103 protein-coding genes, 1 other RNA gene and 1 pseudogene (2 of these 105 running past the window's edge) are annotated in these 115,343 nt (G+C 37.2%); 60 read left to right on the top strand and 45 right to left on the bottom strand.

What is annotated here, in order from left to right; genetic code table 11:
• The 3 genes from BLT95_RS01085 to BLT95_RS01075 form a co-directional block, all read left to right on the top strand.
• On the top strand, window positions 1-739 hold the 3' portion of the coding sequence (locus BLT95_RS01085; RefSeq protein ID WP_089664233.1) for a SusF/SusE family outer membrane protein. Its footprint begins 407 nt before the window's first position; the window shows 739 of its 1,146 coding nt (coding positions 408-1,146); the start codon falls outside the window, past its left edge; the stop codon is at window positions 737-739.
• Window positions 740-801: 62 nt separating this feature from the next.
• A complete protein-coding gene (locus BLT95_RS01080) occupies window positions 802-2,253 on the top strand; it encodes an alpha-amylase (RefSeq protein ID WP_089664232.1) in 1,452 nt (483 codons plus the stop codon).
• Window positions 2,254-2,613: 360 nt separating this feature from the next.
• The gene (locus tag BLT95_RS01075) at window positions 2,614-5,169 is read left to right on the top strand and encodes an adenosylcobalamin-dependent ribonucleoside-diphosphate reductase (protein WP_089664231.1); all 2,556 of its coding nucleotides are present in this window, start codon (window positions 2,614-2,616) and stop codon (window positions 5,167-5,169) included.
• 123 nt (window positions 5,170-5,292) lie between these two features.
• Here BLT95_RS01075 and BLT95_RS01070 read toward each other — a convergent pair whose 3' ends face one another.
• The 3 genes from BLT95_RS01070 to BLT95_RS01060 all read right to left on the bottom strand — a co-directional run bounded on the left by BLT95_RS01070 (window position 5,293) and on the right by BLT95_RS01060 (window position 9,569).
• Entirely contained in the window at window positions 5,293-7,872 is a 2,580-nt protein-coding gene (locus BLT95_RS01070; RefSeq protein WP_089664230.1) for a cellulase family glycosylhydrolase, read from the bottom strand.
• Window positions 7,873-7,892: 20 nt separating this feature from the next.
• The gene (locus tag BLT95_RS01065) at window positions 7,893-8,789 is read right to left on the bottom strand and encodes a TIM barrel protein (RefSeq protein WP_089664229.1); all 897 of its coding nucleotides are present in this window, start codon (window positions 8,787-8,789) and stop codon (window positions 7,893-7,895) included.
• A gap of 75 nt (window positions 8,790-8,864) precedes the next feature.
• Window positions 8,865-9,569 (bottom strand): NUDIX domain-containing protein, encoded by a 705-nt coding sequence (locus BLT95_RS01060; protein ID WP_089664228.1) that lies wholly within the window; start codon window positions 9,567-9,569, stop codon window positions 8,865-8,867.
• A gap of 110 nt (window positions 9,570-9,679) precedes the next feature.
• Here BLT95_RS01060 and galK point away from each other — a divergent pair, with 110 nt between their 5' ends.
• From galK to BLT95_RS01045, 3 genes are read left to right on the top strand one after another with little or no spacing between them, the layout of a single operon-like run.
• Window positions 9,680-10,843: a galactokinase gene (galK, locus tag BLT95_RS01055; RefSeq protein ID WP_231896386.1), complete on the top strand. Its 1,164-nt coding sequence runs from the start codon at window positions 9,680-9,682 to the stop codon at window positions 10,841-10,843.
• 3 nt (window positions 10,844-10,846) lie between these two features.
• The gene (locus BLT95_RS01050; protein WP_089664227.1) at window positions 10,847-11,884 is read left to right on the top strand and encodes a UDP-glucose--hexose-1-phosphate uridylyltransferase; all 1,038 of its coding nucleotides are present in this window, start codon (window positions 10,847-10,849) and stop codon (window positions 11,882-11,884) included.
• Window positions 11,885-11,888: 4 nt separating this feature from the next.
• On the top strand, window positions 11,889-12,908 hold the full coding sequence (locus tag BLT95_RS01045) for a LacI family DNA-binding transcriptional regulator (RefSeq protein WP_089664226.1): 1,020 nt from the start codon (window positions 11,889-11,891) through the stop codon (window positions 12,906-12,908).
• Between the two features lie 82 nt (window positions 12,909-12,990).
• Here the strand turns inward: BLT95_RS01045 and BLT95_RS01040 are convergent, their stop codons facing one another.
• The 7 genes from BLT95_RS01040 to BLT95_RS01010 form a co-directional block, all read right to left on the bottom strand.
• On the bottom strand, window positions 12,991-14,640 hold the full coding sequence (locus BLT95_RS01040; protein ID WP_089664225.1) for a solute:sodium symporter family transporter: 1,650 nt from the start codon (window positions 14,638-14,640) through the stop codon (window positions 12,991-12,993).
• 33 nt (window positions 14,641-14,673) lie between these two features.
• Complete coding sequence (locus BLT95_RS01035; protein WP_089664224.1) at window positions 14,674-15,675, bottom strand: aldose epimerase family protein; 1,002 nt, start codon at window positions 15,673-15,675, stop codon at window positions 14,674-14,676.
• A 2-nt stretch (window positions 15,676-15,677) separates the two neighbouring features.
• On the bottom strand, window positions 15,678-17,498 hold the full coding sequence (locus BLT95_RS01030) for a DUF885 domain-containing protein (protein ID WP_089664223.1): 1,821 nt from the start codon (window positions 17,496-17,498) through the stop codon (window positions 15,678-15,680).
• 65 nt (window positions 17,499-17,563) lie between these two features.
• On the bottom strand, window positions 17,564-19,417 hold the full coding sequence (locus tag BLT95_RS01025) for a CocE/NonD family hydrolase (protein ID WP_089664222.1): 1,854 nt from the start codon (window positions 19,415-19,417) through the stop codon (window positions 17,564-17,566).
• Window positions 19,418-19,589: 172 nt separating this feature from the next.
• Window positions 19,590-20,903 (bottom strand): tRNA lysidine(34) synthetase TilS, encoded by a 1,314-nt coding sequence (tilS, locus tag BLT95_RS01020; RefSeq protein WP_089664221.1) that lies wholly within the window; start codon window positions 20,901-20,903, stop codon window positions 19,590-19,592.
• Window positions 20,904-20,998: 95 nt separating this feature from the next.
• Window positions 20,999-22,291: an aminodeoxychorismate synthase component I gene (gene pabB / locus BLT95_RS01015; protein WP_089664220.1), complete on the bottom strand. Its 1,293-nt coding sequence runs from the start codon at window positions 22,289-22,291 to the stop codon at window positions 20,999-21,001.
• Entirely contained in the window at window positions 22,292-22,828 is a 537-nt protein-coding gene (locus tag BLT95_RS01010; protein WP_089664219.1) for an NADPH-dependent FMN reductase, read from the bottom strand. It abuts the gene before it with no gap.
• Window positions 22,829-22,930: 102 nt separating this feature from the next.
• On the opposite strand from BLT95_RS01010, the gene BLT95_RS01005 reads away from it, so the two are divergent.
• Both BLT95_RS01005 and BLT95_RS01000 read left to right on the top strand, forming a co-directional pair.
• Window positions 22,931-23,809: an aldose 1-epimerase family protein gene (locus BLT95_RS01005; protein ID WP_231896385.1), complete on the top strand. Its 879-nt coding sequence runs from the start codon at window positions 22,931-22,933 to the stop codon at window positions 23,807-23,809.
• A 71-nt stretch (window positions 23,810-23,880) separates the two neighbouring features.
• Window positions 23,881-25,224: a DEAD/DEAH box helicase gene (locus BLT95_RS01000; protein WP_089664217.1), complete on the top strand. Its 1,344-nt coding sequence runs from the start codon at window positions 23,881-23,883 to the stop codon at window positions 25,222-25,224.
• A 357-nt stretch (window positions 25,225-25,581) separates the two neighbouring features.
• Here the strand turns inward: BLT95_RS01000 and lpdA are convergent, their stop codons facing one another.
• On the bottom strand, window positions 25,582-26,985 hold the full coding sequence (lpdA, locus tag BLT95_RS00995) for a dihydrolipoyl dehydrogenase (protein WP_089664216.1): 1,404 nt from the start codon (window positions 26,983-26,985) through the stop codon (window positions 25,582-25,584).
• Window positions 26,986-27,142: 157 nt separating this feature from the next.
• Window positions 27,143-27,601, bottom strand: a complete 459-nt coding sequence (locus BLT95_RS00990; protein WP_089664215.1) for an Lrp/AsnC family transcriptional regulator — start codon at window positions 27,599-27,601, stop codon at window positions 27,143-27,145.
• A 157-nt stretch (window positions 27,602-27,758) separates the two neighbouring features.
• Between BLT95_RS00990 and BLT95_RS00985 the strand changes: the two genes are divergently transcribed.
• The 12 genes from BLT95_RS00985 (at window position 27,759) to ribB (ending at window position 39,799) form a co-directional block, all read left to right on the top strand.
• Complete coding sequence (locus BLT95_RS00985) at window positions 27,759-28,973, top strand: aminotransferase class I/II-fold pyridoxal phosphate-dependent enzyme (protein ID WP_089664214.1); 1,215 nt, start codon at window positions 27,759-27,761, stop codon at window positions 28,971-28,973.
• 158 nt (window positions 28,974-29,131) lie between these two features.
• Complete coding sequence (gene nhaC, locus BLT95_RS00980; RefSeq protein ID WP_089664213.1) at window positions 29,132-30,604, top strand: Na+/H+ antiporter NhaC; 1,473 nt, start codon at window positions 29,132-29,134, stop codon at window positions 30,602-30,604.
• 201 nt (window positions 30,605-30,805) lie between these two features.
• On the top strand, window positions 30,806-31,444 hold the full coding sequence (locus BLT95_RS00975; RefSeq protein ID WP_089664212.1) for a peroxiredoxin: 639 nt from the start codon (window positions 30,806-30,808) through the stop codon (window positions 31,442-31,444).
• 40 nt (window positions 31,445-31,484) lie between these two features.
• On the top strand, window positions 31,485-31,799 hold the full coding sequence (locus BLT95_RS00970; protein WP_089664211.1) for a thioredoxin family protein: 315 nt from the start codon (window positions 31,485-31,487) through the stop codon (window positions 31,797-31,799).
• Entirely contained in the window at window positions 31,780-32,028 is a 249-nt protein-coding gene (locus BLT95_RS00965) for a hypothetical protein (RefSeq protein WP_089664210.1), read from the top strand. The genes BLT95_RS00970 and BLT95_RS00965 overlap by 20 nt, the downstream gene beginning before the upstream one ends.
• A gap of 125 nt (window positions 32,029-32,153) precedes the next feature.
• Window positions 32,154-32,654, top strand: a complete 501-nt coding sequence (tpx, locus tag BLT95_RS00960; RefSeq protein ID WP_089664209.1) for a thiol peroxidase — start codon at window positions 32,154-32,156, stop codon at window positions 32,652-32,654.
• Window positions 32,654-33,019 carry a diacylglycerol kinase family protein gene (locus BLT95_RS00955; RefSeq protein ID WP_089664208.1) on the top strand — a complete coding sequence of 122 codons (366 nt, stop codon included), beginning with the start codon at window positions 32,654-32,656 and terminating at the stop codon, window positions 33,017-33,019. Before tpx ends, BLT95_RS00955 begins: the two co-directional genes overlap by 1 nt.
• Before the next feature lie 10 nt (window positions 33,020-33,029).
• On the top strand, window positions 33,030-34,025 hold the full coding sequence (locus BLT95_RS00950; RefSeq protein ID WP_172822555.1) for an alpha/beta hydrolase: 996 nt from the start codon (window positions 33,030-33,032) through the stop codon (window positions 34,023-34,025).
• A 116-nt stretch (window positions 34,026-34,141) separates the two neighbouring features.
• Window positions 34,142-36,520, top strand: a complete 2,379-nt coding sequence (locus tag BLT95_RS00945; RefSeq protein ID WP_089664207.1) for a DNA translocase FtsK — start codon at window positions 34,142-34,144, stop codon at window positions 36,518-36,520.
• Window positions 36,521-36,529: 9 nt separating this feature from the next.
• On the top strand, window positions 36,530-37,171 hold the full coding sequence (locus tag BLT95_RS00940) for an outer membrane lipoprotein carrier protein LolA (protein ID WP_089664206.1): 642 nt from the start codon (window positions 36,530-36,532) through the stop codon (window positions 37,169-37,171).
• Between the two features lie 70 nt (window positions 37,172-37,241).
• A complete protein-coding gene (locus BLT95_RS00935; protein ID WP_231896384.1) occupies window positions 37,242-38,621 on the top strand; it encodes an LptF/LptG family permease in 1,380 nt (459 codons plus the stop codon).
• A 29-nt stretch (window positions 38,622-38,650) separates the two neighbouring features.
• Window positions 38,651-39,799: a 3,4-dihydroxy-2-butanone-4-phosphate synthase gene (ribB, locus tag BLT95_RS00930; RefSeq protein WP_089664205.1), complete on the top strand. Its 1,149-nt coding sequence runs from the start codon at window positions 38,651-38,653 to the stop codon at window positions 39,797-39,799.
• On the opposite strand, the gene BLT95_RS00925 is transcribed toward ribB, so the two are convergent.
• Window positions 39,796-40,428, bottom strand: a complete 633-nt coding sequence (locus BLT95_RS00925; protein WP_089664204.1) for an NAD(P)H-dependent oxidoreductase — start codon at window positions 40,426-40,428, stop codon at window positions 39,796-39,798. The genes ribB and BLT95_RS00925 overlap by 4 nt on opposite strands.
• 126 nt (window positions 40,429-40,554) lie before the next feature.
• Between BLT95_RS00925 and BLT95_RS00920 the strand changes: the two genes are divergently transcribed.
• A complete protein-coding gene (locus tag BLT95_RS00920; protein ID WP_089664203.1) occupies window positions 40,555-41,184 on the top strand; it encodes an ElyC/SanA/YdcF family protein in 630 nt (209 codons plus the stop codon).
• A gap of 172 nt (window positions 41,185-41,356) precedes the next feature.
• Window positions 41,357-41,713, top strand: a complete 357-nt coding sequence (locus BLT95_RS00915; RefSeq protein ID WP_089664202.1) for a phage holin family protein — start codon at window positions 41,357-41,359, stop codon at window positions 41,711-41,713.
• An 8-nt stretch (window positions 41,714-41,721) separates the two neighbouring features.
• On the opposite strand, the gene BLT95_RS00910 is transcribed toward BLT95_RS00915, so the two are convergent.
• Together BLT95_RS00910 and BLT95_RS00905 are read right to left on the bottom strand one after the other, a co-directional pair.
• The gene (locus BLT95_RS00910) at window positions 41,722-42,843 is read right to left on the bottom strand and encodes a PepSY-associated TM helix domain-containing protein (protein ID WP_089664201.1); all 1,122 of its coding nucleotides are present in this window, start codon (window positions 42,841-42,843) and stop codon (window positions 41,722-41,724) included.
• A gap of 170 nt (window positions 42,844-43,013) precedes the next feature.
• Window positions 43,014-45,452 (bottom strand): TonB-dependent receptor, encoded by a 2,439-nt coding sequence (locus BLT95_RS00905; RefSeq protein ID WP_089664200.1) that lies wholly within the window; start codon window positions 45,450-45,452, stop codon window positions 43,014-43,016.
• 439 nt (window positions 45,453-45,891) lie between these two features.
• On the opposite strand from BLT95_RS00905, the gene BLT95_RS00900 reads away from it, so the two are divergent.
• Complete coding sequence (locus BLT95_RS00900; protein WP_089664199.1) at window positions 45,892-46,686, top strand: HAD family hydrolase; 795 nt, start codon at window positions 45,892-45,894, stop codon at window positions 46,684-46,686.
• Here BLT95_RS00900 and BLT95_RS00895 read toward each other — a convergent pair.
• Together BLT95_RS00895 and BLT95_RS00890 are read right to left on the bottom strand one after the other, a co-directional pair.
• On the bottom strand, window positions 46,683-47,447 hold the full coding sequence (locus BLT95_RS00895) for a hypothetical protein (protein WP_089664198.1): 765 nt from the start codon (window positions 47,445-47,447) through the stop codon (window positions 46,683-46,685). The two genes, BLT95_RS00900 and BLT95_RS00895, sit on opposite strands and share 4 nt — an antisense overlap.
• 43 nt (window positions 47,448-47,490) lie before the next feature.
• Window positions 47,491-48,429: a L,D-transpeptidase gene (locus BLT95_RS00890; protein WP_089664197.1), complete on the bottom strand. Its 939-nt coding sequence runs from the start codon at window positions 48,427-48,429 to the stop codon at window positions 47,491-47,493.
• Window positions 48,430-48,640: 211 nt separating this feature from the next.
• Here BLT95_RS00890 and BLT95_RS00885 point away from each other — a divergent pair, with 211 nt between their 5' ends.
• The 5 genes from BLT95_RS00885 to arsB all read left to right on the top strand — a co-directional run bounded on the left by BLT95_RS00885 (window position 48,641) and on the right by arsB (window position 52,405).
• The gene (locus BLT95_RS00885) at window positions 48,641-49,720 is read left to right on the top strand and encodes a Gfo/Idh/MocA family oxidoreductase (protein WP_089664196.1); all 1,080 of its coding nucleotides are present in this window, start codon (window positions 48,641-48,643) and stop codon (window positions 49,718-49,720) included.
• A gap of 68 nt (window positions 49,721-49,788) precedes the next feature.
• Window positions 49,789-50,124 carry a metalloregulator ArsR/SmtB family transcription factor gene (locus BLT95_RS00880; protein WP_089664195.1) on the top strand — a complete coding sequence of 112 codons (336 nt, stop codon included), beginning with the start codon at window positions 49,789-49,791 and terminating at the stop codon, window positions 50,122-50,124.
• 137 nt (window positions 50,125-50,261) lie between these two features.
• Entirely contained in the window at window positions 50,262-50,726 is a 465-nt protein-coding gene (locus BLT95_RS00875) for a DUF6428 family protein (protein WP_089664194.1), read from the top strand.
• Window positions 50,727-50,736: 10 nt separating this feature from the next.
• Window positions 50,737-51,354, top strand: coding sequence for a protein-tyrosine-phosphatase (locus BLT95_RS00870; RefSeq protein ID WP_089664193.1), 618 nt, complete (start codon window positions 50,737-50,739; stop codon window positions 51,352-51,354).
• A gap of 1 nt (window position 51,355) precedes the next feature.
• Window positions 51,356-52,405 (top strand): ACR3 family arsenite efflux transporter, encoded by a 1,050-nt coding sequence (gene arsB, locus BLT95_RS00865; RefSeq protein WP_089664192.1) that lies wholly within the window; start codon window positions 51,356-51,358, stop codon window positions 52,403-52,405.
• 70 nt (window positions 52,406-52,475) lie between these two features.
• On the opposite strand, the gene BLT95_RS00860 is transcribed toward arsB, so the two are convergent.
• A complete protein-coding gene (locus tag BLT95_RS00860; protein WP_231896383.1) occupies window positions 52,476-52,973 on the bottom strand; it encodes a VOC family protein in 498 nt (165 codons plus the stop codon).
• A 55-nt stretch (window positions 52,974-53,028) separates the two neighbouring features.
• Between BLT95_RS00860 and BLT95_RS00855 the strand changes: the two genes are divergently transcribed.
• The 10 genes from BLT95_RS00855 (at window position 53,029) to BLT95_RS00810 (ending at window position 61,939) form a co-directional block, all read left to right on the top strand.
• The gene (locus BLT95_RS00855; protein ID WP_089664191.1) at window positions 53,029-53,529 is read left to right on the top strand and encodes an SRPBCC domain-containing protein; all 501 of its coding nucleotides are present in this window, start codon (window positions 53,029-53,031) and stop codon (window positions 53,527-53,529) included.
• Between the two features lie 122 nt (window positions 53,530-53,651).
• The gene (locus BLT95_RS00850) at window positions 53,652-54,941 is read left to right on the top strand and encodes a hypothetical protein (RefSeq protein ID WP_089664190.1); all 1,290 of its coding nucleotides are present in this window, start codon (window positions 53,652-53,654) and stop codon (window positions 54,939-54,941) included.
• Window positions 54,942-54,999: 58 nt separating this feature from the next.
• Window positions 55,000-55,806: an alpha/beta hydrolase-fold protein gene (locus BLT95_RS00845; RefSeq protein ID WP_089664189.1), complete on the top strand. Its 807-nt coding sequence runs from the start codon at window positions 55,000-55,002 to the stop codon at window positions 55,804-55,806.
• 10 nt (window positions 55,807-55,816) lie between these two features.
• On the top strand, window positions 55,817-56,314 hold the full coding sequence (locus tag BLT95_RS00840; RefSeq protein ID WP_089664188.1) for a nuclear transport factor 2 family protein: 498 nt from the start codon (window positions 55,817-55,819) through the stop codon (window positions 56,312-56,314).
• Window positions 56,314-56,673 carry a cupin domain-containing protein gene (locus tag BLT95_RS00835; protein ID WP_089664187.1) on the top strand — a complete coding sequence of 120 codons (360 nt, stop codon included), beginning with the start codon at window positions 56,314-56,316 and terminating at the stop codon, window positions 56,671-56,673. Before BLT95_RS00840 ends, BLT95_RS00835 begins: the two co-directional genes overlap by 1 nt.
• A 102-nt stretch (window positions 56,674-56,775) precedes the next feature.
• Window positions 56,776-58,680 (top strand): alpha/beta fold hydrolase, encoded by a 1,905-nt coding sequence (locus BLT95_RS00830; RefSeq protein WP_089664186.1) that lies wholly within the window; start codon window positions 56,776-56,778, stop codon window positions 58,678-58,680.
• 64 nt (window positions 58,681-58,744) lie between these two features.
• Window positions 58,745-59,926 (top strand): MFS transporter, encoded by a 1,182-nt coding sequence (locus BLT95_RS00825; protein WP_089664185.1) that lies wholly within the window; start codon window positions 58,745-58,747, stop codon window positions 59,924-59,926.
• A gap of 38 nt (window positions 59,927-59,964) precedes the next feature.
• Complete coding sequence (locus BLT95_RS00820) at window positions 59,965-60,426, top strand: DUF1801 domain-containing protein (protein WP_089664184.1); 462 nt, start codon at window positions 59,965-59,967, stop codon at window positions 60,424-60,426.
• Between the two features lie 238 nt (window positions 60,427-60,664).
• The gene (locus BLT95_RS00815; RefSeq protein ID WP_089664183.1) at window positions 60,665-61,129 is read left to right on the top strand and encodes a DUF4168 domain-containing protein; all 465 of its coding nucleotides are present in this window, start codon (window positions 60,665-60,667) and stop codon (window positions 61,127-61,129) included.
• 231 nt (window positions 61,130-61,360) lie between these two features.
• Complete coding sequence (locus BLT95_RS00810) at window positions 61,361-61,939, top strand: hypothetical protein (protein WP_172822554.1); 579 nt, start codon at window positions 61,361-61,363, stop codon at window positions 61,937-61,939.
• On the opposite strand, the gene BLT95_RS00805 is transcribed toward BLT95_RS00810, so the two are convergent.
• Window positions 61,936-63,471, bottom strand: coding sequence for a GH3 auxin-responsive promoter family protein (locus BLT95_RS00805; RefSeq protein ID WP_089664181.1), 1,536 nt, complete (start codon window positions 63,469-63,471; stop codon window positions 61,936-61,938). The genes BLT95_RS00810 and BLT95_RS00805 overlap by 4 nt on opposite strands.
• A gap of 221 nt (window positions 63,472-63,692) precedes the next feature.
• Between BLT95_RS00805 and BLT95_RS00800 the strand changes: the two genes are divergently transcribed.
• The 11 genes from BLT95_RS00800 (at window position 63,693) to BLT95_RS00750 (ending at window position 74,551) form a co-directional block, all read left to right on the top strand.
• On the top strand, window positions 63,693-64,280 hold the full coding sequence (locus tag BLT95_RS00800; RefSeq protein WP_089664180.1) for a carboxymuconolactone decarboxylase family protein: 588 nt from the start codon (window positions 63,693-63,695) through the stop codon (window positions 64,278-64,280).
• A 20-nt stretch (window positions 64,281-64,300) separates the two neighbouring features.
• Window positions 64,301-65,170: a HAMP domain-containing histidine kinase gene (locus BLT95_RS00795; RefSeq protein WP_089664179.1), complete on the top strand. Its 870-nt coding sequence runs from the start codon at window positions 64,301-64,303 to the stop codon at window positions 65,168-65,170.
• The gene (locus BLT95_RS00790) at window positions 65,167-65,535 is read left to right on the top strand and encodes a response regulator (RefSeq protein WP_089664178.1); all 369 of its coding nucleotides are present in this window, start codon (window positions 65,167-65,169) and stop codon (window positions 65,533-65,535) included. The genes BLT95_RS00795 and BLT95_RS00790 overlap by 4 nt, the downstream gene beginning before the upstream one ends.
• A gap of 2 nt (window positions 65,536-65,537) precedes the next feature.
• Window positions 65,538-65,771 carry a DUF3820 family protein gene (locus tag BLT95_RS00785; protein ID WP_089664177.1) on the top strand — a complete coding sequence of 78 codons (234 nt, stop codon included), beginning with the start codon at window positions 65,538-65,540 and terminating at the stop codon, window positions 65,769-65,771.
• Between the two features lie 118 nt (window positions 65,772-65,889).
• Complete coding sequence (locus tag BLT95_RS00780; RefSeq protein ID WP_089664176.1) at window positions 65,890-67,530, top strand: CTP synthase; 1,641 nt, start codon at window positions 65,890-65,892, stop codon at window positions 67,528-67,530.
• Between the two features lie 46 nt (window positions 67,531-67,576).
• The gene (yidC, locus tag BLT95_RS00775) at window positions 67,577-69,430 is read left to right on the top strand and encodes a membrane protein insertase YidC (RefSeq protein ID WP_089664175.1); all 1,854 of its coding nucleotides are present in this window, start codon (window positions 67,577-67,579) and stop codon (window positions 69,428-69,430) included.
• Between the two features lie 162 nt (window positions 69,431-69,592).
• Complete coding sequence (locus tag BLT95_RS00770; RefSeq protein WP_089664174.1) at window positions 69,593-70,258, top strand: aspartic peptidase; 666 nt, start codon at window positions 69,593-69,595, stop codon at window positions 70,256-70,258.
• Between the two features lie 36 nt (window positions 70,259-70,294).
• On the top strand, window positions 70,295-70,687 hold the full coding sequence (locus tag BLT95_RS00765; protein ID WP_089664173.1) for a lipocalin family protein: 393 nt from the start codon (window positions 70,295-70,297) through the stop codon (window positions 70,685-70,687).
• A gap of 113 nt (window positions 70,688-70,800) precedes the next feature.
• Window positions 70,801-71,988, top strand: a complete 1,188-nt coding sequence (gene mnmA, locus BLT95_RS00760; RefSeq protein ID WP_089664172.1) for a tRNA 2-thiouridine(34) synthase MnmA — start codon at window positions 70,801-70,803, stop codon at window positions 71,986-71,988.
• A 23-nt stretch (window positions 71,989-72,011) separates the two neighbouring features.
• Complete coding sequence (locus BLT95_RS00755; protein WP_089664171.1) at window positions 72,012-73,607, top strand: S8 family serine peptidase; 1,596 nt, start codon at window positions 72,012-72,014, stop codon at window positions 73,605-73,607.
• Window positions 73,607-74,551, top strand: coding sequence for a nitronate monooxygenase (locus tag BLT95_RS00750; protein WP_089664170.1), 945 nt, complete (start codon window positions 73,607-73,609; stop codon window positions 74,549-74,551). Before BLT95_RS00755 ends, BLT95_RS00750 begins: the two co-directional genes overlap by 1 nt.
• On the opposite strand, the gene BLT95_RS00745 is transcribed toward BLT95_RS00750, so the two are convergent.
• From BLT95_RS00745 to guaA, 4 genes are read right to left on the bottom strand one after another with little or no spacing between them, the layout of a single operon-like run.
• A complete protein-coding gene (locus BLT95_RS00745; RefSeq protein ID WP_089664169.1) occupies window positions 74,548-75,093 on the bottom strand; it encodes a DUF922 domain-containing protein in 546 nt (181 codons plus the stop codon). The two genes, BLT95_RS00750 and BLT95_RS00745, sit on opposite strands and share 4 nt — an antisense overlap.
• The gene (locus tag BLT95_RS00740) at window positions 75,090-75,491 is read right to left on the bottom strand and encodes an OsmC family protein (protein WP_089664168.1); all 402 of its coding nucleotides are present in this window, start codon (window positions 75,489-75,491) and stop codon (window positions 75,090-75,092) included. Before BLT95_RS00740 ends, BLT95_RS00745 begins: the two co-directional genes overlap by 4 nt.
• A complete protein-coding gene (locus BLT95_RS00735) occupies window positions 75,481-77,466 on the bottom strand; it encodes a LysM peptidoglycan-binding domain-containing protein (RefSeq protein WP_089664167.1) in 1,986 nt (661 codons plus the stop codon). The genes BLT95_RS00740 and BLT95_RS00735 overlap by 11 nt, the downstream gene beginning before the upstream one ends.
• A gap of 33 nt (window positions 77,467-77,499) precedes the next feature.
• A complete protein-coding gene (gene guaA / locus BLT95_RS00730) occupies window positions 77,500-79,029 on the bottom strand; it encodes a glutamine-hydrolyzing GMP synthase (RefSeq protein ID WP_089664166.1) in 1,530 nt (509 codons plus the stop codon).
• Window positions 79,030-79,112: 83 nt separating this feature from the next.
• On the opposite strand from guaA, the pseudogene BLT95_RS00725 reads away from it, so the two are divergent.
• Window positions 79,113-79,837: pseudogene (locus BLT95_RS00725) on the top strand (SIMPL domain-containing protein).
• A gap of 103 nt (window positions 79,838-79,940) precedes the next feature.
• Here BLT95_RS00725 and BLT95_RS00720 read toward each other — a convergent pair.
• Together BLT95_RS00720 and bshC are read right to left on the bottom strand one after the other, a co-directional pair.
• Complete coding sequence (locus BLT95_RS00720; RefSeq protein WP_089664165.1) at window positions 79,941-81,308, bottom strand: aminotransferase class V-fold PLP-dependent enzyme; 1,368 nt, start codon at window positions 81,306-81,308, stop codon at window positions 79,941-79,943.
• Window position 81,309: 1 nt separating this feature from the next.
• Window positions 81,310-82,926, bottom strand: a complete 1,617-nt coding sequence (gene bshC / locus BLT95_RS00715) for a bacillithiol biosynthesis cysteine-adding enzyme BshC (protein ID WP_089664164.1) — start codon at window positions 82,924-82,926, stop codon at window positions 81,310-81,312.
• Between the two features lie 114 nt (window positions 82,927-83,040).
• Between bshC and BLT95_RS00710 the strand changes: the two genes are divergently transcribed.
• The 3 genes from BLT95_RS00710 (at window position 83,041) to BLT95_RS00700 (ending at window position 89,235) form a co-directional block, all read left to right on the top strand.
• A complete protein-coding gene (locus BLT95_RS00710; protein WP_089664163.1) occupies window positions 83,041-85,530 on the top strand; it encodes a M14 metallopeptidase family protein in 2,490 nt (829 codons plus the stop codon).
• A 13-nt stretch (window positions 85,531-85,543) separates the two neighbouring features.
• On the top strand, window positions 85,544-88,369 hold the full coding sequence (locus BLT95_RS00705) for a pitrilysin family protein (RefSeq protein ID WP_089666802.1): 2,826 nt from the start codon (window positions 85,544-85,546) through the stop codon (window positions 88,367-88,369).
• A gap of 179 nt (window positions 88,370-88,548) precedes the next feature.
• The gene (locus BLT95_RS00700) at window positions 88,549-89,235 is read left to right on the top strand and encodes a VTT domain-containing protein (RefSeq protein ID WP_089664162.1); all 687 of its coding nucleotides are present in this window, start codon (window positions 88,549-88,551) and stop codon (window positions 89,233-89,235) included.
• A gap of 8 nt (window positions 89,236-89,243) precedes the next feature.
• Here the strand turns inward: BLT95_RS00700 and rimO are convergent, their stop codons facing one another.
• From rimO to recR, 13 genes are all read right to left on the bottom strand, one after another.
• Window positions 89,244-90,596, bottom strand: a complete 1,353-nt coding sequence (rimO, locus tag BLT95_RS00695; RefSeq protein ID WP_089664161.1) for a 30S ribosomal protein S12 methylthiotransferase RimO — start codon at window positions 90,594-90,596, stop codon at window positions 89,244-89,246.
• 106 nt (window positions 90,597-90,702) lie between these two features.
• Window positions 90,703-90,987, bottom strand: coding sequence for a hypothetical protein (locus BLT95_RS00690; protein WP_231896382.1), 285 nt, complete (start codon window positions 90,985-90,987; stop codon window positions 90,703-90,705).
• On the bottom strand, window positions 90,980-92,614 hold the full coding sequence (locus BLT95_RS00685) for an amidase family protein (protein WP_089664160.1): 1,635 nt from the start codon (window positions 92,612-92,614) through the stop codon (window positions 90,980-90,982). The genes BLT95_RS00690 and BLT95_RS00685 overlap by 8 nt, the downstream gene beginning before the upstream one ends.
• A gap of 56 nt (window positions 92,615-92,670) precedes the next feature.
• Complete coding sequence (gene ftsY, locus BLT95_RS00680; protein WP_089664159.1) at window positions 92,671-93,624, bottom strand: signal recognition particle-docking protein FtsY; 954 nt, start codon at window positions 93,622-93,624, stop codon at window positions 92,671-92,673.
• Between the two features lie 140 nt (window positions 93,625-93,764).
• Window positions 93,765-93,914 (bottom strand): DUF4295 domain-containing protein, encoded by a 150-nt coding sequence (locus BLT95_RS00675; protein ID WP_084509775.1) that lies wholly within the window; start codon window positions 93,912-93,914, stop codon window positions 93,765-93,767.
• Window positions 93,915-93,921: 7 nt separating this feature from the next.
• Window positions 93,922-94,104 carry a 50S ribosomal protein L33 gene (gene rpmG, locus BLT95_RS00670; RefSeq protein ID WP_011710111.1) on the bottom strand — a complete coding sequence of 61 codons (183 nt, stop codon included), beginning with the start codon at window positions 94,102-94,104 and terminating at the stop codon, window positions 93,922-93,924.
• A gap of 25 nt (window positions 94,105-94,129) precedes the next feature.
• A complete protein-coding gene (rpmB, locus tag BLT95_RS00665) occupies window positions 94,130-94,369 on the bottom strand; it encodes a 50S ribosomal protein L28 (protein ID WP_011710112.1) in 240 nt (79 codons plus the stop codon).
• 227 nt (window positions 94,370-94,596) lie between these two features.
• A complete protein-coding gene (locus BLT95_RS00660) occupies window positions 94,597-95,856 on the bottom strand; it encodes a competence/damage-inducible protein A (protein WP_089664158.1) in 1,260 nt (419 codons plus the stop codon).
• The gene (locus BLT95_RS00655; RefSeq protein ID WP_089664157.1) at window positions 95,853-96,194 is read right to left on the bottom strand and encodes an Hpt domain-containing protein; all 342 of its coding nucleotides are present in this window, start codon (window positions 96,192-96,194) and stop codon (window positions 95,853-95,855) included. The genes BLT95_RS00660 and BLT95_RS00655 overlap by 4 nt, the downstream gene beginning before the upstream one ends.
• A 9-nt stretch (window positions 96,195-96,203) precedes the next feature.
• Window positions 96,204-96,818, bottom strand: coding sequence for a fumarylacetoacetate hydrolase family protein (locus BLT95_RS00650; protein WP_089664156.1), 615 nt, complete (start codon window positions 96,816-96,818; stop codon window positions 96,204-96,206).
• Window positions 96,818-97,594, bottom strand: a complete 777-nt coding sequence (locus BLT95_RS00645; protein ID WP_089664155.1) for a 3'-5' exonuclease — start codon at window positions 97,592-97,594, stop codon at window positions 96,818-96,820. Before BLT95_RS00645 ends, BLT95_RS00650 begins: the two co-directional genes overlap by 1 nt.
• A 138-nt stretch (window positions 97,595-97,732) precedes the next feature.
• Entirely contained in the window at window positions 97,733-99,061 is a 1,329-nt protein-coding gene (locus tag BLT95_RS00640; protein ID WP_089664154.1) for a dihydrolipoamide acetyltransferase family protein, read from the bottom strand.
• 215 nt (window positions 99,062-99,276) lie between these two features.
• Entirely contained in the window at window positions 99,277-99,894 is a 618-nt protein-coding gene (recR, locus tag BLT95_RS00635; protein ID WP_089664153.1) for a recombination mediator RecR, read from the bottom strand.
• 76 nt (window positions 99,895-99,970) lie between these two features.
• On the opposite strand from recR, the gene BLT95_RS00630 reads away from it, so the two are divergent.
• Window positions 99,971-101,416, top strand: coding sequence for a sodium:solute symporter (locus BLT95_RS00630; protein WP_089664152.1), 1,446 nt, complete (start codon window positions 99,971-99,973; stop codon window positions 101,414-101,416).
• Here BLT95_RS00630 and BLT95_RS00625 read toward each other — a convergent pair.
• On the bottom strand, window positions 101,387-101,749 hold the full coding sequence (locus BLT95_RS00625; protein ID WP_089664151.1) for a CoA-binding protein: 363 nt from the start codon (window positions 101,747-101,749) through the stop codon (window positions 101,387-101,389). The genes BLT95_RS00630 and BLT95_RS00625 overlap by 30 nt on opposite strands.
• Window positions 101,750-102,049: 300 nt before the next feature.
• On the opposite strand from BLT95_RS00625, the gene BLT95_RS00620 reads away from it, so the two are divergent.
• On the top strand, window positions 102,050-104,410 hold the full coding sequence (locus BLT95_RS00620) for an outer membrane beta-barrel protein (protein ID WP_089664150.1): 2,361 nt from the start codon (window positions 102,050-102,052) through the stop codon (window positions 104,408-104,410).
• 70 nt (window positions 104,411-104,480) lie between these two features.
• Here the strand turns inward: BLT95_RS00620 and BLT95_RS00615 are convergent, their stop codons facing one another.
• Window positions 104,481-106,106 (bottom strand): ATP-binding cassette domain-containing protein, encoded by a 1,626-nt coding sequence (locus tag BLT95_RS00615; RefSeq protein ID WP_089664149.1) that lies wholly within the window; start codon window positions 106,104-106,106, stop codon window positions 104,481-104,483.
• 170 nt (window positions 106,107-106,276) lie between these two features.
• Here BLT95_RS00615 and BLT95_RS00610 point away from each other — a divergent pair, with 170 nt between their 5' ends.
• Window positions 106,277-107,689 carry a hypothetical protein gene (locus tag BLT95_RS00610; RefSeq protein ID WP_089664148.1) on the top strand — a complete coding sequence of 471 codons (1,413 nt, stop codon included), beginning with the start codon at window positions 106,277-106,279 and terminating at the stop codon, window positions 107,687-107,689.
• A 53-nt stretch (window positions 107,690-107,742) separates the two neighbouring features.
• Here the strand turns inward: BLT95_RS00610 and fsa are convergent, their stop codons facing one another.
• From fsa to ffs, 3 genes are all read right to left on the bottom strand, one after another.
• Complete coding sequence (gene fsa, locus BLT95_RS00605; RefSeq protein WP_089664147.1) at window positions 107,743-108,399, bottom strand: fructose-6-phosphate aldolase; 657 nt, start codon at window positions 108,397-108,399, stop codon at window positions 107,743-107,745.
• Window positions 108,400-108,454: 55 nt separating this feature from the next.
• Entirely contained in the window at window positions 108,455-109,276 is an 822-nt protein-coding gene (locus BLT95_RS00600) for an SDR family oxidoreductase (protein ID WP_089664146.1), read from the bottom strand.
• 43 nt (window positions 109,277-109,319) lie between these two features.
• Window positions 109,320-109,418: signal recognition particle sRNA small type (ffs, locus tag BLT95_RS00595), an RNA gene on the bottom strand.
• Between the two features lie 87 nt (window positions 109,419-109,505).
• On the opposite strand from ffs, the gene BLT95_RS00590 reads away from it, so the two are divergent.
• Together BLT95_RS00590 and BLT95_RS00585 are read left to right on the top strand one after the other, a co-directional pair.
• Window positions 109,506-110,558 carry a glutaminyl-peptide cyclotransferase gene (locus tag BLT95_RS00590; RefSeq protein WP_172822600.1) on the top strand — a complete coding sequence of 351 codons (1,053 nt, stop codon included), beginning with the start codon at window positions 109,506-109,508 and terminating at the stop codon, window positions 110,556-110,558.
• Window positions 110,558-110,962 carry an acyl-CoA thioesterase gene (locus BLT95_RS00585; RefSeq protein WP_089664144.1) on the top strand — a complete coding sequence of 135 codons (405 nt, stop codon included), beginning with the start codon at window positions 110,558-110,560 and terminating at the stop codon, window positions 110,960-110,962. Before BLT95_RS00590 ends, BLT95_RS00585 begins: the two co-directional genes overlap by 1 nt.
• Window positions 110,963-111,170: 208 nt before the next feature.
• Here the strand turns inward: BLT95_RS00585 and glyA are convergent, their stop codons facing one another.
• The gene (gene glyA / locus BLT95_RS00580) at window positions 111,171-112,445 is read right to left on the bottom strand and encodes a serine hydroxymethyltransferase (protein WP_089664143.1); all 1,275 of its coding nucleotides are present in this window, start codon (window positions 112,443-112,445) and stop codon (window positions 111,171-111,173) included.
• Window positions 112,446-112,555: 110 nt separating this feature from the next.
• Here glyA and fahA point away from each other — a divergent pair, with 110 nt between their 5' ends.
• Window positions 112,556-113,845, top strand: a complete 1,290-nt coding sequence (gene fahA / locus BLT95_RS00575; RefSeq protein WP_089664142.1) for a fumarylacetoacetase — start codon at window positions 112,556-112,558, stop codon at window positions 113,843-113,845.
• Window positions 113,846-114,039: 194 nt separating this feature from the next.
• On the opposite strand, the gene ytxJ is transcribed toward fahA, so the two are convergent.
• A complete protein-coding gene (gene ytxJ / locus BLT95_RS00570) occupies window positions 114,040-114,438 on the bottom strand; it encodes a bacillithiol system redox-active protein YtxJ (RefSeq protein WP_089664141.1) in 399 nt (132 codons plus the stop codon).
• A gap of 180 nt (window positions 114,439-114,618) precedes the next feature.
• On the opposite strand from ytxJ, the gene clpB reads away from it, so the two are divergent.
• On the top strand, window positions 114,619-115,343 hold the 5' portion of the coding sequence (clpB, locus tag BLT95_RS00565) for an ATP-dependent chaperone ClpB (RefSeq protein ID WP_089664140.1). It continues 1,882 nt past the right edge of the window; only the first 725 of its 2,607 coding nucleotides appear in the window; the start codon lies at window positions 114,619-114,621; its stop codon lies off the right edge, out of view.

Below are 115,343 nucleotides of genomic sequence, written 5' to 3'. Positions count from 1 at the left end.
TTACGCAGGAAACGATGGTGGAAATGGACTTTCTGAAACTTCAGAAGCTGCTGCAATCACAGTTACTCTACCAGAACAGGGAGAGGAAGAAGAACCTGTGAAAATGAACCTTTTCCTTGTAGGAAACGCTACTGCTGCTGGATGGGACAATAATAATAACAACACTCCTCTTTTCAGAGATTCAGAGAATAATATATTCTATTATGAAGGAAAATTCACAGCAGGTGATTTTAAACTTTTGGAGACAAGGGGTATGTGGCAGCCACAATGGGGACTTTCCGACGGGAATTTAACCAATAGTGATATTTTAGGTGAAGATCCGCAATCTTTTGCTGTAGACACTGAAGCGTATTATAGTTTTACGGTAAATACAGATGAAATGACTTACAGTTTTGAAACATATGATGCAGCAGATGCCGCGGTGTATGACAAACTTGGTCTTGTAGGTGCAGGAACTACCGTAGGATGGCCTGGTGATGATAACCCAACTCCAGATATCCTACTTACTAAATCCAGTTTTGACCCGCATATTTGGTATGTTGAAGGGGTTGAACTCTCAGAAGATGGAATAAAATTCAGAGCCAACCAGGCATGGGATGTAAACTGGGGAGGTGGAGAAAACTTCCCAAGTGGTCAGGCAACAGGTGACGATATTATCGTTTCTAAAGCTGGAACTTATAATGTATGGTTTAATGACCTTACAGGAAGATATCTTTTTATAGAGCAGACTGAAGAATAAGTCAAATCAAATTTTTAAAAGGCTGCTTTATGGCAGCCTTTTTTAATTCAAAATGAAAAATTATGATAACCAGAATATTTAATTCATTTCTACTCGTCTTCTTCTCCCTTATTGTTTTCGCATGTTCAGAAGACGATCAGGAAATCATAGATCCTACAGATGATGTAACCGGTGGTCCTGAAACTCCAGAACCAAGCAATCCAGAAGCTATAGATCTTTCTTCTTACGATAATGGAAGCCGCGTTATGATGCAGGCTTTTTACTGGGACGTGGAGCCTCGTTTTGAATGGTGGAATAACCTTTCAGCAAAAGTACCGGGCTGGGCAGATGCCGGGATAGACCGCATCTGGCTTCCAGTTGCTTCTAAAGGGCAATCTGGTGGCTATTCTATGGGCTATGATGTTTCCGATTACTATGATTTTGGAAATTTCGAGCAACATGGTACTGTTGAAACCAGGTTTGGTTCAAGAACCGAACTTGAAAATCTTATATCCACGGCACATGATAACGATGTAGAAGTGATCGCTGATATTGTAATTAATCACAATTCTGGTGGCGGCCTTCAATACAATCCCTACCGTGAATATGATACTTATACCCTATTTGATGAAGAGCATGGGAATGCATCGGGAATGTTCAACAGAACTTATGAAGATTTTTATCCAAATAGTGTAAGTGAGTATGATCCAGGAAGTTTATTCTATGCCGAAACGAATTTAGACCATCACCTGGACAGAGTACAGAAATGGCTTTGGAAGGATGAAAATTCTGTTGCTAAATACTATAAAAATGTGATGGGATTTGATGGGTGGCGTTTTGATTACGTTAAAGGTTTTGAACCTTGGGTAATAAAGGAGTGGCTGGATGAAGTTGGAGGTTTCTCTGTGGGAGAAAACTTTGATGGCAATCCAGATGTACTAAGGGACTGGATAGAGGCTTCAGGATCTCCAGCTTTCGATTTCTCCACCTTTTATAAGCTGGAAGAAAGCCTGGATAGATTTCAGGATCTTACCAATTTAGAAAAAGATATGCTATGGAAAACAGATCCCGGGAACGCTGTTACTTTTACCGCGAACCATGATACTGAAAAGGATGATAATGTAGACAACTATATTGCATCTGAAAATAAATTGAAGGCTTACGCCTATATTCTTACGCATCCTGGTTATCCAACAATCTTTTATTCAGATTATGAGAATGAAAGCTTCCAGGAAGAGCTTAAAACGCTTATTTCTATTCATAACAGTATTGCTGTTGGTGATACGGAAATGCTATATATAGATGAAGATGAATATGTTATGAAAAGAAGTGGCACAGGCACAAATCCTGGATTAATTCTGTATATTAGCATCAACAATAACACTAAGAGAAGAACAGTAAGTTCAAACTGGAATAATGTTACCCTAAAAGATTATAGTGGTAATACATCATATAGCCCTACCTCCGATGAAAATGGGATGGTTCAGATCGAGGCTCCGTCAAACGGATATGCAATTTACTCGATTACGAAATAAACCTTTTTATTTTGAATTTTCATAGGTGTTAATTCAAAGAAGGCTCCGCATAAAGCGGAGCCTCTTTTTTTTGAATGCTACCACTTCCTTTCTTAAGGCTTTATACATTTTCGCAGTTTTCGCTTGGAATTCCAATCAATTTCCATCGATATGTTTCAAACAGAAAAATTCAAGTATAAAAATTAAAATTTTCAATATTTGTCAACTTTTTATTGTTAGTAAATATTTAAACTACTGATTTAAAGCTAATTAACATATTTTTCTTGATAACTTTTTCTAAAGGATTTGTTAATTGTCTCAAATCTTTGTTTAGTTTTATACCACTCGAAATCGAATTTCTAACTTAAAAATCTCATTTATATGCCTGTACAAGAAAAACCAGTCGTTCCACACACTTATACCCAGGAACAGGCTTATGAAGCATCTCTAAAATACTTCAAGGGAGATGATCTTGCTGCCAGAGTTTGGGTAAACAAATATGCCCTCAAAGATTCTGATGGGAATATTTACGAACAAACTCCAGATGATATGCACAGGCGTATCGCAAAAGAAATTGCCAGGGTTGAAAAAAAATATCCAAACCCGATGAGTGAGGATGAAGTTTTTAACCTTATTAAGAATTTTAAATATATCGTACCTCAGGGTAGCCCAATGGCCGGTATTGGTAATCCTTACCAGGTAGGATCTCTTTCTAATTGTTTTGTAATTGGAAACGATGGGGTTTCAGATTCTTACGGTGGGATCATGAAAATAGATCAGGAACAGGTACAGCTAATGAAACGCCGTGGCGGAGTTGGTCATGACCTTTCTCATATACGTCCAAAAGGATCGGCAGTGAAGAATTCTGCATTAACTTCAACAGGAATAGTTCCATTCATGGAGCGTTATTCAAATTCAACCAGAGAAGTTGCCCAGGATGGACGTCGTGGAGCACTGATGTTATCAGTATCTATTAATCATCCAGATGCGGAGGATTTTATCGATGCTAAAATGGAACAAGGCAAAGTTACAGGAGCCAATGTTTCGGTTAGGATCGATGATAAATTCATGAAAGCTGTTAAGAATAACGGTAATTATACGCAGACGTATCCAGTCTTTAGTAAAGACCCTAAGTTTTCAAAAGATATTGAAGCTGATAAGCTTTGGAAAAAGATCGTTCATAACGCGTGGAAATCTGCAGAGCCGGGAATTCTTTTCTGGGATACCGTAATTAATGAGTCGGTTCCAGATTGTTACGATGATCTTGGTTATAAAACGGTTTCTACCAACCCATGTGGTGAGATCCCACTATGTCCTTATGATTCCTGTCGTTTATTAGCGATCAATCTTTTCTCTTATGTAGAAGAGCCGTTTACTGAAAAAGCACATTTCAACTATGAGCTCTTCAAAAAACATATTGGTGCTGCACAAAGAATTATGGATGATATCATTGACCTAGAATTAGAAAAGATCGATAATATTCTGGCAAAAATTGATGCAGATCCTGAAAATGAAGAGGTAAAAGCCGTTGAGAAAAACTTATGGCTGAATATTCGTAAAAAAGCTTACGAAGGAAGAAGAACCGGAATTGGCATTACTGCTGAAGGTGATATGCTTGCAGGATTGGGAATCAAATACGGAAGCAAGGAAGGAATAGACTTTTCTGTAGATATTCATAAAAATATTGCGCTTGCTGCTTATAGAGCTTCAGTAGATACCGCAAAAGAAAGAGGTGCTTTCTCGATTTTTGATTCAGAAAGAGAAAAAGACAATCCGTTCATATTAAGACTGAAAGAAGCTGATGAAAAGCTTTATTATGATATGCTGGAATATGGTAGAAGAAACATCGCTCTTCTAACCATCGCTCCTACTGGAACTACCAGTTTAATGACGCAAACCAGTTCTGGGATCGAGCCTGTATTCTTACCTGTTTATAAAAGAAGAAGAAAAGTAAATCCAAACGATAAGGATGCAAGGGTAGACTTTGTAGACGAAGTTGGAGATTCATGGGAAGAATATGTTGTTTTTCACCACCGTTTCAAAGAGTGGATGAAAGCTAAGGGTCATGATACAAATGAAAATTACTCTCAGGAAGAACTTGATAAACTGGTTAAACTATCACCATACTACCAGGCCACTTCCAATGATGTAGACTGGTTAAGCAAGGTGAAAATGCAGGGAGCAGTTCAAAAATGGATAGATCATTCTATTAGTGTGACCATTAACCTGCCCAACGATGCAAGTGAAGATCTTGTTGGTAAATTATATCTTGAAGCCTGGGAAGCAGGTTGTAAAGGGGTGACGGTTTATCGTGACGGTTCACGATCTGGAGTTCTTATCTCTAACGATGAAAAGAAGGAAGAAGAAGCAGAACAGACTCCGGGATCATTTCCTCTAAAAAGACCTGATGTATTAACTGCAGATGTGGTACGTTTCCAAAACAACAAAGATAAATGGATTGCGTTCATAGGTCTTGTAGATGGTCGTCCTTATGAGATTTTTACCGGTTTTGCTGATGATGAAGAAGGTATTTTAATCCCAAGATGGGTTACCGAAGGTTATATTATTAAAGCCAGAAACGAAGACGGAACTTCTCGCTATGATTTCCAGTACGAAAACAAAAGAGGTTATAAAACCACTATTGAAGGTCTTTCTCATAAGTTTAATCCTGAATTCTGGAACTATGCCAAACTAATTTCCAGTACACTGCGCCATGGAATGTCTATAGACAATGTGGTAGATCTTATTAACAGTCTTCAATTGGACAGTGAATCTATCAATACATGGAAAAATGGTGTAGTAAGAGCATTAAAACGTTTTATCGCCGATGGAACTGTTGCCAAAAAAGAGAAATGTACCAATTGTAATTCTTCCAACCTGATCTATCAGGAAGGATGCTTAACCTGCAAGGACTGTGGTTCTTCTAAATGTGGTTAATTTTATGTGTTAATTGTAAAAAAGGCTTCCAGTTTGGAAGCCTTTTTTGTTTCTAAAAATTGTCATTTATAACGTAGCGGAGTGAGAAATCTTTATTGATAATAATTTATTGATAACTGGATATTACTCTAATCTTACACTTCGAATTCCGATCGCATGAGGCTTTTGAAGATTTTCCTTCTCAATTCCGGGACCAATAGAGAACTGTAGACTTTCAACATCTTCTATCTTTAGGTTACCTGAATATGAATGATCAAAATAATACGGTAAAAAGCCAGGATAAGGTCTTGGCAGTGTTACCGTTTTTACCGGTTTAAGATCTTCCAGAGCTATCTCTATTTCCTGGATCTCATCTGTTAGCTGAATTAACTTTCCAAAAGAAGCCCCGTTTTTCATTACCAAAGCGATCATCATTTTTTCCGAATTTTCGCCAAGAGAACTTCCGGTAATCACTAATTTCTGTTTATCGGAAATTGTTCTTTTTCCAAGTTTATTCTGAAAATTGTATCTGAAAGAGTAATCATAAATAGGTTTCGCATTTTTATTTTCAACATCTTCCTGGAACAAACTGTCAATACTTACCTGAAATTCCGCTTCATTTTCGTTTACTGGAACAAGGTTGTTTTTTGGAGACCAGCCTATAACCATATTATCTACATCGGTTGAGGCATTAAAAAGAGAAATTGGCGCATCTTTCTCCAGAATTCTGGTTTTGTATGTAGCATCTGAATGAAAATCCCAGTCCTCAGGACTCCCCTCTACTCCACCCGGAAATGTAGTTTTACCATCCTCTGTAGAAACAATGATTCTATACTCCAGAAACCCATGATTTAAGAGATTTTCTGGAATTTTTACTAAATAATCATAGTTATTATCCGCATTCAGCTCAACAGATTCATAAGTATTCCCATTTTTCAGCCAGACTTCTACCTTCTCCATTTCATTATTTGAAACCAGCGTTGCTTTTAGCTCTAGATCATTTCCAACGCTTATAATCTGAACTGGTTTATGCACCAAATAAGTTTTATCTACCGTGCTTTCCTGGGCTTCAAAAGCTTTAATATCAAAATTAAAGCGATCACTATAAGTAGAAATATCAACATCCTTTCCAGCGGCTGTTATTAAATAAGATCCCGGTTTTATTTTAAAAGCATTGCCTTCAGCTTCCAGGGAAGTATTATTCCCTTTATTTAATCCTGAAATTTCAAAATTATCTCCAAGCTCATCTATATTCAGCGCTATTAGATTTTCTTTCCAGCTAATTACCGAAACTGTCTTTTCAAGACTATTGCTTCCAAAAGGGTTTTTAATAAGAATTGGATCTGGCATCACTTCCAGTCTCCAAACACCATCCTCCAGTTTATCCAAAAAGTAAGCTCCTTTCCCTTTATATTTTACGATCTCAGAATTCCCGTGACCGGCAATCTTTTTCAATTCCGAAACCTTTTTTGGTTGAATTGAATTCGTATTTGTGTAGATGAATATATCCCCGGAATTATAGGTTGCTACGTCCCCCTCATAACTGATCGTGAAATCCCCAAATTTGAGGTTTTCCGGATAAGTTCCCAGATCTTTTCTCATAGGAACTTCATGAAATATTTTTGAAGCAATCATTAACGCTAATGCTTTATGCGGAGTACAATTCAAATTCATATAATGCGTATTATACTCGGTATTGGCATAAGCCAGGAATGTAGGGTCATACGCAAAATGTGTAGCGATCTGGATTCCTGCTTCCCGAAAACTTCGGGCCATGGCTGGATACATATATGATTTATTCACATCTGCCGCATCAAACTCATAGACCAGTTTGGCTTTGTTATTCTTTTCAATTACATCATTGAAAGGAATATTATAATCATTCACATTGGGAAGTAAATTCCCTTCCAATTCTTTCTGGAATCCCAATCCGGTTGGATACCACTGGAAAGTTCCTCCATCAATATTTGAGGTGAAATAGGTTTCTGCAAGTTGCACACTATGACTTACATTGTAAAAAACAGGTTTTTTAGTACCTGTTTTACGCATAGCCGAAACCATTTTATTAATAAAACTTTTCACTTCTGTGGGGGTTCCACGATGATGTGGTTCATTGCTAATTTCAAAAGCGATCAGGTTCTGCTCATTCTTATAAGCTACACCGGTATATGGGTTTACATGATTAAGAAACTGTTCTAAATAGTTTTGCTGGGCTTTGATCGCATCAGGATGGGTCAGGCTTCCCTCTTTACCATATTTATTTGAAAATCCCGGTGTATCCTCATCAGGCTCCGGCCAGCCATTTCCCCAATAAGCAATGGGAGTAATTACAAAATTAATATTTCGCTTTTTTAATTCATTCAACAAATAATCAAAAGTCTCTAAATGCTCATTTTCCAGAAGGTTTCCTTCTTCATCGCTAATTTCGGTATCCCAGACATGCAGACGATAAACATCAAAACCCAATCTTGAAAAATGATAGATATCCTTATCTATTTCTGCTTTAATATCCAGACCTTTCTTTTGTGCAGACCGGTATGCATGTGCAAACGGCGTTGAATAATTCACACCAAAACCATGAACTTCCTCATTAGTCCCTCCCCATCGCATCACACCATCCTCATCTACAAAGACATCTTTTTCATTATTGTTTTGAGCAGTTACTGCCGAATTCAGTAGAATTAAAGCAAAAAAAAGCAGGCCAAAATTTATTTTTAGTCTCATAATTCAAATTATAGTTCTGGTTAAATATCACAGATTTGTATCCCCTCCCTTAAAGCATCTAAAGGATCCTCATAGGTTGGAATAAATTCCTGGGCGACGAATCCGTCAAATCCTGTTTCGTAGATCGCTTCCATGATAGCAGAATAATTGAGTTCCTGAGAATCATTTATTTCATTTCTACCGGGATTCCCACCTGTATGGTAATGATTAATGTATTTATGATTTTCTCTAATAGTTCGTATAACATCGCCCTCCATAATCTGCATATGGTAAATATCATATAGAAGTTTAAAATTAGGCTGATCGAGTCTTTTGGCTAGTTTAACGCCCCATTCGGTATGATCGCACATATAATCATCGTGATCTACCTTACTATTAAGGAGCTCCATTACCAGATTCACATTAAGATCCTGTGCATATTCTAAAAGTGGAGTAAGACCCTTAATACTATTGATAATTCCGGTTTCATCATCCATCCCATTCCGGTTTCCAGAAAAGCAGATCACATTTTTGATCTTATGTTCAGAAGCCTTTTTAATGAGTCCTTTATATTTTTCCTGAAGCTGACCATGATTCTTAAGATCATTAAAACCTTCGGTAATACTGGCAAAATCGTCGGTAGCCATGGAACAAACCAGGCCTTCCTTTTCCACGATGTTCCATTCTGAAGGTTTTAAAAGGTCTATTGCCTGAATCCCCATTTCTGAACAGGCTTTTGCAAACTCCTGAAGTGGAATATTCTGGTAACACCAGCGACAAACAGAATGATTTATTTTACCTGAATACCATAGCTCTTTTGAAAAATACGGTGTTTTTGAAATGGAGGCTACGAGTCCTGAGGCGCCCGTAAGACTTAATAGTCCGGCTCCAAGGCTCAGGTTTTTAAGCAATTTTCGTCTGTTGATCTTATCAGCCATAGAATATATTTTTCTAAAATTAATAATAAATGTAAATATTACAATTATTAATCAGAAAATATTTCTAAACCCGGTTCAGGCTATTTCGAAGTTATAACCCGATTTTAAAAGTTTCTGATAATTCTCGTAATTGAATTTATAAAGGAATGCTCCTCTTTTACTTGTAGATTTGTCTTTTTCTTCCAGCTTTTCCAGAACATTTAGCGACAAAACCTTTTTTCTGAAATTTCTGGCATCCAGCTCCCGCTGATAAATAGCTTCGTATAAGCTTTGTAGTTGTGGAATAGTAAATTTTTCAGGTAGCAGTTCAAAACCAATAGGTTTATACCTGGCATTTTGTTTTAGCTGGAGTAAAGCATCCTGAACCATATCGTTGTGATCCAATATCAGCGAAGGTAAATTCTCTATTTCATACCAGTGTGCTCCATGCTCTTCTACCAGTTTCTCATCATATTCATCTATTCTAATCAAAGCATATTGTGCAACTGAAATACAACGATAACCGGGATCACGATCTTTTTTTCCGTATGTTCTAAGCTGCTGCATAAATACATTTTCAAGGCCGGTAATCTCATTTAAAACCCGTTGCCCTGCTACCTCAAGGTCTTCATCTAGCTGAACAAAACTCCCAATTAATGACCATTCTCCCTGTAAGGGGGCTACCCTCCTTTTAAATACCAGTAATTTTAATTTTCCTTCATGAAAGCCAAAAATGATACAATCTGTTGCTACGTACATTTTTTCCTTTACCTGGTATAGGTCTTTAGTAACCTGAGTCATTTTTTATTGAAATTTTGATAAAGATAGAGAATATGAAAATTTGTTCAAATAAAAAATGAATGTAAATTATACATTTATTACATTTGAATTACAATACAAAAAAATTAACCTTGACCAATATTAGAGCCTTTTCATCAAAACCTGCAGTTTTTGAAAATAACGATTATGAGATCATCGTGGAATCTCCTGGCCGCATCAACCTTATTGGAGAACATACAGATTATAATGAGGGTTATGTGCTACCAACCGCCATCGATAAAAAAATAGTTCTGAAATTTCAGAAAAACCATACAGAGAATTTTTGTCGCATTTATAGTGATACTTTTAAAAAAGGCTTTGAATTTCATTTAGATAAGGATTTCCAGAAAACTTCAGGCTGGGAAGATTATATTTTTGGAGTAGTTCAGGAATTTCTCAATAGCGGTGCTCAAATTGAAGGTTTTGACTGTATTATAGAAAGCAGGCTTCCCGTAGGCGCAGGAATAAGTTCTTCTGCAGCTCTAGAATGCGGTATTGCGAGCGGATTAAATGAACTTTTTCAACTTCAACTGGAAGATCTTGATATAGTAAAGTTATCGCAAAGAGCCGAAAATAATTTTGTAGGTTCCAATTGCGGGATCATGGATCAGTTTTCGTCTGTAATGAGTAAAGAGGATCATATAATTTTGCTTGACTGCAGAAGTCTGGAAGCCGAATTTATTCCTGCAGATTTTAAAGATTGTCAGTTATTACTTCTAAATACCAATGTTTCTCATAACCTGGCTGATAGTGACTATAATTCACGAAGGGAAGAATGTGAAGCGACAATACATATTATTCAAAAAGAAAAGCCTGAAATAAAATCGGTAAGAGATCTAAGCTTTGAATTGCTGGATAAGTATAAAGCGAAGCTCACAGGCAAAATGTATGAAAGATGTTTATATGTTTTAAAGGAAAATGAGCGGGTTCTGGCTGCTGCAAATGCTCTTAAGTCTGGAAACCTTAAAAGCTTTGGAGAACTGATGTATACCTCGCATGAAGGGCTTCAACATAATTATGAAGTAAGCTGTCCTGAATTGGATTTTCTAGTTGATTATTCCAGAGATAAAGAATTTATTTATGGTTCCCGAATGATGGGAGGGGGCTTTGGAGGATGTACCATAAATCTCATAAAGAAAGATAAAATAAAGAATTATATCGAAGAAGTTTCTGCTGCCTATTATCAGAAATTCAATGTCCAATTAGACGCAATAAGTGTATCACCGGGTGAAGGAACCAGGATTTTTAAAAACTGAACAATGAGTAAAGACATAAATAATATTCCGCATAGACGCTATAATATTCTTACTGGAGAATGGATCCTGGTTTCCCCGCATAGGACAAAACGTCCCTGGCAGGGAAAAACGGAAGAAAACAAGTCTGTTCAAAAAGAAACTTACGACCCTTCCTGTTACTTATGTCCTGGAAATACCCGTGCCAGTGGAAATACCAATCCAGAATATAATGAGCCATATTCATTCGTGAACGACTTTTCTTCTTTACTCACAGATACTCCTGAGATTAATTTTCAGGAAGGACTTTTAAGAGCTGAAAGCGAAAAAGGGATCTGTAAAGTAGTGTGTTTTTCTCCAGATCACTCCCTAACCCTACCCCTTATGGAGGTGAAAGATATTGCCAAAGTGATTAAAATATGGAAAAAGGAATATGAAGAATTGGGAGCAAAAGAAGACATCAATTATGTTCAGATTTTTGAAAATAAAGGGGCGATCATGGGATGTAGTAATCCACATCCACATGGGCAGATATGGTCTCAGTCCTCTATTCCTACTGAGGTGCTAAAAAAAGCAGCAAAATTCAAGGAATTCTGGGATAAAAACGAACGTAGTCTTTTATCTGATTATCTAAAGCAGGAATTAGAAACAGGAGAAAGAATTATTGAAAAAAACGAGCATTTTGTAGCACTTATCCCCTACTGGGCGATCTGGCCTTTCGAAGCGATGATCATCCCTAAAAGACACCTTCAGCATATTGGTCAATTAAATGAAACCGAAGAAGTTGCCTATGCTGAAATTTTAAAGAAGCTCACAATCAAATATGACAATCTTTTCGAAACTTCATTTCCCTACTCTTCCGGGATCCATCAGGCACCTACAGATGGAAACAAGTATCCTGAATGGCATTTTCATATGAGCTTTTATCCGCCATTACTACGTTCAGCAACTGTAAAAAAATTCATGGTAGGTTATGAAATGTTTGCAGGACCTCAACGTGATATTACTGCAGAACAAGCGGCGCAGCGTTTGAATGAGCTTTCCAGCACTCATTATCTAAAATAATAAAATGAATAAAAAGGTTACCCTTAAGACTCTTGCTAGCTTACTGAAAGTTTCGGTAAGCACTGTTTCCAAGTCTCTTAGCGATAACCCTGAAATAAGTCTGGAAACAAGGGAAAGAGTAAAATTACTTGCCAATTCATTACATTATATTCCCAACATTCTTGGAAGGAATTTAAAATCAAATAAAACCAGAACAATTGGAGTCATTATTCCTGATATACTTCCTCATTTTTTTGCAAAAGCTCTCTCCGGAATGGAATCTGTGGCCAACGAAATGGGATATAAGATCATCATTTCAATTTCAAATGATTCACTCAATAAAGAAAGGGAAAGCATACAAACCCTAATTTCAGGAAGTGTTGATGGAATTATTATGTCCCTTTCGCAGGAGACCCAGGCTAAAATGGAAATTGACCATTTAAAAGATGTTTTAGATTATCATGTTCCTCTGGTTCTTTTCGATCGTGTTCTTTCCATCATTCCTTGTGATAAGATAAGTATTAATGATGCTTTTCAGGCAGAGCAGGCTACAATTGAATTACTTGATTCGGGCTGCGAAAAGATAGCCTACGTGAGCGGTATTCCCTATACTAGTGTAGATGACCAGCGAAAACAGGGTTATATTAATGCATCTAAAAGATTCGGCTTTACTAAACAGATCTTTAATTTTGATCAGAAAAAATTTCCTGATGAAAAACTAAAAAATTTGATTCAGCAAAGGAAAATAGATGCTGTTCTAGCTGCTGATGAGCTATCTGCTATCCTGATAATGAAAAGTATTTTAAAATCTGGTTTCAAAATTCCCGAAGATGTTTCTGTAATAGGCTTCACCAATGGTATTATGGGAGAAAACTTCCTCCCTTCTTTAAGCACTGTAGATCAACATGAAGAGGAACAGGGCCGTCTTGCCATGAGTACAATGATTGAAAGAATTCAGGATAAACTATCCAGGGATCCGGTAAATCTTAAACTGGAAACTTCCATCATTCACAGAGATTCTACTCACAACCTGAGGAATCATTAAGAGCGTCTTCAAAAATGTTATAATTAAAACTATTGAATCTCCCAGACTTACTTTGTAAGGTTTGAATAATTTTTAGATTAGCTTATGCAAAATAAGCGTAAATCCCCACCACAATAATTATTATTCCTATCCCTACAGGTTTTACAAACCTCCATGGGGTAATATCCACCTGCTTGGTATGCTCCTGCAAATAAGGAGTTTTTCTTGGCCAGATCTTACCGATCACAAGCATGATCGCAACATTTAAAGTGAATAATATAGCCATCACATCCAGAAAATGAGGATAGGCACTTGCTTCTATAGCTGCCAGTTCAGCGACCCCGGTAACCCCATTAAGTTCTGCATTTGCAACCGCCTCCGCTTGATAATATGGTTGAAGAAAAAACTGACTGATAATATACAATACCGATCCAGATAAAAGACCAATTTTAGCAGCAATAGCAGGAACATATTTTGTGAGATATCCTACTACGATAATAGTAAGAATTGGAATACTATAGATACCATTTACCTCCTGAAGATAGGCAAATAAACTCCCTGCATTTGCGATGAAAGGAGCTATAAACATTGCGGCGATCGCTAACAATGTACCAAAGATCTTTCCGTATTTAACAACCGTTTTTTCAGTTGCATTTTTATTGATGTGTTGTTTGTAAATATCAATTCCAAACAAGGTAACCGAACTGTTAAGAACACTATTAAAAGAACTCAGGATCGCACCAAAGATCACAGCTGCAAAAAAGCCTATTAAATAACCCGGCAGCACTCTATTCACCAATAACGGGTAAGCTTCATCTCCATTCTCGAGGTCTGCACCAAATATATGAAAGGCAATGATCCCGGGTAGTACGACGATAAGCGGCCCAAGAATTTTGATAAACGATGCCAGCATCAATCCTTTTTGTCCTTCTTTTAAATTTTTTGCCGCCAGTGCACGTTGAATGATCTGCTGATTTGTTCCCCAGTAAAATAACTGTACAAGCATCATTCCCGTGAATAACGTATGAAAAGGTACGGGGCTGGTTTCATCCCCCATAGATTTGAATTTCTCAGGATTTGATTCCATCAAAGTGGTAATTCCATCAAAAAATCCACCGTCACCAATAATGATCAACCCGAAAACCGGTACTAAAATTCCACCAATCAGTAAACCTATGGCATTTATACTATCAGAAACTGCTACCGCTTTTAAACCTCCAAATACGGCGTAAATGGATCCTATAATGCCAATACCCCAAACACAGATTTTAATAGCCGCATCATCAGAAACTCCCAATAAAGCAGGTACATCGAACATTCCGCTGATGGCTACAGACCCTGAATAAAGAATGATCGGTAAAAGAACCACTACATAACCCGTAAGAAACAAGGCTGATGTTAATGTTTTGGTAGTGACATCATATCGCTCAGCCAAAAACTGAGGTACCGTTGTAAGACCTCCCTTAAGATATCTTGGTAATAAAAAAATTGCTGTCACTACAATTGCAATTGCAGCCAGTGTTTCCCATGCCATCACAGAAAGTCCGTTAGCATACGAGCTACCATTCAATCCAACAATTTGTTCTGTAGATAGATTGGTAAGAAGTAAAGAACCTGCAATTACTCCCGCAGTAAGACTTCTACCCCCTAAAAAATAACCATCACTGGTAGATTCATCAGTTTTTCTGGTTGCAAAATAGGCGATTATGGCTACTAGCGCTGTAAAACCAACGAAGGATAGAATTCCAATCATAACGTTTTCTTAAATTTTCGGTTAAATATAGAATTATTTCTTTACAGAAAAAGAAAATGTGATGTTGTTTTCATAGAATTCACCGGGTTCCAGCAAACTTGATGGGAAGTTTCTAAAGTTTGGAGCATCGGGATAATTTTGTGCTTCCAATGCCACAGCAGGATACTTTTTATCAATCTCACTTAAATAGACCAGAGAGTCTGGCAGTGTTTCCGGAGAATAAATAACCAAAACCGGCTGATTACTGCTTAACTTCATTTTAATACCGCTTAAAGATGAGAATAACTGTGCCTGCACTTCATTTTCCATAACGTCCAGCACAAAAACATCATCCAGTTCCCTATTTCCAAGCAACTTATTCTCCCTATAATCCTTTGGACTCTTTTTTAACTTGGTAAGATTTCCAGTTGGTAAATTCTTTTCATCCAGTTCCAGGATTTTAGAAGCATTTACCTGCATAAAATGATCACTTACACTACCTCCCCCGTTGAGATTGAAATAAGAGTGATTGGTGATATTTACAATAGTTGTTTTATCTGTTCTTGCGGAATATGATATTTTTATCTCATTCTCCTCGGTTAAGGTATATTTAGCCTTAACCTGCAGCCTTCCCGGATATCCTTCTTCCAGATGTTCACTGGTATAAGACAAGGTTACCGAAGGATTCTCCCCTTTATCTATCCTTTCAACCTCCCAGAATTTATACTGAAATCCAGCTTCGCCACCATGTAGATGAACTCGCTCTTCCAGTTGATAAAGTTGATATTCTTCATCATCGATTTGAAACTTCCCATTAGAAATCCTTCCGGCAAACCTACCAATGCTAGCTCCAAAACATTTATTTTTCTCCCGGTAATCCTGGGTTAGGTAGTCTTCAGGCTGCTTAGGTCCAACCACCAGATCTATAAGATCATCATTTTTATCATACATCTTAAAACTGAAGATAGTCGCTCCGTAGTTTAAAATCTGTAACCGACTTTTACTCGAATTCACAAGGTCTATAACCTTAAGGTCAGATTTCTGGATCTCGCTCAAACCTATTTATTTTTTGATATCACCCAGGAATCTACTTTGGATTCCAGGATAGTTAGCGGTAAAGCTCCGTCTGTAAGAACAACATCGTGAAATTCTTTAATATCAAAGTTTTCCCCTAATTGCTCTTTTGCGTTATCTCTTAGATCCAGGATCTTATTCATCCCAATCTTGTAGGCTGTAGCCTGTCCTGGCATCACAATATGCCGCTCTACCATTTTCACACAGGCACTTTCAGCTGCAGGTGTATTCTTTTTATAAAAATCTATGCCTTCCTGTCTGGTCCATTTTTTTGCATGGATTCCCGTATCTACAACCAATCTGCAGGATCTCCAAAGTTCCATGGCAAGTCTTCCAAAATCTGAATACGGGTCTTTGTAGAAACCTATCTCCTTGGGTATATATTCGCTATACAATCCCCAGCCTTCTACATAAGCGGTGAAAAAACTGAATTTTCTAAATTCCGGAATACTATCCAGCTCCTGGGCGATCGCAATTTGCATATGATGTCCCGGAATACCTTCGTGATACGCCAGCGCCTCCATTTCATATTTAGGCATTGCCGCCATATCATATAAATTGGCATAATAAGTACCCGGCCTGGAACCGTCTATCGCAGGTTGCTGATAAAATGCTTTACCAGCACTTTTCTCACGAAAAGGTTCCACCGCTTTCACCACAATATCAGCTTCAGGCATCGTATTAAACAATTCCGGAAGTTTTGCTTTCATCTGGTTAATAAGCTCCTTTGCCTTTTTCAAGTAAGCTGCTTTTCCAGCTTCGGTATTTTCATAATAAAACTGCTCATCGTTTTTCATAAACTCAAAGAAGTCCTGCAGGGATCCTTCAAAACCAACCTCCTCCATGATCTTTTCCATTTCACCATGAATTCTTGCCACTTCGTTCAGTCCAATTTCATGGATCTCTTCTGCGGAAAGGTTTGTGGTAGTTACTCTGTTTAAGGCATTGTTATAGAATTCATCACCTTTCGGAAACTTCCATACCCCGGCTTCTTCAGTGGCTCTTTGTTGCTGGTTCTCCAGGAATTCCACAAGACTTTTATATGCCGGATGCACGTGATCTACGAGGGCCGTTTCTGCTTCATTTACCAGTACGGTCTTTTCTTCTTCTGAAATTTCAAGTTTCTCGATCTTGGAGTTGAAATCTTCCATTAACGTACTTGCTTCGGTAGATTTAGTGAATGGTTTACCTTTGATGATATTTCTGGAAGCATCTAAAGTTCTATCGAAAACAAATTTTGGCGGAATTATGCCGTTCTGCTCTCTTAATTTTAACTGTTCAATAATATCATCCATCACCTTTTCCATACCCACAAGTCTGGAAATATAGGCTTTCGCATCTGGGACTGAATCTATGCGGTGCATGTTAATTAGAAATGCAGGCAATTCAGCATGAAACCCATGCATTTGGTTTACAGGGTAATCATAAAACCTGTATTTATAATCATCTATCTCATTCTTAACCTGCCTTCTAAAAAGCTCATAGCTTAATCTGGTCTCATCGTTCAAAGCTTCAGTATCTATTTTATCAAGATATTCCAGGCGTTCTTTTGCCTGTTCAAGATCTTCAGCATACTTGAGGTTGGAGAAGTCATCCCATTTCCCATAGTCAGATTTCATTCCAAAACGAGTCTGCATCATCGGTGATTCTTCAATTTCCTTTTGAAATTCCTTATCGAAATAAGTATTCAGATCGGCTGAATTTTTCTCCATTTCTTCTTCGGAAAAATTCCCGTTCTTTTTATCGTTTCCGCAGGAAATAATAAAGAGTCCAAGAAAGAGGATATATATATTATTTAATTTCATTCAATTGTAATTTTAGCTACCCTAACAACTTCCATTCAGGAATTTTGATTCTGGCTATTTAATCTCTAATCTTCTAATACTGAAAATTTAATGGCTGAATCTCCAAAAACGGTATGAGTCTGTTTCTGAAAATCTTCCTGTTCAGCTTCGAAAATATTATCTACAAATGTCTGCGGATTTCTGTCTATCAATGGAAACCATGTACTTTGAATTTGTACTTGCAGCTTGTGTCCTTTCTTAAACGTATGGTTAATTCCCTGTAATTTAATATTCACATCAGTCTTTTTGTTCGCCTCAAAAGCTTCAGGATCTTCAAAGCTGTTTCTAAATCTTCCTCGCATCACCTCACTTCTAACCATCATATGATAATTGCTCATTTTGAGATGCGGCATCGTTTCTTCATAATTTTCAGCATCTGGCGGGTAAACATCTACCACTTTCACTATCCAGTCTGCAGCGGTTCCGGTAGTTGCTACTTTAAGCATAGCTTCTATTGGGCCGGAAAGTTTCATATCTTCTTCCAATACTTCAGTTTCAAAAACAAGCACATCCGGTCTTCTTGCAGCAAAACGCTGATCTCCCGTCATATATTCACGCGGGGTAAATACCATTTTGATCTCATTATTATAAGAAACCGGCTTTTCAGGATCACTGATGAATTCTTCCTTATTATCGGTTGGCTCTTGTGTAAATTTCTGATCATCTCCTAAATACCATGTTTTAGAAGATGTGTTTTTTGGAGGCCACTCTGCATAATCATTCCATTGTCTAAGACCTGTGTCGTAAATATGAGCCTCAGGAAGTCTTAGCATATCTTTGGTTTTCTTTTTCAGAAAATGATTGAAGAATTCAGTTTCATAATCTCTCTGGAAATGAGTTGAGATACTATCTCCAAAATAAACATTTCCAACACCCTGTCTGCCAGATTCTCTTGCCCAATCGCCATGACTCCAGGGTCCAAAAACAATGCTATTATAGTTATCGCTATTCTCTTCGATACTTTTATAGATAGCAAAAGGGCCGTAAAGATCTTCCGCATCAAATAATCCTCCAACGATCATCACCGCCGGTTTGATATCTTTCATATGCTGAACAATGCCTCTTTTTTGCCAGAATTCATCATAATTGGGGTGATCTTTCAATTGCTGCCAGAATTCATTATCTTCTTTATAATACTCATCCAGATTACTTAGCGGACCATTATCCATAAAAAATTGATACTGATCTTCAGTACCTAGTTTTGGGAAATCGTACCAGGCTGTATCTGTTGGTTTATCATGCTGATATCCAAAAACTGCCGTAGCTCTCCAGTAGCTCAATAAATAAGCTCCATTATGATGAAAATCGTCAAAAAAGAAATCTCCGATACTGGCCTGTGGAGATGCAGCTTTTAAAGCTGGGTGTCCACTCAATAAAGAGTAGGTCGCATAGAATCCCGGATAAGAAATCCCCCAGGTTCCAACTCTTCCGTTATTATTTTCAACATTATTAATTAACCATTCTATCGTGTCATAGGTATCACTTGCTTCATCAAATTCTTTCCCTTTTTTATTCGGAATATAAGCCCTCATATTGTCATATTTCCCTTCACTCATCCATCTACCCCGAACATCCTGGTAGACGATGATATTACCTTCCTTCATCATGATCTCATTCGGGCCAATTTTAGAACGGAATTGATCTTCTCCATAAGGTCTTGAACTATATGGAGTTCGTTGCATCAATATTGGGTATTCCTGCGATGTGTCTTTTGGAGTATAGATAGTGGTATGAAGTTTTACACCATCCCTCATTGGGATATCTACTTCCATCTTATCATAGTTTGATTTTACGTCATATTCAGTTTCCGACTGCGCTAAAACCGGATTCATTACAAACAAAAGAAGTATTGAAAACAGGGGGTATTTGAAGATTTTCATTTATCAGATTTTTTTTAAAGTCCCTAAAGATAGAAATTAGCCTTTTAAACCTAAAAGAAAATAAGGCCTAAAGATGATTTGGACATAGATAGGAGATGCTGAAAAAAGTTAAGCAGGATAATAAATTGTAAAAAGTAGTTCTGAATTTGATTCTGGATCTTCGAAAAAACAGCTAGGTAATACAAATCTTGAGAATCTTAGAATCTGAATTTTCTACCGCAAAACGATTATCTGCCCGGTGATTTATAATCCATACTATTTCTTCTCCCGAACACAGGATCCACGTATGTTCTTTCTCTGGTAACGAGAATTTTTCATCTTTGAAGAAATCGCTTAATTTCTTTTTTCCATTCATTCCGAACGGATAGAAAAAATCGCCTTTTTTCCATTTTCTAATAGTAAGAGGAAAGTTTAATTTTCGTTCAGGAACATAAATACAGCCAGACGATATTTCACCTATCTTTTCCACTTCATTAATATGAAAAGTTCCCATACCCGGGATCATCACAAGATCTTCCTGCCTGCTCAGTCTATATTCGCTATTCCCAGATTTTTCGTAATGCTCTGTAAGCAACAATTTCTTCCTGTCTTTTATAAGACGATGAGAATCTGACAATACCATTTTACCGGTTTGCGCATCCATAAGATCGTATACGTCACCCCACTCGGTAAAACCAAATGATTTTAATAACTGATATAAGATCTGCTTCTGGTTAGGAACTTTTTTAATGAACTCTATATCTATCGCGTACCCATATTTGTCCTTTTGAACCAGTTTTGGATACAACAGGCTTATATAATCTTCTACCAGATCCAGGCTTTCCTGAAGATGCTCCTGGGTTTTTGAAAAACCATCAAGCAATTGAGGATTTAGTTCTTCCATTACGGGAATTATCTGATGCCTTATCTTATTCCGCATATATTTATCAGAAGCATTACTACTATCCTCTCTCCATTTGTAGTTCTTCTTCCTTGCAAAATCTTCGATCTCAGATCGCTTAAAAGCTAAAAGAGGTCTCACTATATAATTCTTTTCCTTTTTTATACCGGTCAAGCCTTCAGGTCCGGTTCCGCGGATAAGATTGATCAAAAAAGTTTCCAGATTATCATTGGCGTGATGCGCAGTGAGCGTATAATCAAATTGTATAGAACTGCTTAGCTCTGCAAACCACTCGTACCTTAGCTCACGGGCTGCCATTTGAACCGAAACACCGTTATTTTCAGCAAAATTGAGCGTGTTAAAACTTTCAGTATAGACTTCAACCTCAAGTGAATCACCAAGGTCTACCACGAATTTCTCGTCCCCGTCACTTTCATCTCCGCGTAAATTGAAGTTACAATGGGCAATGGCGAAATCCAGTTTCGCAATATGACATAGATGAGCCAGTACCACGCTATCCACCCCTCCGCTAACCGCAAGTAAAATCTTACTCCCGCATAGATAAGGATAATCTGTTTTTACAAGATTCTTGAAGGTTTTTTCCATTGTTTCCCAAAGATACAAATGCCCATTCTAAATTCTTCCCACAGGGAAAGACTTTTTTCTCTCTAAAGGAATCAGAAAAACCGCAATTTTATATCTTAAAGATTGGTAAGCACCTCGCGCATCGCTTTTGCCTTTAGAAGACATTCGTCGTATTCTTTTTCGGGATCAGATTTCGCAGTGATCGCACCGCCTACTGAAAATGACAAATACTTGTTTTCTGAATTGTACAGAATACTCCGTATCACCACATTAAAGTCAAAATCGCCTTCCGGCGTAAAATAGCCAACAGCACCGCTATACAATCCGCGTTTAGACTCTTCCAGTTCTTCAATGATCTTCATCGCTGAAATTTTAGGAGCACCGGTCATGCTTCCCATAGGAAAACTGGTTCTTAAAGCTTCCACCGGCGGAATATTATCTGCAATTTCTGCGGTAACACTCGAGACCATTTGATGCACCTGTTTAAAGCTGTACACCTTGCATAATTCATCTACTTTTACACTTCCTTTTTTCGCGATCCTAGAAAGATCATTTCTAACCAGATCTACAATCATCACATTTTCTGATTGTTCTTTTGGGTCTTGTGCAAGTTGCGCCGCAATTTGTTTATCTTCTTCAATATTCTCAGCCCTTCTGGCCGTTCCTTTAATTGGCTGAGATAAAAGTTCCTGCCGGTGTTTTCTTAAATATCTTTCGGGTGAAGCTGAAATAAGATTAACATGCTCCAATTTTAGAAAAGCTGCAAAAGGCGGACTCGAAATTTCATTAAGAGATCTATAAATATTGAAAGGATCTATCGTTACATTTTCAGCATAATATTCCTGGCAAAAATTGGCTTCATAAATATCTCCCCTATGAATATGATTTAGCATCAAGCCAATTTTTTCAAGATATTCGTCTTTTGAAATTCTGGCATTCACTTTAACCGGAGTATGTTCTGGATCCACTTTTATTTCAAAATCCTGAATAGCTTCAAAATCGTCTTCGATCTCATCATCAACCATTTTTAAATAATGGAACTCAATTTGGTCGTTTTTAATGAATATCAACTTTTGAGGCTGAAAAAAGTAAAGATCCGGAAAATGAAGCCCGTCAAAATTTGAAGATTTCAGGTTTTCCACATCATTTTTGAGATCATAGCTCAAATATCCAAAGATCCAGTCTGCGGTAGTTTCCTGGTATTCCTTTAGCTTATCAAAAGCATTTAAATGATCGGTTTTAATAGCCGTAAAAGCTTCAACAGCAAGAATTGCTTCATACTCTCCCGTATTCGATTCATAATCATTACTATCCAACCACGCAATTTCCTGAAACTGCCTGCTCCATGACAACAAATTTTGTTTAAAATTCTTGTACTCCTTTACTGAGAAAATCCTGGAAGTTCGCACTTAACTATCAATTTGGTGCGCAAAGGTAGTAAGCACATCCTCAATTCCCATGTCCAACACCTCGTTTATCACCTTACCATCCTGAAAATTATCTTTAAAAGACGGCAGACTGAAACTTTCGATCACTTCCCCTCCAAATCTTGCAAAGATATTTTTTGAGTATTCCAACGAGGAACTAGCACCTCGTTTTCCCGGCGAAGTACTTATTAAAAGAATCTTCTTATTCTCTAAAAAATTCCTGTTCACCCTGGAAAGCCAGTCAATAATATTTTTAAAAAACGCCGAAGGACCTCCATTATGTTCATTTACAGCAATAATTAGAGCATCACTTTCTACTATTAGATTCTTGATGATCGTTGCATTTATAGGAAAACCTTCATTTCTTTCAATATCTGCACTATAGATTGGTAATGGATAATCAGTAAGCTTAATTCCCTTTATCTGGTGATTCTGAATTCTTCCAACGATATGATCTAATAATTCCTGATTTATGGATGTGCTGCTATTAGAGCCTGCAAAGGCCAGTATTTTTTTCATTCGGTTAATTTTCGTCTAAAAATACCGAAAATAAATAAGGTTAGAAGATTTAGCTTTTCCTGCTATAAAGGCTTTTGTAACTTTATTCAAAAATCAGCTGTTTTGAAAAAACATTTTATTGAAAATGATTTTCTAAAGATCACTGTAAAAGAGACCGGTGCTGAACTTTGCAGTATTTTAAATAAAGAGAATAATAAAGAATATATCTGGCAGGCCAATCCTGAAATTTGGGGAAGCCATGCTCCTAATCTGTTCCCTGTTATTGGCGTTCTAAAAGAGGGGAAATATCATTTTGAAACTAACGAATATGAAATCCCCAAACACGGATTTATTCGCCATAATGAGAATATTCGGCTTAAAGAAAGATCTGAAAATCAGCTCGTTTTTGAACTTCTTTATTCTGAAGAAACTTTAAAAATGTATCCCTTTAAATTCGATTTCAGGATCGCTTTTACGCTAAATAAAAAATCCCTGGAGGTAAACCATCATATTATCAACCTGGACAACAAACCAATTTATTTCTCCTTAGGCGGACACCCCGCTTTTAATATTCAGCTTTTTGAGAATGAAAAGATCGAAGATTATCACATTGAATTTGACCAAAAAATGGATCTTGATACTTACGTTCTTAATAATGACGGCCTTGTAAGTTCAAACACAAAAAAGGTGCTGAAAAATGAAAGTTCGATTAGACTAACAAAAGAAATTTTTAATAGTGATGCACTTATCTTCAAGAATATCAAATCTAAAGTAGTGGACCTCGTAAGCGAGAAAAACGGTAAAATACTTTCGATTGAATACAGGGATTTTAAAAACCTGGGGGTCTGGGCAAAACCTGGCGCTCCCTATGTTTGTGTCGAGCCCTGGCTGGGAATTTCCGATATAGAAGGAACCGATCAAAACCTGAAAAATAAAGAAGGAATAATAAAACTTTCTGCGGAAAAAGAGTTTGATGCAAACTACACTATTAGCATTGTATAATTTTACTTAGCCTAAGCGGGTAAAACTTTGAGTTTCATGCCGTACCTTTGTGCAAAATTAAACTTCACGCTTTGAGTTTTCAGGACCTAAATTTAAATACCCCTTTACGTAATGCTTTGGAAGATCTGAATTTTCAGACTCCCACCCCTATCCAGGAACAGGCATTTTCTTCTATCATGTCTGGAAGAGATGTGGTGGGAATTGCACAAACGGGAACAGGAAAAACCTTTGCATACCTATTGCCATTACTACGAATGCTTAAATATTCGGAACAAAAAAATCCACGTATTCTTATTATGGTGCCTACCAGAGAACTGGTAGTTCAGGTAGTAGAAGAGATTGAAAAACTGGCTAAGTATATCAATGTTAGAGTTGCGGGAGTTTATGGCGGAGTGAATATCAACACACAACATCAGGATCTAATGCAGGGGCTTGATATCGTGGTTGCTACTCCCAGGAGATTGTACGATCTTGTATTGAGAAGAGCTGTTCAATTGAAATCTATTCAGAAATTTGTAATTGATGAAGTTGATGTGATGCTGGATCTGGGTTTCAAGTTCCAGGTAAATAATATTATTGAACTTCTTCCCACCAACAGGCAAAGTATCATGTTTTCAGCAACCATGACTGAAACGGTTGAGGAAATGATCGATGCTAACTTTAAAGCTCCTGAAAAAATTTCAGTAGCTGTAAGCGGTACACCTTTAGAAAACATTGATCAACAGGGATATAAAGTTCCTAATTTCTATACTAAGGCTAATTTATTAAAACACTTACTGGCAGATTCTGAAGTCTATCACAAGGTTTTGATTTTTATTGGTGATAAGCGAATTGCAGACAGGCTCTATGAAAATCTTGGTGAAGAATTTCCAGGAGAAACCAGCTTGGTGCATACCGGAAAAAGTCAGAATTACCGGCTTAAAAGCGTAAGTGATTTTGGTGAAGGCGAGTCCAGAATTTTGATCGCAACAGATGTAATGGCTCGTGGACTGGATATTGAGAATGTTTCACACGTGGTAAATTTTGATACCCCACAATATCCTGAAAATTACATGCACAGGATTGGTAGAACAGGACGTGCCGAGAAAAAAGGGCAGTCCTTGCTATTTACTACGGAAAATGAGCAGGAATACCTGGACGCTATTGAAGAATTAATGCAGACTGAAGTTCCGAAATATGAACTTCCCGAAGAAGTTGAAGTAGCTACAGAATTAATTCCTGAAGAAAAGCCGAGAGCGATTGAAATTAACAATCCTAATAAAGTGGTTGATGAGGCCGGGCCGGCCTTTCATGAGAAAAAAGATAAGAATAAGAAAGTAAATCTTGGTGGTTCCTATAGAAGGGAGATCGCACAGAAATATAAAAAACCTAAAACAAGAGGCGATAAAAACGCTAACCGCAGAAGGAAGAAATAATAAAGGAGCGCAATCGCGCTCCTTTTGTTTTCGTTTAAATAAGTTAAATCGTCATCCATAACTTGATTCAGGATCTATAGAGAAGCGGAATCAAGTTCAGGATGACAAAGAATTAATTGATTAAACTTTTAACTTCTATTCTTTTTCTTTGCTGCCTTTGCAGCTCTCTTCTCTTTTAAACTTAATACCGGCTCTTTCTTGGCCGAATTCTTTGAAGGCGATTTTTCTTTTGCCATGATTTCTAAAATTTAGGATTAACCGAATAAATGTAGTGAATGTTCTAATATGAAAATCAAAAAAATATTCCAAAAAAAAAGCCCCGCATTAGCGAGGCTCTTATTCTATATTTAATAAATCTTATATATGCAAAGCCCTGTTTTCGGTAGCCGCTAAGGCTGCTTCTTTCACGGCTTCAGCATAGGTTGGATGGGCGTGACTCATTCTAGCGATATCTTCGGCAGATGCTCTGAACTCCATGGCAGTTACTGCTTCAGCAATTAGATCTGCCGTTCTTGCACCGATCATATGCACTCCAAGAACCTCATCGGTCTTTTCATCAGCAAGGATCTTTACAAGTCCGTCAATATCTCCACTGGCTCTGGAGCGTCCAAGAGCACGCATCGGGAACTTACCTTCTTTATATTTTACTCCTTCTTCCTTCAATTGTTCTTCAGTTTTTCCAACTGCAGCAACTTCAGGCCAGGTATAAACAACACCCGGAATCAGGTTATAATCGATATGCGGCTTCTGCCCTGCCATCAATTCAGCAACCATAGAACCTTCTTCTTCCGCTTTATGCGCAAGCATGGCTCCACGTACCACATCTCCGATCGCATAGATATTCTCTACATTGGTTTGCAGGTGATCGTTCACTTTCACTCTTCCTTTATCATCCAGCTCTACTCCGGCAGCTTCAGCGTTCAATCCATCTGTAAAAGGACGGCGTCCTACTGAAACCAGGCAATAATCACCTTTCAATTCGATCTCTTTATCTTTTTTATCATCTGCTTTTATGATGATCTCATCGCCATTTCTTTCTACCGACTTCACTTTTGTACTGGTATGGAATTTTACTCCCTGCTTTTTCAACACTTTTTGAAGTTCTTTTGAAAGCGCACTATCCATCGTTGGGATAATCCTGTCAAGGAATTCCACCACAGTAACCTCAGCACCCAAACGACGATAAACCTGTCCAAGTTCTAATCCAATAACTCCACCACCAATCACGATCATGTGTTTAGGAACTTCTTTCAACTTTAGAGCTTCTGTAGAGGTGATCACTCTTTCCTTATCTAATTCGATAAAAGGAAGATTTGCAGGCTTGGAACCGGTTGCGATAATGGTCTTTTTCGCTTCGATAGTTTGAGTCTCCCCGTCTTTTTCAATATTGATATGAGTTTTGTCTTTAAAAGAACCCACCCCTTCAAGAACATCAATTTTATTCTTATCCATTAGGAACTTTACTCCGTCGCAAGTCTGGCTTACTACCGAAGATTTACGTTCCATCATCTTTTCAAGATTTAACTTTACTTCTCCCGGAATCTCAATTCCGTGCTCTTCAAAATGCTTGATCGCATCATGAAAATGGTGAGAAGAGTCTAAAAGTGCCTTACTTGGGATACATCCCACATTAAGACAGGTTCCACCAAGAGTGGAATATTTCTCTATGATTGCAGTTTTCATTCCCAGTTGGGCGCAACGAATAGCGGCTACATATCCACCAGGTCCAGATCCTATTACTGCAACATCATATGTACTCATAATTATGTGTTTTTTTGTTTTTCAAAAATCGATCGTAAAAGTACGACTATTCTCTACAATGACCAATACCCAGTTATCAGTTATAAGAAAATGGAATTATCGTCTTACATTAGAAAGCTTTATTCGAAACTTTTCACTTTTCACTTTTCACTGAGAGCTATAGACTAATAAAAGTACTTTGTTTCACCTTATTGATCGTAAAAATACTTTTAGTACTTCCAATATGATCTAAAGTGGTGAGTTTTGTTACTAAGAACTCCCTGTAAGCATCCATATCTTTTACCAGAACCTTTAAGATATAATCAAAATCACCGCTAACATGCAGGCATTCTATAACTTCCGGAAGACCGTTAATTTCCTTTTCGAACCTGTTTAAAAAATCTTTTTTATGCTGAATGAGTTTTATCTGGCAAAGCACCATAAACCCTCTTTCCACACTTTCTGGATGTATCAATGCTACATATTTTGAGATAATTCCCTCACGCTCCAATTTTCGTATACGCTCATAAACAGCAGTGACAGAAAGACCGAGATCATTCGATATTTCCTTATTTGTTTTTTTAGTATCCTGTTGAAGATGATTTAGAATTCTTTTATCGAGTTCATCAATTTTCATCCCTTTAAAATTTTCAGGTAATCAGATCAAATATACTTCAAAATAGATTTTAAATCTAAATTATCCACTTAAAACAGTTTTATTTTCTATAAATACAACACAATATTGACTTTATAACAATTAACTATGAGATTTGATTTTATAAAACTCAAAAATCATGAAATATAAACCGGCAGATAGAATCCAGGATCTACAGTACTTTGGAGAATTTGGTGGAGTAAATCCATCGATCTCTGATTCGTCAACTTACACCTTCCTTTCAGCAAAGACGATGTTTGATACTTTTGAAGGAAATGCAGAAGGTTGTTATTTATACTCGCGTCACTCTTCCCCTTCCAATCTTTATCTTGGGGAAGCCCTGGCAGCCATGGAAGGCACCGAAACGGCTAATGTTTCGGCTTCCGGAATGGGTGCGATCACTTCAACTTTAATGCAATTATGTAATGCCGGCGATCATATTGTTTGCAGCAGAACTGTTTATGGAGGAACTTATGCTTTTCTGAAGAATTTCGCTCCTAAATTCGGGATTAAAACCACTTTTGTAGATATCACAAAACCTGAGCTGGTCCATGCTGCGATTCAGGAAAACACAAAAGTTATCTATTGCGAATCTGTAAGCAATCCTCTTTTGGAAATAGCAGATCTGGAAGCCTTATCTAAAATATCCAAATCTCACGGCCTTAAACTGGTAGTAGACAATACTTTTTCTCCGCTTTCTATAAGTCCGGCAAAATTAGGTGCCGATGTAGTGATTCACAGTCTTACAAAATTCATCAATGGAAGCAGTGATACTGTAGGCGGTGTAGTTTGTGGAACAAAAGATTTTATCAACGAGCTTAGAAATGTAAATGATGGCGCAGCAATGTTACTTGGGTCTACAATGGATAGCCTTAGAGCAGCCTCTATTCTGAAAAACCTAAGAACCCTTCATATTCGTATGAAACAACACAGTCATAACGCGATGTACCTGGCACACAAATTTCAGGAAGATGGATTTAAAACCGTCTATCCGGGCTTAGAATCTAATCCGGGACATGATACTTTCAGAAAAATGATGAACGAGTCTTATGGTTTTGGCGGAATGCTAACTATTGATGTTGGTTCCCTGGACAAAGCAAATGAACTAATGGAACTCATGCAAGAGCGAAATCTGGGATATCTCGCCGTTAGCTTAGGATTCTATAAAACACTCTTCAGCGCACCAGGAACTTCAACTTCTTCTGAAATTCCTGAGGAAGAACAAAAAGAGATGGGATTAAGTGATGGTTTAATTCGTTTTTCGATAGGTTTGGATAACGATATTGCAAGAACTTATGAGATCATGAAAGAATGTATGATTAAAGTTGGGGTTTTAGATACTGAAATGGTCTAAAATTTTGCAGGATTAAGCCGAAAGTCGTAAAATTACGATCAGAAAAAATGATCAATATTAACGACCGGTTTTAAATTTAGGAGCCTCACGACAAGCCTGATGTAATTCAGGGATGTCGTGAGGCTTCATTTTTACCGTATATAAAGCACTCAAACTAAATGGAAAACTCTACCGCGAATCCTGAAAATGAACCTGTAATTCAAAACCGGGAGCTAAATATCTGGGAAGCTCTAATTCCCGTTTTCGCGCTAATTGCCATGCTGGCATTTAATGTTTTCGTATTTGGTGATGATGCTTTAAGTGGGTCTAATCAATTTATTTTATTATTAGGAGGAGCAGTAGCAGCGATCGTAGGTTACTTCAACAAGGTCAAATTTGATACAATGATCGATGAAGTTGCCAGTAACATTCAGAGTACCGCCGGGGCGATCCTTATTTTATTAATGGTAGGAGCTTTAGCTGGAACCTGGCTTATAAGCGGAATTATTCCTACCATGATCTATTATGGACTTCAAATATTAAATCCAACGATATTTCTCGCTGCATGTGTGATCATTTGCTCGGTAATCTCTCTGGCTACCGGAAGTAGCTGGACAACCTCTGCAACGGTGGGTATTGCGTTAATCGGAATTGCTGATGCACTTGGAATTTCTTTGGGAATGACTGCCGGAGCCATACTTTCCGGAGCTTATTTTGGTGATAAGATGTCGCCATTAAGTGATACCACCAACCTTGCGCCTGCCATGGCCGGCACCGATCTTTTTACACATATTAGATACATGGCACTAACTACCGTGCCTACCATCACCATCACGATAATAGCATTTATCATTATTGGGCTGAATCTCGATACCAGTGGAAGTACAGATACTTCTTCTATCCTGAATTCTATAGATGCCGCTTTTAATATAAGTCCGTGGTTATTTATCGTTCCAGTATTAGTGATCGTATTAATAGTTAGAAAGACTTCTCCCCTAATTGCATTGCTATTAGGAACCCTGATGGGAGCAATTGCCGCTTTGATTGCACAACCTGAAGTGGTGCTTGCGGTTAGCGGAATGGAAAACCTGAATTTTGTGAGCGGTTATAAAGGGATTATGAATGCAATTACCGTAGACACTGCTGTTGAAACCGATTCAGAAGCCCTGAATGATCTTTTTGCAGCTAGCGGAATGGCTGGAATGCTTGGTACCATCTGGCTCATCATTTGCGCGATGGTCTTTGGAGGAATTATGGAATCAATTGGAGCACTTGCCAGGATCAGTAAAGCTTTATTAAATCTTTTCCATACTACTTTCGGATTATTTGCAAGTACTGTTTTTAGCTGTTTGGCTTTGAACGTAACTGCTTCAGACCAGTATTTAGCGATCGTAGTTCCGGGAAAAATGTTTGCAAAGGCCTATAAGGATAAAGGTCTTGCTCCTGAAAACTTAAGTCGAAGTTTAGAGGATTCCGGAACGGTAACTTCAGTTTTAGTACCATGGAATACCTGCGGGGCTTACCATAGTGGTGTATTAGGAGTTCCGGTATTATCATATGCAGGTTACGCCTTCTTTAATTATCTAAGCCCGTTTATGACATTATTATTCGCGGCAGTTGGAATTAAAATAAAAATGCTTTCCAAAAAATAGTTTTAAAACTATCTCTTTTCTAATGTTAATTTGCTGATAATTTGACAATTATAGAGTCTCACTATTGCACTTATAAATATCTATAGATAAACCCTATCAAACAATAAACTTTAAAAATTTTTAAAGTTTCGAAAACTGCAATTAGAGACTAATTTTGTGGTGTAGAAAAAGAAAAGTTTAATTTAAAAATAATAGTATTATATGGCTTTAGTAGGAAGAAAATTTCCAAATCTTAGTGTAGATGCAATGAATGAAATGGGTGATACTTTCAAATTAAATGTGTTGGAAGAAGCTCAGAAAAACAATAAAAAAGTATTGCTTTTCTGGTACCCAAAAGATTTCACCTTTGTTTGCCCTACAGAACTTCACGCTTTCCAAAATGCGATGGAAGAATTTGAAAAAAGAAATGTAATGGTAATTGGAGCTTCTTGTGATACTCCAGAGGTGCATTTTGCATGGTTGAATACACCGAAAGATAATGGTGGTATTGAAGGAGTTAAATATCCAATCCTTGCAGATTCTAACCGTAATTTAAGCTCAAGACTGGATATTCTAGATATCATGAGTGAGACATACGATGATGAGACCGGAGCGATCACTCTTGAAGGTGATAATGTAACTTATAGAGCTACCTACCTTATCGATGAGGAAGGGACTGTATTCCATGAAGGGGTTAACCATATGCCACTTGGAAGAAACGTAAATGAATTCCTTAGATTGATCGATGCTTATACTCACGTTCAGGAAAAAGGAGAAGTTTGTCCAGCAAACTGGGAAGAAGGTAAAGAAGCAATGAACGCAGATCGCGAAGGAGTTGCATCTTACCTAAGCCTTAACTAAGAACAGGTTTAGCTTAAATTAAGAATCTAAAAAAATTGCTATGATTAAGGAATTAGATCAGGATAACTTAAGCGAATTAATTGAAGGGAACGATACTGTTGTGGTTCAATATATGGCCGGATGGTGTGGCAACTGTAGATTAATGAAGCCAAAATTTAAAAAGCTGGCTTCTGAAAATGAAAATGCTCAGTTTGTATTTGTAGATGCTGAAAAGTATCCGGAATCAAGAAAACTGGCAAAAGTTGATAACCTTCCTACCTTCGCAACATTCAAGAATGGAAGTTTTAAGAATCAGGTTCAGACTAACAAGTTTGACCAGTTAAAAAACTTGGTTGATGAAGTTACCAGTAATTAGACATCTGCAGAAGAACAATGAGGTAGAAAAATTAGAAAGTACTATTGAAGTACTGGAAAATTTCACCGAGCACCGTTCTGTTTCAGAAGAAGAAATGGATGTAATTGGTGAGTTACTTACCAATCTTTGTGGAGCTGTAGAAGTTCATAAGATGATAGAAGATGGTGTCCCAGAGAGGGATGCTGCAAATAACTTTGTAAAGAAAGTCCTTGGATCAATAGACAAATAGGTTTTCTTACAAATCATTTCATAAGGGCTGTTTTCATTGGGAAACAGCCCTTGTTGTTTTATGATAATTTTAGTAATAACCCAAAGACAATCTTCTAAATTTATATTTCTAATAAAAAAAATAGCATGGCAAGGATTGAACTTGGAGGAGAGAATGTAACTACCTATGGTAGTTTACCCTCAATGGATGAAAAAGCACCCCATTTTGAATTGATCAAATCAGATTTATCTATAGGTACTTTAGAAGACTTTAAAGGGAAACGAGTAATAATGAACATATTTCCAAGTATAGATACCGGTGTATGTGCAACTTCTGTGCGCAATTTCAACAAAAAAGCCTCAGAACTGAAAAATACCGTAATTTTGTGCATCTCTAGAGATCTGCCATTCGCACAACAAAGGTTTGTAAGTGATGAGGAACTGGAAAATGTGATCAATCTTTCAGATTTTAGAGATAGAAATTTTGGTAAAGACTATGGAGTAGAAATGATAGATGGTGCTTTTGAAGGACTTCTTTCAAGAGCTGTGGTTGTACTGGATGAAAATGGCCATGTGATACACTCACAACAGGTTTCAAAGATCGAAGACGAACCAGACTACCTTTCCGCTTTGAAAACAATTTTATAATGAAGAACAGTTTCCTCGGAAAAAGAATCAGAGGAGGAGGATATGCAATTAAAGGAGCCTGGCTCTTACTTAAGCATGAACCTAGCATTCAGGTGCAATTTGTGATTTCAATTCTCGTTTGTATTGCCGGCTGGTACTTCAATATTACAAGAACCGAGTGGATCTTTCAATTTCTGGCTATTGGTCTTGTAATGTCTACCGAAGGCCTGAATACTGCTATGGAAGCGATGGCAGACTTTGTGCATCCAGATTTTCATAATAAAATAGGTCATATTAAAGATGTTGCTGCTGGAGCTGTTTTTATCGCTGCACTTATTGCTGTAATCATTGCAGGTTTTATCTACTTTCCTTATTTATCATCCTAAAACCATAATTATGAAAAATTTACTTGGGGTCGTTATCGTCCTTTTTTTGTTTTCAAATGTTCAGGCACAGGAAGAATTGAAAAGGCTTGACTTAAATCTGGAGAACTATGAATATCCATATCCGGTAAGTTTTATTGAAATTAATGCTCAGAAGGAAACTAACACAATGGCCTATATGTATGTAAAAGCTACAAAACCAAACGGAAAAACAATTGTGCTCTTACATGGAAAAAATTTTAATGGTGCCTACTGGCAAACAACTATAGATACTTTAAGCAAAGAAGGTTATGATGTTTTAGTTCCAGACCAGATAGGCTTTGGGAAATCCAGTAAACCTGAATATTTTCAATATAGCTTTCAGCAACTGGCTGAAAATACCAAAAAACTAATCGAAAATCTTCACATTGAAAATACTACAATTCTTGGACATTCCATGGGCGGAATGCTTGCTACAAGGTTCGCTTTAATGTATCCTGATATTACTGAAAAACTGGTGCTAGTAAATCCAATCGGACTTGAAGACTGGAAACTGAAGATTCCTTATCAAAGTGTGAACGACTGGTATGAACAGGAATTAAAGAAAGATTATAAAGCAATAAAAGAGTATCAGAAAGAAAGTTATTACGCTGGAGACTGGAATGAGGATTATGCCCAATGGGCAAAATTACTGGCAGGCTGGACCTTAAATGAAAAATATTCTCTTATCGCCTGGAACGCTGCACTTACCTATGATATGATTCTCACCCAACCAGTCGTTTACGAGTTTAAAGAACTGGAAGTTCCCACGTTGCTTATCATTGGAACCAGAGACAGAACAGCGCTAGGTAAAAATCTGGTGAGCGAAGAAGTTAAGGCCACGATGGGCTTATATGACCAACTGGGAGAAGAGACTGCTGAAAAAATCCCTGATGCTGAATTAGTAGAGATTCCAGATACGGGTCATTTACCACAGATAGAAGCTTTCGATCAATATATCACAGCTTTACTTTCTTATTTAAAAAAATAAAAAGTGATTTCAGTCGTTTTTGCCTTGTAAAACGGGCAACATTCAAAATTGAAGTTTTTTTTCCTTAATTTGGAAAAGGCTAATTTGTATTTTTGCCGAAACCGTTCAACCTACATATGGCTAAAAAGAAGGTTAAGACCAGGAAAACCGCTAAAAAATCACGTAATATCACACTGAAGCTTAACAGGCAGCAGAAGGTGGTTCTGGGTAGTTTTCTCATGCTTTTTGGATTGGCGCTTGTAGTGGCTTTTGTTTCTTTTCTTTTTAACTGGCAGGCAGATCAAAGTGTACTTAACGAATTTGCAAATCGTGATATCGAAGCCAGGAACTGGCTTAGTAAATTTGGTGCTACCATCAGTGATTTCTTTATTTATAAAGGCTTTGGCCTCGCTGCTTTTTCTATCGCATTCTTAATTCTCTTAAGCGGAATTTATCTTTTTTTTGGTTTTAATAGCTCCAACCTCAGGAAATTCTGGTTCTGGGGAATTTTAGTCATGATATGGCTCTCCATTTTCTTTGGCTTTTTTGCTGAAAAGAATGCGCTTCTCGGAGGCCGTATAGGTTTTGAGACTAATGATTTCATACAGGATTATCTTGGTTTCTTTGGTACTGTGTTATTAATGCTTTTCCTGTTCATCGCATATCTCGCCATTCGATTAAAGGTGACTCCGGAAATGGTTGGAGGATACTTTAAATCTGGAAAAAAAGAATTGACAGATGCTATGGCAGAGCATCAATCTAATATTTCTGAAACCGATGAAGAGAGAGACTGGAAAGAAACGGTGGTAAAGCCAAAGGTTGAAGAAGAAGAAAAGACGCAGAGTGTAGATCTTTCTGAAGAAAAACCTGAAAAGAAGAAAGCTCCCGAACCATCTCCAAAAATGGAGGTGACCACTCCGCCGGAGGAAGATGTTTCTATGGAAGTGGAAGCCGCTCCTGAAGAGGAAGAAGACGATAATTTAAGTAAAAAACTGGTAAAGGATTTTGGTGAATTTGATCCTACCCTGGAGTTGAAAAATTATAAATTTCCAACTATTGAACTCTTAAAGGATTATGGCGGATCTATCACCATAGACCAGCAAGAGCTTGAAGAGAACAAGAATCGAATTGTAGAAACCCTCAAAAATTATAAAATTGAGATCGCCCAGATTAAAGCTACTGTTGGGCCTACGGTTACTCTTTATGAAATTGTTCCTGAAGCAGGGATCAGGATCTCTAAAATTAAGAACCTCGAAGATGATATCGCGCTTTCTCTCTCTGCGTTAGGAATAAGGATTATTGCTCCTATCCCGGGAAGAGGTACCATTGGTATAGAAGTGCCTAACAAAAATGCCAGTATTGTTTCCATGCGTTCTGTAATTGCTTCTGCTAAATTTCAAAATGCTGAAATGGAGCTACCCCTGGCGCTGGGTAAAACAATCTCTAATGAAACCTTTGTGGTAGATCTGGCTAAGATGCCGCATATGTTAATGGCTGGAGCAACCGGCCAGGGTAAATCTGTAGGACTGAATGCTATTCTTACTTCCCTGCTCTATTGCAAACATCCGGCTGAAGTAAAATTTGTACTGGTAGATCCCAAAAAAGTGGAGCTTACCCTCTTCAATAAAATTGAACGCCATTACCTGGCTAAATTACCAGATTCCGGGGATGCTATTATCACTGATAACACCAAAGTGATCAATACATTGAATTCTCTTTGTATTGAAATGGACGATCGTTACGACATGTTGAAAAATGCTATGTGCCGTAACATTAAGGAGTACAATACGAAATTCAAAGCCCGTAAACTAAATCCGAATGATGGTCATAAGTTCCTGCCATATATCGTACTGGTAGTAGATGAGTTTGCTGATCTTATTATGACCGCCGGGAAAGAAGTTGAAACTCCTATAGCCAGGCTGGCACAACTCGCACGTGCTATTGGTATTCATTTAATTATTGCAACACAGCGACCTTCGGTAAATGTTATAACGGGTATCATCAAAGCTAACTTTCCGGCAAGGGTAGCCTTCAGGGTAACTTCAAAAATCGATTCCAGAACGATCCTTGATAACCAGGGAGCAGATCAGTTAATTGGTCGTGGAGATATGTTATTTACACAGGGAAATGACTTAAAAAGACTTCAATGTGCATTTGTAGATACTCCTGAAGTTGATAAGATCACAGAATTTATTGGTTCTCAAAAAGCATATCCAGATGCACATCAGCTTCCGGCTTACGAAAGCGAGGAAAGTGGCACAGGTGTTGATATAGATGTGAGCGAGCGGGATAAGTTATTCCGTGAAGCCGCAGAAGTGATCGTGACGCACCAGCAAGGTTCAGCATCTTTACTTCAAAGGAAGTTAAAACTTGGCTATAACCGTGCCGGAAGAATCATAGATCAACTGGAAGCTGCAGGTATCGTTGGTCCGTTTGAAGGTAGCAAGGCCAGACAGGTTTTAGTAACAGATTTTGCGGCGCTAGATCAACTTTTAAATGAAAAACCAGACAATTAAAAATTCAAAATGAAAAAATTAGTATTTATCCTGGCTGCAATCATGTCTATGAATGTACAGGCTCAAAGTTCACAAAAAGCCGAAAAATTGCTTAATTCTGTTTCTTCTAAGGTAAAAGCCTATAAAAATATGGTGATAGAATTTAAGTACGGGCTGGAAAACACAGCTGAAAATGTTAGTCAGGAAACACGTGGTGATGTGAGTATTGAAGGTGAAAAGTATGTTTTGAACCTCATGGGTACCACCCAGCTTTTCGACGGGAAAAAGATCTATACCATCATTCCTGAAGATGAGGAGATCAACATCTCTAACTATGTTGAAGAAGATAACAATAGTATTACTCCTTCAAAAATGTTTAGCTTTTATGAGGACGGGTATAATTATGAAATGGATATCGCTCAAAATATCAAGGGACGCGAAATTCAATATGTAAAACTTACTCCAAAAGACAGCAATGCTGAGATCAAGAATATTTTACTGGGAATAGACAGCCAGACAAAACATATCTACAACCTGATACAAACTCAGGAAAATGGCACAAAAGTGACTATTACGGTAAAAAGTTTTAAAACAGACCAGCCTTTGGCTAAAAACCTGTTTACCTTTAACGAAGATAAATACAGCGATTTTTACATCAATAGATTAGACTAAATTGAAGATACTTGACCGGTACATACTAATAAGTTTTTTAAAAACTTTTTTTACGGTCTTTATAATTCTCATGTTCATCTTTGTACTCCAGACGATCTGGCTGTACATAGGTGAACTTGCTGGTAAAGACCTTGATGCAGAAGTGATCTTAAAGTTCCTTTTGTATTTTTCACCAAAACTGGTACCGCTGGTATTGCCGCTCACGATCCTGCTCACTTCCATCATGACTTTCGGCTCCTTTGCCGAAAATTATGAGTTTGCCGCGATGAAATCTTCAGGGATTTCGCTTGGTAGAGCCATGAGAAGTCTTACCGTCTTTATCGTATTTATAAGTTTTGTCGCATTTTTCTTTGCAAACAATGTAATTCCCGCTGCCGAATTCAAATCAATCAACCTTCGGAAAAACATCGCACAGTTAAAACCTGCCATGGCAATTTCTGAAGGTATTTTTAATGATATTGGTGCTTTTAATATCAAAGTTGAGGATAAAACCGGGGAAAATGATCAGTATTTAACCGATGTGATCATCCACCAAAAGAAACAAACCGGTGGGAACACTACGGTAATCAAAGCTAAAGAAGGAGAATTAGTGGGCAGTACAGAATCTGATGTACTGTCGCTTATTCTAAAAGAAGGAAACTATTACGACGAGATTAAGCCCAGTGATTACGAAAAGCGAAAAAATAAGCCGTTCACAAAAAGCTATTTTGATGAGTATGTGATCAACATAGATCTTTCCGATTTTAATAATGTGAACCTTGAAGATGAAAGTTATAGTTCAACACACGGAATGCTTAAAATTTCAGAGTTGGATGAGAGTATAGATTCATTCTCTGTTTCTTACAATAATAAGATGGCAGAGTTTAAAGAATCTATGTATAACCGTACCGGGGTGAAAAATCTTAAAATTAATTATAAAGCAAAAGATACCGTGGTGGCTTTTGAGGATGGCCTTTTATCTTTATACGACACCTATGATGGTGCCCAAATCTCAAATCTTGCTTTGGGAACAGTAAATTCAGCGCTGGCACATCTGGCAATGAAAAAACAGGAATTTAAAAAAAGTGTACAGCAGGTGAATAAATTTGAGATTGCGCTGCATGAGAAATATGCGCTCTCTATTGCCTGTATAGTTTTATTCTTTGTGGGTGCACCACTAGGTGCAATCATAAGGAAAGGAGGTATAGGTCTTCCAATTGTGGTCGCAATACTTCTATTCTTAACCTATCACTTTATTGGAATATTTGCCAAGAACTCCGCTGAAGATGGAAGTGTACCCGCTTTCGTGGCCACATGGCTTTCCACCTTCATCATGTTGCCATTGGGAATTTATTTAACCTATAGAGCCACTACAGATCAGGGACTATTTGTATTTGACAACATCCTGGAGCCTTTCAAAAAACTCTTCAAAAAAGCCGGTCTTTTCAAGGACAAAAGTAAAACAGAATAAATATCTTTGCAGCCACAAAAACAGATGTTATGGCTCAGGTGGAGAACAATCAATATTCAATAAAACTGGACAGTATTCAGGAGGCTATTGATGATATTCGTGCCGGTAAGGTAATTATTGTAGTAGACGATATTGATCGTGAAAATGAAGGTGATTTTTTAGCTGCTGCTGAAAAGGTCACTCCTGAAATGATCAATTTTATGGCTACCCATGGTCGCGGACTTATCTGCGCACCACTTACTGAAGCCAGGTGCAACGAGCTAAAGCTTGAAATGATGGTTGGTAATAATACCGACCCTATGGAAACTGCATTTACAATTTCCATTGATCTAAATGGAAAAGGGGTCACAACAGGTATCTCTGCTTCTGATAGAGCAAAAACAGTAGAAGCACTAATTGATCCCGATATTAAACCACAGGACCTGAACAGACCTGGTCATATTTTTCCTCTTAAAGCGAAAGAAGGTGGAGTACTGAGACGTACCGGGCATACGGAAGCCGCTATAGACTTTGCCAGGCTCGCAGGTTTTCAGCCGGCAGGAGTGATCGTGGAGATCATGAACGAAGATGGTACCATGGCCCGCTTACCTCAGCTTATGGAAGTAGCCAAAAAATTTGACCTCAAAATAGTCTCTATTGAAGATCTTGTAGCCTACAGGATGCAACATGATTCTTTAATTGATAAAAAAGAAGATTTTGAACTGGATACCAGGTATGGGAAATTTAGATTAAGAGCTTATAAACAAACTACAAATTCTCAGGTGCATATCGCGCTTACCAAAGGCACCTGGAAGCAGAATGAGGAGATCATGGTGAGGGTAAACTCCACTCGTGTAAATAATGATATTCTTGGAACACTAACTAACAATGTTGATAAGAAGCTTGACGGAATGTTTAAGGCAATTAATGATGAAGGGCGCGGTGCTATTGTCTTTATTAACCCGGCAAATCAGTCTCCCAATCTTTTAAGCAGACTTACAGAATTGAAAGAGAGTCAGAAAAAAGGTGAGATCAAAGCTCCTCCGGTAAAAATGGACAATAAGGACTTTGGAATTGGCGCCCAGATCCTACATGATCTTGAAATACATAAAATTAGGTTGCTTTCTAATACGCAACAGACCAAACGTGTAGGAATGATAGGTTATGGTCTTGAAATTACTGAATACGTAAGTTACTAGTCCATTTCAATTATCACCTCATCGATAGGCCTTCTTACTTTTTTAAATTTTGAAAAGTCATCATCTGCAGAGCGGTATCCAACTGGTAAAACCAGCACCGATCTTAAGTTTTTGTCATGAAGATTTAGAAATTCATCATATTTCTCTGGTTCAAAACCTTCCATTGGGCAGGCATCAATCTCTTCCGCAGCACAAACAGTTAACAGTGTTCCCAAAGCCAGATATGCCTGATTAATTGCCCAGGCCTCGATCTCTTCTACCTCCTTAGTTTTGAAATCATCTATAAGAAAATCATGAAAGGGTTTGAGAATCTCCTCTGGAGTTTCCCTTACATGTTTTACCCTTTTGAAGTAATTGGTGATAAACTCTTCATCTACTCTATCTTCAATACAAATTACCATTACATGAGATGCTGTATCTACCTGCTGCTGGTTCATCGAGAATTCTCGTAGTTTCCTTTGAGTATCTTTATTAGAGATGATGAGCATCTTTAAAGGTTGCAATCCATAAGAGGTTGCTGTTAAATTAAAGGCCTGTTTCAGGACCTTTACCTTTTCTTCAGAAAGGATTCTGGAATTATCAAATTTCTTGGTCGCGTAGCGCCAGTTCAAAGCTTTTATATTACTCATAACTTAAATAAAATAATATTTTACAAATGTACACAATGTAGAAGGTAACACTGGCGTTAGCGCATAAATTAATCTGATACATCCAATTATTATGGCTATCTTCGATACTCAATTCATCATTCATTAATGAATCGACTAAAAAAAATAATCCTGTCCTTTGTTATTGGTCTGGTACTAATCATTTTTGTAATTCTTGGAATTGAAGCTATCTTCCAGAGGCAAACTGCCGGACTTATTTACAGTAATATTTCTAATGTACCACCCGCTAAAACCGTAATTATTCTTGGTGCCAGTGTACATGCAGATGGAAAATTATCCCCGATCTTACAGGATCGAGTAGATACAGCCATAAGATTATATAAAAAAAACAAGGTGAATAATTTCCTGGTAACAGGAGACCATAGGAGTGATGATTATAACGAAGTAGCGGCAATGGTGGGTTATCTTGAAGAGAATGGTATAGATAAAAGTTTGATTATCTCAGATCACGCCGGGCTTGATACGTACGATAGCATGTATCGAGCTGGAAAACTATTTGAAGTAGAGAGTGCCATTGTGGTAACGCAAAAATTTCATCTCCCAAGAGCTTTATTTATCGCTAAAAATCTTGGATTTGACTATAGAGGTTTTGCAGCAGACCAAAGAGCTTATCAAACAGAATACAGACTTAAACAAAGGGAAAAACTCGCCAATCTAAAAGCCTTGTGGGAAGTGTTATTAAAGAAAAAACCCCGAACGCTCCAGGCACGTCTTTAATTTTTTCTTTCCATCCTCATTTGCATAATACCTACATGTACTCTTTCAGCCTTTGTAATACTTAGCTGAGTATTAAAACACAGGTTTATAACAGTTCCCGAAAAACTGTATCCAAAAATTTTCAAAGCTTTTTTCTATATTAGAGTACTACTAATTTCTAAAATCAAATTATATGATTCAGTGGCTAATTCATATTTTAATTGACGCTATTGTTCTACTAATTGCGGCAAAATTTCTTAGTAAAGTACATTTAAGCGGATTTAAATCTGCCATTATCGTAGCACTAATTATTGGTGTTTTAAGTTTTCTTTTGAGCTGGTTGTTAACTGCCATTCTTAATATCGCGACTTTAGGTATTTTCTATTTCCTGGGAATTGGATTTGTAACAAGGGTTATTGCTTACGCGCTCATTATTGAAATTGCAGATAAATTATCTTCAGATTTTAAAACTGATGGTTTCTGGCCATCACTATGGCTTGCTGTTTTAATTGCAATTATTGGTGGAATTGTGGATGCTATCTTATTTTAAAATAAAAATTACCGGGTGAGATGCTTCATCCGGTTTTTTCTTCCCCACCACACTATAAATCCTGTTACTGGTAAAGAAGCTACGAACAAGCTCAATATAAATGCCACGACCTTTCCAGGCATTCCAAAATATTGTCCTGTATGTATTCCATAACTCATTTCCTGTAATTTAAGTCCTGTACTTTTAGTTTCATACGCTTGTTTCTGAAGTAATTCAGCCGTCTGTGGATGAAAATAATAGTTAGACTGATGGTCAAAATCCAGAGATTCTGGATATACCCCGGTTACCACAGGATGGTGATCTCCCTCCGTCCAAACAAAATACATATCATTATCAGGAGCCAGTTTAATTGTTTCATAGAATGCAATATCTATAGGACTTTCTGAAATTCTTGGTTTTTGGATGATATCTTCAATATGATGGTCACTTTCCACATCTTCTCCAAGATTTCCTGTGAAATAGATAGCTGTTTTCATCCAGTCATATGAAAAATACAATCCGGTTATGGCGACAATTATTGCCAGAATATGCAGATAGAATCCACTAATATTATGAAGATCATAATTAACTCTTCTCCAGCGGGCATTCCATTTCATTTTCAGGCTTTTCTTCAGGTTCTTTAATTTTTTTGGCCACCATAAAATAACCCCTGTGATCATCATTAAAATAAATAAAAGCGTAGAAGCGCCTACTATCTGCCTGCCGATCTCCTGAGGTAATAAAAGGTACATATGTAGCGACTTAATGATTTCAAAGAAATCTTCTGTAAAATCCTGTGCATATAAAAATTCCCCGGTGTAGGGATCCAGGTAAAAATAATAAGGAGTTTCCTCATGCAGACCATATACCGCAACCGGTCTGTCTTTTCCCGTATAAAGTACAAAATCATCAGTAGCACCTGGATATCTTTCCTGTACAATCTCCTTGATCCTGGATGGCGCAATAAATACCTCGTTCCTCTCTTCTACAAACCTATAGTCATAGATTGTATCTTTTATTTCATCATGAAAAACATAGATACAACCAGTGATGGCAACAATAAATACAATAATTCCTGTAATAAGTCCAAGCCAGAGATGAAGCCTTCCAGCCCACTTTCTTAAAGTGTTATTTTTTTTCTTTTTCTTCATATCTAATAAGTGACCTTCTAAAAAGTATTGTTTTGGTAAAGACATTGTCTCCTAAGTCAACTAACCTGATAATTGGAGCGTAGCGGATTTTTATTTAGTTATTTTCAAACAAAGTTTTACTGCGCTCCGTTTGGCAAACTACTTTCTAAGAAGTTACAGCTAATTCTGTATTAAAATTTATAGGTTAAAGCAGCTGCAAAATTCCTTGGTGCTTGCGGATTAATGGTAGACCATCCATTAAAATAATCTTCATTAGTAAGATTATTCAGCTTTAAATTGATTGAAAATTTGTCTACATCATAAAAAACAGCAGCGTTCAAAACCGTATATGCAGGTAAAGTAAACGTGCCGGCGGTATTCCTGTTAAAGATCATATTTTCACTGGCATAATTTCCGCCAAATCCAACGCCAAACCCTTCAGCCACACCAGAACTAAATCTATAGCTGGCCCAAAGGTTAGCGAGATTTTCAGGTCCTGCTGATTCTGGTCTTTTTCCGAGAAAGTCATCATTTGCCAAAGCTTCGGTTACTTCACTATCATTATGGCTAAAACCAGCTACAAGATTTAATCCCTCAACGGGGCTTACGGTAATCCTGGCTTCAAATCCACGACTGTACTGTGTACCATCCTGGGTCACTTCAAACCCACTGCCCAAAACAATATTTTCAACCTGAATATCATAATAGCTTAAGGTGGCAAAAAGTTTATCATTGAAAAAATTAAGCTTTGTCCCAATTTCAAACTGCGTGGCGTGCTCGGGATCAAATGTAATTCTCCTGGTTTCACCGGTCTCCTGATTTATTGCTTCAGAAGGAGCCACGTTACTGAAGCCATCCATATAATTAGCAAAAACCGAGAGCTTATCGATCATTGGTTGATAAACCACTCCGAATTTTGGAGAAAAAGTTGTCTGGCTGTTGCTATCATTTTCAAATTGATCTATACGTAAACTCGCCATAGCCGATAAGGCAGGTGTAATATTTAAAACATTAGAGATGTAAGCGCTGTAGATATCCTCTTTGGTTGTACTATTATTACGATCTGTGTTTTCCAGCAATCCATCAACAGCAGCGGTAGAAAGGATTCCGCTGTCTCCATCAGTGATATAATTAGCTTCTTCTGTAATTCCGAAAACATTTTCATTTACGTTTTGCAAACTGGCATTTCCTATATAAACATTCCCATTTCCTATATATCCGGTACCATTATCTATCACTTCCCTTTGGAAATAATCGAGACCGGCGACCATTCGATTCCTCATTCCGAAGAGCTCAAAATCACCAATAAAATTTTGTTGAAAATCTGTAGTGAGCGTGGTGGAGTTTTGATTATTCATAAACCTAGAAAGCACAATACCCTCATCCAGACCTTCAAAAAATCTTGTCGATTCATATAAATAAGAGTAGTAGCCCTTTGATTTTGCGCTCCCCCGTGAAATAACGGTTTGTGAGGTCCAGTGATCTGAAAGTTCATAATTCATCTGTCCCTGGAGGCTATAGGTAGGATTCTCCAGAGTTAGATCATTGCTAGTGTAAGACCTGCTGGCATTATAATTGAGTTCATCAATATTGGTAACGGTTAACGGCGCCCCCCTGTCTACAAAAAGCATAGTTGGATTGGTAGATTCCCCGTCGAAAAATTCAGTATTTATAAGAAATGAAAGTTTATCATTCACCTTATACTTCAAAGATGGAGCTATAAACAGTGATTTTGAAAACCCGGCATCCTGAAATGAATTTTGTGTTTGATAGGCTGTGTTCACCCTTAGTGCAACATCACCCTCATCGTCCAGTGGCGTATTTACATCTGCCGCTATTCTATTAAGGCCAAAACTCCCCAAAGTATAAGTAATGTTTCCTCCAAAATAGTCATAAGGTTGTTTAGTTGTTATATTGATCAAGCCCCCATAAGAAATAAGACTGCTTCCATATAAAGTTCCAGATGGGCCCTTTATAACTTCAATATTCTCAATATTGGCAGGGTCTGGACTTCCATTGGTGATTGCAGGGAGTCCGTTTACTAAATTGGGTTGAACGGGGAAGCCTCTTAAAGAATAATATCCGGCTCCATCTCCTCCTCTACCCGTAGACTCCCAAAGCTTAGTGATGCCTGAACTATTTTTTAAAGCATCATCAAAATTGGTAATAATCTGTTCTTTGAGAATTTCAGCGGTAATATTATCATAGACCTGCGGATTCTCGATCTTCTTTAAAGGCATCTTTGAAACGTAAACACTTTTATCCCGGTTAAATTTATTTGCATTTCCGTTACCGTTGATCACCACCTCATTCAAAGTTTCTTCATTCAGTATCAAAATTATATCTGATAATTGGGTTGTTTCTCCTCCATTAATAGATACCGCTATTTGTTGAGGTTTGAACCCCATATAAGTGACTTTTAATAAATAATTTCCCTGAGGAATATTATTCAACTCAAAAGAACCATTGGCACCTGTTTGGGTCCCCTTGCCTATTCCTTCAATATTTATATTCGCTTCTGCAATTGCCGTTCCTTCCACATTAGTGACCTTGCCTTGCAGATTTCCGGAATTCTGGGCAAATCCGGTAACGGAAACAAGCAAAATCAGGATAAGTATTTTTCGATTCATTTTGGTTAATTTTATTTAGACTTATTATAAATAGAACCGCAAATCTATTATCCGGAAATGAAAAATAAAAGCTTATTTAGATTTATTTTAAATAAAAATTCTGAAATAACTGTCTGTCAAACATTTAAAGCGAAAAAATATAACGCTGCCTTTCTGAGGTAATAATCTCGATCTTTTCGTTCTGAATTTATTTTAGAATTTCCAAGTATATACTGACTCACAAGCCTGTAAAATTCTAAAAAGTTATAAATGCTCATTTCCGGCAGTTTTAGAAACTCCATAACGCTATATTAAACACAGTACGTTCAAAAGCTAGATTCCTAAGATTATTGCTACTAAATAGAATAAGAATTCATTATAGCCTTACTACTAAAATTAATATCAATTTAAAACGATTATAATCTCATTACTTTACTTTTGATCCTTCAAATGAATAGCTATGATCAAACTTATTGTAACCGATGTAGACGGGACTTTGCTGAATGATAACCATGAGATACATCCAGACTTCTGGAAAGTTGAAGAACAATTAACGAAGAGTGGTATTTTATTTTCTATCGCCAGTGGTCGCCAGTTTTATAATCTGGAATCTAAGTTTGAAAAAATAAAAGATCGAACCATGTTCTTTGCTGAAAATGGAACTTATGTTTCCCACAAGGGCAAAGAACTTTATGTAAATCCAATTGAAAAAAATGCTGCAATAGAGTTCATTCAGCTAGGCAGAGAACTGGAACATACACAACTAGTTCTATGCGGAAAAGAGTCGGCATATATTGAATCTGAAGATGAAAACTTTCGAAATGAAATTTCAAAATTCTACGAGAGACTTGAGGTAGTTGAAGATCTCACAAAAGTTGAAGACACCTACTTAAAGGTCACTTTATGCAATTTCAACGGAGTAGAAGATCATACATTTCCTCATTTTGTGAATTATACAGATCGTTATAAAGTGGCAATTGCCGCGAAGGTTTTTATAGACATCACCGCATTAAATGCCAATAAAGGAAATGCGATAAAAGATATACAAAAAGAGCTGAATATCTCACCGGAAGAAACACTGGTTTTTGGTGATTATTTAAACGATCTGGAAATGATGCAGGTTGCGAAACACAGCTACGCTATGAAGAATGCACACCCTGAAATTCTTCAGGCGAGTAATTTTATCACCAGCCATGATAATAACGATAATGGCGTTCTAAGGACGATTGAAGCACTTGGCCTGCTAAAATCTTAATTTATGATGATGTTTGTTCTGTCTAGGCCTGTATTTCCGGTCACTGGATCGTAAGCATAGATCACTACCTCATAAAGTCCTTTTTCAAGAGTAACTTCAGTTTTAAAGGTACTGGGCTTATCTTTTTGAGTTAATTCAAACTCTTTAGCATTGCCATCTTTTTCGGTAATAATGGCTTTCACTTCGTATTGATTGGCATTCCAAACTCCATCTCTGGTTATTGGACAACCACACATCATAACAATATTTGCCTTTATCTCTACCTTTTCAGAAGCAGCAATCCTTTCATGAGTCTGCGGACCTAGAATATCAACAACAAATCCAGGTATTTCCAGTACGACGCCATCTCCTGTAATATCTTTTCCCGGGATCACCCAAAGTTGAGTACTGCTCATTACCTCAGCCTGTTTTTTATTTACAGGGGCATAGGCTTCAATAGTAATAAATTTAGGGTTTTCAATATCAAGGATAGCTTTATAACCGGCAGTTTTATCATCAGAAAGTTTTTCTGAACGTTTCCAATCCTGTTTCATGATCTTTTCAGTATTGCCCGTACTTCCTGAAGTAATACCTTGTGCCAGAATTTCTTCGGTTAATGCATCTTTCACCAATATTTTAGCTCCGCCAATGGATGAACCAATAAATTTAGCATCTTTAGCTTTTGCTCTTATCATGATACTGGTTTCCTGGGCAATCAGATCTCCAGAAAATATCATTAAGATAAAAGCATAAAAAAACCGGTAAAAATTAAAACCTTTCATAGTATCAATGTTTACCGGCTAATGTAATTAAAATCTAATTTAATTAAGCTTTGGCTAATTCTGCTTCAGCATTTTTCGAAGCTATATTTTGAAAATTCTTTGGGTCTTCCTGGTATTTCTGAAGATATCCCTCAAGTGTATTTATTTCTTCCTGAGTAAGATCATTTGCCTTCATATTCTGGGAAAGGTTGATCCACGGCTTATCTGATCCATAATCATATTCACCAAAAACCATAAATGGAGTTCCGTTTTTCGCAATTTTTGATCCTTCTACATCCCACATATTTGCCCAGTCAAAGATATATTTCGCATCATCCATGTATAAACGCACACATCCATGACTCGCAGGATATCCCGGTAGTGCATATTGATGTACGCCTACTCCCTCAAAATTCATAAAATTAAAATAGTATGGTAATACCCATGATTCATCTACTGTACTAATCTTACGTTTTGCCTTATAATTTCCGTAATTCAATCCGTTTGGAGTCCTGGTGGAGTTTTTACCCGTACTTACTGGTCCCCATTTTATCAATTCTCCATTTTCATAAAGACCAAATGCCTGTACCCTTTGTGAAATCAATACAGTTTTAGGGATACATTGTAAAAAATTTATATTTTCAGGAAAAGGACTGTAAGCGTTAAATTCGTCTGAAGCACAATCTGGTACTACAATAAGTTTTTCTGGTCGTATTCCATTCTTCTCTATTCTGTTAAGTGCAAGAATGGTTTGAAGCTGTTCTTCTGAATAGGTTTTGAATAAACTATCAATTTCCTTTTTCGTATTTAAAGAATCTACGCTATAGCTTATCTCTTTTCTGAAGATCTTTGCTTCCTTTTTAACAACAGGATTTCTCATTGAAACCTCCTGAGTCTGCGGAGCTGAAGGTTCTACTACCTGAGTATTGGAATTACAGGCATAGAACAGGGCACTACTAATAAATAATAAAGAGACTTTTCTTAATGCTTTAAAGGGATTCATTGTAATAGTAGTTTGGTTTGATAATGTGAATTTACCTACAGAACTACGCAAACCTTACTAATGAAGCGTTAAGGCTTTGTTGACTTTATGACAATTAACCCTTTTTAAGACAGAAGGATATAAGATTTGCTTAAAATTTTCAGAAATATTAACCTTTTCTTAGATGCCAATTTTATAAAAAGTTATTTTTAAGGAGATTAAAACAGCGATTTTGAGCAGTAGAAGAACATTTATTAAAAGATCAGGTATATTACTCGGTACTGCATTACTTCCTTTCCCGGGTTGTATTACTTCGGGATCCAATAAAAAACTGGGGGTTGCTCTCGTTGGCCTGGGATATTACAGTACAGATCTGCTTGCTCCTGCCCTTCAGCAAACAAATCATTGTGAATTAAAAGGAATAGTTACTGGGAGTCCTGAGAAAATCCCGATCTGGCAAAAAAGGTATGGGATCAAAGATACTAATGTATATAACTATGAGAATATGCATAAGATCGCAAATAATGATGAGATTGATGTGATCTATATTGTGTTGCCAACCGGTCTCCATGCCCAATATTCCATTAAAGCTGCAAATACGGGAAAGCATGTTTGGTGTGAAAAACCAATGGCACGAACGGCCCATGAATGTCAGCAGATCATTGAAGCCTGCACCAGGAATAAAGTGAAATTATCTATTGGTTATAGAATGCAGCATGAGAAGAATACTCAAACTATTATGAAATGGGCTGAAACCAGACCTTATGGCAATATAGATCATGTTATTTCTGAAGCTGGATATAATGGCGGCACTATCAATCCCTGGAAGCTCAATAAAGAAATGGGAGGTGGTGCCATCTATGATATGGGGGTTTATTCCATTAATGCAGCCAGATATTCCACAGGTTTGGAACCTATTGCGGTGACAGCACAACAAAGCACAAACAGACCAAACATTTTTACCGAAGTTGATGAAACTACCAGTTTTGAAATGGAATTTCCAGAAGGAATCATCGTAAACGGAAAGACTAGTTTTGGCGAAAGCCTTAATAACCTGGAAATAACTACAAATAATGGCTGGTATTATTTGAGACCTATGCAATCTTATTCTGGCGTACGCGGAAAGACCAGTGATGGTAAAATTCTTTCTCCTATGGGTAAAAACCAGCAAGCCGTTCAAATGGATAATGACGCACTGGCTATTTTGAATGATACTCAGGTCTTAGTTCCCGGCGAAGAGGGAATGAAAGATATTAATATAGTGGAAAAGATCAATAAAGCCGCCTCAACTAATCAACGTGTAAAGATTTAAAAAAATTTCAAATTAAATTTTGCTGAACAATCTATTCATCGTAATATTGCAATATACAATTATCTATTATGGGTGTTACTAAAACCGACCTATTTACAAAGGAACAGAATGAGCTGGCAGTTCTTGCCAAGGCATTAGCGCATCCTGCCCGTATAGCCATTCTCCAGTATTTGCTGGCATCCAGTAAATGCATTAACGGAGATCTTGTAAACGAATTAGGCCTGGCTCAGGCAACCATTAGTCAGCATTTAAGAGAACTTAAAAATATTGGTCTTATACAGGGAAGTATTGAAGGGGTCTCTATGAGTTATTGTATAAATCCTGAAAAATGGAGTAATGTTCAAAAACTATTTAACGACATGTTTGACAAGATTCAGCGTTTTGATCCCGACGATTGCTGCTAAAAAAAATTTCAGAACCAATATCGTAATAATACGATAAAACGATAGATATAATTTGGAGTCAGTATTAAGTTTTAATCAAACATTCTTAAATATTTACTGAATTGCATTTTACCTATTAAATTTTAAAACATAAAAAAATGAAACTTTCAGAATTTACCAAACATTTACAAAGCCTGGAGAAAATTGGATTTGAGTTGCCAAACGGAGAACTCGTACCAGAACACTTTCATGTTACCGAGGTAGGAGAGATAAACAAGAAGTTTATTGACTGCGGCGGCACTTTAAGAAATGAAGAGAAAATTTCTTTTCAACTTTGGGAAGAAAACGATTATAATCACCGTCTTCATCCGGAAAAACTTGTTCATATCATTGAACTTGCCCAAGACAAATTACAACTTTCAGATGCTGAAATAGAGGTAGAGTATCAGGCTGAAAGCATCAATAAATTCCATTTGGATTTCAATGGTGAAAATTTTCAACTCATCAATACTCAAACAGACTGTCTGGCAAAAGAAAATTGCGGTATTCCGGCACAGAAGCCAAAAGTAAAACTAGCTGAACTACAAAATTCATCCTGTTCACCAGAATCAGGTTGTTGCTAATACCATTTATATGACTCAACCAAAATTTTATCCGGAACTGGAAAAAAAACTGAAAGATTTAGAAAAGATTTCTATCTCAGCAAGGAGAAAAGAGGTGCTTCAACCTCTTATAGATTTTATCCAGAAGAAAAAAGATTCAGGGCAGGCTATTCAGCTCAATTTCATTTGTACGCACAACTCCCGTCGTAGCCAGCTGGCGCAGGTTTGGGCCAAGGCAATTTCTTCCAATTTAGGAATAGAAACCGATTGTTTTTCCGGCGGTACCGAAGCCACTGCCTTTTATAAAAATGCTATTGCTGCTTTGAACAGAGCAGGTTTCAAAATCGCCTCCAAATCTGGTGAGAATCCTCATTTTAAGGTACAATATGCTGAAAATGCCAAACCACTGGAATGTTATTCTAAAGTATATGATGCTCCGGAAAACCCTTCTAAAAACTTTGCTGCGGTGATGACCTGTTCTCATGCAGATGAGAACTGTCCTTTCATTCCAGGTTGCGACGCCAGGGTTGCCCTGGATTATAGCGATCCCAAAGAATTTGATGGAACTAAATTAGCTGATACTAAATATAATGAACGTAGTGATCAAATCGCTTCTGAAATGATCTTTGTATTCAATAATATAAAATAATATGTCAAAAAAGTTAAGTTATCTGGACAAGAACCTTACATTATGGATTTTTATTGCCATGGGGATTGGTGTTGGGCTGGGTTATTTTATTCCCTCAATTCCTGAAAATATCAATTCCTATAGCAGCGGGAGCACCAATATCCCAATTGCCCTGGGGCTAATTTTAATGATGTATCCGCCATTGGCCAAGGTAAAATACAGACTGCTGCCAAAAGTCTTTAAAAATGTAAAGATTCTGAGTATATCTTTGGTGCTCAACTGGATAATTGGTCCTTTTTTAATGTTCTTTCTCGCCTTGATTTTTCTTCAGGATCACCCTGAATACATGGTGGGCCTTATTTTAATAGGACTGGCAAGATGTATTGCCATGGTACTGGTCTGGAATGACCTTGCTGAAGGGAATAGCGAATACGGGGCTGGACTGGTTGCGTTAAACAGTATTTTTCAGGTATTCGCATATAGTTTTTATGCCTGGTTATTTATTACCTGGCTTCCTCCCCTATTCGGGTTTGAGGGTGCTATAGTAGATATTTCTATTGCCACGATTGCTGAAAGTGTCGCAATCTACCTGGGAATCCCATTCGCACTGGGAATTTTAAGCAGATTAATATTGGTGAAAATGAAAGGAGAAAGCTGGTATGAGAATAAATTTATTCCTGCAGTCTCGCCAGTAACGCTGATTGCGCTTTTATTCACCATTATTCTTATGTTCTCATTAAAAGGAGAATTAATCGTGGAAATTCCAATGGATGTTGTTAGGATTGCAATTCCGTTATTAATTTACTTTAGCCTTATGTTTCTCATTGGTTTCTTTTTAAGCAAAGCCATGGGTGCTTCTTATGATAAGAATGCCTCTATTTCTTTCACGGCAGCCGGTAATAATTTTGAATTGGCAATTGCCGTTGCCATTGCAGTCTTCGGGTTAAATAGCGGTCAGGCGTTTACGGGCGTCATTGGTCCGCTTGTAGAAGTTCCGGCATTAATTTTACTAGTGAGAGTTTCGTTCTGGTTGAAGAAAAGATTTTATCCTGCCATACAGTATAACAGGTGAGTGAGAAATTTCCAGGAGCACAAAATGTTTTATAAGGGATATTGGTTTTGATGGTTTTACCCGGTAATATTCATGCATTTATCAGATCTTCTACATTCAGGTTTTTAGTGTACATTTTCAAACTGCCATCTGCATCTCTAGGCCAGTCTTTTTTTGATCTGTCCCAATATAATTCAATCCCGTTACCATCAGGATCATCAAGATAAATCGCTTCAGAGACACCATGATCTGCAGCGCCTGTTAACGGATAATTATTTTCAATGAGTCTTCTGGTAATTGCAGCTAATTCCTCTCGTTTATCATAGAGTATCGCCGCGTGAAAAAGCCCGACTCCAGATTTATTTGATTTGGAGGAGTTTTTACTATACCACGTATTTAAAGCTATATGATGATGATATCCTCCTGCAGAAAGAAAAACAGCCTGATCACCGATTCTTTCAGTAATTTCAAAACCCAGGAGATCCCTGTAAAACAGGAGAGATTTTTCAATATTTGAAACTCTTAAATGAATATGGCCAATTCTGGTTTTAGGAGGAGCCTTATACTGTATAGACATGGTATTTTTCATTAAATTTATAAAACAATCTTTAACTGGTTCATTTAGATCATAAAAAGATAAAATCATGGGTGAAAGAAAGAAATTAGATTGGAGCAGCTTTACGGTAAATATACCAATAGATAATCCCAGGGAGAAGATTATTGAAGCGTGGATGACTCCAAAAATATTGGAGAACTGGTTCTTGCGATTAGCAGAGTTCTCTACCGGAAATGGAGAAAAAAGAAAACGAGATGAGAATATCCAGCCCGGAGATTCTTATAGATGGCAATGGTATGGCTGGCCAGATAATATTGAAGAACACGGAGAAGTCTTACATCCTGAAGAAGGTGAATTTCTTAGATTTATTTTCGGAAAAGCAGGAAAGGTTGGTGTTCGCATTGTTGAAGAAAATGGACAACAAATTCTTAGACTGGTTCAGGAAAATATCCCGCAAGATGAAGAATCTATAATGAACTTTTATGTGGGTTGTAAAACCGGATGGACCTTTTATATGTTAAACCTCAAATCTATTCTGCAAGGTGGGCCCGATCTAAGGAATAAACGCAGCGAATTACAAATGGATTAAAGTATGAATAAACTACCGTTGGAATGTAAAACAGATTTTTTTGAATATTATAACTTTTCATAATCTGTAATTATCCACTGAAATTATAGTTTTGAATCCCGAAATTCAATAATCAGTTCTGAATGAAAAAAATACTAGTCGCTGTTGTAATACTTTTCATTGCTTTTATTTTGCTCGTCTATTTGTCAGTTTCCAGTACCGATAAAGAATTTAAAACCTGTGAGATAAAAAATTATGAAGATCTGGAAAAGGTTGATTTTAAGAAGCATGATTCTGTTCTGGTCGCTCCCAGCAGTCTATATGAAGGGAATATTCTAAAAGAATTTATGCAGGGTAAAAATTATCGCAAATCCTGGTCTACTCCCGTAAAAGTTCCTATTGCTTTTCTAGATACACTTAAAGGCGGTCTTAAAATCATAAAAGAAGGTGGTGGTAAGCAAACTCACTCTTTAAAACTTGAAAATGAAGAAGGCATTATCTTCACGCTAAGAAGTGTTGCTAAAGATCCTGAAAAATTAATTCCCGAAGTTGCCGAAGACCTTGGTTTGCAAAATATTATTGTAGATGGGATCTCTGCCCAACATCCCTATGGAGCTTTACTCGCGGCCCAACTTTCAGATATAGCAGGCGTATTGCATACCCATCCAACCATGTATTTTATACCAAAACATGATAAACTGGGAACCTATAATAAAGAATACGGGAACCGCCTTTACCTTCTGGAATATGAAACCGAAAGCAAAAAGAACTGGACGTCTTTCAAAAATGTGGATGAAATTGTGGAAACGAAAGATCTTCAGGAACTAAAACAAAAAGAAGGAAAAACACTTAAGATTGACAGAGCTTCTTTAATTAAAGCACGCCTGTTTGATCTTTTGATTGGAGATTGGGACCGGCACGCTGAACAATGGGGATGGGTTTTACTTAAAAATGATGGCTCTTTTAAGGCAATTCCACTGGCAGGTGATCGGGATAATGCATTTTTTAACATTAGTGGAATAATCCCTTCTATTATTACTAACGAAAATTTGGAGCCATTAGTAAGACCTTTTGGAGAAGAAATTGATTATATGCCCGGACTGGTATATCCTTTCGATCGTTATTTTCTGATAGACACGCCAAAGGAAATTTACATTGAACAAGCCAGGGAGCTGCAGCAATTACTCAGTGATAAGAAAATAGATGATGCCTTTATGGTCTGGCCTGCTGAAATTGCCAAACTCGATCAACAGGATATCAGCACCAAAATTAAGAGCCGGAGAGATCGTTTAGAAGAATATGCTGAAAGCTTCCATACTATAATTCAGCAGAAAGGAAAACTTACCGAAGCCCTAAAAGGCTCTGAAAATGCAGAAATTGATGAAAAATTAATTCCGTGTTTTGAATGCGGGAACGAGACTTCAAAAGAATAGCGCGATATTATAAGTATAAATCCTATTTTTGAGTAGACTTACCAAACATCAAAATTTTATGAGATCGAACCCTTTTTTATTAATTCTAATACTATTTATCTCTTTCAACTCGCTGGCCCAAAGCAGTCTTTCTAAACAAGTAAAACACTTTACTATTGAGACGCCTCAGTTAGATACGATAAAAAAGATCTGGATTTATTTACCGGGAAATTATCGAAACACAGAGAGGAAATATCCCGTAATATATATGCACGACGGGCAGAATTTATTTGATAAAGAAACCTCGTACGTTGGTGAATGGGAAGTAGATGAAATCCTGGACAGCATCAAAACCCCTGAAGCTATTATTGTGGGTATTGAACATGGAGGCAACAAAAGAATTGATGAATTAACGCCTTTTCCGCATGAAAAATATGGCGGTGGAAAGGCAGATGTATATCTAAATTTTATTTTGAATAATTTAAAACCTCATATAGATAGCACCTATAGAACTTTGCCAGACCATGAAAATACCGGGATTTTCGGTTCTTCCCTTGGCGGTCTTGTAGCTTACTATGCCGCTTTGAAGTATCCAAATACCTTTGGAATGGTTGGAGCATATTCTCCTTCTTTCTGGTTCAATGATAAAATTTATGATATGACCCGGGAATCGAATTTAAACACAAAAACTAAATTTTATTTTCTGGTAGGTACTGAAGAGTCTGAGGAGATGGTTCCAGACCTGAAAAGAATGATCGAAGTTTTAAAAGAAAAAGGAATCAAAAACGAGAAATTTAAGGTTAAATATGTCGAAGGAGGTAAACATAATGAAGTTATGTGGAGCGATAATTTTCTGGAATCTTACCTTTGGTTAATGCGTAATTAATCGTTTTAATATGAAAAAAACTCTTACCACTCTCATCTGTCTTTTTGTATTTAATTTGATTAATTCACAAGTTGATCAAAATTCAGATTTATACATAAGCCTAAAATCCCGTGACAGTTTGCTCTTTGATATAGGTTTCAACCAATGTAAAATTGAACGATTCGAGAGTTTCGTAAGTAAAGATCTTGAATTCTATCATGACCAGGGTGGTTTAACCACAAACAAGGAAGACTTTTTAGAGAATGTAAGAAACAATATTTGTTCAAATCCCGATAAAAAACCTATTAGAAAACTTGTTGAAGGGAGTCTTGAAGTCTTTCCTCTTTATGCAAACGGGAAATTATATGGTGCGCTTCAAAAAGGAATTCACGACTTTTATATACAGGAATCTGGTAAAGAACTTTATAAAACCAGTTCGGCTAAATTTACTCATGTCTGGATTAAAGAAGATAATAACTGGATTCTCAAAAGAGTTTTAAGCTACGATCACAAAAGCCCTCAACAGTAATGGAAAAAGTAAACGTACAGGATAAATTTAAAAAATTCTCAGATCACTGGAATCCGAGAATTGTTGGTGAACTTAACGGCCAGCAGGTAAAATTTGCCAAACTAAAAGGTGAGTTTATATGGCACTCCCATGATGATGAAGATGAAATGTTCTGGATCGTAAAGGGAACTTTGAAATTGGAATTTCGGGACAGGACGGTAGAATTAAATGAAAACGAATTCTTTATTGTTCCCCGTGGTGTGGAGCATAAACCGATCGCCGAAAAAGAAGTTCATGTCATGCTATTTGAGCCGGCCTCTACCAAACACACCGGTAATGAAAAACATGCGCTCACCAATAACAACCAGGAACACCTCTAATTACTTCCCTTCTTTTTCTGGTTAAATTCCAGAGTTTCATTTTTTGTATATTTAACTGGCCTTCCTTTTAGAAGGTCTTTTTCTAACCAACACTCACAAAAAATGAAAAAAATCAATTACTTAATTTTCCTGCTTGCCGTAGGGATTTTTGCACAGGATGAAAAAAAACCAAAAGAGTACAGCATAGAACAATTCTATGAAAACACCCGTATTGGTGGCGGACAGTTTTCTAATGATGAAAGTAAATTATTGATAAGTTCTGATGAATCTGGTATTTTTAATCTGTATGAAATCACTTTGGATGGCAAATCAAAATCTGCGGTGACCAATTCTACTGAAGAATCATTTTTCGCGGTAGATTATGTTCCTAATTCTGAAGACATTATTTATTCTGCAGATAAAGGGGGAAATGAAATAGATCATTTATACCTGTTAAAACCCGATGGCACTTCCCGGGATCTTACATCCGGAGAAAATGAAAAGGCGAATTTTGCAGGCTGGAGCGGTGACAAATCAACCATGTACTACTTATCAAACAAAAGAAACCCTCAATTTTTTGATCTATACAGTATGAAAATTGGGACCTGGGAACCGGAAATGATCTATGAGAACAAAGAAGGCTACTCGGTTTCAGATGTATCAGATTCAGGGAAATTTCTTGCGCTATCAAAACCAATAACTACCAGTGAAAATAAACTTTTCTTACTTAATATAGAGAACGAAGAAATGACTGAAATTTCCAAACCGGGTTTCAGTTACAGTCCTACTGGATTCAGTAAGGATAAAACAGAGCTTTACTACACCACCAATCACGGCGGTGAATTTAGCAGGCTGATGTCTTTTAATTTAGATAGCAAGGAGTCTGAAGTTCTTTACGAAACCAACTGGGATGTAATGTACAGCAGCCTAAGCGAAAATGACACGTACAGGGTAATAGCGATAAACGAAGACGGCTCCAACAAGCTAATTATGTGGGAGAATGCAACAAAAACTCCGATGGAGCTTCCAGATATTAAAGATGGAAATATCGTATCAGCCAGTTTCTCAGATAGCGAGGAGCTTCTCAGGTTAACCGTTGGAACATCAAGAACCCCCAATAATATTTATGTTTATAACCTAAAAACCAAAGAGCTCAAAAAATTAACGAGTACATTAAATCCGGAAATTGATGTTAATGACCTTGTATCTGCAGAGGTGGTTAGATACAAATCTTTTGACGGACTGGAAATACCTGCGATCTACTACAAACCGCTAACTGCAACGGCCGATAATAAAAAACCTGCGTTAGTTTGGGTTCATGGCGGGCCGGGTGGTCAGTCCAGAGTAGGTTATTTTGCCCTTATTCAATATCTGGCTAATCATGGATATGCAATATTGGCCGTAAATAACCGCGGTAGTAGTGGATATGGCGCAAGTTTCTATAAAATGGATGACAAGAATCATGGCGAAAAAGACCTTCAGGATGTGATTTACGGGAAAAAATGGCTGGAATCACAAGATTACATCGATAAAGATCAAATAGGAATTATTGGTGGTAGTTATGGTGGGTATATGACCATGGCAGCTATGACTTTCGAGCCTGAGGAATTTGAAGTTGGAGTAAATATTTTCGGGGTAACTAACTGGTTGCGTACTTTAAAATCTATCCCGCCTTACTGGGAGTCTTTTAAGAATGCTTTATATGAAGAATTAGGTGATCCAAACACCAAAGATTCTATAAGGCTTAGAAAGAATTCTCCTTTATTCCATGCTGAGAATGTAAAAAATCCTATCATGGTTTTACAGGGAGCTAACGATCCGCGGGTGCTTCAGGTTGAGTCTGATGAAATTGTGGAAGCAGTAAAAGCCAATGATGTTCCTGTTGAGTATATGGTTTTTCCTGATGAAGGTCATGGTTTTATCAAAAAGGAAAATGAAATCAAAGCTTACAGGCAGATTCTCACTTTTCTTGATAAATACTTGAGAGATGAAGATGTCACTATGCCCGAAAAATCAATAAAAGATTAATTTAGCCGTAGAGCTAAATACAATGAAACAGGTAATACCCAGTAAGAACTAAATTTCGATATTTTTGAAAGTATCTTCCCGGATATTACCTGTTATTGTTTTTGCTCAATTTTGCTGTACGTCCCTGTGGTTCGCAGGAAATGCAGTAATGCCCAGTCTTCTTGAGGAATTTGGATTGAATTCTGAAGCACTTGGACATTTAACCTCTGCAGTACAGTTTGGATTTATTACAGGTACCTTATGCTTTGCTTTCCTCACCATTTCAGATAGATTTTCACCATCAAAAGTGTTCTTTATTTGCTCCATCCTTGGGGCGTTATTTAATCTAGGTGCATTATTTGAAGAAAATCAGCTTTTTAGTATGATCATATTCAGGTTCTTAACCGGTTTTTCGCTGGCAGGGATCTATCCTGTTGGTATGAAGATCGCTTCCGATTATTTTGATAAAGGCCTTGGACGCTCCCTTGGTTACCTGGTTGGGGCCCTGGTATTAGGCACTGCTTTTCCGCATTTATTAAAAGAACTCTCGGGAATTATCAATCTCGAATGGAGATCGGTGATTTATTTTACCTCTGGCCTGTCCGTTTCAGGCGGACTTCTTATTTTGTTCTTAGTACCAAATGGACCTTATCAGAAGAAGAGACCACAACCAGACTTTAGTCTCATCTTTAAGGTTTTTAAAAATACAAATTTTCGCCAGGCGGCTTTTGGTTATTTTGGACATATGTGGGAACTATACGCCTTCTGGGCTTTTGTTCCTGTTATTCTCAGCTTCTATAAGAATTCACATCCTGAAGTCGACTTTAGTATCCCCTTAATATCGTTCTTAATAATTGGTCTTGGAGGATTATCCTGTATACTTGGCGGTTATATTTCTGAAAAATGGGGTGTAAAAAGAACCGCCGGTATGGCACTATTTCTATCTGGACTTTGCTGCTTGATATCACCCATTATTTTTAATCTCAATTCTGAAATCGGCTTTATTGGATTCCTTATTTTCTGGGGACTGGTAGTTGTGGCAGATTCTCCCCTATTCTCCACGCTCGTGGCTCAAAATACATCTCCTGAAGCAAGAGGAACTGCACTTACAATAGTAAATTGTATAGGTTTTTCCCTAACCATATTTAGCATACAATTATTAAATATATTACTTGGTCTATTAACACCTGCTTTAATTTTTATTTTTTTAAGTATGGGACCAATCCTGGGACTGGCTGCATTGTTTTGGAGACGAAAGACCGCTTAAACCTTTAAATTTGTATAGATCACTAAAATTAAGAAGAAATGAAAATCGATGCAGAATCCCCGAAGGAATATCTTGAAAAGGTTCCTGAAGAGAGAAAACAAGCAATGACAAAATTACAAGCTGTTATAAAAGAGAATCTGCCCGATGGCTTTCAGGAAACCATGAGCTATGGAATGATAGGCTACGTTGTGCCTCATAACCTGTATCCTGATGGTTACCACTGTGACCCTTCCCTTCCACTGCCATTTATGAACCTGGCGTCACAAAAAAATTATATTGCAGTCTACCATTCCGGGGTTTATGCAGATAAAGAGCTGCATAAATGGTTTGTAGAAGAATATAAAAAACATATAGGCAAAAAACCAGATATGGGGAAAAGTTGTATACGTTTTAAAAATATGGATAAAATCCCATATGATCTTATTGGGGAGCTTTCATCAAAAATTAGTTTACAGGAATGGATCGCAACGTATGAGTCTAATATAAAGAACAGAAAATAAAGAAGTGTGGAGGGAATTCCACATGTTTAAATTAGAAGCTCAATCATTAAATTTAGTTTTATGAAGCGATGTCAGGTTTTCAATTATGAGAGTAATTATCTATTTAGTTGTAAGCTTATAGCCTTCTTTTTCTGTTAAAGCTTCCTTAAGACGGGGCTTCATTTTCTTAAAGCTTATGAACATTTAGATTAAAGGCATAGTTTTCGCACAGTACGAGTAAAATCATAAAACAAAGAAAATGAAGAAGTTTTTTAGTAGTTTGTTATTTGTAGTAGCAGTAGGAACAGCCTCGGTATCGGCCCAATCTACTACAATGCCACAACAACAGGAAAAGATAGAAGTAAGTGATGCCGAATTAGCACAGTTTGCTGAGGTGTTTCAAAAAATGAGAATGATGAATCAGGAGGTTCAGAAGGAAATGATGGCCGTGGTTCAGGAAGAAGATTTTGAACTTCAAAGGTTCAATGAAATCCATCAGGCTAAAATGGATCCAGAAAAAGAGATTGAAACTACTAAGGAAGAAGACGAAAAATACAAAGAAGTTGTTGCAGATCTGGAAGAAATGCAACCGGAGTTTCAGAAAAAAATGCAGAACGTAATTTCTGAAAGTGATCTTAGCATGGAGAGATATCAACAACTTGCTATGGCTCTAAGATCTGATGCTGATCTTCAGCAAAGACTTCAGGAAATGATGAAGAGTTAAAAATGTTTGAGAATACATAAAATTTCCAAAAGCAGGTTAATACCTGCTTTTTTTATGTTTTTATGGAACAGGCTTGTTTTTTAAGTCTATTTTAAAACTTGAAAATTTATAAGGCATCAATTTTGTTGTACTTTGAAAAATAATAAAATAAACATGACAGGCATTTTAAAAAGTACTCTTTTAATCACTTTTTTAATTTTTCTTCCAGCTTGTTATGCCCAGCAATCAACCATGCAACAAAAAGACAGCTTAGAGTTTAGCAATAAAATTGTACCCGATGTTATTTGGAGAGAAGCCTATGTGGCTCTTTCGCACTATCCAGAACTTAAGGACACTCCTATTGAAATTAGGTTTAAGAGTAATATTAAAAAGTCTTTTATGCAGGCTCAGCCAAAAATTAGCGGACTTTTTAAAAACAGGAAGAACAGGAGTTATCTCATTTTTATCAATGAAAAGTTTAAAATTGAAGATGAGGTATTCGATGTTTCATCCGTTCCTTCAGATGTACTGGTAGGCTGGATTGGTCACGAGCTAGGACATATTATGGATTACAGAGATAGATCTGCATTTGGTCTGGTCTGGTTTGGATTGAAATATATTACTTCAAAAAACTACATCAGGGAAGCTGAAAGAGCTGCAGATACTTATGCGGTGAATCATGGATTGGGTGAAAAAATCATTGCTACGAAAGATTTTATACTTAATCATTCAAAACTTTCTGAAACTTATAAAAATAGAATTCAAGATCTATATCTTTCTCAGGAAGAAATTATGGTGTTAATTGATGAGATTCATGAAGAGATCAATTAACTGATCTCTCCCTGTTCTTTTAAAAATTGAATCCACTCATCAAGCTTTTCCTCGTTCATCACTTTTTCCATTTTTACCTGCCCCCCTTTTTTCTTATTACGGGCATTCCACTCGTGGAACATATTAGGGGCTATTGCTGTAACTTTGACACCGTGTAACGCCTTTCCCCTTGCTACTTTATAATTTTTATTTGCATTCATTAATGCTTTATCCAGCGCTTCTGCAAGTTCTTCATCAGCTATATTATCTTCAGTTCCAAGATACCAGTAGTGATAATACTCTCCATCTTCCGCCCTTTTTGCAGCAACTACAAATTCTGGAATTTTAATATCAAACTGATCTTCTAATTCTTTTACTGCATCATTCATTTTATTTACTGAAAGTTGCGATCCAACAACATTGAGAAAAAACTTAGTTCTACCGGTAATTTTTATCTCATTCTTCTCTATATCTGTAAACTTTATAGTGTCTCCAATTAGGTATCTCCAGGCACCGCTTACAGTGGAAATTAAAAGCACATAATCTTCCTCTTCTGTAACATCTACCAGTGAAATAACCGGAGCATCTTCTGTAATAGACCCATCTTCATTAATATACTCAGGCTTAAATGGAACAAATTCAAAATAGATTCCATTATCCAGAATAAGTTTCATCGAGTGAGTTCCGGGTCTGCTTTGAAATGCTAAAAATCCTTCAGAAGCCAAATAAGTGTCTATCACCTGTACTGGTCTTCCCAGTAGCGCTTCAAAACTTTTCTCATAAGGTTCAAAAGCCACACCACCAGAAGTATATACCTGGAGATTTGGCCAGATCTCATGAATATTGTCAACTTGATGATATTCAATTACCTTTTTAAGCATAAGTTCCATCCAGGAAGGAATACCGCTTAAAGCTCCTATATCCCATTCTTTGGCCGTCTCTGCAATTTTTTGAACTCTATCGTCCCATTCGTCGATTTTTGAAATCTCTTCACCTGGTTTGTAATATCCCTTAAACCAGAAGGGAATATTGCTGGCACTAATACCGCTTATTTCACCTTCTTCATGATCACCCTCTTTTTGAAGATCTGTAGAACTACCCAGCATCATAATCTCCTTCTCAAAAAAGTCTGGTGGCAGATCAAAATTACTAAGGGCGCTCACCTGTTTAATCCCTGCGTTACGAATAGATTCCAGCATTTCACTGGTCACAGGAATTTTTTTACTGCTTTTCCCGGTAGTACCTGAGCTTAATGCAAAATATGGAGGTCTGCCCGGCCAGGTAACATTTTCTTCACCTTCCTGATACTTATACCACCATTCACTATCTATCTTATTATAGTCAAAATAGGGAACCCGGCTGGCAAATTCTTTCTGAATATTATCTGATTCTAAAATTTCATCAAATTTATAATGCTGTCCAAATGAAGTATCTTTGGCCTTTTTTAAAAGTCCTCTCAATACATCTACCTGGTTTTTGCCGGCCTCTCCTTCGTTGGTGAAATTTTCTTTCAGGTCTATAAGACTCTTAATAATAGATCCAAATATTGCCATTTATCGTAAGAATATTTTATGAAAAGCTAAAACTAAAAATACCCTGTGAGAAGCGCTAATGATTATCAAATATTTAACGAGCATGATGCGTAATACTAGTCCTACGTGGTATTTATTCTTAACAGGAAAAAAATGTTAAAAAGTGCAGAGGATCGACGAAATACAAAAATTAACCGTAATATTTACAGTCTAAATACTAATCTTAACCCTACAAAATTCCTATGAATCAATCATTATCCATAACTCAGTCTAGATACAAAATGGTTTCTTATGACTCAGCATCTCCAGAGGTACAAGAAATTTATGACGACACAAAAAAGACCTTACAGCTACCTTTTGTACTTAACTGGTTCAAATGCCAGGGAGACAACGCTCTATTATTGAAAGGCAACTGGAGTAAGTTAAAAAATACTTTAATGGAGGGCCAGGTTCCTAACGTTCTAAAACAACTTATCATATATAATGTTTCCAAAGAAAGAGGTTGTAACTACTGTTCCCATGCGCATGGCATCTTTGCAGACAGTATGAGCTCTATGATCTCTGAAGAAGAAGATTTTAAAGCCACGCAAAACCTAAATTCCCCTTCCATGCCAATGAGTTACAAAACTGCTGTTCAGGTAGTAACAAAGGCTGCTTTAAATCATTCAGATATTTCAGATGAAGATTTTGAAAAACTGGAAGACGCTGGCTTTACTCCTAAAGAGATCCAGGAACTAATGGCACAGGCAGACCTTGTAAATATGCTAAATACCATAGCTGATGTTTCAAGGATTAAAATTGATAATGAATTGCTTGAAACTCCTGAATAATTATCTAATCTCATAATCCTATGAGTAATATAACGCGTAATACCTCTCAGTTATATAGAATTACCTATGAGGCTTATTCAAAATTTGCCAATGATGTAAATCGTTGTGCCAATCTTGAACAGGTAGCTGAAGTATGTAGAACTCATCTAAAGTATCTGATTAATTTCAAGATTATCAGGATGACTATTTTTCAGAATAACAAATACTTCTTTTTTGAATTATTCGGAAATAAAGTTTGGTATGATCTAAAGGAGGAATCAGAGATTTTAGATTATGAAAAAGAACTGATGCTTAAGGGTATTCCAATTCTTACCAATGAATTTCCAGACAAACTGATAAAAAATAAACTGGATATCAACTCTTTATACGATCCTGTGCTCTGGGGGTGGTGTTTTGACAAAAATGAAAGAAAAGTATTAGTATCTTTGCTCGCTGATAAGGAAAAAGTATTTTCAGTTGGTGATGTAGAGATCTTAAAGCTAATGGTAGATTGTATCCAGGCTAAATTTAGTGAGATCTATCTAAAAAGACAACTTTCAATTCAGAACAAAAATCTTTCTGAAGCATACAAAACCATTCAATCTAAGAATCAGGAGATCGAAAGAATTGTTGAAAATCAAAAGCAGACGATCAAGGCGAGAACGAGTGAGATCACTTTAAAAAATGAAAAATTACTCCATATTTCAGCTCTTAATGCTCACAATATAAGGGAACCACTTTCACGAATTCAGGGAATTGCCGAATTATTTGAATTTTTCGATGATGATGCATGTAGAACAGAATTAATTCCCAAACTTGTTGAAAGCGTAGAAGAAATGGACGGAGTATTAAAAGAAGTTGTAGATATGGCATCAAAAGAATTGATGGACTTAAAGGCCAAGGATTTATGAAAAAGATCTATTTAGTAGACGATCAGCCCATTTCTAATTTTATAACCAAAAAACTTATAGAGCTGGAAGGTTTTGAAGGCCATGTAAAGGATTTCACAGATCCTGAAGTGGCTTTTGAGTCTGTCGTAAAAGATGAAAACGCTCTTATTTTCCTGGATCTTAATATGCCGGTAATGAACGGCTGGGACTTCCTGGAAGCTATGAAGAATAAAAACGTGCGCCACCAAATTATCATACTCACTTCAAGTACCAGTAAAATAGATAGGGACAAGGCCAAAGAATATCCGTGTGTTTTAAAATACATGGTAAAACCAATGAATAAAAAAAAGTTTTCTGAGCTTTCAGATTATTTAAAAGCTTCCTGAAATTGCCAAATCCAGACCCACAAAAACTACTGGAACTTGCTTACGCCAAAATGCATTTTGGTAAGTATAAAGACTATTATCTTTCAGATATTCCAGAACCCTATTATGTCTGGTTCAGGCAAAAAGGATTTCCTTCAGGAAAACTTGGAGATCAAATGCAACAGGTTTTTGAATTAAAAATAAATAGTCTTGAAGGCCTGCTGAGACAAATTAGAAAGCGGTATCCAAAGCCGTGATATCACAAAAAACTTCTGTTAAAAGAGTCCTAATAATAGCTTTCCAAATTAGTGGCTTTTTCTATTCTTCTTTGTAATTTAGCGCCCTGAATAAAACAACACAACAAACTAGAATAAAATGGCCGATACCAAGTATATATTTGTTACAGGAGGTGTATCTTCTTCTTTAGGAAAAGGGATCATCGCAGCTTCTTTAGCAAAATTGTTGCAGGCACGGGGATTTAAAGCTACTATTCAGAAACTGGATCCCTATATTAATGTAGATCCGGGAACCCTAAATCCCTATGAGCACGGAGAATGTTATGTAACCGAAGATGGCGCTGAAACCGATCTGGATCTTGGTCATTACGAGCGTTTCCTAAACGTAAATACCTCTCAGGCAAATAACGTCACTACCGGAAGAATTTACCAGAGCGTTATAGAAAAAGAACGTCGCGGTGAGTTTCTTGGAAAAACCGTTCAGGTAGTTCCACATATTACCAATGAAATTAAAGAAAGGATCCAGATTCTTGGCCAGAATGGTGATTACGATATCGTAATTACTGAAATTGGTGGTACCGTAGGTGATATTGAATCTCTGCCTTATATTGAAGCTGTAAGACAGTTAAAGTGGGAACTGGGAGATGATAATGCGCTGGTGATCCACTTAACGCTTGTACCCTATCTTTCTGCGGCAGGTGAATTAAAAACAAAACCCACTCAGCACAGTGTAAAAACTCTCATGGAGAGCGGGATTAAGGCCGATATTCTTGTTTGCCGAACAGAACACGAACTCTCTGATGATATTCGCAGAAAACTGGCTATATTCTGTAATGTTAGACAGGAAGCGGTAATTCAAAGTATTGATGCTCCAACCATCTACGATGTACCAAACATGATGCTAAAGGAAGGTTTGGATAAGGTGACTTTAAAGAAACTTGCCTTGCCAGATGAAACCACTCCAAATCTTGATCGTTGGAATCAATTTCTACAAAGACATAAAAATCCAAAAGCTGAGGTCCATATAGGTTTAATTGGAAAATATGTAGAACTTCAGGATTCTTATAAATCTATCCTCGAATCTTTTATTCATGCCGGCGCAGAGAATGAAGTTTCAGTAAATGTAGAATACATCCATTCAGAATTTATTAACGATAGTACCATTCACAATAAAATAAGTCATCTTGACGGTGTCCTGGTTGCACCGGGATTTGGTGAAAGAGGGATTGAAGGTAAGATCGATGCAGTAAGATATGCTCGTGAGAACGATCTGCCATTTCTTGGTATTTGTCTCGGGATGCAAATGGCTGTTATTGAATTTGCGCGCAATGTGCTTCAATTAAAAGGAGCTAATTCCAAAGAAATGGATCCAGACACAAAGCATCCGGTAATAGATCTAATGGAAGCTCAAAAAGAAGTGACGCATAAAGGCGGAACTATGCGACTTGGCGCCTGGGATTGCGAATTAACTAAAGACTCCATTATTTATGGTGTATATGGTAAGGATTTGATCAAAGAGCGTCACCGCCACCGTTACGAATACAATAATAAATATCAGGAACAACTGGAAAATGCCGGAATGATGAGTACCGGTATCAACCCTGAAACAGGTCTTGTTGAGATTATTGAATTAAAAGATCATCCCTGGTTTGTAGGAGTTCAATATCATCCTGAATATAAGAGCACTGTGGCCAGCCCACATCCTCTTTTTGTCTCTTTTGTAAAAGCTGCGCACGAACATTCTGTGAAACAGAAAAATGCCAAGATGGCACAGAAATAAAAATTGGTCGTTTTTTTGACCAGGGAAGAATAAGCAAAATTAAATAATGGAAGAAAAGAAAATAGACGTTCAATCTATCATTGGATTTATACTTATTGGGGGAATTCTCTTATGGATGCTCTACAATAATACGCCTGAAGAAACTACAACCGTAGATCCAGCCACAACAGAACAGGTTGAACCAACAACAACTCAGGATACTCAAACTGCGACAGGAGAAGCTCCAACCAGACAAAGTAACGATTCTACAGCACTTGCAGATGCACAGCGCCGTTTGGGAGCTTTTGGTTATTCAGAAACATTAACTTCTGCCCAGGGTGGTTCTACAACGATCTCGAACGACCTTCTAGAACTTAAAATTTCAAATAAAGGTGGTTACATTGAGGAAGCTCGTCTTAAAAATTTCAAAACATTTGATTCCCTTCCAGTTCACCTGATCAAAGATGGTAATGCCTCATTAAACATGAGTTTGAGTACTACCGATGGTAGAACATTGAATACTGAAAATCTTTTCTTCGAGCCTGAACTTACTGAAAGCAATGGAAACCAGATCCTGTCTATGAAATTGAAGGTTTCTGAAGATGAATATCTGGAATATCGATATGCCATGCGTCCCGGTGAATATATGCTGGATTTTAGTGTGCGTTCCCAGGGTTTGACCGGTATTTTAAATTCTTCTGAAACTCCAAGCCTGGACTGGAAGCTGAAAGGTTACCGTCATGCAAAAAGTATTTCTTATGAAAATCGTTATACCGATCTTATTTATGAATATGATGGTGGGGATGACGACAGTGTAAGCGATGGTGAGGATGAAGATGAAGACATTAGCTATATCGCCTATAGACAACACTTTTTCTCTTCTATTTTATTAACCGATAATCCTTTTAAAACAAGCAGTTTTAAAGTCGAAAATCTGGTAGAAGATGAAGAAATTGATACTGTTTACACCAAAACTTTTGCCTCTACGATTCCGTTAGAATTAAAGGCTGGAGAATTGAATTATAGTATGAATTGGTATTATGGTCCTTCAGATTATAAAATACTGAATGATTATGATCGCAATCTTGATGAAATAATTCCATTAGGTTGGGGAATTTTCGGATGGATCAACAAGTATCTCTTCATTCCGTTTTTCGCATTTTTAGCTGGAGTATTACCAAGCTATGGTCTTGCAATTATCGCCATGACCATTGTAGTTAGAATAGTATTATCTCCGGTAACTTATAAGTCTTATTTATCCCAGGCTAAAATGAAGATCCTGAAGCCTGAGATCAATGAGTTGAATGAGAAATATAAGGACAATGCGATGAAAAAGCAGCAGGAAACCATGAAGCTTTACAGCAAGGCGGGAGCCAGCCCTATGAGCGGATGCTTGCCTGCTTTGATGCAAATTCCAGTATTCTATGCATTATTTCAGTTCTTCCCGAGTGCATTTCAGCTAAGACAGAAAAGCTTTCTTTGGGCAGATGACCTTTCAAGTTATGATACAATTGCACAGCTTCCATTCACTATTCCGTTCTATGGTGACCACGTAAGTTTATTCCCCATTCTGGCATCTGTTGCTATTTTTGTTTATATGATGATGACCACAGGCCAGAGCATGCAGGCGAATCAGCAACCGGGAATGCCTAACATGAAATTCTTAATGTATCTTTCACCGCTTGTGATGTTGATATTCTTCAATAACTATGCGAGTGGACTTTCATTGTATTATTTCACTTCCAACCTAATTACCATAGGGATCATGCTCGTGATAAAATATGCGATCATTGATGAAGATAAGATCCATGCGAAGATTCAGGAGAATAAAAAGAAACCTAAGAAACAGAACAAGTTTACCAGAAAGTTCCAGGAAATGATGGAACAGGCTGAAGAACAGCAGAAAAAACAAAAAAAATAATATTTTCATGGCCCGGTTCTTACCGGGCTTTTTTTATCATTAATTATTCTGAATAAGAATTTAAAATAAAATCGATATTTCAGAGTTTTAAAAATGGATTGGTTTTTGAATTAATCTAAAACTAAATTATTAGCTCTGCGCTTAATAAGGCTTATTCTAAACATGATAAAATATTTTTTCTACATATTTACAGTACTCGTGTTCTCTACAATTAGTCATGCTCAAAAAAACCAGTATGATGAAGATGGAGACCGTCATGGTTTTTGGAAAGTAGAATTTAAAGGCACAAACAATCCAAAATTCGAAGGCACTTTCGAACATGGACAGGAAATCGGCAAATTTAAATTTTACAAAAAAGGTTTTTACGATCACCCAAGCGCTATCATGAATTTTGATAAAGCTCAGGATTCTGTGCATGTCACTTACTTTACCCAAACCGGTAAACCAATTAGCGAAGGGATGATGATGGATAGAAAACGTGAGGGTGAATGGGTCTATTATCATCAAAAAACAGATAGTATCATGATGATAGAAAACTACAAGAGTGATCAATTAAATGGACCTCAAAAGACCTATTTCCCTAACGGAAAACTCGCTGAAAAAACCCATTATACCAATGGAGAAAAAAATGGCGAGAGTTTTATTTATGCGAATAACGGACAGGTCACTAAAGAATTATTATACAAAGACGGATTATTACATGGAGCCGCCACCTACTATGACCCAAAAGGTTTAAAAATACGAGAAGGTTTTTACACAGCAGGCGAAAAGTCTGGACATTGGAAATATTTCTCTGATGGCAAACTGGATACTGAAGAAGATTATTAATAAATGAATATATTTGATTAACTAAAATAGCTACTTATGAAAAAGTTCTTAATTCTATTATTATCAATTACACTATTCACTGCTTGCAGTGATGACGATGATGCAGGTCAGGATGGAAATATTGTTGGAACCTGGCTTCTGGTAGAGGCGAATAACATTCCAGGATATGAAGTAAACGATTGTACGGGACGATCTACGATTACATTTAATGCAGACAATACGGCATCTTCCACTTTTTATTCTAATGTAGAAGGAGAATGTGTTTCAGACCAGGACACAGGAAACTGGAGCAGTTCTTCAAATTCTCAATATACTATTGAAGTACCTCAATTAGGTGAAGTTACAGGAACTGTAACGTTTAACGGCAATAGATTTACTTTTAGACCTAATGATTTCCCTACGTCAAGTCTTACTTTTGAAAGTAATTAAAAGTCTTATATACTCAATTTAAAGGTGGCTTTCGCCACCTTTTTTTATTTCGTAATTTTGAGCCCGCTTATCCGACTCTTTAAGCGGTTATTGAAAAAGAAAAAATAAGGAGAATGAAAAAAGTAGTGGTCGGTTTATCCGGTGGTGTAGATTCTAGTGTTTCAGCCTATCTTTTAAAGGAACAGGGTTATGAAGTGATCGGGCTTTTTATGAAGAACTGGCACGACGATTCGGTTACGATTTCAGACGAATGCCCCTGGCTTGACGATAGTAATGATGCTATGATGGTGGCCGATAAACTGGGTATTCCATTTCAAACCGTAGACCTTAGTGAACAATACAAAGAGCGTATCGTAGACTATATGTTTAACGAGTATGAGAAAGGTAGAACGCCAAATCCAGATGTGCTTTGTAACAGGGAAATAAAGTTCGACGTTTTCATGAAAATTGCGCTGTCTCTTGGAGCCGATTATGTTGCCACAGGTCACTATTGCCGCAAAACTGAATTTGAAAAAGATGGTGAGACCATACATCAATTACTATCTGGAAAAGACAATAATAAAGACCAATCTTATTTTCTTTGCCAGTTAACTCAGGAACAACTTTCAAAGACTCTTTTTCCTATTGGGGAATTACAAAAATCTGAAGTTAGAAAGATCGCTGCCGAGCAAAATCTTGTAACTGCAGAAAAGAAGGATTCCCAGGGACTTTGCTTTATTGGTAAAGTAAGGCTTCCAGATTTTCTTCAACAGAAATTAAGACCAAAAGAAGGGGTAATTGTAGAGGTTCCTGCGGAAAATGATTCGTACCTGGAGGAAAACATCAATTTTAAATCTAAAATTGATCAGTTACAGCACCTTTCTAAAAAGTTCAACTACCAGCTGGAAGATGGGAAAATAGTTGGAAAGCATCAGGGAGCGCATTATTTTACAAAAGGCCAGCGTAAAGGCCTTGCCGTTGGCGGAACTCCTGAACCTTTATTTGTGATAGATACAGATGTGGAAGAAAACGTGATCTACACCGGTCAGGGAAAAGACCATCCTGGAATATATCGCCAGGGACTTTTTATAACTCAGGACGAAGTTCATTGGGTGCGTAAAGATCTTGCCATCTCCAGCGATGAAGAATTACGGGTTAAAGCTAGAATTCGTTATCGCCAGCCGCTTCAGGATGCTACTTTACACCAGACACAAAGTGGGATGTATATTATTTTTGATCAACCTCAGGCTTCTATAACCGAAGGACAGTTTGTAGCATGGTATAATGGCGAAGAACTGTTAGGTTCAGGAGTTATTTCGTAAATTGAAGGTTTAGAGCCCTCTTCATGACAAGACTTTTAATGATCTTTTTGTTCTTCACCTGTTTTTCATACTCACAGGAGGAACATGCCTGGGTATATTTTAAAGATAAGCCCAATGTTGAAGCGGCTATAAGCAATCCATCCACGATATTAAGTGCAAAAGCGATACAGCGAAAATCTTTACGTGGAACTCCTATTGATGAAAGAGACATCCCTGTAAATGAAGAATATATTGCTATCGTAAAAACACAGGAGGATATTTCGGTAAAAGCGAAGTCGAAATGGATGAATTGCGTTCATGTTATTGGTACACCACAGGCTATTTCAAATCTGGCTAATCTTGAATTCGTTTTAGAAATTGAATTTGCCAGTGACGATTTAAATTCAAGAACTTCATTAGAAAACAAGAAACCTGAAGAAAAATTAGAAAGCGCAATAGATTTCAGTTACGGCCTGGCCTCCAATCAAACTAAAATGCTAAACACCGATCACCTTCATGAAAATGATTATACCGGTGATGGGATCACTATTGCTATAATGGATGCCGGATTTCCCAATGTTAACAGTATTCAGGCATTTGAAAGATTAAGGTCTAAGGATAAGCTTCTGGGTGGTTATGATTTCCCAAATAGATCTGAAAATTTTAATAATAGTAATTTAAGTAACCATGGAACCCTGGTCTTATCCAATATGGCCGGCTTTATTGAAAATAACTTTGTAGGAACAGCACCAGATGCCGCTTATTACTTATTCATTACTGAAATTGGCCCTACAGAAACACCTGTGGAAGAGACCTATTGGGTAGAAGCCGCAGAAAGAGCCGACAGCCTGGGAGTTGATCTCATAAATACCTCTTTAGGTTATACATTATTTGATAATCCAGATTATAGCTATGCTCCTGAAGATATGGATGGAGAAACAACTTTTATTTCCCGTGGGGCAAATATTGCTACAGAAAAAGGAATGCTTGTGGTAACATCAGCTGGAAATCGTGGAGAAGAAGATTACTTCAATGTCATTAGCGCTCCTGCAGATGCCAACGTGCTAAGTGTTGGTGCGGTTGACAAAGACAGAAATTACGTTCCTTTTAGTTCACGCGGACCATCAGCAGACGGACGTATAAAACCAGATGTTGCTGCTCAGGGCCTTGAGATCGTTGCTGTTGACCAATTTAATAATCTGGTTCAGGCCAGTGGGACTTCCTTTGCCTCTCCTATTCTTGCAGGTTCTGTTGCCAGTTTCTGGCAGGCAGATCTGTCGCTAACAAATATTGAGGTCATACAGTTAGTTAAAGAAGCCTCCAGCATTTTCAACAGTCCTAATAGCAGGCTGGGCCACGGTATTCCTAATTTCAGAAATGCACTTACTGGTCTGCTTGAAAAAAATGAGCCTGCAGGTGAACTTTTTCTATATCAGAATCCGGTGATCCATACTTTAAAATTCAATAACGCTACAAATCAAACATATAATGTTACTTTATTTGATACCCTGGGCCAGATCATCTTACAAAGAGATCAGGTTAAGGATGAAATAGACCTTTCAGGTTTTTCCAGAGGGATTTATATTGCTATGTTTGAACAAAATAATTCAAGACAGTCATTTCTTATCATCAAAAAATAATGTCAGTAAATAGAATCACCCAACTTTTTAATATAAAATATCCTTTAATTCAAGCCGGAATGATCTGGGCCAGTGGATGGAAATTAGCCAGTGCAGTTTCAAATGCCGGCGGACTTGGCATTATTGGTGCCGGTTCTATGTATCCCGATATTCTTAGAGAGCATATTCAAAAATGTAAAAAAGCGACCACTAAACCATTCGCCGTAAATGTTCCCATGCTTTATCCGGAAATTGATAAGATCATGGATATTATTGTCAAAGAAGAGGTGAAGATCGTTTTTACCTCTGCCGGAAATCCTAAAACCTGGACGAAGCATTTACAGGATCATGGAATAAAAGTGGTTCATGTAGTAAGCAGTGTGAAATTTGCCATGAAATCTGAAGAAGCCGGAGTAGATGCTGTAGTGGCTGAAGGATTCGAAGCTGGTGGACATAATGGACGCGATGAAACTACCACCTTTACCCTTATTCCTATGGTCAAAGAAAAGATTTCCATCCCCTTAATTGCTGCAGGAGGAATTGCCACAGGAAGAGGGATGTTAGCTGCAATGGTTTTGGGAGCTGATGCCGTACAGGTTGGAAGTAGATTTGTAGCTACTCCGGAAGCATCTTCGCATAAAAACTTCAAAGAATTGGTGGTGAAAGCTCAGGAAGGCGATACGGTACTCACTCTTAAAGAACTGGCACCTGTTCGTTTACTAAAAAATAAATTTTATGAAGACGTTCAGGATTTATACTCCAGAACTCCCAGTAAAGAAGAACTCATTGAATTGCTGGGTCGTGCCAGAGCGAAAAGAGGCATGTTTGAAGGAGATCTTGAAGAAGGAGAGCTTGAAATTGGTCAAATTTCAGGACTTATTAATGATATAAAACCTGCAGCAGATCTCGTAGAAGAGATCATTAATGAGTTTCAAAAGGCTAAAAAAGAAGTGCTTGAACTTTAAGAGGAATAATCTTCTAACTTTTTCAATTCGTCTGCCACAAATTGCCTCCATCTCATCTCGGCAGATCTAATCTCGCTGTGGGAAGTTTCTTTATCGAACTGATTTTGCATAAAAACACGTTCAGACTCTATCCTTCTATATAGTTTTTTGAGGTCCTGGCGTATATTTCTTCCAATCTCATAGTGGTACAAAGCTTTTCTTAGCTTTCGAGCATGCAATTCAGAAATATCGAAATGCAGCTGTTCATGGGCTAAAAGATATTCTTCATTCTGAATTTCTGTCACCCATGATAGATTTGGATAGAAATTAGTAAAAACCTGATGAACAAGTATAGGTTTCCCGGAAGCAGTACTATAACTCCATGTATAGCCTATTCCAGAATTTGTATTGGCAGCATAAGAATTTGAAGCATCGGGCTGTCCTTTAAAATCTTCCCATTGCAATGACCTGCTTGCCTTCCAGAGTATTTTTTCTTCCTTTTCCTGAGCAAAACCCACCACAGAAATGATAAGAAAGAATAATAAATAGCCTATGTTTTTCATGAATATTTAAAAGAAATATTTTTCTCGATCTCCGGATGCAGACTATAAAGCACTGGACAGGTTCTACCGGTATTTTCTAGAATCTTGGTTTCCTTTTCTCCGTAAGATTTGGGAAATACAATATCCACCTCAATTCTTGAAATCCTCCGGGGGTCTGAGGCCATTATTTTGGTAACTTCAGCTGATGCTCCATCCATATTGATTCCCATCGAAGTCGCTTTAATCCCCATTACAGTTAACATACAGGTTGCTAAAGCATTAGCGACGGTATCTGTAGGAGAAAATGCCTCGCCTTTTCCATGATTATCTACCGGAGCATCGGTGATCATCTTTGAACCACTTTGAAGATGTTCAGATTCGGTTCTTAGCTCGCCAAGATATTTTACTTTAGATGTCATTTGCCTCGCTTATAGTTAGATCTTCATTCATCTGAATAATGTAAATAGCATCATTTGTATACCCTCCGTCGGCATTAGGCATGTAATGGAATTTACTTTCATAATATTCCGTATAGCCCGGATATTTTTCAAATGACTCATAAAGATCTTTGGCTGAAGCAAGTCTTAGTAAAACATCCAGTGTAAGATCATAACCTCTTAAAGCGTATTTATTAGGCTCTATATTAAATCTCTCCTCGTAAGCATCTATAAAGTCTTCAGAAGCCTCGGTATCATATTCTTTATCTACTGAAGGATAGCGAAATTTCAGCTTCCCAAGATGATTATTGGAAATGATATCACTCTCGTAAGCATTATTTTTATTGGTAGTTAAAAGAGTGATATTATGATTTCTTGCCAGTCTATTTAAAGCGGAAGTAGTACTACTTACCAAATTAATGTTATCTGATTCCAAAATCACCCAGTTTTCACCCACACCCATCACTCCAGACAGCTGCTGCTCTGAAACAAAATTATTGCTGGGACTAATATTTTTCGCACTTGGTGTAGCATTATTCAGCTCGCCTTTAATCTTAAAAGATTTTCCATCTGCAATAATAATCACATTTTTTCCTGAAGTGTTTCTGGAAAGGTAATCCAACATCGCATTTTTAGTAAGCTCGTCGCCGGGATTTGATTGAAAAAGGTTTTTATAACCTCTCATGCTACGATTAGACACTGGATTGATTACCGGGATATTTTTATTCTCCAACCTTGAAGCTGCAGCTTCGGTCGTTTCCTGTAGTAATGGTCCTATTACGGCATCTATATCATCGAAATTATTTGTGTTAATGATATTTGATACTTCAGAAGGATCTCTTTTGGTATCGTATACTTTCAGATTGGTAGAAATTCCCATGGTCTTTGCCTTGTCTACCGCCATAAGTACTCCACTGTAAAAATCCAGAGATATTCTAACTACTCTTTCGTTTAATATGGTATTTCGATAAGATCCAAGGGAGTCTGCATCAATTTTGTTTAAATGATAAGGAAGCATTAAAGCGATTTTCTTCGTACTACGATTCTCAATAAACTGGGTAAGATCCATTTTTGTATCGGCATCTTCTCCTCTCCCGGTATATGCATCATCGTCTATTTCTTCACCATCCCTATCTCTTTTTGGAACTTTTAAAACCATTCCAAACTTCAAACCTTCCTTAAGCGCCGGGTTTAACTGTTTTAAAGAATCCTGACTTACTCCAAAACGTTCAGAAAGACTGTATAAGGTCTCTTGAGGTTTTACTTCATAGAACCTGAATCTTTCATCGGTAATGATCACCGGTTCATCATCTAGAACATTTGTTCCCACTCTTATCATCATTCCCGGTTGAAGAACTTCCACCATAGGATTTAAAGACTCCAGTTCTTTCACGGTCATTCCATACTTTCGGGCAATTCCATATCTGGTTTCTTTAGGAAGTACTATATGTTCCCGGGTACTTGTAATTTGTTTTTCCTGAGAGCTTTTAGTAGTAGCCACAGATTTTTCTTCAGGTGATTTTACGGTCACTATAGATTCAAAAGGAGCTTCCGATTTCGAAGGGATTTTAATAGTTTCTCCTATTTGCAATTCTTTGGAATAAAGCTGCTTATTATACTTCTTTATATCATCAATGCTTACGTTATACTCCTTGGATAAACTATAAAGCGTTTCCTTTTTCTTTACCGTATGATCTAAAAACTGTGTAGTACTGGAAGTAGTAACCTTTTCAGAAGAACCAGATTCTCTAACGGGAATCACCAGTTTTTCATTCACTCCAATTCCCTCACGTGCATTGGGATTATATTTGTAAATATCTTCCTCATCTATACTGTAACTTTGAGAAATACTAAAAACGGTCTCTCCTTTTTTAACAGTATGATATTTATAGGATTGAGCATTCGCCGAAGTCGAATAAATTTGAAAAAGAAAACATATTACAAATAGGTACCTCATTATGATCAATTTAGATTGAAATGGTCTTTTTTATTATTCCCATTCTATAGTTGCGGGTGGTTTTGAACTTATATCGTATACCACTCTATTAACGCCTTTAACCCTGTTTATTATTGTATTAGATGTTTTTTGTAAAAATTCATAGGGTAAATTTACCCAGTCTGCAGTCATCCCATCGGTAGATTCAACAGCACGTAATGCTACTACCTGTTCATAGGTTCTTTCGTCTCCCATTACTCCAACAGATTGAATTGGCAATAAGATTGCTCCTGCCTGCCATACTTTATCATATAACATCCAGTCTCTTAGTCCCTGAATAAAGATATAGTCTACTTCCTGAAGGATCCTAACTTTTTCTGCAGTGATATCCCCGAGAATTCTTATAGCCAGTCCCGGTCCCGGGAATGGATGTCTGCCCAATAATTTTTTATCTATTCCAAGTTCTTTCCCAACTCTTCTTACTTCATCTTTAAACAACATCCTAAGAGGTTCTACCACTTTCAATTTCATAAAATCTGGCAAACCACCTACATTATGATGCGATTTGATAGTCACTGAGGGCCCGTTTACGGAAACTGACTCAATAACATCTGGATAAATAGTCCCCTGTGCCAGGAAAACCACATCCTTTATCTCATGTGCTTCGTCATCAAAAACTTCAATAAAGGTATTTCCGATCGCTTTCCGCTTTTCTTCTGGATCACTTAGACCTTTTAGGGCATCCAAGAAACGTGCCGAAGCATCAACACCTTTAACGTTAAGCCCCATATGTTTATATTGATCCAGAACGCTTTCAAATTCGTTCTTTCTCAATAGTCCGTTATTTACAAATATGCAATAAAGGTTCTTACCAATGGCTTTATGAAGCAGTACCGCAGCAACGGTAGAATCTACACCCCCGCTTAAACCAAGCACTACCTTATCATCTCCTATCTTCTCTTGTAATTCTGAAACTGTAAGATCTACAAAAGCGCCCGGTGTCCAGCTTTGATCTGTTCCGGATATATTTACGAGAAAATTTTCCAGTAATTGCTTACCATCTGTAGAATGATAAACCTCCGGGTGAAACTGTATAGCATAAGTTTCCTCGCCCTCAATTCTATATGCTGCATTTAAAACATCGGTCGTACTTGCCAGTCTAACACCGTTTTCAGGTAACTCGATAATAGAATCACTATGACTCATCCATACCTGAGAGTTCTCCTTTATATTTTCGAATAAAGGTTCAGCATCCTTGATGACTGAAAGGTTTGCCCTTCCATATTCCCTGGTATCTGAAGGTTCTACTTTTCCACCATGAAAATGGGCAAAATATTGTGCGCCATAACATACCGCGAGAATTGGCAGTTTCCCACGAATTTGAGAAAGATCTGGATGTGGGGCATCTTCAGCCCTCACTGAAAACGGACTTCCGGAAAGGATAACCGACTTAAAACCTGATAGATCTTCTGGTATTTTGTGATATGGATAGATTTCGCAGTAAATATTTAGCTCTCTAACTCTACGCGCTATAAGCTGAGTGTACTGCGAGCCAAAGTCTAGGATGAGTACGTTGTTTTGCATGCGCAAAAATAGGAAAACGAGAAAAAAAGAATGCAAGGGATTTGATAAAATTTCTATATTTAATAAAGCTTAAACTTACGTCCATGAAATACCTTAGTGCGATCATTTTTTCCATGGCAATAGTTGCTGCGGCCTGGTTTTTAGGTTCTTCTTATGTTTCCAGGGCGAATCCCGATGGTGTGATCTCTGTAACTGGTTCTGGTAGCGAAAATTTTAATTCTGATCTTATCGTGTGGGAAGGGAGATTTAGCCGGATGAATCAAAACCTTGAACTGGCTTACGAACAGTTAAATAAGGATAAGGAAGTAGTAAGGAAATATCTGATCGCCCAGGGGATTAAACCTGAAAATATCGTTTTTAATTCAGTTCAAACCAATGAGCAAAGAGAGAATCAATATCAGAATGGAAATTTTACTGGAAGTATTTTTAAAGGTTATGAATTAATTCAGCCTGTAAAAATTGAATCTTCAGATGTTGAACTTATAGAAGGAGTTTCACGTGAGATCACAGAATTACTCAATAAAGGAGTGCAGTTCAATTCTTCACCCCCAAGATATTACTACACCAAAATTGCCGATTTAAAGATAGAAATGATCTCTAAAGCTACTGAGGATGCCAGACTTAGAGCAGAAAAAATTGCTGCGAATAGCGGGGAAAAATTAGGCGCCTTAAAAAGTGCAAGCATGGGTGTTTTTCAAATCACCGGGCAAAATAGCGGGGAAGATTATAGCTGGAGTGGAGCTTATAATACGGCAGATAAAAGAAAACAGCCTCCATTACCATGAGGCTGGAATATGAAATTGACTAGTTAGTAATTATTAGTTCGCAGATGTCACTGTTGAAACCTCCAATCAAAAGGACTAATATTAAAATTTTTGCAATTTAAATTCTAAAATCTACTATCTAGCTTCCTAAGTATCTAAAGTAGACAGTATCTCATCTATATCCTTTTCTGTAGTATCCGGATTTATAAAACAAAAACGGACTACACTTTCTTCTTTCCAGATAGACGGCGTCACTAATGCGAAACCTGAGTTATGATTCTTATAGGTCCAGTCACGATAATCTTCAGCAGTCCAGCCCTTTCTTTTAAACAGAACTACTGATAGACTTGCCGGCCTAATTAGCTCGAGATTTTTATTTGCCTTCACTTTTTCAGCAGCAATTTTTGCCAATTCAATTCCGCGTTCTATTGCTTCCTTATACTTATTGGTTCCATGCATTGCCAGGGAAAACCAAAGCGGCATTCCTCTAAGCCTTCGTGTTAGCTGAATTTGATAATCTGCCGGATTAAAGCCCTGTGCGCCCTCATCTTTAAAAATCTCCAGGTAGGCTCCTTTCTGAGAATGCGCTTTTTTGGCAAGTTCCAGGTCCTTATAGATCACTGCTCCACAATCATAAGGCGAAAAAAGCCATTTATGAGGATCTATGGTTATACTATCTGCTTTTTCTATTCCATTAAATAAATGCCTGACAGAATTTGCAGCCAGCGCCCCGCCTCCATAAGCACAATCTACATGTAACCAGATATTCTCACTTTCGCATACATCGGCGATCCCTTTAAGATCGTCAATGATCCCGGCATTGGTAGTACCTCCAGTAGCAACCACCGCGAAAAGGCGATTCCTGTCTTTGTCACTTAAACCATTAATCGAATCTTTTAAATCTTTACCTGAAAGAAATTCTTCACCAGAGTCAATTAAATGAACATCGGCATCCATCACTTTCGCCATGGATTTTATAGAACTATGAGCTCCGGTAGAAGTCACTATAAGGGCTCTTTCTTTAGCGTGATCTGGTTTTTGTTCTCTCCATTCTTCTCTTGCAGTGACTAAAGCCGAAAGATTTGCAGCCGTACCACCACTGGTAAAAACTCCAAAGGCACCGTCTGGTAATTTCGTTAAGGAAACCAGCCATTTCATTGCCTGATTTTCGCAAAAAATTCCACCTGCTCCTTCCATCCAATAGGCTCCATGAATACTTGAAGCAGAAGTTACAAGGTCAAACATAATGGCCGCCCTGGTTGGAGCCGCCGGTACAAATGCCAAATGTCGTGGATGATCGATGGGTACTGTAGCTTTTACCAGTACATCTCTAAATAATTGAAAAGCATTTTCGCCACCAATCCCTTCAGGTGTGATAGTTTCCCCAACAATTCTTAAGAGGTCTTCTTCCTTTTTTGGAGAACCAAGTTCAGGAGTTACGTTGGAAATACGATCTATGGTGTACTTCATGACATCCAGCGTCATTTCAACCAGATCCATGTCTATGGTATGCATTCTATTCTTCTCCAAAGTTCAAAATTTTAAAGTTAGATTCAAGCGGATCTAATTCTTTCATTAATTTCTCTATCATTTCATCTCCATATTCTACATAGAATTCTGAAAAATTAGTTTGTCTTTCTTGCAGACTACGGTTTGGAAAAAGCTCGTTTTGAAGTTTTGTGATGCGTTCTACCTCATCTTTAAGTTTTCGCTTTTGAGCTTTTAACAGTCTTTTTTCAAGATGGTCCAGACCTTTTAATTGTTTTACTTCCTGAGCTTTTACAGCTCCAAGAAAGGATTCATCTGTTTGTTCAGCCAGCATATACATTTCCGCAAATTGTTCTACCAGATGTTCCTTTTGAGAAGAAAAGTCAATATTGATATCTGATATTTTTCGAACCTTTCTATTAATTAGTTCATGCTGTTTCAGAAATAATTCCTTTATTGAAATATTCAGTTTTTTACGTTTGTCATTTTGTTTTGCTGTTTGTAGTAATGCTGAATTACGAAGCAACAACATTGGGAAAGCGATATTTTCAGCTTCAAAATAAGATTTCAATTCCAGCCAGTAAGCAAGTTCCCCTCCTCCACCTATATAACAAAGGTTGGGCAGGATCACTTCCTGGTAAAGTGGTCTAAGCATTACATTGGGACTAAAACGCTCGGGATACTCGTTTAACTCGTTCAGGATTTCTTTTTTAGTCCATGAAATCTCAGTTTCATGAACAAAATAATTTCCATCCCGCTCGATGATCCTTTCCCTGATATCTTCTGTGAGATAGAAAAGGTTAATTTCACGTGGATTCACCTGAATATTATAGCCCAGGGAATTTATCTTTTCAATTGTTTCACCCGTTTTTTTATGCGATACCCGCTCAATAAGCTCGTTCTTTACATAAGGAATAAAATGCTTTTTTAATCTTTTATCCCCTGCCGCTACGATCACTAATCCATATTTCCCAAAGAGCTCATTGGCAATAAAGCGTGTAGCATCGCTAAGATCATCATGTTCCAGATATCCTTTCTCAAAAACAGATTTTAAAAATTCTGCGTTTTCACCCCCGCCAATTTCAGCGGAAAAAAGTTTAAAAACTTCATCTAGTCCTTCTGTAGAAAGGGTTCCAACCGCAGCATTTCCGGCTCGCTTATCTGCATTATTCCATTTAAACTTTTTACCATTAAGATTAAAGAAATTTATCTCTTCAAAATCATGATCCTCTGTTGCCATCCAGTAGACAGGGACAAATTCATTTTCCGGATACTTATCTTTAAGTTGTTTAGTGAGATTGATCGTAGAAATGATCTTATAAAGAAAGTATAAGGGGCCCGTAAATAAATTTAACTGGTGGCCGGTCACCACGGTAAATGTTTTTTCTGAGGCTAAAGAATCTATATTTTCCTTAGTCTTTTCAGAAATTGAAAGCTCGGGATATTGATCATTTAAGACCTCAACAAGATCCTTTCTAATATGGTGATCATAGTTCTTCTTTTTCTCTTTTATCTGGGCATCGAAATTCTCAATTTCAGGAAAACGATTATAGAATTCATTTAATTCTTTTCTTTCAGATAGATAATCGAGAATTAATGGAGTAAAATAATTGGTTTCGGAATACGAAATACAATCGGCTGGCATAGATTTTAATTCTGTTTGCAAAGATATCGAAGATAGGGATTTTATTCGCTAAATTTTAGTTAATTCAAGGCTAGATGCTATCTTTACTCGGTCTATTCCAAATTAGAATCTTTAATGAAAATCTATTTCAGTCTATTTATCGCCCTTCTTCTAAATCTTCAGCTAATTAATGCCCAGCAACTTAAAAGCCCCTCAGACTTTCTGGGTTATGAACTTGGCTCGCAATTTTCAAGACATGCAGATGTAGTTAAGTATTTTGAACATGTAGCTGAAAATTCAGGTTTGGTAGCATATCATACGTACGGAAAGACAAATGAACGCAGACCGCTTACTTATGCTGTAATTTCTTCAGAAGAGAATATGGCCAACCTGGAAAAAATTAGAACGGCACATTTAAGAAATGCCGGGATTGGAAGTGACGAAACTGTGTCTAATAAAGCAATTGTCTGGCTGAGTTATAATGTACATGGGAATGAGGCTTCCAGTACCGAAGCTGCGATGAAGACTATTTATAAGCTGATCACAGAGAAACAGGATTGGTTAAAAAACACCGTCGTTATTATAGACCCGTGTATTAATCCCGATGGTAGGGATAGATATGCAAACTGGTATAATCAGGTAAAAGCTGAACCTTTCAACGTTTCCCAGGAAGCAGCAGAACATCACGAACCATGGCCGGGAGGAAGGCCTAATCATTATCTCTTTGATCTAAACCGTGACTGGGCCTGGGCTACTCAAGTAGAAACTCAGCATAGATTAAAGGTTTACAACCAATGGCTTCCTCATATTCATGTTGACTTTCATGAACAGGGGATCAATGATCCTTATTACTTTGCCCCGGCAGCCGAACCTTTTCATGAGATCATCACTCCTTTTCAAAGAAATTTTCAAACGAGAATTGGTAAGAATCATGCAAAATATTTTGACGAAGAGGGCTGGTTATATTTTACAGGAGAACGTTTTGATCTCCTATATCCAAGTTATGGAGACACCTATCCTACTTATATGGGTGCCATTGGAATGACCTACGAACAAGCAGGTCACGGGCGTGCCGGCCTGGGTATTGAAACCGACGAAGGCTATATTCTTAGCCTGAAGGATCGTTTGGAACACCACTACACTACCGGACTTTCAACGGTAGAAGTAGCTTCAAAAAATGCTTCAGAATTAACTGAAGAATTCCAGAAATATTTCAGTAATGAAGATTTTAAATATAAAAGTTATGTGATGAACGGTAGTCCGGACAAACTGAAGTCTTTAAAGGGTTTATTAGATAAACATGAAATAAAATACTCATATACAGATGCAGGTAGAATAAACGGATATCATTTCAGGAATAACGAAAATGGAAATTTGAACAGTGATGATAATACCCTGGTAGTATCTACAAATCAGCCAAAAGCGAAGATGGTAAAAGTACTGTTTGAACCCAAGACAAAACTGATGGACTCTCTTACGTATGATATTACCGCCTGGAGTTTGCCTTATGCCTATGGCCTGGATGCCGTGGCAAGTACAAAGATCGTTTCAGGTTCTGAAAAATTAAGCGTCAACAATATCAACAACACTCCAAATGCGCAAGGAGCAGGATATATAACTAAATGGAATAGCATGCAGGATGCAGAATTTCTTGCAGATCTTATCGCCAGTAAGATCAAAGTTAGATTTAGTGAAGTTTCTTTTGAAAGTAATGGAAAGCAATTTGCACCCGGTAGCCTTATCATCACTAAAAGTGACAACCTGAAATTTGAAAATTTCGACGCTAAAGTTATCGAGATCGCCAACAAACATGAGCGACAATTATTAACTGCTGAAACAAGTTTTGCTGGTAGCGGACCCGATTTTGGATCTTCGGAAATTAAAATCATCAATGAACAGAAAATCGCTCTTTTAAGAGGTAATGAGGTCTCTTCCCTAAACTTTGGCGAGATCTGGTATTATTTTGAACAAGACTTGAACTACCCCGTGACCCCAATAGGCACAGATTATTTTAACAGGGTGAATCTTGCTGAGTTTGATGTCTTAATTATGCCTGAAGGCTGGTATGGTGATTTTATGGACGAAAAAACTTTAGAAAAAATATCTTCCTGGATAAAAAGTGGTGGGAAGCTCATCGCTCTCGGGAGTGCCGTTGGCAGTTTTAATGAGAAGGAAGGTTTTGGTATCAAAGAAAATATAAAGGCGAAAAAAGACTCCACTAAAACAGATGCAAATCTCATTCCTTACGCCAAACGAGAACGGGAAAGTATTAAAAACCTTATTACAGGGAGTATCATTAAAACTGATATAGATAATACTCATCCATTGGCATTTGGTTATAACGATCACTATTTCAGCCTTAAGTTAAGCAGTGATAGTTATTCGCTATTAAAGGATGGATATAATGTTTCTTATATCCGCGAACCCCAGGTGGTTTCAGGTTTTGCAGGTAGTGAAGCGGTTAAAAACTTAAAGAAATCGTTAGTATTTGGGGAAGTACCAATGGGTGAGGGAAGCGTGGTGTATATGGTAGACAACCCGCTTTTCCGTGCATTCTGGGAAAATGGAAAGTTATTCTTTGCCAATGCGATATTCTTTACCAATAATACAGGTTATGATTATTAATAATAAACAGTATATGAAATATATTAAATCCCTCCTCTTACTATTTATAACGGGGACTGTTTCTTTAGGTTTCAGCCAGGAGACAGCAGAAAATTTTTCAGTTGATTTTGAAACTTTTAATCTAGAGAATGGATTAAAGGTAATTCTACATCAGGACACATCAGATCCAGTGGTGGCTGTTGCGCTCACTGCTCATGTTGGTTCAGCCAGAGAAAAAGAAGGGCGAACCGGTTTTGCACATTTATTTGAACATCTCCTCTTTCTGGAATCTGAAAACCTGGGAAAGGGAGGTTTAGATAAGCTAAGTGCAAGAATTGGAGGTTCCGGAGCTAATGGCTCTACCAGTAGAGACAGAACCAATTATTTTCAAACCGTTCCTAACGATGCCCTCGAAAAAATGATATGGGCCGAAGCCGATAAACTTGGTTATTTTATTAATACGGTGACAAAACCCGTACTTGCCAAAGAAAAGCAGGTTGTAAAGAATGAAAAGCGCCAGGGTGTTGATAACCGCCCATATGGTCATACTTTTTACGTGGTAGATAGAAACCTGTACCCAAAAAATCATCCTTACAACTGGCAGGTCATTGGAAGCCTGGAAGATCTTCAAAATGCGACTTTACAGGATGTAAAAGACTTTTATAATAAATGGTATGTCCCGAATAATGTGATCCTGACCATTGCAGGAGATTTTGACAAAGATCAGGCTAAAGAATGGGTACATAAATATTTTGACGAGATAGAACGAGGGCCTGAGATGCAGGAATTGGAGAAACAGCTGGTTACACTATCATCATCTAAAAAACTTTATCATGAAGATAATTTTGCCAAATTACCCGAATTAACGCTTACCTGGCCATCAGTCTATTCTTATCATGAAGATTCCTTTGCCTTAGAGATATTAACTAAATATTTAGCCGATGGTAAAAATGCCCCTTTATATAAAAACCTTGTAGAAAGGAAGCAGCTTACTGGTAGTGTAAATATGTTCAATTACACCTCAGAACTTGCGGGCCAGTTAATGCTTCAGGTAAGGGCTTTTGACGGAAAAGATCTGGATTCTGTAAAACTTGCAATTGATGAAACCTTTACCGAATTTGAAAAAAATGGAATTCCGCAAAAGGATCTTAAAAGAATAAAAGCTGGACTGGAAACAGATTTTTACAATTCTATTTCCAGTGTATTGGGAAAAGGATTTCAATTAGCCCAGTATGAAATATTTGCTAAGGACCCTAATTTTATTAATAAGGAAGTAGATAAAATGCTGGCCGTAACAACAGCTGATGTAATGCAGGTCTTTAAAAAATACATCAGTGATAAACATTTTGTAGCAACAAGTTTTGTTCCTAAAGGACAACCCGAACAGGCCCTGGAAAATTCTGAAAAAGCAGAAGTTATTGAAGAAAAGATCGTAGAAGGAGCTGAAGAAGATTTTGATCCCAATCAAAAAGTAACGTATACAAAAACTCCTTCCAGTTTCGATAGAAGTATTGAGCCGCCATATCAGGGAAAACCAGCACTTAATATTCCTGAAATCTGGGATGCCAGGATGCCTTCTGGGATGAAGATCATGGGTATCACAAATAAGGAAGTACCGGTTGTACAGTTCAGCCTGGAAATGAAAGGAGGCCAATTACTGGAAAGCACTCAAAAAGCTGGAGTGTCAAATATGCTCGCCAGTATGATGACCAAAGGAACTGCTAAAAAAACTCCAGCTGAGCTGGAAGAAGCTATCGAATTGTTAGGTGCCTCCATTTATGTAAATTCCAGTGAAGAAAAGATGACGATTTCTGGAAATACCCTGGCTAAAAACTTTTCGGAAACTATGGATCTGGTTAAAGAGATCCTATTGGAACCCCGATGGGATGAAAAAGAATTTGAACTTATAAAGCAGCAAACCTTAAGTCGTTTACAGGAAGAAAAGGGCGATCCTAATGCAATTGCACAAAATGAATTTAAAAAGCTTATTTATGGAGAGAAAAATATTCTTTCTTTTAATGAGCTGGGAACTTCTGAAACTGTTACTAGTCTGAAAATAGAGGACCTTAAAGATTATTACAAAGAAAATTTATCACCATTGGCTTCTACGTTTATGGCCGTTGGTGCTGTAAATAAAACAGAAACTGTTAATTCTCTAAAGGCTATTTCAGCAAACTGGGCTCCGAAAAATGTTGCTTTTCCGGAGATCCCTGATTTTGAACTTCCGCAGAAATCGAAAGTATATTTTTATGATGTTCCAGGAGCGAAACAATCTGTACTTGCATTTGGCGCACCAGCATTGGCTGCAACAGACCAGAATTTTTATCCCGCCGAGGTTATGAATTATCGCTTGGGAGGAGGTGGTTTCGCTTCACGCCTCACGCAGCAATTAAGAGAAGGAAAAGGTTACACCTACGGAATACGTTCAGGATTTGCAGACCAGTCCTATATTGGTCCGTTTATGATTAGCAGTGGTGTTAGAACTAACATTACTTATGAAGCGGCTGAACTGGTTAGGGATATCCTGAAAGAGTATCCAGAAACTTTTACACAGGAGGATCTTGAGGTTACAAAAAGTTTTATGATAAAGAGCAATGCCAGAAGATTTGAGACACTGGGAGCTAAACTTAATATGCTACGCGAAATCAATGATTATGGATATGATTACGATTATATAAAAGACAGGGAATCTAAGGTTGAAGATATTAGCGTTCTGGATATTCAGGATCTGGCGAAAAAATATATAGATCCGGAAAGGATGTACTATCTCATTGTGGGAGATGCAGAAACTCAAATGGAAAAACTTCAGGATCTTGGCTATGGAGACCCAATCCTGCTAAATGAGCATGAGGGCAAATAAAACTTTATAAAAGCTTTAAGGTTGGCGGGAAACACAATTCCCGCCTTTTTCATATCTTCTCGTTCGAGATTTGAATATGAATACTGTCTAGAATTTCATGATATGAACCTGGTTAAGAATAACCTTAGTTTTATATTGAAATTTAGTAATGCATTCCGGAATAATCAAAAACCACCAATTTGTCTAAAAAGCTGTCTTATATAATTACCGGAAGTATTATCGCTGGTTTAATACTTTTATATTTTCTGTATCCTCCATTTCAGGAGTTCATTAATAATACCTGGCAGATCTTATGGAGTAAAGACGAAAATAAGATTCAGGATCATTTTAAAAGTTTTGGGTTCTGGGGACCAATTGCTATCATACTGGTAATAATATTACAAATTTTCCTGGTGGTTTTTCCATCATGGCTCCCCATGATCGTTGCGGTACTGGCTTATGGATTCTGGGGCGGCGCTTTGATCTCTATTGTAGGTGTTTTCTGTGCTTCTTCAATAGCTTTTTATATTGGAAAATGGCTTGGAGAAGATCATCTGGAAGAAATCATGGGAAAATCAAAAAATAAAAAGGTTGAATTCTGGGTTTCAGAATATGGATTCTGGACCATCGCTATTTTTCGTATTTCTCCTTTCCTTTCCAATGATGCTATTAGCATTGTGGCTGGCATGTTGAGTATGACTTACAAGAAATTTATTCTCGCTACCTTAACCGGGATTATACCGCTCTCTTTTGCCATTGCCTATTTTGGCCAGGATATAGATCAGTTAAAAAACGGGCTTTACTGGATTGGAGGCGCCGGAATTCTGATTTACGGCATCTATGTTTATATAGATTACCGAAAAGGAAAAAAGAAAAGAAAGGATTAGATGATAATTTATTCAGTTCTAACCTTTATTTCTTTTCGTTTAGGTTTTTCAGCAGTCACATTCAAAGCTTCCCCATAAAGGTCAAAATCTGCAGCATCGGTGATCTTCACCTCGTAGTAATCACCTGTTTTAAGGTATACCGAAGTGGCGTCAATTAATACCTCATTATCTACATCTGGTGAATCAAATTCTGTACGACCAATAAAATAGTTTCCTTCTTTTCTATCTATCACCACCTTGAAGATCTCACCAATTTTCTGCTGATTAAGCTCCCAGGAGATCTGTGATTGAATTTCCATGATCTCGTTAGCGCGCTCCTGCTTTATTTCCTGCGGAACATCATCCTCCAGATTATATGCATGTGTGTTTTCTTCATGAGAATAGGTAAAACAACCAAGACGCTCAAAACGCATCTCTTTTACCCATTCTTTCAATTCCTGAAAATGCTCTTCTGTTTCCCCAGGATAACCCACAATAAGGGTGGTCCTTATTGCCATTTCCGGCACTGTTTTCCTGAATTCTTTCAGGAGTTTAGTTGTTTTTTCATGAGTGGTTCCTCTGCGCATCGACTTTAGAAGATCATCTGAAATATGCTGAAGTGGAATGTCCAGATAATTACAAACTTTTGGCTCCCGTTTCATCACCTCCAAAACATCCATTGGAAATCCTGTTGGAAAAGCATAATGCAAACGTATCCACTCAATACCTTCAACCTTAACCAGATTTTCAAGCAACTCGGCCAGATTTCGTTTTTTATAAAGATCAAGACCATAATAAGTAAGATCCTGTGCGATCAATATCAATTCTTTTACGCCGTTTGCCGCAAGCTTCTTAGCTTCGGTAACAAGATTTTCAATAGGTGTAGATTTATGTCCGCCACGCATTAATGGGATGGCGCAAAAAGAACATGGACGATCACAGCCTTCAGCAATCTTTAAATATGCGTAATTTTTTGGAGTGGTAGTTAAGCGTTCTCCGATCAATTCATGTTTATAATCGGCTTCGAGCGCTTTCAAAAGGCAGGGAAGTTCTGTAGTTCCAAAATACTGGTCTACATCTGGAATTTCATTTTGGAGATCTGGTTTATAGCGTTCACTTAAACAACCGGTCACAAAGACCTTATCTACATCACCCTGCTGCTTTTTCTCAACGAATTCTAGAATGGTATTTACAGACTGTTCTTTAGCATTATCAATAAACCCACAGGTGTTTATCACTACAATATTCCCGTCTTCTTCATGTACCACGTCTTTATCATTCGCCTTCAGCTGTCCCATCAAAACCTCAGAGTCATAAACATTCTTGCTACAACCAAGGGTTACCACATTGATCCTGTTCTTCTTTAGTGACTTCGTCCTCATAAACTTATTCCTTTTTAGCTCGAATCTCTTCCGATGAAAAAATCAAAGCGGGTGCAAAGATACAATCTAAAATTAGATATACCTGAAAGTCTTTACATTGAAGATTTTAAGAGAAATATTCGTGAAGCTGAAGCATCCATTCTTTTTCATAATATCTCACGATACTTATTAGAATAGCCCCGGGGATTACATACGCCCAATGGTAAGAATTTCGCTTTACCATCAATGCTCCAACAATGGCAAATCCCAGGTATGGGATAGAAAGAATGAGATTTGGTATTGCCCATGCCCCGGTAAAGACAGCAATTATCTTCATGATCACATAAAAAACACTGTAAAAGAATATGATCTTCGAGATTAGAACGAGATATCTTTGAGAATTACTACTCATTATATGCCGAAGGGGTTTTTCTTCTCTTGGTAGCTTTTTCAAAAATATAGGCATATTGAAGTAATTGTTCTTCAGAAAATGGTTTTCCTATCATGGTTAATCCCATAGGTTTATTTTCAGAAGTATATCCCATAGGAATTGTGATCGCCGGATATTTAGCTACGGCAGCATACCCCGCATGAAAATTATTGATAGACAAAACTGCATCCAGATTATGTTCTTTCATTGGTTTTTCAAAAAAACGGGTTCCGTTGGTTTTCAGTGTATCCTTAATTGCTGAAAATTCCTTTTCTGAAGCTGAATCTTTTACAATCCCTAAAAATAATGCCTGACCATAAGGTGCCCTATTCAAAGAATCCTCATTGTTATAAGCAATTACATCCTGTACATTTTTATAATCCACTTCCCCGCCATAATCCTTTAAATAAGCCGGAAGATCCTTTTTCATATCAATATTTAAAAGCCTCCGAAAGTTTGGGAGGTTTATATCTTCAGCTTCGAATTCAACAATCTCTGCACCGGCATTCTTAAGGTCGTTAATCGCTCTCACATAAAGAGAATCTTCCATTAAAGCTTTGATCGCACCCAGACGCTTTCCTTTAAGATCGCCTTCTTCAAGGTTAGAATAAAAAATTTTATTTTGACTTCCTGCAGTTTTGGAAGCTGGATCTGCATTATCGACGCCCTTCATGGCATCCATTAAAATAGCGTTATCTATCACATTTTTTGTTATGGGTCCCGGAGTGTCCAGCGTGCTCGAAATTGGGACAATTCCGCCTCTGCTTAAAACCCCGATCGTTGGCTTTAATCCCACCACCGAATTTGAACTTGCTGGAGACAGGATGGAACCTGAAGTTTCAGATCCTACTGCAATCGGAGCAAGATTTGCGGCTACCGCTACTCCGCTACCAGAACTGGAACCCCCTGTATCATGCACTTTTCTCCCATAAGGATTCAGCGTCTGGCCACCAACGGTAGAAAAACCATTAGGACAGCCTTCACAAAAGAAATTAGCCCATTCACTTAAGTTGGCTTTTCCTAGAATCAAAGCGCCATTATTCTTTAATTGTTTTACGATAAAAGCATCCTGGGTCTGGTTATTTTGAAGTGCAAAAGAGCCTGCCGTAGTAGGCATCGAAGTTGTATTGATATTATCTTTTAACAGTACGGGAATTCCAAAAATTGGATGACGATTTGCAGCATCGCTTTTTTGTTGATCTCTTTCCCTGGCTTCTCTTATTAAGTTAGGATTTAAAGAGATCACAGAATTCAAAGAAAATTCATTATCACGATCGTATTCTTTTATTCTTGTTAAATAGAATAAAGCCACTTCTTCATAGGTAAGCTTTTCTTCATTTATAGATTTTTGAATTTCAGGAATCGTTTTTTCAAAAACCAATGCCTTCACTTCTTCATAAACTTCCGTAGAAAACTCTGAAAGATCTGCTTCAAATGGTTTCCAGAGACTATCGTTATCGATGATCCTGGAATCTACCTGACGATATTCTATCTCTTCAACGTTAGTTGAATCAGATTTAACCTGCAAGTTTTCAGAGTCTTTTTCAGTGTTGTCATTTTTACAACTGATAATAGCAACAGCGGTAAGAAGAAGTAAAAGTTTTTTCATAAGGAAGAAAATTTATTCAAAGAAAAACAATTTTGAAATTACGTTATAGACTTAATTTATTTAAAGAAAGAGTCTACAAATTCATATTTATTAAATACCTGTAGATCCTCAATTCCTTCTCCAACACCAATATACTTAACAGGGATCTTAAATTGATCGCTAATGCCAATCACTACACCACCTTTAGCAGTACCGTCCAGTTTTGTAACAGCCAGAGAAGTCACTTCTGTAGCCGCAGTGAATTGTTTGGCCTGTTCAAAAGCATTCTGACCGGTAGAACCATCCAGCACCAACAAGACCTCATGTGGCGCATCGGGAATAGTTTTCTGCATCACTCTTTTTACTTTGGTAAGCTCATTCATCAGGTTTACCTTGTTGTGAAGTCTTCCAGCGGTATCAATCAAAACCACATCAGCATCCATTTTTACGGCACTCTGCACAGTATCAAAAGCCACAGAAGCAGGATCGCTACCCATCTTCTGTTTAATGATAGGAACATCGGTTCGATCTGCCCAAATTTGAAGCTGATCTATAGCCGCGGCTCTAAAAGTATCTGCAGCTCCAAGAACCACTTTCTGACCTTTACTTTTAAATTGATGTGCTAGCTTACCAATAGTTGTTGTTTTTCCAACACCATTTACTCCAACCACCATAATAACATATGGTTTCTTATTTTCAGGAACAGATATTTCTGAATCCTCTCCGGTATTAGTTTCCGAAAGTAATGCGGCGATCTCCTCGCGAAGTATTTTATTCAGTTCATCGGTACCAAGATATTTATCTCTTGCTACCCTTTCTTCAATTCTATTAATGATCTTCACAGTGGTAGCAACCCCCACATCACTGCTCACAAGCACATCTTCCAGATCATCAAGAACTTCTTCATCTACTTTAGATTTTCCGGCCACAGCCTTACTCATCTTATCAAAGAAATTGGTTTTAGATTTTTCCAATCCCTTATCCAGATTTTCTTTTTTCTCTTTATTAAATATCTTTTTAAATAAACTCATTTTGGTTTGGCTGGTTTAAAAACAAAGGAAGGTTCAAACCTTCTATAATGCGGCAATAAATATACATAAAAAGAAAAAGCCGTCCAGATGAAATCCAGGACGGCTTTTTAAGATTATTTAAAATCGTTTGTGAACGATTCTTACTTCTTCAAGAAGTCGTTTACGTCTTCCGGAGCCATGATTTGTTCTACAAAAGTGTAGGCGCCAGTTTTCTCAGATTTAACCATTTTTATCGCTTTGGTTAATCTTTTAGATCCTGTTTGAATAGATGCTACTGATTTCTTTGCCATGACTTACTTATTTAATTTCTTTATGAACCGTCATTTTCTTAAGAATTGGGTTGAATTTCTTCAACTCGATTCTATCCGGTGTATTCTTCTTATTTTTTGTAGTAATATATCTTGAAGTACCTGGTTGTCCAGAAGTCTTATGCTCTGTACACTCTAGGATTACCTGAACTCTGTTACCTTTCTTTGCCATTGTGAAATATTTTTAGGTGCTAGGATTATTTCTGAAGAAATCCTTTTGCTTTAGCTTCCTTAATTACGGCAGAAATGCCTTTTTTATTGATATCTTTTAATGCAGACGTACACACTTTAAGTGTTACCCATCTGTCTTCTTCAGGAAGAAAAAAACGTTTTTTAACTAGATTGGCGTTAAATTTACGTTTGGTTTTATTCATGGCGTGAGAAACATTATTCCCAACCATTGCTCTTTTCCCGGTAAGTTCACAAACTCTTGACATTGCTCTATACTTTTCTCGTTATTTCAAAACAGGCTGCAAATTAACGATTTTTTTACCTAACAGGCAACTAATTCAAAAAAAATATTTTAGACTTGAAATAATTAGCATGAATCATCGTTTCGCTCCTGTCTCAGGGCTTTCACGTCTGCAAAAATAAGATTTTTAATAGATATAAATCAAGAGAAACTCACCAAATAATAGAATTCATTTCATCAATGAATTGATAATCAAATATTCTTACTGAATTTTATAATACTTTGCTGAAGTAATTCCATTGCCTTATTCACCGATTTCCCAATCACTTTCTCCCGATGATTTCCAAAATTGTATCGGTAAGCCTCCACTCCTTCGGGTGTCGCTATTCCAATAAAAACAGTACCCAGATCTTCATCACTATCGCCTTTTGAAGGGCCGGCATTACCGGTAGTAGCAATAGCAAATTCAGTCTGAAATTTTTTTCTTGATCCCAAAGCCATAGCTTTCACCACTTCAGCACTTACTACTGAATGCTTTTCTATCAATTCTTCCGGAACTTCCAAAAGATCGATCTTTGACTGGGTAGCATAACAAACCACACTACCTTTAAATGATGCCGAAGATCCTGGTGCCCTGGTAAATTTAGAAGCAAGACGACCTCCTGTACAACTTTCAGCAGTAGATAAACTCCAGTTGTTCTCCACAAGCATTCGGCCTATCACCACTTCAATGGGATCATCATCTTCATAACCATTTATAAACTCTCCAATAAACTGATAAAGTGCAGTGACCTGGCTATCTATAAGATCTCTTAAATGATTTTCGTCTTTTCCTTTAGCAGTTAATCGCAATCTAACTTTACCCAGGCCTGGCAAATAAGCAAGCTTAATATCTTCTGGAAGGTTTTCTTCCCATGTCTCTATTTTTTCAGCAATAGCACTTTCCCCCATCCCATAGGTGATTACCGTTTTGTGCAGGATCACAGGTCTTGAATAATTACTCATTAATCTGGGAATAATCTCATTCTCCATAATACCACGCATCTCGTAGGGCACACCAGGCATAGATATGTATACCTTTTCTTTTTCTTCAAACCACATTCCCGCAGCCGTTCCATATTCATTATGCAACGCAATAGATTTGGAAGGCAACATTGCCTGATCGCGATTAAGATCTGAAATTGGGGTATCTACGTATTTGTCAAAAAGCTGTTCTATATGCTTTAAAACTGAATCATTGCGAACAAGATCATCATTAAAAAATTCGCAAAGACATTTCTTGGTAATATCATCTTTAGTTGGGCCAAGGCCACCGGTGACAATGATTATGTCAGCTCTTTCTGAAGCCTCTTTCAAAGCTTGAAGTATATGGTTTCGCTCATCCTGGATGGACGTTATCTGATGAACGCTTACGCCTATCTTATTGAGTTCTTTAGAGATATATGCTGAATTGGTATCAACAATCTGCCCGATGAGAATTTCATCCCCAATCGTAATGATCTCAGCTCTCATTCCAACTCAAAATCGCGTTTAAGGGCGATAGCCGCGACATCGACTTTTTTAGCGATTGTCTCAACAGCCCCCGGAACTTCCTCTTTTCGCTGGCCTTGTTTAGACCAGGCTTCAATGATCTTTATTTGTTCCATAAGATTCAAACCAAAAAGTTGAAGATTTGGTTTCATTTTGTGAGCAAACTGGTAAGCCAGTGATGGGTTATCATTATTTACAGCTTCGCTCATAGACGCCACATCTGGAGGAATCTCTTCCAGGAAAGTCTGTACCACTACAAGCATGAATTCATCATCCCCGCCTGCCATTTCTTTTACTTCATCAAGATTATAACTACTCATTTAAGTTGGTTATTTTACTTTAATAGAGAACATTTTATTGTCTTCCAGGAATCCGGTTAACCTATCATCAGGATTAACTTTTCCTACACCTGCAGGAGTTCCTGTAAATATAACATCCCCTATTTTTAGGGTGAAATACGTCGAAATATAAGCAATTAATTCATCAATTTTCCAAAGCATATGGGAGGTATTTCCCTGCTGAACCATCTCATCGTTTCTTTGCAGACTAAAGCTAAGATTGTTCACATTAGACAACTCACTCTTATCCAACCACTTATTTCCGACTACCGCTGCACCATCAAATGCTTTAGCTTTTTCCCACGGCAGGCCTTTCTCCTTTAATTTTTGCTGAAGATCCCTTGCCGTAAAGTCTATTCCCAAACCTACTTCATCATAATATTTATGTGCAAATTTCTCCTGAATATGTTTTCCTATCTTTTTGATCTTTATTAGAACTTCCACCTCGTAGTGAACATCATTAGAAAAATCTGGAATAAAGAAGGGTTGTTTTTTTAATAATATCGAGGTATCCGGTTTTTGAAAGATCACAGGATCTTCAGGTCTTTCGTTCTTTAATTCCTCTATATGCTCTGTATAATTACGACCTACACAAATGATCTTCATTAGGAAAGCTTATTATTGAGTTTGCGAAGTTTGATCGCGGTAAGTACTTTTTTCGTGTATAACGGGAAATCTGCATTCTGAATCCATCCAAAATACCCCGGCTCATCCTCCAACACCTGCTCTACATGCTTTCCTTTATACTTCCCGAAAGAGAAGACTTCCTTGCCTTTTTTATCAAAGCTTATAAATCCGGCAAAATCGGCGAATTTTCTCCTTGAACTGAAATCTGCCAGCCACTTCATATCATTTTCAAGATCTTCGTATTTATCCAGCTGGGATTTTAGAACCTCGTAGGTAGCTTCAGTATCTGCTTCTGCCCCATGAGCACCCTCCAGCTCCTTTCCGCAGTAAAATTGATAGGCTGCAGATAAGGTTCGTTGCTCTTTTTTATGGAAGATCGTTTGAACATCCACCGCAACTACATTCTTCATTTCAAAATCGATATCAGCACGCAACAATTCCTCCACCAGAAGAGGAATATCAAAACGATTAGAGTTATAACCACCTAAGTCACAACCCTTTATAAGATCATGAATTTTTTGAGCTAGTTCCTTAAAAGTAGGTTCATTTGCTACTTTCTCATTTGTAATTCCATGAATAGCTATGACCTCAGCAGGGATTTCCCTCTCAGGATTTACAAGCCAGGTATGACTTTCCTTATTCCCATTGGGAAATACTTTTAGAATAGCAATTTCAACAATTCTATCCTTGGAAATATTGGTACCAGTAGTTTCAAGATCAAAGAAACAAATAGGTTTGGTAAGCTTAAGATCCATATTTTAAAATTTGCGTAAAGTTAGTATAATTTGATAATCTGAATAAGATATGTACCGGAATTGGATCGTAATTTTTCCATTAAACAATAAAAAAAAGCCACGTAAAACGTGGCTTTTAAAGTTTATCTTTTTAGAAAATTATAGCTCCCTGTTCTTGTCAAAATCTTCAAGGTATTGAGCTACTCTTTGAACAAATTGCCCTCCCAAAGCACCATTGACCACTCTATGATCATAGCTATGAGAAAGGATCATCTTGTAACGAATCCCTATAAAATCACCATCTGGTGTTTCAATTACCGCAGGCATCTTTCTAATAGCCCCCAAAGCCAGAATACCAACCTGAGGCTGATTAATAATTGGAGTTCCCATGATACTTCCAAAGGTACCTACATTAGTAACCGTATACGTTCCGCCCTGAATATCGTCTGGCTTCAGTTTATTCTGTCTCGCACGATTTGCAAGATCATTTACCGCCTTAGCCATTCCAACAAGGTTCAGCCTGTCTGCATTCTTAATTACCGGAACAATTAAGTTACCATCTGGTAGTGCTGCTGCCATTCCCAGATTGATATTTTTCTTTTTGATCACTTTCGTAGCATCTTCATTCACCGAAATGTTGATCATAGGGAAATCCCTGATCGCCTTTGCCACTGCTTCCATAAAAATTGGCGTGAAAGTAAGTTTTTCACCTTCCTTTTTCTGAAAATCAGCTTTATGCTTATTTCTCCAGTTCCAGATATTGGTCACATCAACTTCTATAAAAGACTGAACGTGGGCAGATTTTTGAACGCTATCTACCATATGGTGAGCGATCATTTTACCCATTCTGCTCATCTCTATGATCTCATCTTCTCCACTCACTACAGGCTCTGGCTGGTTGGAAACACCAGCTTCCATTCCTTTAGTATCAATAGATTTTCCTTTAGAAGCCTGTGATTTACCTGGCTGGGCACCTCTATTCTCTACATATCCAAGAATATCGTTTTTAGTAACACGACCTTCTTTTCCTGTTCCTTCTATACCTTCTAACTCTGATAAAGAGATTCCTTCTTCTTTAGCTATGTTCTTAACCAAAGGAGAATAAAACCTGGAAGAATCTGAATAATCTTCTGTAGTTTCAGAAGATGCAGTCGATTTTGCAGTTTCTACAGTTTCTGCTACCTCGGCAGCTTCAGCTAGTTCATCATTTTCATTTTCAGCATCATCTGTCCCACCTTCAACTTCACCATCAGTTTCTATGATGGCAATAGTTTGCCCAACTTTTACAACATCATCTGCTTCAAAGAGTTTTTCAACCAGCTTACCATCAACCTCACTTGGCACCTCGCTATCCACTTTATCTGTAGCGATTTCAAGAACCGGTTCATCCATTTCTATCGTATCCCCAACTTCTTTAAGCCAGCTAGTTATAGTTGCTTCAGCAACACTTTCACCCATCTTGGGTAACTTTAATTCAAATTTTGCCATATCTTTAAATCAGATGTGATTTTTGTTATTTGAGTTGCGAATTTAATCAAAACACCGCTTATTAAATATTAAAAAATCAATAAAATTGATTTATACTGATTTTTTTATAGCGAAACAATCCGTTTAAATTCCTGCTAAAATTACAATTTCAACTACGCAATAGAAAAAAATTTGCTCATTTTTAAAGATTAATGAGTAGATAAAAAAAGGCTTATCTAAGATTTCATCGAACTTTCAAAGGGAATTCTGTTGGTAATGGAGCGACCCAACGTCACTTCGTCTGCATACTCAAGCTCATCGCCAACCGAAATACCTCGAGCGATCGTGGAGGTCTTTATAGAACTCCCTCCTAACTGCTTGAAAATATAAAAATTCGTAGTATCCCCTTCTAAAGTGCTGCTTAGAGCAAAAATGATCTCATCTATCTTTCCTGTCTCCACTTTTTCTATAAGGGGTTTAATGCTTAACTGAGAAGGTCCAATTCCATCCATGGGGCTGATTTTCCCGCCAAGCACATGATAATGTCCTCTATATTGACCCGTATTCTCTATAGCCATCACATCTCGAATATCTTCCACCACACAAACAATTTCTGAAACTCGCGACGGATTCGCACAGATCTCACACAATTCACGATCACTAATATTGTAACAATTACTGCAAAGCTTGATATTCTGTCTCAAATCTATTAAAGCTTTAGACAACTGACTTGTTTGTTCCTCAGGCTGTTTTAATAAATGCAATACCAACCTTAAAGCTGTTCGCTTACCTATTCCCGGTAATTGAGACATTTGGTCTACCGCCTGCTCCAGTAATTTTGAAGAAAAATCCATATGCGAATTTATGATTTTTTCAGCGGATGAAATTACTTAATGCTTAATTTGTAAATTGCTCCGCAGAACTACTATTATGCAACCATACCAAGTCCTTATCCTTATAGCCGCCTATTTTTCGGTACTTATATTAATTTCTTATTTCACCGGCCGTGGCGGCAGTAATGCTGAATTTTTTAAAGCTAACAAACAAGCTCCATGGTACCTGGTTGCATTTGGAATGATTGGTGCCTCCCTTAGCGGGATCACGTTTATCTCTATTCCCGGAACAGTTGAAGCTGATTCTTTCAGTTACTTTCAGGTGGTTCTGGGTTATACGGTAGGTTACGCGGTTATTGGGCAGGTCTTACTTCCACTTTATTATAAGATGAATCTGACTTCCATCTACACCTATCTGGACAGTAGATTTGGTAATGCGTCATATAAAACAGGGGCTTCTTTTTTCCTATTATCAAGGGTGGTAGGGGCTAGTTTCAGGCTTTTCCTGGTTGCAAATGTACTTCAGCTTATTGTTTTTGACACCATGGGCGTTCCTTATTATGTAACTGTAACCATTACTATTTTACTCATATGGCTCTATACTTTTAAAAGCGGAATAAAAACAATTATCTGGACAGATACGCTGCAAACATTTTTTATGCTACTTGCCCTTGGGATCACTATCTATTTTATTTCTGAAGATCTTGGATTTAATTTAAGTAATCTATTCGGCTATCTGGCGGAAAGTGAACATTCCAGGATCTTCTTTTTTGACGACTGGAAAAGCAAAGATCATTTCGTTAAGCAGTTTCTATCAGGTGCGTTTATAGCCATTGTAATGACAGGTCTTGATCAGGATATGATGCAAAAAAACCTTACCTGCAGAAGTTTGAAAGATGCTCAAAAAAATATATTCTGGTTTACCATAGTACTGGTAATTGTCAACTTCCTATTTCTCGCCTTAGGAGTTCTTTTAACGGATTATGCAGATATAAACGGGGTATCTGAAGTCAAAGATGATCTTTTCCCTGCTATTGCTACCAGTGGCAATCTGGGAATGGCTGTAGCGACTTTCTTTATTCTGGGATTAATAGCAGCAGCTTATTCCAGTGCCGATAGCGCATTAACTTCACTTACTACCTCTTTCAGTATTGATATTCTAGACATTGAAAAAAAGTATGATGAAAAGAAACAGGTACGAATTAGAAAACAAATTCATATAGCTATATCAGTCTTACTAATTCTCGTAATGCTCGCTTTTAAATACGCAATTGCAGATAAAAGCGTAATTAATAAGCTTTTTCAGTTTGCAGGATATACCTATGGGCCATTACTGGGATTATATGCTTTTGGATTATTTACCAGATGGAAAATCAAAGATAAACTGGTACCATTAGTAGCGATCTTAGCCCCTGTTTTATCTTATATAATTAGTCTGAACAGCCTGGTATGGTTTGGGTTTGAATTTGGATTCTTTATACTTATCCTCAACGGATTCTTAACTTTTTCAGGACTAGTATTGCTTCGAAGAAAGCATCACTAACGTGCAGGCATTTTCAAAATAGATCTCATTTTCCCTCAAAATATTATAAAGTTCAGGGTTTTCAGTTCCCGGATTAAATATTACCCGCTCCGGTTTCAAGGATAGGATATAATCATAATATTCTTTCTGCCGCTTTGCATTAAGGTACAAAGTGACAGTATCTACATCTTCAAATGGGACTTTATCAGTTTCAATTTGAACTCCTTCAACATTTCCCTTACGTAAACCAATAGCCACCGTAGGCTGGCCATGCTTTACAAGACGGTTAATTGCAAGATTAGAATATCGGGTTGTATTCAACGAAGCTCCTAAAACGAGTGTTTTTTTCTGCATATTTCAAAGTTAAACAAATTTTTGTGTAACATTTAAAAGCTTTTGAAGTCTTTAGATTGAGGTCCGGACCTTGCAAGACCATCCTATTAATTTTGATGGTTAGTGTTAATAAAGATGGTTTTGCTAAAACCTGCATTTCTTTATAGAGATGCAGGTTATTTTTTACATAATTCCTGTAACAAAAATAAATTCCAGTCGTCATACTTATACACAAGATCATCAAAATACGTTGTGATGCGTCAATCTAGTATGTATTACAAAGTAACTTGTTAAACATAATTCATCAAAACATCAATCAAAATGAAACACTTATTTTTGAGTATTCTGCTATTCACATCAGCCATCAGCATGGCTTTTACAGATCCGGTCGGGAAAATTTCAGGATCGGTTATCGATCAGGAATTAAATGAACCTATCCCCTACGCTACTATTATTATCAATGACATGGAAGGGAATTTGGTCACCGGTATCACTTCTGGTGATGACGGTACTTTTCTTATTGAAAATGTGAAGGCCGGTGATTATGTGTTTAAAGTGCAATTCATCGGTTATAAGACTTTTAGTAAAGAAATTCAAATCAGTCGAAATAGCACCAATATCGAAATCGGGCAAATTAAATTGGAACCCAATATTGCCATGCTGGATGAAACTGTGGTTATTGCTGAAAGAACAACTATAGAACAACGTGTTGATAGAAAAGTTATTAATATTGGAAAAGATTTAATGACTACCGGTTCCAGTGCTTCTGAAATCATGGTAAATATCCCTTCGGTCAATGTAGATCAGGATGGCAATATTTCGCTTCGGGGAAACTCTAATGTGAGAATTCTTGTGGATGGAAAACCTACCAATATGGATCCTGCACAGCTATTAAAGCAAATTCCTTCTACGTCTATTAAGAGCATAGAATTAATCACGAACCCTTCCGCTAAATATAATCCCGAAGGTATGAGCGGGATCATCAATATCGTACTTCATAAAAATGCGAATCAGGGCTTCAATGGAAACCTGAACACAGGAGTAACTTTTGGTGAAAATACAAGGTTTAACGGTACATTGGATATGAACTACCGAAAAGGAAAATTCAATATTTACACTAATCTTGGAACTAATGTGGGTCCGCGTGAAAACGGAGGAACGTTAGGGCTTCCTGAACAGAACATCGAGCAGGTTTTTAGTGTAGCCAATGAAAGAACTTCTTATTTGTATAAAGTAGGGGTGGATTTTTATCTCGATAAGAAAAATACCATGTCTTTTTATACGAACCAGGGACGCTTTAGCGGTGGTCCAGACGGATTCATTTCAGTTACCGATTTTGATAATCCGTCCATGGATCTTACCCAGCTTCTCGACATAAATATGGACAATAGAAATTCTGCATACAATTTCCTATATGATCACGATTTTGAAAAAGCTGGTCATGATATCCAATTTGAGCTGGATTATAACGATTTTGAAGAAGAAGAGAATACAAGCATAGACTTTAGAGATACCGAGCTGGATTTTATTCCCTACAAAGATTTTGTACTTCAAAACCGGCAAAATTTTACAGGAAATATAGATTATATCAACCCTTTAAGTGATGTTTCTAAATTAGAAATGGGTGCTGAAGTTCGTTTACTGGATACAGATAACGATTACGAGACTACTAATCCAGATTTCTTTGATAGCGATTATCAATATAACCGTGATATTTACAGTTTTTACACCACATTTGGTCAAACATTTGAAAAGTGGTCCTATCAATTAGGAGCCAGGCTGGAAAAATTTAATGTAGATGCGATCTACAATGGTAATCTGGTTTATGAAGACGATTATTTTACGCTATACCCATCGGGGTTTATAAGTTATACTCCGGGCGAAAAAAACTCCTATCAATTAAGCTATAGCCGAAGAGTAGATAGGCCAGGATTTGGGCAGGTAAACCCCATTAGAGAAGTTGCTTCTCCAAGATTAACGGTTGCCGGTAATCCTGAATTAAGACCGCAATTCACCAATTCTATTGAATTAAATTACACCCGAAAACTTGGAAAAAAAGGAAGTCTTACCAGCGGAGTTTTTTACCGAAGAACACAGGATGAGATCAACCAGGTATTTACTACAGAAGAAAACGATCCAGGATCTATATTTTTAACCTATGATAACTTCGATTCTAATGACTCTTATGGTGCTGAATTTTCAGCTAATTATAAATTCACCGATTGGTGGAGTACCAATACAGGACTTGAACTTTATGGCCAGACGCTTAAAGGAGTAGCTGGAAATGAGTTCATTGAAATTGACAATAAAGCCTACACATTTAGAACCAATCATAACCTGAAAGCAACCGAAGCCTTGACATTTTCACTTTTCGGATTTTATCGAAGTAAAAGTCAGGATCTTCAGTTAGACATCAAACCTATGTATTTCATGAATCTTGGGGCCAGGTATTCTTTCCTGGAAGATAATAAAGCTACGTTAAGTTTAAATTTCAATGATGTATTCGACACTCAGGAATTTAGAGTTGAAGACGGAAGACCTTTTGAACAAACGGGAAGATTCAAGGGAGAAACGCAGACCGTTTATTTAGGATTTTCTTACAGGTTTGGCGGCGGAAAAAACAAAGCTTTAAAACGTAAAAGCCGTGACAATGATGAGTCTGGTGGTGGCGGAGTGTTTTAAAAAACAAATGAATTAGCCAAAAAAATGCCCCGAAAATTCGGGGCTTTTTTTATAATATAAGATCAATTTATTATGCGTTTACCGCATACATTTTTTCTCTTTGCTCTTTGATATTTTTATCGCTCATATACTCATCAAAACTTAGGTAGCGATCTATCACTCCGCCAGGAGTAAGCTCGATCACCCTGTTTGCCACTGTTTGCGCAAATTCATGGTCATGAGTGGTAAATAGCACGGTTCCCTTAAAATTCTTCAATGAATTATTAAATGCTGTAATAGACTCGAGATCAAGGTGGTTTGTTGGCTCATCCAGCATAAGAACATTTGCTCTTATCATCATCATTCTACTCAACATACAACGAACTTTTTCCCCTCCAGAAAGCACTCTACAGGTTTTTAAAGCCTCTTCCCCGCTAAATAACATTTTACCAAGGAACCCTCTAATGTAAACTTCTTCTCTTTCTTCTTCTGAAGTTGCCCACTGGCGTAACCAGTCTACCAGTGTAAGATCGTTATCAAAGAAATCTGAATTATCTGCAGGTAAATATGATTGAGAAGTAGTTACACCCCATTGATATTTACCACTTACAGCCTTCTGTTTCCCATTGATAATTTCGTAAAACGCAGAAGTCGCCCTGGAATCCTTTGAAAAAACAACCACTTTATCTCCTTTAGCGAGGTTGATATTTACATTTTTAAACAAGGTCTCTCCTTCAATACTGGCTTCCAGTTTCTCCACATTCAAAATCTGATCTCCAGCTTCGCGTTCTCTTTCGAAAATGATCGCAGGGTATCTTCTACTTGAAGGCTTAATTTCATCGATATTCAACTTATCTATCATTTTCTTTCTGGAAGTGGCCTGCTTACTTTTAGCAACGTTTGCGCTAAATCGCTGAATAAACTCCTGAAGCTCCTTCTTTTTCTCTTCAGCCTTTTTATTTTGCTGAGCCCTTTGTCTTGCAGCTAATTGAGAAGATTCATACCAAAAGGTATAGTTACCACTAAAATGATTGATCTTTCCAAAGTCAATATCAGAAATATGTGTACAAACCGAATCTAAAAAGTGACGGTCGTGAGATACCACGATCACCGTATTATCATAATTCGCAAGAAAATTCTCTAACCAACTGATAGTTTCATAATCCAGGTCGTTGGTAGGCTCATCCATGATCAAAACATCAGGACTTCCAAATAAAGCCTGTGCCAATAACACTCGTACTTTTTGTTTACCATCAAGATCTTTCAGTTGCGAATAATGTAAATCGGTTTTTATTCCAAGATTGGAAAGCATCGAAGCGGCATTACTTTCAGCGTTCCAGCCGTCCATCTCTTCAAACTGCACTTGTAATTCCCCTATTCTATCAGCATTTTCATCAGAATAATCTGCATATAAAGCATCCATTTCAGTTTTCACTTCAAAAAGAGGCTTATTTCCTCTCATCACTGTTTCTAAAACAGGGTACTCATCGAACACGTTATGATCCTGTTCAAGAACAGACATACGTTTACCTGGCTCTAAATGAACATGTCCAGATGTAGGCTCAGATTTCCCTGAAAGGATCTTTAAAAAAGTAGATTTTCCGGCACCGTTGGCACCAATAATTCCGTAACAATTTCCCTGAGTGAAGGTAGTATTCACTTCATCAAACAAAACACGTTTTCCAAACTGTACAGAAAGGTTTGATACTGAAAGCATAAACTGATTTAATTAATTTTTTGCAAAAGTAGGTATATTCAGCATCACTAGGAAAGATTAACGTTTTAAATATTTGTTTTAACGCGCACTTAACACGCCTCACTTTGAGCAGCTTATATATTTGTTAAAAAATGGGGTAGACCGATATACTCTGTGGCCCAATACTGCAAATGAAGTATCTCTTTTTTTTAAGTTTATGCTGTGTGCTTCTGTTCACGGGATGTAAGGATAATTCTACGGAAGCTGACTCCGTATTCATAGGAGGGCAGATCAATAATCCTGAAACAGATTATGTCGTTATTTCCAGAGAAAATAGAACGATAGACACGCTTTACCTTGATGGCAAAAATCAGTTTGGAAAAGACTTTAAGAATTTAGAACGTGGAATTTATACGTTTAGACACCCTCCGGAAAGCCAGATTATTTATACAGAACCAGGGGATAGTATAGTTATATGGCTAAACACCCTGTCTTTTGATGAATCTTTAAATTTTAGTGGTGAAGGAGCTGGTAAGAGCAACTTTTTATTAGACATGTTCCTGAAGAATCAGAGCAATAACGACCTTATTCTTACCTACTACAAAATTGAACCGGCCAAATTTGCAAAAATCACCGATTCTATAAAGGCTAACAGGCTTCAATATCTTGAAGAACTTGAAGATAAAAATGAATTTTCAGATGAATTTTTAAAAATAGCACGAACAAGTATAAATTATGAATTTTATGATTTAAGAGAAAGATATACCTTTCTAATTAAAAAATACTACAACAATTTTGCTCAAAATATTCCCGAAGATTTTCATGACTATCGTTCTGAAATAAATTTTAGTAATGAAGAGCTACAGGACTACTATCTTTATACAAATTTAATAGACGATTTTCTTCGCTCCCGAGCACTGGAATATTGCCTTTCCAATCATGAAGATCACAAAGACTGTTATAACCTAAATAGTTATAAAAATCTGGAAAGTCGTATACTTTTAATCGATTCTTTATCTACCCTGAAACCTTTAAAACATGAGTTTCTTGAAAGATTTGCTTCTCAATTGATCATCATGGCAGAAACTGAATCCAGAATCGATTCTATTTTAAATCTGCTTAAAAAAATTGATTATCCAAACATGGAGCGCATGAAAGATCTTGCTGATTTACAGCGGGATTATTTTGTTGGCACCTCCCTGAATTCTCTTCAAATTAGAAACACAGAGAACGAAATTACTACGTGGGGGGAAGTTATAAATAAGCCTACCATCAATTACGCCTGGTCCATGAATGCTCCTGCGAGACATCGTATTCAGCATAAATTTGTTGAAGAATTAAGAAAGAAATATCCTGAAATTGATTTTATGGGTATTAATGTAGATCTTGATGAAACCGAAGAATGGCTTAGAACACTGGAGACCTATGGTTACGACAAGGAAAAACAGTTCCAGATCACTCAGAGAGAGGCTAGCAATGAAGTTTATAAGAAATACCTATATAAGGTAATTTTACTTTCTGCCGAAGGTAAAATACTTAAAGGTGATTTGAACATTGGGAGTCCGGATTTCGAAGAAAAACTTCTTAGCTATCTCAACAAATAAAAAAAGGCCACCTCTTCAGATAGCCTTTTTCATTTCAATAATTTTACAAATATTTACTTATTTCCTTTCTTATAATCTGCAAGGAATTTCTCCAAACCAATATCGGTTAATGGATGCTTAAGCAATCCTTCGATAGAAGATAACGGTCCCGTCATTACATCAGCGCCAAGTTTAGCGCATTCCAGTACGTGCATCGTATGTCTTACAGAAGCTGCAAGAATTTCAGTTTCAAACCCATAATTATCATAGATCAACCTTATTTCAGCAATAAGATTTAAACCGTCTGTAGAAATATCATCCAGTCTCCCTATAAAAGGCGAAACATAAGTAGCACCCGCTTTTGCAGCCAATAAAGCCTGCCCCGCCGAAAATACCAACGTACAGTTAGTCCTGATACCTTTATCACTAAAATATTTAAGAGCTTTCACCCCCTCTTTGATCATTGGAACCTTTACCACGATCTGGTCGTGTAATTCTGCAAGTTCCTCACCTTCTTTCACCATCCCGTCAAAATCTGTGGAGATCACCTCAGCACTTACATCTCCTTCAACCAGGTCACAGATCTTTTTATAGTGTTTAAAAATATTGTCTTTTCCCGTAATTCCTTCCTTCGCCATAAGCGATGGGTTTGTAGTTACGCCGTCTAATACGCCAAGATCCTGTGCTTCTTTGATCTGGTCCAGATTGGCGGTATCAATAAAAAATTTCATAGTTGTGTGTTATTTTGAATATTAATGAAATACGTTTTTAGCTATCCTAATAAAATTACAATTTATAATGCTTCATTAGCATCTTTTCATAGAGTTTATCTGGCAACAGGCTTTTCAGTTTTACTGAAATTTTCTGCAACCTATCCCCCACTTTATAATGAACTTTAGGATCTTCAGTTTGAATGATCTTTAAAATTTCATTTGCCATTAACTCCGGATCCTGCCCTGCATCTACATGCTTATTCATAATTGCCAGTGTATCCCCATATACCTTTTCATAAGGAGAACCTTTGGTAACCGGGGCATGGTACCTTCCTGAAGCAATATTGGTCGCGAAATCCCCGGGAGCAACATTCGTCATTTTAATCCCGAACTGTTTCAACTCCATTCTATAGGCTTCTGCAGTAATTTCTAAAGCACTTTTAGTGGCAGAATAAATTCCTCTATATGGTAAGCCCATATACCCGGCAATAGAGGTTATATTTATAATAAGACCAGAGCCATTCTTCCTCATAACAGGAAGTACGTTTTTGATCATATTTAAAGGGCCAAAATAATTAGTGTCAAAGGCTTTTTTGATTTCAATTTCCGGAGTTTCTTCTATAGGCCCCGTAATTCCAACCCCGGCATTATTGATAAGGATATCAATCTTCCCTTCTTTCTGAAAAACTTCCTGAACAGCGCTTCTTATAGTTTCTTCTTTGGTCACATCTAACTGAACGAAATTAAACGAAACCTGAGAAGAATCTTTAGAACTCCTACTGGTACCATAAACCTTAAAATTTCGTGTGCTTAAATAGTTCGCGATGGATTTTCCTATTCCGGAAGAAGCGCCGGTAATGAGTACCACTTTTTTTGAAGACTCCCCTTTTTTCATATCGCACAAATATGCAATAAATTTAGGAATTAGTAGAAACAAAAAATGGCAAGCGACCCACATCACACCGCTACGACCGCCTACCCTTGCTGCGTTCCCGCCCTGGGGGATTCAGCAGGAGCTGGTTGTGTGGGACTTGCCGGTGCAAATATACAATCTTTGTATATTTTGACAAGCTTTTTTTAATGTGAATTGGTTAATTTAGCTGAGTATTCAAGCCTATTTAATGATGATTAAATTTAACTTACTGTTACTCTTTATTTTAAACTTTTTATTTTTTTCCTGCGGAAGTAATAATAGCAATAAAAAATCTGATTTTTCTTTGAAGATCATTGATAATAAGTCAGAATTCAAATTGAATCAGAGCCTGGACGCGTCTATTATCAATAGTAAAAACAAAACAATTGATTCTGTTGCCTTCTATTTTGGAAATGAATATTTGAAAAGTTCAAATAACGGAGATTTCAATTTAGAACTTCAAAATGTACTTTTAGGCAATCAGAAGTTGACAGCAATAGTATATTCCGAAGAGTCAACAGACACCCTATCTAAAAACTTAAAGATACTCAATACGCAAGCTCCTAAAGTATATACCTATGAAATAGTAAATACCTTTCCTCATGATATTGCATCTTACACACAGGGATTGGAATTTCATGGCGACACCTTATATGAAAGCATTGGCCAATATGGAAGCTCGAAATTAAGAAAACTTGTTCTTGAGTCTGGGGAAGTGTTAAAAGAAATAAAATTAGACGATCAATATTTTGCAGAAGGGCTAACTATTTTAGATGACAAACTCTTTTTGCTCACCTGGCAGGAAGGTGAAGGTTTTATTTATAACCTGGATACTTTTAAAAAAACCGGAACTTTCGGCTATAATCAAAGTAAGGAAGGCTGGGGACTTTGTAATAATGGAGATAAGATCTTTAAAAGTGATGGCACCGAAAAGATCTGGATTTTAGATCCTGAAACTTTGGCCGAACAAAGTTATATTCAACCAACACACCATAAATCCATTTCCACAAAATTAAATGAACTGGAATGGGTTGATGGGAAAATCTACGCGAATACCTACCAGAAAGATGGGGTGGCGATAATTAATCCTGAAAATGGTGCAATTGAAGGTTTAATTAACTTCAGCGGATTGAGAGATCAAGTTACTCAACATGATAAACTGGATGTTCTAAATGGGATTGCCTATAATCCCGATACCAACAAATTATATGTTACAGGAAAGAACTGGGATAAGATCTTCGAAGTAAAAATCATCGAAAAGTAATGGAGATCAATCCTGAAATTTACGAAAAAACACTGGTTGTTAAAGAGAAAAATCTTGACAAACAGAAGCATGTTAATAACGTTGAATACCTGCAATGGGTTCAGGATGTGGCTGAAGAACATTGGGAGAAAAGAGCTTCAGAAGCACAAAAAACTAAAGTGATCTGGGTAGTTGTAAAACACGAGATCAGTTACAAAAAAGAAGCTTTCCTTGGCGACCCTATTTTACTTCAAACGTATGTGGGAGATGCCACTCATGTAACTTCCATAAGACATGTAATTATAAAAAATGCTGATACCGATAAAGTTTTGGCCGAAGCAAAAACCACCTGGTGCTTACTGGACAAGGAAAGCAAAAAACCGGTAAAGATCTCTGAAGAATTGAAAAGAGTGTTTTTACAATAGTAGTTAAGAACACTCGTCATATTATCTCGACCAACGGGAAAGATCTCTTTTCACCAAAATCCTGGTTAAAAAATTTCAAAAGCTTCCTAATACAGATTTCACACTTTGTCATGCTGCTTTCGAATTGACAGAAAAATTATAAGTTGGTTTAAAATAATAAAAAAAGCCATTCGCGAGAATGGCTTTCTGATCCTTTATATTTTCCGGCTTAAGCTACAAATAAAGGTTTACCACTCATCATGGAATTAACTTCAGCTTTCACTTTTTCAAGTTCAGCACCACCTTCAATATTGTTAATTACCCGGTCTATGAGCTCAACGATCTTTGTCATATCTGCTTCCTTTAAACCACGGGTAGTCACGGCTGGTGTTCCAATTCTTATTCCGGAGGTTACAAAAGGTGATTTGTCATCAAACGGAACCATATTCTTATTCACCGTAATATCTGCTTTACTCAAAGCTTCTTCCGCTTCTTTTCCACTTACATTCTTATTTCTAAGATCTATGAGCATCATGTGGTTATCGGTTCCACCGGAAATAACTTTATAATCTTTATCTACAAAAGCCTGAGCCAGTTTTTCAGCATTTTTCTTAACCTGCACTGTATAATGAAGAAACTCATCAGTCAATGCTTCTCCAAAAGCAATCGCTTTAGCGGCAATAATATGCTCTAAAGGACCACCCTGATTTCCTGGAAAAATCCCTGAATTCAGCATTGTGGACATTTTCTTTAGATTACCATTCTTCAATTTTTCACCAAAAGGATTCTCGAAATCTTTACCCATTAAGATAATTCCTCCTCTAGGCCCACGAAGGGTTTTGTGTGTAGTAGAAGTTACGATGTGGCAATGAGGTAGCGGATCACTAATTAAGCCTTTGGCAATCAAACCGGCTGGATGCGCCATATCTGCAACCAGAATAGCATCAACACTATCTGCAATTTCTCTAAATCTTTTATAATTTATATCTCTGGAATAAGCAGAAGCACCAGCAATAATCATTTTCGGCTTCTCCTTTTTAGCAATTTCAGCTACCGCATCATAGTCTATTAGCCCGGTCTCCTTATCTACTCCATAAAAAACCGGATTGTATAACTTTCCAGAAAAATTTACCGGAGAACCGTGTGTAAGATGACCTCCATGAGAAAGATCAAAACCAAGGAATTTGTCCCCCGGCTTCATCACGGTATGAAAAACTGCCGTATTTGCCTGTGAACCGGAGTGCGGCTGCACATTCGCATATTCAGCATTGAATAATTCTTTTAGACGGTCTATCGCAAGCTGTTCTACCTGGTCTACCACCTCACAACCTCCATAATATCTCTTTCCGGGGTAACCTTCAGCATATTTATTTGTAAGTACAGATCCTGCAGCTTCAAGTACCGCTTCACTTACAAAATTTTCACTTGCAATAAGTTCCAAACCATTTAACTGGCGCTCTTTTTCTTTAGCTATTAAATCAAATACCTGGGTGTCTCGTTGCATCACAAATTTTTACGTTAAATATTCGGTAAAAATAACAAATACATTCGGTTAATTACAGGAAAATAATATATTTGAGTCAACTAGATTTTAACAAAAAACCAACATTTTTTATGTCAATTACCGCTAACGATCCAAATAGAAAAACCTGGTTGGATATTCCTGGCGATACCGATTTCCCTATTCAGAATATTCCTTTTGGAGTATTTCTTACCCGTGATGATGTGATCACCATTGGTACAAGAATTGGCGATTATGCGATAGATCTTGGAGCCCTACACCAATTGGGATATTTTGAAGGAATTCCACTAACCGATGATATATTCTTACAGGACACATTAAACGATTTTATATCTGACGGAAAAAAAACATGGCGATTGGTTAGAAACCGCATCGCTGATATTTTTGACGCTGAAAACTCAAAATTAAAAGATAATCAGGATCATAGAAATACGGTGCTGTTCACACTGGATGAGATTGAAATGCAGATGCCCGTACAGGTTGGAGATTATACAGATTTTTACTCTTCTAAAGAACATGCGACCAATATAGGCACCATGTTTAGAGATCCGGATAATGCTTTATTACCAAACTGGCTACATATCCCTGTAGGATATCATGGTAGAAGTTCTTCTATCATTCCATCAGAAATCCCGGTACACCGTCCACAAGGACAAACAAAACCGGCAGATTCAGATGAACCTGTATTTGGCCCTTCTCAAAGAGTTGATTTTGAACTGGAAATGGCATTTATCACTACAGACGCTAATCATCTTGGAGAGCCAATCCCGGTGAATGAAGCTGAAGATTATATTTTTGGAATGGTGCTTTTCAATGACTGGAGTGCTCGAGATATTCAAAAGTGGGAATATGTGCCACTAGGGCCATTTCTCGCTAAGAACTTCGCTTCTTCTATTTCCCCATGGATCGTCACTATGGATGCTTTGGAGCCTTTTAGAACAGCAAGTCCAAAACCTGAAAAGGAATTACTTCCATACTTAAAATATAAAGGAGAAAAGAGCTTTGATATTAATCTTGAAGTTTTTATACAGCCTGAAGGCGGTGAAGAAAACTCTCTTTCTAAGTCAAACTTTAAATATCTTTACTGGAACATGAGTCAGCAGCTCGCTCATCATACGGTGAATGGTTGCCCGGTAAACTCTGGTGATATGATGGCTTCGGGAACAATTTCCGGATCATCAGAAGATTCATTCGGCTCTATGCTCGAACTTTCCTGGGGAGGTAAAAAACCTATCAAGCTGAAAGATGGATCTGAACGAAAATTTGTTGAGGATAATGACACCGTAATCATGAGAGGATTTTGCCAGAATGGGAATTCCAGAATTGGTTTTGGTGAAGTAAAAAGTAAATTACTTCCGGTTTATCAGCCGAAGAAGAAATAAACAGTAATATCAGATAGTAAAAAAAGCCCTTGCTATACAGCATGGGCTTTCTTATTTTATCGTCTTCCTGAACTTGTTTCAGGACTTTTCAATTACTAATATTTTAAACCAAAAGCTGAAGCAGGTTTAGCTTGACGTGATTTTCTTTAGTATTTCGCTACCCTTCGGTTGTTTCAGAATCTCTTATCGCTATACTAAACCAGTTCCTTCAGTTTACCAGCAGAAATTCCCTGATGTGAAGTATGATGCACCACTTCTCTGTTCTTTAAAACGATCAATTGCGGACTTTCATGTCTCACCTTAAATCTTTCAGCAATTTCATTGGAAATATCGCGATATGCCTTCAAGTCCAGAAAGTAAAGATCTATAGGTGCATTTTCATCCAGATCATAATCAGCCTCAAACATTTTTAAAACCATTCTACTAATACCGCATGTTGTAGAGTGTTTTAATATTGCTATAGTGCGATCTTCAGATCTCTTCTCGATCTTATCCAATTGTGCCATCGAATTTAAATCTATCCATGGTGTCGAAGTTTTCTTTTCTACACCTTCTTTCTTCTCTGAATTGAATATTTTATTAAATAATCCCATAACATTCTTTTTCGCAAAAGTAAATCTAACTAAATTTAATAGACTAAATTTTTGAATGTAATTTCAACAATTTTCAAACAAACTGCCTTTTTGTCTTTTGTTTTTAACGAATATATGTCAATTTGACATTTATTATAAATGGTATATCTATTGCCATAAAAATTTCAAAAAAAAGCATAAATGAATTTTAATAATTATACTATAAAATCACAAGAGGCTATCCAGCAGGCTCAACAGCTTGCTCAGGAAATGGGCCATCAGCAGATAGAAAACGAACATATTTTTAAAGCTATTACCATAGTTGATGAAAATGTAACTCCTTTCTTACTAAAAAAACTAAACATCAACATTAACCTCTTTACTCAAATTCTTGACAAGAGTTTAGAGAGTTTCCCAAAAGTGAGCGGCGGGGATATACATTTATCCCGTGAAGCCGGCAAAACAGTGAACGATGCTTCTTCCATTGCAAAAAAAATGGATGATGAATACGTATCTATAGAACATTTGATACTAGCCATTTTTAAATCATCCAGTAAAGTTGCCCGGATCTTAAAAGATCAGGGAGCTACTGAAAAAGGTTTGAAAGCAGCCATTTCAGAATTACGCCAGGGAGAGAATGTAACTTCTCAAAGTGCTGAAGAGACCTATAATTCTTTAGATAAATATGCCCGGAATTTAAATCAGCTGGCGGAGGAAGGAAAGCTTGACCCGGTAATAGGTCGCGATGAAGAAATTAGAAGAATTCTTCAGATTCTTTCTCGTAGAACCAAGAACAATCCAATGCTTGTAGGGGAACCTGGAACAGGTAAAACCGCGATCGCAGAAGGTCTTGCTCACCGAATTGTAGACGGTGATGTACCTGAGAACCTTAAAGATAAAAGAATTTATTCTCTGGACATGGGAGC

The organism is Gramella sp. MAR_2010_147, from assembly GCF_900105135.1.
In the GTDB taxonomy this organism is placed as follows: Bacteria; Bacteroidota; Bacteroidia; order Flavobacteriales; family Flavobacteriaceae; genus Christiangramia.
Note: the sequence above shows the minus strand (reverse complement) of the source record. Positions and strands in the feature narration are given on the sequence as shown.

Coding starts and splice junctions, on each gene's coding strand:
- BLT95_RS00705 (WP_089666802.1), top strand. CDS start 85,544: ATGAAATATATTAAATCCCTCCTCTTACTATTTATAACGGGGACTGTT.
- BLT95_RS00805 (WP_089664181.1), bottom strand. CDS start 63,471: ATGGCAATATTTGGATCTATTATTAAGAGTCTTATAGACCTGAAAGAA.
- ftsY (WP_089664159.1), bottom strand. CDS start 93,624: ATGAGTTTATTTAAAAAGATATTTAATAAAGAGAAAAAAGAAAATCTG.
- nhaC (WP_089664213.1), top strand. CDS start 29,132: ATGGAAAACTCTACCGCGAATCCTGAAAATGAACCTGTAATTCAAAAC.
- BLT95_RS00845 (WP_089664189.1), top strand. CDS start 55,000: ATGAGATCGAACCCTTTTTTATTAATTCTAATACTATTTATCTCTTTC.
- BLT95_RS00965 (WP_089664210.1), top strand. CDS start 31,780: ATGAAGTTACCAGTAATTAGACATCTGCAGAAGAACAATGAGGTAGAA.
- BLT95_RS01080 (WP_089664232.1), top strand. CDS start 802: ATGATAACCAGAATATTTAATTCATTTCTACTCGTCTTCTTCTCCCTT.
- BLT95_RS00615 (WP_089664149.1), bottom strand. CDS start 106,106: ATGCTTTCAGTATCAAACCTTTCTGTACAGTTTGGAAAACGTGTTTTG.
- tilS (WP_089664221.1), bottom strand. CDS start 20,903: ATGGAAAAAACCTTCAAGAATCTTGTAAAAACAGATTATCCTTATCTA.
- BLT95_RS01025 (WP_089664222.1), bottom strand. CDS start 19,417: ATGAAAATCTTCAAATACCCCCTGTTTTCAATACTTCTTTTGTTTGTA.
- BLT95_RS00850 (WP_089664190.1), top strand. CDS start 53,652: ATGAAAAAAATACTAGTCGCTGTTGTAATACTTTTCATTGCTTTTATT.
- yidC (WP_089664175.1), top strand. CDS start 67,577: ATGGAAGAAAAGAAAATAGACGTTCAATCTATCATTGGATTTATACTT.
- BLT95_RS00900 (WP_089664199.1), top strand. CDS start 45,892: ATGATCAAACTTATTGTAACCGATGTAGACGGGACTTTGCTGAATGAT.
- BLT95_RS00780 (WP_089664176.1), top strand. CDS start 65,890: ATGGCCGATACCAAGTATATATTTGTTACAGGAGGTGTATCTTCTTCT.
- BLT95_RS01075 (WP_089664231.1), top strand. CDS start 2,614: ATGCCTGTACAAGAAAAACCAGTCGTTCCACACACTTATACCCAGGAA.
- BLT95_RS00645 (WP_089664155.1), bottom strand. CDS start 97,594: ATGGATCTTAAGCTTACCAAACCTATTTGTTTCTTTGATCTTGAAACT.
- BLT95_RS00790 (WP_089664178.1), top strand. CDS start 65,167: ATGAAAAAGATCTATTTAGTAGACGATCAGCCCATTTCTAATTTTATA.
- BLT95_RS00685 (WP_089664160.1), bottom strand. CDS start 92,614: ATGAAAAAACTTTTACTTCTTCTTACCGCTGTTGCTATTATCAGTTGT.
- BLT95_RS00800 (WP_089664180.1), top strand. CDS start 63,693: ATGAATCAATCATTATCCATAACTCAGTCTAGATACAAAATGGTTTCT.
- BLT95_RS00740 (WP_089664168.1), bottom strand. CDS start 75,491: ATGACATCTAAAGTAAAATATCTTGGCGAGCTAAGAACCGAATCTGAA.
- glyA (WP_089664143.1), bottom strand. CDS start 112,445: ATGCAACGAGACACCCAGGTATTTGATTTAATAGCTAAAGAAAAAGAG.
- BLT95_RS00610 (WP_089664148.1), top strand. CDS start 106,277: ATGAAGTATCTCTTTTTTTTAAGTTTATGCTGTGTGCTTCTGTTCACG.
- BLT95_RS01050 (WP_089664227.1), top strand. CDS start 10,847: ATGAGTAAAGACATAAATAATATTCCGCATAGACGCTATAATATTCTT.
- BLT95_RS00830 (WP_089664186.1), top strand. CDS start 56,776: ATGAAAAAAATCAATTACTTAATTTTCCTGCTTGCCGTAGGGATTTTT.
- BLT95_RS00640 (WP_089664154.1), bottom strand. CDS start 99,061: ATGGCAAAATTTGAATTAAAGTTACCCAAGATGGGTGAAAGTGTTGCT.
- BLT95_RS00590 (WP_172822600.1), top strand. CDS start 109,506: ATGATTAAATTTAACTTACTGTTACTCTTTATTTTAAACTTTTTATTT.
- BLT95_RS00765 (WP_089664173.1), top strand. CDS start 70,295: ATGAAAAAGTTCTTAATTCTATTATTATCAATTACACTATTCACTGCT.
- BLT95_RS00970 (WP_089664211.1), top strand. CDS start 31,485: ATGATTAAGGAATTAGATCAGGATAACTTAAGCGAATTAATTGAAGGG.
- BLT95_RS00905 (WP_089664200.1), bottom strand. CDS start 45,452: ATGAATCGAAAAATACTTATCCTGATTTTGCTTGTTTCCGTTACCGGA.
- BLT95_RS00880 (WP_089664195.1), top strand. CDS start 49,789: ATGGGTGTTACTAAAACCGACCTATTTACAAAGGAACAGAATGAGCTG.
- BLT95_RS00675 (WP_084509775.1), bottom strand. CDS start 93,914: ATGGCAAAGAAATCAGTAGCATCTATTCAAACAGGATCTAAAAGATTA.
- ytxJ (WP_089664141.1), bottom strand. CDS start 114,438: ATGGGATTATTTAATAAAATATTCAATTCAGAGAAGAAAGAAGGTGTA.
- BLT95_RS00915 (WP_089664202.1), top strand. CDS start 41,357: ATGATTCAGTGGCTAATTCATATTTTAATTGACGCTATTGTTCTACTA.
- BLT95_RS00710 (WP_089664163.1), top strand. CDS start 83,041: ATGAAAATCTATTTCAGTCTATTTATCGCCCTTCTTCTAAATCTTCAG.
- BLT95_RS00870 (WP_089664193.1), top strand. CDS start 50,737: ATGACTCAACCAAAATTTTATCCGGAACTGGAAAAAAAACTGAAAGAT.
- BLT95_RS00935 (WP_231896384.1), top strand. CDS start 37,242: ATGTTCATCTTTGTACTCCAGACGATCTGGCTGTACATAGGTGAACTT.
- BLT95_RS00955 (WP_089664208.1), top strand. CDS start 32,654: ATGAAGAACAGTTTCCTCGGAAAAAGAATCAGAGGAGGAGGATATGCA.
- tpx (WP_089664209.1), top strand. CDS start 32,154: ATGGCAAGGATTGAACTTGGAGGAGAGAATGTAACTACCTATGGTAGT.
- BLT95_RS00855 (WP_089664191.1), top strand. CDS start 53,029: ATGGGTGAAAGAAAGAAATTAGATTGGAGCAGCTTTACGGTAAATATA.
- BLT95_RS00630 (WP_089664152.1), top strand. CDS start 99,971: ATGCAACCATACCAAGTCCTTATCCTTATAGCCGCCTATTTTTCGGTA.
- BLT95_RS00990 (WP_089664215.1), bottom strand. CDS start 27,601: ATGAAAATTGATGAACTCGATAAAAGAATTCTAAATCATCTTCAACAG.
- guaA (WP_089664166.1), bottom strand. CDS start 79,029: ATGCAAAACAACGTACTCATCCTAGACTTTGGCTCGCAGTACACTCAG.
- ribB (WP_089664205.1), top strand. CDS start 38,651: ATGGCTCAGGTGGAGAACAATCAATATTCAATAAAACTGGACAGTATT.
- BLT95_RS00840 (WP_089664188.1), top strand. CDS start 55,817: ATGAAAAAAACTCTTACCACTCTCATCTGTCTTTTTGTATTTAATTTG.
- BLT95_RS00620 (WP_089664150.1), top strand. CDS start 102,050: ATGAAACACTTATTTTTGAGTATTCTGCTATTCACATCAGCCATCAGC.
- BLT95_RS00910 (WP_089664201.1), bottom strand. CDS start 42,843: ATGAAGAAAAAGAAAAAAAATAACACTTTAAGAAAGTGGGCTGGAAGG.
- BLT95_RS00755 (WP_089664171.1), top strand. CDS start 72,012: ATGACAAGACTTTTAATGATCTTTTTGTTCTTCACCTGTTTTTCATAC.
- BLT95_RS00735 (WP_089664167.1), bottom strand. CDS start 77,466: ATGAGGTACCTATTTGTAATATGTTTTCTTTTTCAAATTTATTCGACT.
- BLT95_RS00770 (WP_089664174.1), top strand. CDS start 69,593: ATGATAAAATATTTTTTCTACATATTTACAGTACTCGTGTTCTCTACA.
- BLT95_RS00875 (WP_089664194.1), top strand. CDS start 50,262: ATGAAACTTTCAGAATTTACCAAACATTTACAAAGCCTGGAGAAAATT.
- BLT95_RS00925 (WP_089664204.1), bottom strand. CDS start 40,428: ATGAGTAATATAAAAGCTTTGAACTGGCGCTACGCGACCAAGAAATTT.
- BLT95_RS00815 (WP_089664183.1), top strand. CDS start 60,665: ATGAAGAAGTTTTTTAGTAGTTTGTTATTTGTAGTAGCAGTAGGAACA.
- BLT95_RS00660 (WP_089664158.1), bottom strand. CDS start 95,856: ATGAGAGCTGAGATCATTACGATTGGGGATGAAATTCTCATCGGGCAG.
- BLT95_RS00655 (WP_089664157.1), bottom strand. CDS start 96,194: ATGAGTAGTTATAATCTTGATGAAGTAAAAGAAATGGCAGGCGGGGAT.
- BLT95_RS00720 (WP_089664165.1), bottom strand. CDS start 81,308: ATGCATACCATAGACATGGATCTGGTTGAAATGACGCTGGATGTCATG.
- bshC (WP_089664164.1), bottom strand. CDS start 82,926: ATGCCAGCCGATTGTATTTCGTATTCCGAAACCAATTATTTTACTCCA.
- BLT95_RS00810 (WP_172822554.1), top strand. CDS start 61,361: ATGCAACAAAAAGACAGCTTAGAGTTTAGCAATAAAATTGTACCCGAT.
- BLT95_RS00585 (WP_089664144.1), top strand. CDS start 110,558: ATGGAGATCAATCCTGAAATTTACGAAAAAACACTGGTTGTTAAAGAG.
- BLT95_RS00745 (WP_089664169.1), bottom strand. CDS start 75,093: ATGAAAAACATAGGCTATTTATTATTCTTTCTTATCATTTCTGTGGTG.
- BLT95_RS00750 (WP_089664170.1), top strand. CDS start 73,607: ATGTCAGTAAATAGAATCACCCAACTTTTTAATATAAAATATCCTTTA.
- BLT95_RS00650 (WP_089664156.1), bottom strand. CDS start 96,818: ATGAAGATCATTTGTGTAGGTCGTAATTATACAGAGCATATAGAGGAA.
- arsB (WP_089664192.1), top strand. CDS start 51,356: ATGTCAAAAAAGTTAAGTTATCTGGACAAGAACCTTACATTATGGATT.
- BLT95_RS00820 (WP_089664184.1), top strand. CDS start 59,965: ATGAAAATCGATGCAGAATCCCCGAAGGAATATCTTGAAAAGGTTCCT.
- BLT95_RS00985 (WP_089664214.1), top strand. CDS start 27,759: ATGAAATATAAACCGGCAGATAGAATCCAGGATCTACAGTACTTTGGA.
- BLT95_RS00600 (WP_089664146.1), bottom strand. CDS start 109,276: ATGAAAAAAGGGGAGTCTTCAAAAAAAGTGGTACTCATTACCGGCGCT.
- rimO (WP_089664161.1), bottom strand. CDS start 90,596: ATGAGGACGAAGTCACTAAAGAAGAACAGGATCAATGTGGTAACCCTT.
- BLT95_RS00860 (WP_231896383.1), bottom strand. CDS start 52,973: ATGAAAAATACCATGTCTATACAGTATAAGGCTCCTCCTAAAACCAGA.
- fsa (WP_089664147.1), bottom strand. CDS start 108,399: ATGAAATTTTTTATTGATACCGCCAATCTGGACCAGATCAAAGAAGCA.
- BLT95_RS01045 (WP_089664226.1), top strand. CDS start 11,889: ATGAATAAAAAGGTTACCCTTAAGACTCTTGCTAGCTTACTGAAAGTT.
- BLT95_RS00950 (WP_172822555.1), top strand. CDS start 33,030: ATGAAAAATTTACTTGGGGTCGTTATCGTCCTTTTTTTGTTTTCAAAT.
- recR (WP_089664153.1), bottom strand. CDS start 99,894: ATGGATTTTTCTTCAAAATTACTGGAGCAGGCGGTAGACCAAATGTCT.
- BLT95_RS00890 (WP_089664197.1), bottom strand. CDS start 48,429: ATGAATCCCTTTAAAGCATTAAGAAAAGTCTCTTTATTATTTATTAGT.
- BLT95_RS00690 (WP_231896382.1), bottom strand. CDS start 90,987: ATGAGTAGTAATTCTCAAAGATATCTCGTTCTAATCTCGAAGATCATA.
- lpdA (WP_089664216.1), bottom strand. CDS start 26,985: ATGAGTACATATGATGTTGCAGTAATAGGATCTGGACCTGGTGGATAT.
- BLT95_RS00940 (WP_089664206.1), top strand. CDS start 36,530: ATGAAAAAATTAGTATTTATCCTGGCTGCAATCATGTCTATGAATGTA.
- BLT95_RS01030 (WP_089664223.1), bottom strand. CDS start 17,498: ATGAAATTAAATAATATATATATCCTCTTTCTTGGACTCTTTATTATT.
- BLT95_RS00945 (WP_089664207.1), top strand. CDS start 34,142: ATGGCTAAAAAGAAGGTTAAGACCAGGAAAACCGCTAAAAAATCACGT.
- BLT95_RS01060 (WP_089664228.1), bottom strand. CDS start 9,569: ATGACTCAGGTTACTAAAGACCTATACCAGGTAAAGGAAAAAATGTAC.
- BLT95_RS00795 (WP_089664179.1), top strand. CDS start 64,301: ATGAGTAATATAACGCGTAATACCTCTCAGTTATATAGAATTACCTAT.
- BLT95_RS00975 (WP_089664212.1), top strand. CDS start 30,806: ATGGCTTTAGTAGGAAGAAAATTTCCAAATCTTAGTGTAGATGCAATG.
- rpmB (WP_011710112.1), bottom strand. CDS start 94,369: ATGTCAAGAGTTTGTGAACTTACCGGGAAAAGAGCAATGGTTGGGAAT.
- BLT95_RS00835 (WP_089664187.1), top strand. CDS start 56,314: ATGGAAAAAGTAAACGTACAGGATAAATTTAAAAAATTCTCAGATCAC.
- BLT95_RS01040 (WP_089664225.1), bottom strand. CDS start 14,640: ATGATTGGAATTCTATCCTTCGTTGGTTTTACAGCGCTAGTAGCCATA.
- BLT95_RS00625 (WP_089664151.1), bottom strand. CDS start 101,749: ATGCAGAAAAAAACACTCGTTTTAGGAGCTTCGTTGAATACAACCCGA.
- BLT95_RS01065 (WP_089664229.1), bottom strand. CDS start 8,789: ATGGCTGATAAGATCAACAGACGAAAATTGCTTAAAAACCTGAGCCTT.
- rpmG (WP_011710111.1), bottom strand. CDS start 94,104: ATGGCAAAGAAAGGTAACAGAGTTCAGGTAATCCTAGAGTGTACAGAG.
- BLT95_RS01010 (WP_089664219.1), bottom strand. CDS start 22,828: ATGAAAAAAATACTGGCCTTTGCAGGCTCTAATAGCAGCACATCCATA.
- BLT95_RS00920 (WP_089664203.1), top strand. CDS start 40,555: ATGAATCGACTAAAAAAAATAATCCTGTCCTTTGTTATTGGTCTGGTA.
- mnmA (WP_089664172.1), top strand. CDS start 70,801: ATGAAAAAAGTAGTGGTCGGTTTATCCGGTGGTGTAGATTCTAGTGTT.
- fahA (WP_089664142.1), top strand. CDS start 112,556: ATGTCAATTACCGCTAACGATCCAAATAGAAAAACCTGGTTGGATATT.
- BLT95_RS01070 (WP_089664230.1), bottom strand. CDS start 7,872: ATGAGACTAAAAATAAATTTTGGCCTGCTTTTTTTTGCTTTAATTCTA.
- BLT95_RS00895 (WP_089664198.1), bottom strand. CDS start 47,447: ATGAAAGGTTTTAATTTTTACCGGTTTTTTTATGCTTTTATCTTAATG.